Genomic DNA, 110,662 nt, shown 5'->3' with positions numbered 1-110,662 from the left:
GTTGTAGACCTTCCGCACACATCCGAACGTGCGCGACAGCTCAGCTGCCTGCGCATCGGTCGGACAGAAGCGGTACTTGAACGCCCGCTTCACACGGCTCACGGTCATGCTCACAAACTAATGCGCCCACACGTGAAGATCAAATCTGCTGGTCAGAGCACTACGATCCGCCCTGGCGGCGAATCGCAGCCCTTGCCCTGCTCCACAGGAGTCCGTTTCCTCTCCGCCCTGAAGGGCGGAGTATCCACGGAGGAATCAGATGAATTCGGCGACCGGGCTGCCGTCGGGAAACGTCATGGTGAGCGCACTGCGGATCTGGGTGTAGCAGGCATCGGCCTGTGCCCAGTCCTCTTCGTCGACAGCCCGCTCCTGCGCGGCGAAGAGGGGACGGAACTCTTCGAAGCCGGGAAGCGTCTCGACTTCGGCGTGGGTCCAGGGCATGTCGGTGCCGGTCACGGTCAGCCGGGCGATCTCCTGGTCGCTGTGGTGGAGTCGCCAGACAATGCCGGTGGTCAGGTTCGGGTTGGCCATGTCCCCATGATGGCGATCACCAGCCGGACACCTTCCTGCGGGCGCCGATCCCGACCGCCGACCGCGCCGCACGCGCCGTCACCCGGCGCCACGGCGGCACCTCTCCCCGGCTTCCCCTTGACTTCCCGGGTCCGCGATATATCGTGACTACACAGAGACGCGATATGTTGCGTCATTCCGCGTTACCCGGGAGGCCAGATCCATGCCCGTGTCGACATGGGCCATCGCCGAGCCCCAGAAACTGACCTTCGAGGCCCCCGTCACCTCGCTCGACGTGCGGATCGTCGGGGGCGCCGTCAACGTCGTCGGCACCGACGAGCCGACCGCCCGGCTGGAGATCTCCGAGATCGAGGGCCCGCCACTGATCGTGACGCATGAAGACGGCGCCCTCACGGTCGCGTACGAGGGCCTGCCGTGGAACGACTTCCTCAAGCTGTTCGACCGCACCAGCTGGAACCGCAGCGCGGTCGTGTCCCTCGCCGTGCCGGCCGGGACGGCGGTGGCGGTCGGCGTGGTCGGCGCCGGGGCGGTGCTGTCCGGGATCGGTGGGCGTACGGAGCTACGGGGAGTCAGCGGTGACACGACGCTCGTCGGGCTCTCGGGCCCGGTCCGGGCCGAGACGGTGTCCGGCAGCGTGGAGGCCCAGTCGGTCACCGGCGCGCTGCGCTTCCACACGGTGTCGGGCGATCTGACGGTCGTCGAGGGGTCCGGGGCCTCGGTCCGTGCGGAGTCGGTCAGCGGCAACATGGTGCTGGACCTGGATCCGTCGGGGGAACCCACGGACGTCCGGATGACCACGGTGTCCGGCGAGATCGCGATCCGGCTGCCGCATCCGGCGGACGCCACGGTCGAGGCGAACACCGCGAGCGGCACCGTGTCCAACGGCTTCGAGGACCTGCGGGTCAGCGGCCAGTGGGGCGCGAAGAAGATCACCGGCACCCTCGGCGCCGGGACCGGGAAGCTGCGGGCGACGACGGTCTCGGGCTCGATCGCCCTGCTGCGCCGCCCGGCGCCCGAGGACGATCCGTACGGAGCCGGCCCGGCCGCGTCCGATCCTCCGGCCACAGAGCCTCCCGCCCCCGAGCCTCCCGCCACAGAGCCTCCCGCCTCCGGGCCGACCGCCACCGAGCCGACCGGAAAGGTGCTCTGACATGCCGCCCGTATTCGCCCACGGCCGCCTCCGCCTCTATCTGCTGAAGCTGCTCGACGAGGCCCCGCGCCACGGTTACGAGGTGATCCGCCTCCTGGAGGAGCGTTTCGAGGGCCTGTACGCGCCGTCGGCGGGCACGGTCTATCCGCGGCTCGCCAAACTGGAGGCCGAGGGGCTCGTCACGCATGCCACCGAGGGCGGGCGCAAGGTCTATTCGATCACCGACGCGGGCCGCGCCGAGTTGGCGGGCCGTACCGGTGAACTGGCCGACCTGGAGGAGGAGATCAGGGACTCCGTCTGCGAACTGGCCGCCGAGATAAGGGACGACGTACGCGGCGCGGCCGGCAAGCTGCGCAGCGAGATGCGCGCCGCGGCGCAGGAGACCAGACAGGGCCGGACCGCTTCCGCCGGCCGCAAGGGTGACCGGGATTTCCCGTTCGGCGACTTCGCGGACCTCGGCGACAAGGAGTCGTGGGGGGCCGTGAAGGAGGAGCTGCGCAGGGCCAAGCAGGAGTGGAAGGAGCAGGCCCGCCGGGCGAAGGACGAATCACGCCGGGCGCGCGAGGAGGCTCAGCAGGCCCGCCGCCAGGCCAAGGAGGCCCAGGACAGGGCACGCGAGCAGATGCAGAACGCCGCCCGCCACGTCCAGGAGCACTTCGCGCGGGGCGACTGGCCCTCCGGGGTACGGGAAGGGCTGGCCGAGATCACCGGCCAGCTCGGCACCTTCGCCAGGACGGGCACCTGGCCCCCGTACACCAAGCCGGAACCCGCCGGCGCCGAACCCGAGTGGGGACGGGACGCCGTGGGCTCCGGCGATCCGGCCCGCGATCTGGAGCGGCTGCTGGACCGCTTCCGCGACGACGTCCGCGACGCCGCCCGCGACCACGGCGTCACCGAGGACCAGCTGACGGAGGCCCGCCGCCATCTGTCGACGGCCGCGGCCCACATCGGGGCGCTGCTGCGCAAGAACGACGGCAAGGAGGGGTGAACCGCCGGGGCCGCGGGAGGAGTCCCGCCGCAGCGGCGAACCGGCGGGCAAGGGCGGGCCGGACGGACGGACGGACGAGGAGAGGCCGAAACGCAGGTGGGCGCAACCCTGCGTCAACGTGGTTGACGCAGGGGCTCGAAGAATGCTCAGCCGTGCTCCGCCGGGGCCAGCGTGACCGTGACGCGAGCGCCCGGCCGGGCCCGGACCAGGACGTTGCCCCCGTCCCTGCGGGCCCTTGCCTCACCGGTCACCGAGATCCGCCACGCCCCGGTCGCCGACGGCAGGGAGACCTCCGTGACGCCGCGTCGGCCCGCCGTATAGGTGAGCCGGTAGATGCCGGTGGTGTCGTCGTACGTGTCGCAGTGGACGGTCCCGGCGACGGCGGGCGCGTACGGCGTGGCGGTGCGCTCCTTGTTCTTCGCGAAGGCGCCGGAGGCGTCCAGGGCGCAGTATCCGCCGCCGTAGCACCACACCCACCCGGCCCAGCCGGAGCTGTAGCGGCTCAGCGAGGACATCGCGTCCCGGTAGAAGCGGCCCATGTTCGGGAGCGTGTTGTTGAGCGGGCCCCATTCGCCGACGAAGACCGGGACGCGGTACCGCGCCGGATACTGGGTGACGGCGGCCTCGTACGCCTCGACCCAGCCGGCCGACGGGTCGTAGTCGCCCCCCGCCTCCATCGCGGCGTTGTAGAAGTGCGGCGCGTAGACGGTCCGCCGGTCCGCCACGGCCCCCAGCCCGGTGGGGACGCCCTCGCCGACGATGGGGGTGGGTTCGACGAACAGCCAGGTGGAGCGGTCGACCGAACGGATCGCGCGGGCCAGCCTGTTGTACATCGGGGTGATCTGCTGGGCCTCGATGCGGCGGGCGGCCGTCGCCAGGTCCTCCCCCTCCCGCATCTCCCCCATCGGCTCGTTGATCAGGTCGTAGCCGAGGACGGCGGGGTGGTGCGCGTAGCGGGCGGCGAGCACCTGCCACATCCGCGCCTGGGCGCGCTGGAGGTCGGGGTCCTCGTAGAGATGGGTGAAGGCGCGCTGCACGGCGGGCTCGAAGTACTCGGAGAACCAGTCGTCGGGGTGCGGGGTGAAGGGCAGCCCGTCGGTGCGGGTCGCCCACGCCGGGATGCCGCGGCTTCCGAACGCCGGGCCGAAGACGTCCTGGTGGGCGTCGATGAGCACCTGGATGTCGTACTTCCGCGCCCAGTCCAGGATCCGGTCGATCCGGCGCAGATACGCGGCGCTGTAGTGGCCCCGGCGCGGCTCCAGGTCGTCCCAGAAGATGAGCAGGCGGGCGAGGTTGAAGCCCTTGGCACGCAGGTCGCGGAAGTGCTTCTCGGTGATGCCCATCAGGGCCTGGTCGCCGCTGTTCGCCTTGTCCGCGAAGCTCCAGCCGCGCAGGGTGAGGACACGCCCCTGGTCGTCGGTGAGGCGGGGGATGCCGTCGGCGGACCGGTGCGTACCGGAACGGTCCGGTGACGCGGGGCGCGCCTCGGCGGCGGGCGCGAGTGACCCCGCCGCGAGCACGAACGAGGCGACCACCGAAGTGACGGCCGGGACGAGGGCACGCGCCCTCCACGCCCGCGCCCTCCTCGGCACCGGTGTCCGGGCCGACCCCCGCCCCGGTCCCGGTCCGCGCAGCGATTCCGCTCGCGGCCCTGGTTCGCACGTCGACTCCGGCCCCGTCCGCAGCGCGGGCGCCGCGGCCCGCCCCCGCGCCCGCCACAGCCTCCTTGCCCGGTCGCGTAAGCCCGACGCCCGGTTCCGTAAGTGCGACGCCCGGTCACGTACGCCCGACCGTCCTGGTGTTACCGCAGGTATCATTTTTGGCATGCCCAGATGAGAGCAGGTCACCCCGTACACCTCAAGAGCAAGTGAGCACGATCTTTCCGAACTGGTCGCCCGACGCCAGGCGTTCGAACCCCTCGCGGGCCCGGTCCAGCGGCAGCACCTCGTCGATGACCGGCCGCACACCGGTGGTCGCGCAGAACGCCAGAAGGTCCTCCAGCTCGTCCTTGGAACCCATGGTCGAGCCGACGATCTTCAGCTCCAGGAAGAAGATCCGGGTCAGCTCGGCGTGCGAGGGCCGGTCGCCGCTGGTCGCGCCCGAAATCACCAATGTGCCACCGGGGCGCAGCGACTTCACCGAGTGGGACCAGGTGGCGGCGCCGACGGTCTCGATGACCGCGTCGACGCGCTCGGGCAGCCGCGCGCCGGGCTCGTACGCCGCGACCGCGCCGAGTTCGACGGCGCGCTCGCGCTTGGCCGCGTCGCGGCTGGTGGCGTGAATCCGCAGCCCTGCTGCCCGGCCGAGCACGATCGCGGCGGTGGCGACGCCACCGCCCGCGCCCTGGACGAGAACCGAATCGCCGGGGCGCACCCCGGCGTTGGTGAAGAGCATCCGGTACGCGGTGAGCCAGGCGGTCGGCAGACAGGCGGCCTGTTCGAAGGTCAGCTCCTTCGGCTTGGGCAGCACGTTCCAGCTGGGGACGGAGACCTGCTCGGCGAAGGTGCCCTGGTAGCGCTCGGTGAGGATGGAGCGGGGCTCCTTCGGGCCGACGCCATGCCCGGTCTGGCCGATGACGGAGTGCAGGACGACCTCGTTGCCGTCCTCGTCGGTCCCGGCCGCGTCACAGCCGAGGATCATCGGCAGCTTGTCCTCGGCGAGGCCGACCCCGCGCAGGGACCAGAGGTCGTGGTGGTTGAGCGAGGCGGCCTTCACCTTGACGGTGGTCCAGCCGGGGCGCGCCTCGGGGGCGGGGCGTTCACCCAGTTCGAGGCCGTCGAGGGGGCGGTCGCGGTCGATGCGGGATGCGTAGGCGGCGAACATGGCCCCGACGATAGGCCGGGGCGCGGGGCTGCGTAACCGGCCGCCGGTGTGACGCGCGCCGCGCCGCCCGGCACAACTGCGCACACCCGGAGGAACGCGGGAAAGGGGGCGGGCGGGGAGCAGGCCCGCCCAAGACGCACCCCGCATCCGGGAACCCGCATCAGCCCGCCCTGCCCTACCAGAGCCTCGGCGCCGGCCCCCGACCCGGCGCCGCGACCACCGCTACAGCCACGGGGTCACAGCCCCCGGACCACGGCTCGGCTCCCGGCCCTGAACGGGGCCCGATCCCGGCTGGGGCCCGCGCCCCCGAACGGACCCCGGCCCCGGCTCAGACCCCGGCCCTCAAGGGACCCCTGCCCCGGCTCAGGCCCGGCCCGAGCGAGGCCCGTCCCGAACGGCCCCAGGCCGCGAAAAGGCCCCGCTCCGCCCCGCCCCGGCACCGCACTCAGCGCCGGGCCACACCCTCCGCGCGCGCCGCGGCGGCCACGGCGGCCGTCACCGCGGGTGCCACGCGCTCGTCGAACGGCGACGGGATCACGTAGTCCGCCGCGAGCTCGTCACCCACGACGTCCGCCAGCGCGTTCGCCGCGGCGATCTTCATGCCCTCGGTGATCCGGGAGGCCCGCACCTGGAGGGCGCCCGCGAAGATGCCCGGGAAGGCCAGCACGTTGTTGATCTGGTTCGGGTAGTCCGAACGCCCGGTCGCCACGACGGACGCGTACTTGTGCGCGATGTCGGGGTGGACCTCGGGGTTCGGGTTGGCCATGGCGAAGACGAATGCGCCGGGCGCCATCGACGCGACGGCCGCCTCGGGCACCGTACCGCCGGAGACGCCGATGAACACGTCCGCACCGGCCAGCGCGCTCTCCAGCGTGCCGGAGATCCCGGCCCGGTTGGTGATCTCGGCCAGCTCCCGCTTGACGGCCGTCAGGTCCTCGCGGTCCCGGCTGACCACGCCCTTGCGGTCGGCCACGGCGACGTCGCCGAGCCCCGCCCCCAGCAGGAACTTCGCGATGGCCACCCCGGCCGCGCCGGCGCCGGAGATGACGGCGCGCAGGTCGCCGAGGTCGCGGCCGGACAGCTTCGCCGCGTTGCGCAGGGCCGCGAGGGTGACCACCGCGGTGCCGTGCTGGTCGTCGTGGAAGACCGGGATGTCGAGCCGCTCCTGGAGCTTGCGCTCGATCTCGAAGCAGCGCGGTGCCGAGATGTCCTCCAGGTTCACGCCGCCGAAGGACGGGGCGAGCCGGACGACGGTCTCGACGATCTCGTCCGCGTCGGTGGTCCCGAGCGCGATCGGCACCGCGTCGACGCCGCCGAACTGCTTGAAGAGGATCGCCTTGCCCTCCATCACGGGCAGGGACGCCTCGGGTCCGATGTCGCCGAGGCCGAGGACCGCGGTGCCGTCCGTCACGACAGCCACGACCTGCGACTTCCAGGTGTAGTCGTGGACCAGCTCCGGGTTCTTCGCGATGGCGCTGCACACCTTGGCGACGCCCGGCGTGTACGCGAGGGAGAGGTCGTCCTTGTCGCGGACGGGAACGGTGGCCCGCACGGCCATCTTGCCGCCGCGGTGCAGGGCGAAGGCCGGATCGAACGGCTCATCGGTGGCGCTGTTGCCGGTACTGCTGTCGGTGGTGCTGTCGCTGCGAGGATTCACGATCTCCGCTGCCATGGTGTTGACCCCTTAAGTCTTTCATCGTTTGAGGGTGGCCACTCCTGGTTGAGGAGGGGTGGGCGGGCACCGCGTACGCACCCTGCGCCCGGCGGTTGGCCCGCCCCGGCAGGGGGGAGATACATACGCGCGGGGCGCGCCGCACACGCGCCCTGAGCCCCGGATGAGGGGTGTAAAGGTCTTTCTTACCGGACGGACCGCATTACGGACGAGTTCATGACCACGCGGTGACACGACTCATAGTCAGAAACCGGGACAAACTCAGCCGATCGACGCACGACAGCCACTGGCCGGGACACACCGGGGATCCTCCGGCACGCGAGGGGGAATCTTTGCGGAAGGTCCGGCCCCGAGGGTCCGGTGCCACGAGATCCGGGGATCACCCGTTATCTGATTTTGACATGCGCGGGCCGCTGAATGCACTGGTCAGAGTGGCAAGATGCCCTCACCGTTCAGAGCGACGACACCTGGGGACAGGTGTCGTTCATCGCTCGGCACTGCCCCCTTCATCCGCTGGAGGATTCCGATCATGACCGCAAGCACCTTTGGCCGTACGGCCACGAAGTCCCGAATGGCGGCGGTCGGCACCATCGCGCTCGCCGGAGTCATGCTGCTGACCGCGTGCGGCGACCAGACCAAGGGCGGATCCAACAGTTCCGGCTCGACCAGGGCCGGCGGCACGGACTCCGCGGCCGCCGCGCTCCTGCCGCCGGAGATCAAGGCCAAGGGCGTCATCAGGGTGGGTTCGGACATCGCGTACCCGCCGGTCGAGTTCAAGGACAAGTCGGGCAGGACGGTCGGTATAGACCCCGACATCGCCGCCGCGCTCGGCAAGGCGCTCGGCGTGACGTTCCAGTTCGAGAACGGCACGTTCGACACGCTGATCACGGGCCTGCGCTCCAAGCGCTACGACGTGGCGATGTCGTCGATGACCGACACCAAGGACCGCCAGAACGGTGTCGACTCCGAGACCGGGAAGAAGGTCGGCGAAGGTGTCGACTTCGTCGACTACTTCACCGCCGGGGTCTCGATCTACACCAGGAAGGGCGACGACCAGGGCATCAGGACCTGGGCGGACCTGTGCGGCAAGAAGATCGCCGTGCAGCGCGGCACCGTCTCGCACGACCTGGCCAAGACCGAGTCGGAGAAGTGCGCGGACGGCAAGAAGATCGCCATGGAGACCTTCGACAACGACCTGGAGGCCCAGACCCGGCTGCGCAGCGGCGGCGCCGACGCCGGCTCGTCGGACTTCCCGGTGGCCGCGTACGCGGTGAAGACCTCGGGCGGCGGCAAGGACTTCCAGGTCGTCGGCGAACAGGTCGAGGCGGCGCCGTACGGCATCGCCGTCGCCAAGGGCAACGACCAGCTGACCAAGGCGATCCAGGCGGCCCTGGACGCGATCATCAAGAACGGCGAGTACGGCCGGATCCTGGCCAAGTGGGGCGTGGAGGCCGGTGCGGTGACCGCGGCCGAGGTGAACGGCGGATCCTGACCGGTTCGGCGCTGAAAGGTATCTTCCGTGACTGACATCAAGAAGACGGATCCGGCCGGCCGGCCCCCCGTCCCCTCCGCCTCGTCGGCCGCGCCGCAGTCGATCAAGGCCATTCCGGTCCGGCATTACGGCCGGTACGTCTCGGCCGTCGTCGCCATCGGGGCACTCGTCGCGATCGTCTACGCCTTCGGCCAGGGCAAGATCAACTGGGGGGCGGTGCCGGAGTACTTCTTCGACGACCGCATCATGACGGGCGTCGGCAAGACCCTGCTGCTGACCGCCCTGTCGATGGTGATCGGCATCGTCGGCGGTGTCCTGCTGGCCGTCATGCGGCTGTCGAGGAACCCGGTGACCTCGTCGATCGCCTGGTTCTACATCTGGTTCTTCCGCGGCACCCCGGTCCTGGTCCAGTTGTTCGTCTGGTTCAACCTGGGACTGGTCTTCGAGTACATCAACCTCGGGCCGATCTACAAGGACTACTGGTCGAGCTTCATGACGCCGCTGCTGACGGCGCTGCTCGGCCTGGGGCTCAACGAGGCCGCCTACATGGCGGAGATCTGCCGGGCGGGCCTGCTCTCGGTCGACGAGGGCCAGACGGAGGCGGCGCACGCGCTGGGCATGAGCCACGGCAGGACCCTGTGGCGGGTCGTGATCCCGCAGGCGATGCGGGTGATCGTGCCGCCGACGGGCAACGAGGTCATCAACATGCTCAAGACGACGTCCCTGGTGGCCGCCGTCCAGTTCTACGAGTTGTTCAAGTTCGCCCAGGACATCGGGCAGTCGTCCGGCGCCCCGGTCGAGATGTACTTCCTGGCCGCGGCCTGGTACCTGATCATGACCTCGGTGCTGAGCGTCGGCCAGTTCTACCTGGAGCGGTACTACGCCCGCGGTTCGACCCGCAGCCTGCCGCCCACCCCGATGCAGAAGGTCAGGGCCGTCCTGCTGACCCTGGGCCGTCCGAAGGGAGTTGTGGCATGAAGGCCACGGCCATGGTGAAGGCCGAGGGCGTCCACAAGTCCTTCGGCGCCGCTCACATCCTCAAGGGCATCGACCTGGAGGTCGCCCCGCGCGAGGTCTTCTGCCTGATCGGCCCGTCCGGTTCCGGCAAGTCGACGTTCCTGCGGTGCATCAACCACCTGGAGAAGGTCAACGCCGGCCGTCTGTACGTCGACGGCGAGCTGGTCGGCTACCGCCAGAAGGGTGACAAGCTCTACGAACTGAGGGACAGCGAGGTCGCCCTGAAGCGCCGGGACATCGGGATGGTCTTCCAGCGTTTCAACCTCTTCCCGCACATGACGGCGATCGAGAACGTCATGGAGGCCCCGGTCCAGGTCAGGCGCGAGTCGAAGGCCGTGGCGCGAGCCCGCGCCGAACGACTGCTGGACCGGGTGGGCCTGGCCGGCAAGGCGGGGAACTACCCCTCCCAGCTCTCCGGCGGCCAGCAGCAGCGGGTGGCCATCGCCCGCGCCCTGGCCATGGAGCCGAAGCTGATGCTCTTCGACGAGCCGACGTCGGCGCTGGACCCGGAACTGGTGGGCGACGTCCTGGACGTCATGCGCTCGCTTGCGGAGGACGGCATGACCATGGTCGTCGTCACCCATGAGATGGGTTTCGCCCGCGAGGTGGGTGACGCACTGGTCTTCATGGACGACGGCGTGGTGGTCGAGTCGGGACACCCGCGCGAGGTCCTGACCAACCCGCGGCACGAGCGGACCAAGTCGTTCCTGTCGAAGGTACTCTGACCGGCCGAGGGCACCTGAGAACACGGAGGGAGGGGGGGGGGGGGGGGGGGGGGGGGGGGGGCGGGGGGCGGGGGGGGGGGGGGGCGGGGGGGGCGGGGGGGGGCGCGCCCCGCCCCCGCCCCCCGCCCCCCCCCCCCCCCCCGCGCCGCCGCCGGCCCCCCCCCCCCCCCCGCGCCGCCCGCCCCCCCCCCCCCGCCCCCCCCCCCCCCCCCCCGCCCCCCCCCCCCCCCCCCCCCCCCCGCCCGCCCCGCCCGCCCCCCCCCCCCCCCCCCCCCCCCCCTCCCTCACGTCATCACGGACGGAGCCGTGACAGCCTCCTCACCACCCGCGCCACCCGCGCCACCCGCCTCACTTCACGGCGAGCACCAAGGTGTCCGACGGCGACGCCCAGACGGCGCGCGCCTCGGCGAACCCCGCCTCGCGCAGGGTGTCGGCGTGCCACCGCACCGGCGGCATGTCGCCGTCCGCGTGCTCGCCGTAGATCCTGAACCGCTCGGCGGTCGGCTCGGCGAGCACCGGGTCCTTGGCCGCGAGGGCCCACCAGTCGGCCCAGTCCAGGGCGCCCCCGGCCCTGGCCCGGTCCATCCCCGCGTGCCGGTACGCGCTCTCGGCCGCGTTGATCCGGGGTGTGCCGGTGTCGATCATGCGGTCCGCGTTCATGAACACCCCGCCGTCCCTGACGAGCCCGCCGATCCGCCGGTAGAGCGCGGCGAGCGGTTCGACGTGCAGCCAGTGCAGGGCGGTGGCGGTGAGGACGGCGTCGTACGAGTCGCACGGCAGCCTCTCGGCCCAGTCGGGGTCCTTGAGGTCGGCGGTGACGAACGTGACGCGCCCGTCGCCGTCGAAGTACCCGCGGGCGATGGCGAGCAGCGCGGGGTCGAGGTCGACGCCCGTACTGGTCGCCTCCGGGAACCGCTTGAGCAGCCGGTCCGTGATACTTCCCGTACCGCAAGCGAGATCGAGGACGCGCGGCCGGGGCCCCACGAATGCCTCGACCATGTCCAGCATCACGCGGAACCGCTCCTCCCGGTCGGGCATGTACCACTCCTGCTGCCGGTCCCAGCTCTCCTGCCAGGCCGTCCAGTCGGTGTGTGCGGCCGTCTCCGCCACGAGGACCTCCTTTGTAATACCCTGGTACCGAAAAAGCCCGTTACATCGTTCGCGTACGACTTTAGACCGACTCCGTAAGGACTACAAGTGGAACTGGCCTATTACTCGGACTATGCCGTGAAACTGGTCAACACCGAGGAGCCGGCCCGCAGCAAGGACTCCCTCACCTCCGTCGAGGCGGTCCGCGAACTCTTCGGCGCCAACCAGCAGGCGGGTCGGCGCGCCACCGACGCGGACGTGACCCGCTTCCGGTCCGTACGGGCGCGCCTGCGCGCGGTCTTCGAAGCGGCCGACGGCGGCGACGAGACGCTCGCCGTCGACCTGCTGAACTCCCTGCTGCTGGAGTTCCCGGTCAGCCCGCAGATCTCCGGGCACGACCTGCGCGACGTGGACGGCAAGCCGGACTGGCACATGCACCTGGCGGACCATCCGTCGAACGCGACGGCCGGGTACGCGGCCATCGCGGCGATGGGGCTCGCGTTCCACCTCACCTCGTACGGCGCGGACCGGCTCGGGCTGTGCCAGTCGGCGCCGTGCCGCAACGCCTATCTGGACACCTCGACCAACCGTTCCCGCCGCTACTGCTCGGACCGCTGCGCGACCCGCGCCAACGTGGCCGCCTACCGGGCCCGCAAACGCCTGGAGACGGAACGCGCCGCCGAGACCGGCCGCACCGCAAAGACCGCCCAGGCGAGCACCCCGCGCAGCGTCCGCTGATCCTTTTTCAGCGGCCGGTAGCGCATCCGCGCCCTGGCCAGCACGAACTCCTCGGGCACGGTCCCGTAGTCCGTGCTGTCGCCGCCCGCGAACGTGTTGTCGGCCAGCACCCACCAGCCACCCCGGCGCCGCTCGGCGGCCCGCTTGACGATCAGCAGGTCCTGCTGGAACGGATGGCGCAGAATCACCACGTCCCCGGGGCGCACCGTCGCCCCGTAGTGCACGAGCAGCCAGTCACCGTGATGGAGCGTGGGCACCATCGACGGCCCCGTCACCTCCACCACCTGGAAGGGCACGCGCCCCGTCGGCCCCCGCCCGGACCGCTCCGGCGTCAGCTCAGGCACGTCCGGCACCTCCCTCATCTCTCCGGCCCCCCGCTCCGTCCAGCACCAGGATCCACTACACCCTCACCCACGGCGTTCCGTGCATTCGGCCACCGGGCCCACCCTCGCCCCGGACTTTTGGCCTAAGCCCTCGGGGCCACCCACGAAAACCGGCCTCCCACGGAGTAATGTCCCACCTGAGAAGACGATCACGAGGAAGGACAGCTCCATGCTTTCCCGCCTGTTTGCCCCCAAGGTGAAGGTCAGCGCCCACTGCGACCTGCCCTGCGGTGTGTACGACCCGGCCCAGGCCCGCATCGAGGCGGAGTCCGTCAAGGCCGTCCAGGAGAAGTACCAGGCCAACGAGGACCCGCACTTCCGGGCCCGTGCCACGGTCATCAAGGAGCAGCGCGCCGAGCTGGCCAAGCATCACATCTCGGTGCTGTGGAGCGACTACTTCAAGCCCCCGCACTTCGAGAAGTACCCGCAGCTGCACCAGCTGGTCAACGACGCCCTGAAGGCCCTGTCGGCCGCGAAGGCGTCCACGGACCCGGCGACGGGCCAGAAGGCGCTGGACTACATCGCCGAGATCGACAAGATCTTCTGGGAGACCAAGAAGGCGTGACCCGCCTTCCGTTCAGCCTCGGGCTGGACAGCAGGTCAGAGCAGGAATGAGAGCGGCCCGACCGCTTCGAGGCGGTTTCTAGGGGTCGTTGCACCACGTGGTCGTGTCGATCAGGCCGCGAGCAGTTTGTGCAGGCGCTCGGCTGGGGTTTCCCAGCCGAGCGTTTGGCGTCGCGGCCGTTGAGTTCGGCGGCGACGGCGGCCAGGTGCTCGCGGGTGTGGACGGACAGGTCCGTGCTCTTGGGGAAGCACTGGCGCAGGAGACCGTTGGTGTTTTCGTTCGAGCCGCGCTGCCAGGGGCCGGCCGGATCGCAGAAGCAGACCGGGATGTCGGTGGCGACGGTGGCGGCGCCGTGAGCGCCATCTCGCTTCCCCCGGCGGCGCGGCTTGCGTCGGGCGCGGCCGGTGCGCAGGGCTCGGGCGGCCGGCGCGGCCCGCACTTTCTCGGGCGGGTGGCGCGGGTCGCGGGGCGGGAGTGCGGCCGTACACACGAAACACCCCCGGACGGAAGAAGTCCGCCCGAGGGTGTTTCAGCGCGACCCGCATGCACGCGGGCTTGGAGGCCGCGCGGACAGGCGTGGGGTCATGGTCGCCGGGTGGGGCGATCGTCCCAGCGGTGGTTGATCCAGGCACGAGGGATGAGCTGTGCACGGTGATCGCAGAGTGTCGCAACTCCGTGACCACCGGACCTGTCCGTTCTGCTACTGGGGTACTCCCTCGCGCTTGTCCGCGCGAGTCCTCAGTCGGCCATGATGAAGACCGCGCTGAAGGGACTGTTCTCCAGGTGCGCTACGGGGCATGACGTCTCCTGCGCGGTGTACTGGGTGTTGATCTGGAGTCCGCAGAAGGGCGAGTCTTCCCAGTCGAGGTGGTTGAATTTGCTGAGCACGGGGATGTTGTCCCCGTCGCCGGGAGCAGCGCTGGCCCCGCCGACGCCGGCGAAGAGGATTCCGCAGGTGGCCGCGGCCACCACTGCGATCTTCTTGACGTTCCTCATGTTTCTTTTCTCCTTCGCTGTTCTGCCCTCAGACAGGGCAGACACCGCAAGGAACGATCCGCAAGATCGACACGTAACGTCATCCCGCCGTTGACCACTCGCACGGCCGTACACATGACGACACTCCCGGAGGAATGGAGCCCGATCCGCCGGCTGACGCATGTGGATACCTGCCGGATCGGCGGCCACGACATCCCGCCCGGCGGGTGGCAAGGCCCTCGTGGCGAAGCTCTCGGGTCCGACGCCCCGACTCCCGCTCGTGGGCGCACCGTTCCGGCACGAGCGCGTCGCCCTCCTCCGCGAGACCCGAACCCGGCCTGGTGTGGCACCAGTTGTCACCCCGATGGTGCACGTGATTCGGACAGCCGGTACCTTCTCGATCAACGCCGGGAGGGCACCGCGTCGTCATCCGGCGGCGCGGAGAATCGGCGTCGCCTCGGTGCGGTGACGAGGCACGGCTCATGAACCACCGAAGCCCGCCCCGGACACCCCGACAGGAGCGACGCGACCCGCTTGGTCGCGGCGAACACCTGGGCGAAGAACGGAAGATGTGACCAGCGGCTCGACGGGGCGCTCGGCGCGTTGACCGCTTTCTCGAACGCGTTGCCGGTGATGATGACCGTGCCGACGTGAATTCCGATGCCTCCCGTGCGTGACCGACAAGTCCCTGGGCGGGATCGGTCGATATGAGTGGACATGCGCATCCGGCGGGTATGCGCTCACGACAGGAGACAGGGATGACCACCCAGGGCTTCACCACGTGCCTGTGGTTCGACGGGCAGGCCGAGGAGGCGGCGGAGTACTACCTCTCGGTGTTCAGGAACTCCCGCCGCGGCAGGACCGTGCGATACACGGAAGCCGGGCCCGGGCCCGCGGGGTCGGTCATGACGGTCGAGTTCGAGATCAACGGCCAGAGGTTCGTCGGGGTGAACGGCGGGCCGGAATTCACGTTCAACGAGGCCGTCTCGTTCCAGATCGGCTGCGCGGACCAGGACGAGGTGGACTACTACTGGAGCCGGCTCGCCGACGGGGGCGAAGAAGGCCCCTGCGGCTGGCTGAAGGACCGTTACGGCGTCTCCTGGCAGGTCACCCCCGAGGTGCTGATCGACCTGCTCGCCGACCAGGACGCCGCGCGAGCGGCGCGTACCACCGCGGCGATGATGACCATGAAGAAGCTGGACATCGCCGCGCTGCGCGAGGCGCACGACGCGGGCTGAGGCGCGGAGGGGAACGGGCCGACGGCCACGTCGACGGGCGGCGTCAATCCGCGTCACGGGTCCCCAGACGCGTCACCCATGGGTGGTCGGCGCCCTCGGTCAGGGTCATCGCCTCGGCCGGCCAGGCGCGCGGCCGCCCGGTGGGCCGCCTCGCCACCAGGGGGTGCGCAGCGGGGAGAACAGGCGGGCGGCCTCGGCGAGCGGGAGCGGGTCCCAGGGGCCCCACGGTGTTTCCGTACGCATCGCTCGTGGTCCCTCCGCCCCGTTCCGGCTTCCGCGCAGTGCGGTCAGTCCGACAGCAGCAAGTGCCGGTAGCTTTCCGGATGTTCCCTCAGATAGGTCGCCAGGTCCATCGCCGGGTGGCCGGTGAGGGCCGGCACGGCGTCCGAGACCGCGGACATCTCGCCTGCCGCGATGGCCTCGTACGACGTCACCCAGCCGGTCACCTCCCAGTCCTCGGCGCCGTACCGCGCCCGTGAGGCGTACGCCTCCTCGCGGGTCTCCGGCACGTAGGTGATGGTCCGGCCGGTGGCCCGGCCGAGTTGTTCGGCGGCCTCGGCGAGGGTGAACGCCTCGGGACCGGTGAGGTCGTAGGCGGCGCCGTCGTGGCGGGTCCCGTCGCTCTCGGTGTCGGCGAGCAGTACGGCGGCCGCGGCGTCCGCGACGTCCTCGTGCGCCACCGCCGCCACCCGGCCGTCGCCGCCCGGACCGCGCAGGACGCCGTCGGGGCCGGTCATCGCGGGGAGCGCGGCCAGGTACAGGCTGTCGCGCAGAAAGGTGTGGCGGACGTCGGCGACCCGGATGTGCGCCTCGGTGTGCCAGTGGTCCCGGGCGAACGTGAACGTGGCGTCCGGTGCGGCGCCGAGGAAGGAGACGTACACGATCCGTTCGACGCCGACGGCCACCGCCGCGTCCACGGCCGTGGTGTGCTCGCGGACCCGGTCGGGGCTCTCGTGCGCCGAGACGAGGAGCAGGGTGTGCGCCCCGGCCAGGGCGAGACGCATGGCCTCCCCGTCCCCGTAGGCGGCGGGCGGCGCGGCCACGGCGCCGGGCAGGTCGGGCAGCCGCGACAGATCGCGGCTGAGCAGGCGTTGAGGCACTCCGGCGCGCGCGAGGCGTCGCGCGACGCGCCCGCCGACCGCACCGCTCGCGCCGGTGACGGCGATGACGGGCGCGGCGGGGGCGGAGGAACGCGGGGCGGTGGTGCCGGTGCGGTCCGAGGGGTTCACGCGTGCTCGCCCTCCTCGCGCGGCCAGGGGCGCACCTCCACGACGGCGTCCACGGGGACCGGTCCGTAGATGTGCGGGAAGTCCTCACCGCCGGGCACGGCGGGCTCGTACCGTACGGGGACCGGAAGCCGGTCCGGGTCGATGACGAGGACCACCAGGTCCTGGTCACTGGCCCCGGCCCGGCTTCCGGCGCCGTACAGCATCTCGGCCACCCCGTCGAGCTGGTGCGGCAGCGAGCAGTGGATGAAGCCCTCTTCGTGCAGGGTGCGGCCACGGGTGGACATCTCGTACGTCCCGATCCCGCGGGCCGCCTCCCACAAGGGGCCTTCGGTGAGGTGCAGCAGCAGTTCGGCCATGGGCCAACGCTAAGGGCTGTCCCGTGGTCCGTGGTGGATCAGCGCGCGGCGTCGGACGTGCTGCGTCGCAAGGCGGGGGCACCCGCATACCGGATGCACGCGTGCGTTCCGACGACGCGGCGAGGGGCCGCGGCCGTCTTCGGGCGCCCGCGGTGGGGCCGGCGTGTTCGTGGGCTCCCCACCGCAGGTGGGCAGGGGTTCGCTGCCGCGTTCCGACCCCGGCGGACTCGGCCGCGGACGCTCAGGGCGCGCGGACGAGCGGGCTGCGGTTGCGCAGCAGCCACTGGCGGTACCCGGCCGCCCGGTGGGCCGCCTCGCGGTAGGCCGCCTCCAGCTCCGCGTACACCGTCTCCGTGTCGGCGCCGGGCCGGGACACCAGCAGCAGCCGCACGGCGAGGGGGTCGTCGCGCAGGGGGCGGATCGCCATGTCGTCGCGCGGCCCGGACGTGGGCTGGCACGGGGCGACCGCCTCGCCGAGCACGACCAGCGACGCGGCGGTGAGGTAGTCGCCGTGCAGGATGGTCGGCGCGAGGCCCGCATCGTCGAGCACCCGGCGCAGCCCGTCCCACTCGCCGTCCACCGTGGGGTCGACCATCCACCGGTCCGCGGCCAGGTCCCCGAGGTCGACGACGGACCGGGCGGCGGCGGGGTGGTCCCGGGCCATGCAGACGAACTGCGGTTCGCGGTCCAGGAGTACGCGTTGCGTCAGACCGTCGGGAACGGTCAGCGGGCAGCCCTCGACCTCGTGCACGAAGGCGACATCGAGCCCACCGGCCTCGACCGTGCGCAGCAGGGCGCCGGCCGACACGTCGACCCGCAGCGAGATGTCCGTGTCGGGCAGCCGGAGCCGCAGTCTGCGCAGCCAGCCACCGACGACCCGGCTCGCGGTGCTGCCGATACGCAGCCGGGGGCCGGACGCCCGTACCGCGTCGGCCTCCGCCTTCGCGTCGCTGACCAGGGCGGTCATGCCGTCGACCAGGGGGCGGGCCCGGCTGAGGACGGCGCGGCCGAGCAACGTCGGGCGGCAGCCGGTCCGTTCGCGGCAGAACAGTTCGGCACCCAGCGTCTTCTCGATCCGCCGCAGCTGGGTGGTCAGGGAGGGCTGGCTCACGCCCAGCCTGCGGGCTGCTTGGTGCAGGCTGCCCGCGTCCGCTATGGCGCACAGCGCCCTGAGGTGTCTCACCTCAAGCTCCATGCCGTCGAGCGTAGGGCGGCGGGCCGCTGTCGCACCAGACGCCGGTACACCTCCACATCCCATGATTCCCGCGGGAGTTGGAGGACGGCCGGGGCCGGGGCGGAGCCGGTGACAGGGGCGGGACCGGAGGCGGTGATAGGGCCGGGCTATCGCCGGTTGACATCATCCGCCGAGGCTTGCGCTCCCGGAGACTCTCTGCGTACCGCCACCGTCCGAGTCCGTTCATCGGACGGATTTCCCTGCATCGGCAACCGGTAGGAGACCCCCCATGAGACACCCCAGGACCGTCATGTCGGCCGTGGTCGGCCTCGGCTTCGGGCTCGCGGCCGCGCTGGGCACCGCACCCGCCATCGCCTCGTCCCCCGCCCCCGCCGCACCGGCGGCCCAGGCCGGCTACACCGCACAGGCCGGTTCGCACGAGGACGCCGCGGCCAACAGGGCGTTCTTCGAGGCCGTCGTCAAGTCCGTCGCCGAGAAGCGGGCCGCGAACCCGGGCGCCGAGGCGGTCACGGTCGTCTACAGCGCGGCGAGCGCGCCGAGCTTCCGCACCCAGATAGCCAACAGCGCGCAGATATGGAACGGCTCGGTGTCCAACGTGCGGCTCCAGGAAGGTTCGAACCCCGACTTCACGTACCACGAGGGCAACGACCCGCGCGGCTCCTACGCCAGCACCGACGGGCACGGGAACGGGTACATCTTCCTCGACTACGCGCAGAACCAGCAGTACAACTCGACCCGCGTGACCGCCCACGAGACCGGTCACGTGCTCGGGCTCCCGGACCACTACTCCGGCCCGTGCAGCGAGCTGATGTCCGGCGGCGGGCCCGGCACGTCCTGCACCAACGCGTACCCCAACGCGAACGAGCGCAGCCAGGTGAACTCCCTGTGGCAGTACGGCTTCGCAGCCGCCCTGGCGCGCCATTCCTCGTGACGGACGCCCGGCCCGGCCGAGGCGAGCGGTCCGCCCGGGACGTCCGTTCCGGCTGAGCCGTCCGGTCCGGCCGACCGGTGACGAGCGGGGCCACCCCGCAAGGCGAGGTGGCCCCGCCCGCCTCACCACCCGGACGACACGGACACGAGACGGCCCAGCGGCACGACCGCGGAGCAGCCCGCAGGCACGGGCGCAGGACGGGCCGGCACGACCGCGAAAGGGCCGGTCGCGCACGGAGTCGGGACGGATGGCCGGCCTACTGATTGTTGAGCGCGGCACGGACCAGGGCCAGCAGCTCGTCCTCCGTCATCCCCAACTCCCGTGCGTCGCGGACCACTTCGCGTACGCGTTCCAGCAGCCGGGCGTGGTGCGGGGACGCGCCGCCGGTGACGACCGCGCCGCGGCCCCGGCGTAGTTCGATCAGTCCCTCCTCGCGAAGCCGCTGGTAACCACGCAGCACGGTATGGACGTTGACCCCGAGGGACTCGGCGAGGACCCGGGCGGCGGGCAGCCGCTCGCCCGAGGTCACCGTGCCGTCGGCGACCGCCCGGCGGACGGAGGCGGCGATCTGGTCGCCGAGTGGCACGGTGGACGTGGGATCGACCCGAAAGAGCATGGTCAGCGTTCCGCCCGTCGCTGGTCGATGAGAGCGTTGAGGAGCGCGGCGGCGGTCGCCGAGTCGTCGACGGTCACCGCGAATTCCCGGCCACCGGCCAGGGCCGCCACGACACCCTCGCCCGAGCGGATCACGAGCCCGCTCCGCGCCGGCCGGACGCGGTAGCCCCATCCGCCGTACTCCGCAAGGGGGTTGATGTCCCGGCTGACGGCGGACTCGATCCGGTCGAGCGGCACTCTCAGCCGCGGCCAGGGCAGCATCCCCGAGATCGTGATGCCGCGCCGGTCGACCACGACGTACGGCCGGGCGAAGACGGCCATCAGCACACCGAGGACCAGCAGCGGAATCGCGGCCGTCCAGCCCGAGGTGAGCAGCAGCACGACCCCGACGGCCACGAGCGCGAGCGCGACCATCGGCGTCCACCAGCTCCCCGCGCTGCGGGCCCATCCGGCGATCTCGCCGTCGGCGAGCGTGATCCGCGGACCGTCCTGCGCCCGGACCACCGCGGGGGGCTCCGGTACGGGCACGAGCGCGGCCGCCGCCAGCCCCAGTCCGCCGGCGACCACGGCGACCGCCAGGGCCACCGCGAGCTGCCCCATCGGAAGCGACACGCCCTGCGCCTCCCCCTGGGCATTCGCACCGGCGTCCACGTTGACGAGCAGCGTGGCGGACATCAGCCAGCCCAGGAACCCGGCGAAGGCGTATCCGGTGGCGACCATCAGGTGGTGGGCCCGCCCGTAGAGCTTCCCCCGCACGAACGTCAGGGTCCACAGCGCGCCCATCACCACGAACAGCGCGGAACCGGCCACGACGTGCCATTCCCCTCCGATGTACCGATCCGCCCGGCCGTCGGGGCGGAAGTGCACGGCGATCTGCTCGGGAAGCCGGTCACGGAGGACCGCGAACAGCACCAGTTCGACCACGAGCGCCAGCAGGAACGGCAGCGCGACGACGGTCGCGCCGCCCAGGTTCTTACGCTTCATGAAAACCTCCATTGTTCGCATGATAGTAGAACAATGGAGCGGCAAGGGGGAAGCCCCGGAGGCAGCAGCCCCCGGAGGCGGGGAACGATTCGACCGCAGACCGCCGGGCACGGACGCGGGGCCCGGAACGGGCATGAGCGCGGGAACGCGGCCGGGACCCTCACCGGGACGCGCGATCCGATCGCGTTCAGCATCGATCGCGATCAGCCTCGCACCCCGGACGTCCCCCTCGCCGGCCACCTCGCGGTAGGCGTCCTTGACGCCCCGGAAGCAGGCGAGCCCGCCGGACGGGCCCCGGCCGCCGCCTCCCCCCTCGGTCCGGCCCGTCGTACCCCGTCGCCCGTCCCCCGCCTTCCACCGCCCCCCGTTCCCCCCGTTCGCCGTGCGGTTCTTCAGTGCGTACGACGGGTGACGAACTCCGCCAGGGTCAGCAGGTCACCGCCCCGGTCCGGATCGGGCACCGCCCGCGACAGGTGGTGGACCGCGCGTGCCATGCGGTCCGCCGCGCACGCCTGGGCCCAGTCCCGGCCGCCGGCCCGTTCGATGGCATCGGCGGCGCGGTCCACCTCGGCCGTCGTGCTCATGGATCCCCGGTAGAGCGACGCGAGTTCGGCCGCTGCGGGGGTACCGGAGGTCAGCGCGGCGACCACCGGCAGGGACTTCTTGTGGGCGGCCAGATCCGCCCCTACGGGCTTTCCGGTCCGCTCCGGATCCCCCCAGATGCCGATCAGGTCGTCGATCATCTGGAAGGCGAGTCCCGTCTCCCGGCCGAATCCGTCCATCGCTCCGACGACCCGCTCCCCGGCACCCGCGTACAACGCCCCCAGCGCGCACGCGCAGCCCAGCAGGGCGCCGGTCTTGGCCGTGGCCATGGTCAGGCACTCGTCCAGCGAGACCTCGTCCGGACCGCAGTCCTCGAAGGAGCAGTCGGCCTGCTGCCCGGCGCAGAGTTCGACGACGCAGGCGGACAGACGTGCCGAGGCACGGACCCCGACCGGACCTTCGTCCTCCGCGAGCAGCCGCTGGGCGAGCGCGAGCATCGCGTCACCGGCGATGATCGCGGCCGGGATGCCGAAGACCGTCCACGCCGTGGGACGGTGACGGCGCGTCCGGTCCTCGTCGATGACGTCGTCGTGCAGCAGGGTGAAGTTGTGGACCAGTTCCACGGCGACGGCCGCCCGCACCGCACGCCGCGGGTCGCCGCCCAGTGCCCGGGCGGCGGCGAGCACGAGCGCGGGCCTGATCGCCTTGCCCGCCCCTGCGGCGACGGGGGTGCCGTCGGCGCGCTGCCAGCCGAAGTGGTACATCGCGACGCGACGGATCGACCCCGGCAAGGAGTCGACGGCGGCACGCAGCGGCGGATCGACGAGGCTCCGGGTCCGTTCCAAAAGAGCCTCGGCCTCCAGGCCCGGCGTCACGGAAAGGGCATCCGGAAGCGGGGCGGCGGAAACGGCCGGGGCCCCGCCGCCCCAGGGCACGGCAGCGGCCGGGGTGCTGCCGCCCGGGTCCATGGAGACCGCGGAGACCGCCGGACCCGCGCCGTCCAGGCCCGCGAGAACGGCCGAACCGTCGTCGCCCGGGGTCCGGGGGGTGGGTGAGGGGATTGCGTGGTGCGTCTTCACTGAGGCGTCGTCCTCCCGATGCCGCCCCGGGCCCGACGGCACGGGGCGGAGGTTGTCCGGTGCCGGGCTCCACCGCCCGGTCCCCTGCGGGCTGTCCCGTATTCCCTGGCGGGCGCCCCACGACAGTCGCGGTCCCTCGCCGCGTTGCGGAGCCTGCGCATACATCCGGATATGCCAACGCTCCTGCGCCCTGCGATGCGCCACATCCGACGCCGCGCGGCGATCCACCACGGATCACGGGACAGCCCTCGGGCCCTGTCCCCGAACGGCCACCTGCCGGACAACGGCGGTTCGAAGGCAGGGCCGAGCGGCTACCGCCAGCGGCTGACCTCGACGTTCTCCAGGACGCCGAGCGCGTCCGGCACGAGCACGGCCGCGGAGTAGTAGGCCGTCACCAGGTAGGAGATGATGGCCTGCTCGTCGATGCCCATGAAGCGGACCGACAGACTGGGCTCGATCTCGTCGGGGATGCCGGACTGCTGGAGCCCGATGACGCCCTGCTCCGACTCACCCGTCCTCATGCAGATGATCGACGTGGTCCGGGCCTCGGTGATCGGGATCTTGTTGCACGGGAGGATGGGCACGCCCCGCCAGGCCGGTACGTGGTGTCCGCCGATGTCCACGCTCTCGGGCACCAGGCCGCGCTTGTTGCATTCACGGCCGAACGCCGCGATGGCCCGCGGGTGGGCGAGGAAGAGCTTCGAACCGCGGCGGCGCGAGAGCAGTTCGTCCATGTCGTCCGGGCCGGGTGCGCCGTCGTGCGGCTGGATCCGCTGCCCGTAGTCGCAGTTGTGGAGCAGGCCGAACTCGCGGTTGTTGACCAGTTCGTGCTCCTGGCGCTCGCGCAGCGCCTCCACCGTGAGCCGCAACTGCTGCTCGGTCTGGTTCATCGGCTGGTTGTAGAGGTCGGCGACCCGGCTGTGCACCTTCAGCACGGTCTGCGCGACGCTCAGTTCGTACTCGCGCGGCGACACCTCGTAGTCCACGTACGTGTGCGGGACCACGGCCTCGCCGACATGGCCGGCGGACAGGTCGATCGCCGCCTCGCCGTACTTGTTGGTGCGCTGCTGCGGAACGTTGACGAGCCCGGTGAGGTGCGCACGGAGCGAATCGGCGCGCTCGGCGAGATTGAGGACGTCCGCGCGGCTCAGCGTCAGCAGCGTGCACGCGGTGAGCGCACGGGCCGTGTACTCCCAGACGGCCTCGCCGTCGACCAGACAGCGGTCCCCGAAGTAGGCCCCGTCGGCGTGGACCCCGAGCGCCGTCTCGCCCCCGTACTGGCCGGTGCCGACCTTCTCGACCTTCCCGTGCGCCAGCAGGTAGACGCGGTCCGCCGGGTCCCCCGCACCGGCCAGCACCTGCCCCGCGGCGATGTCCTGCTGCTCGCACCGGCGGGCCAGTTCGGCGAGCACGTCCTCGTCACCGAAGCCCCTCAGGGCGGGGAGCTCTCCGAGTTCGGCGGGGACGACCGCGACCCGGTCACCGGTCTGGACGAAGGTCACCCGGCCGTCCCCCACCGCGTAGCTCAGCCTCCGGTTCACCCGGTAGGTGCCGCCCTGCACCTGTACCCACGGCAGCATCTTCAGCAGCCACCGCGAGGTGATCTCCTGCATCTGCGGGGCGGACTTGGTGGTCGTCGCGAGGTTCCGCGCCGCTGCCGTGCCCAGACTCTGCTGCGGCGGCGACGTCACGTGCTGAACCTCTTCACGAACGGACATCTGTCGTCCTCTCGAATGACTCTCGAATGATCGGCTGACCTGCGCGAAGAAGCCTTTCAGCACCCGAGGGCGCGCACCATTACACAAAAGGGTGTGACTAATCGGCGTGTGGACTGGGCACGACGTCCGGCGGCTCCGGTGGGCGTCGGCGGACGCCCTTAAGTTGCATCCCGGATGCAACTTATCTACCGTGACGGTCATGCGGCTGACGAAGTTCACCGACGTGGCGCTTCGCGTACTGATGCGCCTCGCGGTCGTCGAGAACGAGGACGACCCACCGACCACCCGGGAGGTGGCGGCGACCATGCAGGTGCCGTACACGCACACCGCGAAGGTCGTCGCACGGCTCCAGCACCTCGGTCTCGTCGAGGCACGCCGGGGCCGTGGCGGCGGGCTCAGCCTCACCGGAGCCGGCCGGTCCGCCTCGATCGGCGGGCTCGTCCGGGAGCTGGAGGGTCCGGGCGACGTCGTGGAGTGCGAGGGCGCCACCCCGTGCCCCCTGCGCTCGGCCTGCCGGCTGCGCGGCGCCCTGCGCCAGGCGGAGGAAGCCTTCTACGCCTCGCTCGACCCGATCACCGTCGACCAACTCGTCGCCTCACCCACCGGGCCCGTACTGATCGGCATCAGCGGCATCGGCCCGGCCCCCGGCTGAGCCGACCGGAGCACCGCGGCACGCCCGCACGCACCCCCGTCCCGCACCCCAGATCTCCAGGCACCACCTGCCTGGTTCCCCCCTGCCCAAAAATACGAATCTGAGATACCAATTCAGATTCTCGCCGAGGTCGCTCCGACCGAGGAGACGAAGGAGTCATCGATGCTGTCCGAGACGTCGACCGCCACCGTCCGCGCCACCCTCCCCGCCGTGGGAGCGGCCATCGGGGACATCGCCGACCTCTTCTACCGCAAGATGTTCAGCGCCCACCCGGAGCTGCTGCGCGATCTCTTCAACCGCGGCAACCAGGCGTCCGGCGCCCAGCGCCAGGCCCTCGCGGGCTCCATAGCCGCCTTCGCGACCCACCTGGTCGCGCACCCGGACACCCGCCCCGACGTGATGCTCGGCCGGATCGCCCACAAGCACGCCTCGCTCGGCGTCACCGCCGACCAGTACGACATCGTGCACAGGCACCTGTTCGCCGCCATCGCCGAGGTGCTCGGCGACGCGGTCACTCCCGAGGTCGCCGCCGCCTGGGACGAGGTCTACTGGCTCATGGCGAACGCGCTGATCTCGCGCGAGGCCCGGCTGTACGCGGAGCAGGGCGTGGTCGACGGTGACGTGTGGCGCGAGTGGGAGGTGGTCGGCCGGACCGAGGAGACGACCGACGTCGCCACCTTCCGGCTCCGCCCGGCCGACGGGGAGCCCGCGCCCGACTTCCGTCCCGGACAGTACGTCTCCGTGCAGGTGGAACTCCCGGACGGGGCGCGGCAGATACGCCAGTACAGCCTCTCCAGCGCCCCGGGGTCGCCGCTGCGCTCGATCACCGTCAAGCGGGTGCACGGCGGCGGCTCCCCGGACGGCGAGGTCTCCTGCCACCTGCACGCCGAGGTCCGGGTCGGCGACCGGCTGCGGGTCTCCGCCCCGTACGGCGACCTCGTGCTGGACGACTCCGACGCCCCGCTCCTGCTCGCCTCCGCCGGTATCGGCTGCACCCCGATGCTGTCCATGCTGGAGCACCTGGCCGCGACCGGCCACAGCGCCCCGGTCACCGTCGTGCACGGCGACCGCTCCCCCGCGGAGCACGCGCTGCGCGACGACCACGTGACGCTCGCCGGCAAGCTCCCCGACGCCACCACCCACTTCTGGTACGAGCACCCGGAGCCCGGCCACAGCGCCGACCGCACCGGCCTGGTGGACCTGGGCGACTTCGCGGTCGCGCCCGGCACCCACGCCTACCTGTGCGGCCCACTGCCCTTCATGCGCGCCGTGCGCACCCAGTTGCTGGCCAAGGGTGTCCCGGCCGCCGACATCCACTACGAGGTGTTCGGCCCCGACCTCTGGATCGCCCAGGACTGAACGGGGTGCGCCTCAAGTGCCGCGCCGAAGCGGCCTCGTGAGGCGCCCGGCCCGGGAGCGTGCCGCCACCGCGGCGGCGGAGCGACGTCCGCCGCCGCGGTCGGGTGCACGCGGCGCCTCGCGTGGGCCCTCGGCCCGGTCCGGGAACGCCCCGCGGCGGCCGTCGGCCCGGCCTGGTCAAATGGACGGGTGAACCGCCCCACGGACCCCGAAGCACTCCTGCGGCCCCGGCTGCCCTCCCCCCTGGAGGAGGCCCACGACGACCGGTTCGCCCGCCGGGGCGTGCGGCTGCTGCTCAAGCGGGACGATCTGATCCACCCCGATCTGCCGGGCAACAAATGGCGAAAGCTCGCCCCCAGCCTGCGGGCCGCCGCCGGGCGCACCGTCCTGACGTTCGGCGGGGCGTACTCCAACCACCTGCGCGCCACCGCCGCCGCCGGGCGGCTGCTCGGCTTCCCCACCATCGGGGTGGTACGCGGCGACGAACTGGCCGACCGCCCCCTCAACCCCTCGCTCGCCCGGTGCGCCGCGGACGGGATGACGCTGCGGTTCGTGGACCGCGCGACCTATCGCGCGAAGAGCGACCCGGAGGTCCTGGCCGGGCTGCGCCGCTCCTTCGGGGAGTGCTTCGTCGTCCCGGAGGGCGGCAGCAACGCCCTGGCCGTGCGAGGTTGCGCCGTGCTGGGGCGCGAGCTGCGCGGGCGGGCCGACGTGGTCGCGGTGGCCTGCGGCACCGGAGGCACCCTCGCCGGTCTCGCCGCGGGTCTGGCGCCGGGACAACGGGCGCTCGGGGTCCCGGTGCTGCGCGGGGGCTTCCTCGGCGACGCGGTGCGGGAGCTGCAACGAGAGGCGTTCGGCGGGCCCTCGGGGGCGTGGTCGCTGGACGGGCGCTTCCACTTCGGGGGCTACGCCCGTACGACCTCGGAGCTGCACGCGTTCGCGGACGACTTCGAGCAGCGGCACGGACTGCCCGTCGAACGGCTCTACGTCGCCAAGCTGCTGTTCGCGCTCACCACGCTGGCCGAGGAGGGCGCGTTGCCGGCGGGGGCGACGGTCGTGGCCGTCGTCACGGGCCGCCCCTGACGGCCGCTCCGGCCGGGCGGGCGCGGGTCTCCCCTCAGGCCCTCCCCGTCCGCTCACGCCGTGCCCGACTCCTCGCGGTAGGCCGCCGCCTCCTCCAGGTCGAGCCGTCGCAGCAGGGTGCGGAGCATCTCGTCGTCGATCCGCCGCTCGTCCCTGAGCCGCACGAAGACCGCGCGCTCGGCGTCGAGCGTCTGCCCCGCCAGGCGCCGGTACGTGTCGTCCACCGATTCCCCGGTCACCGGGTTGGTCGCGCCCAGCCGCTCCCACACGGCGTTGCGACGCCGTTCCAGGACGGCGCGCAGACGGTCGGTGAGCGGCCCCGGCAGCGCGTTGCGGGGGTCGCCGAGCAGGGCGTCCAGCCGGGCCTCGGCGGCGGCGGACGCCTCGCTCTGCGCCTGGGCCTCGGCCAGGGTCTCGGCGGTCGCGTCCCGGGCCGGGAGCCTCAGCGCACGCACCAGCAGCGGCAGGGTGAGCCCCTGGACGACCAGGGTGCCGATGACCGTGGTGAAGGTCAGGAACAGCACCAGGTTCCGGGCCGGGAACGCCTGCCCCTCGGCCGTCAGCAGGGGGATGGAGAACGCGATGGCAAGTGAGACGACCCCGCGCATCCCGGCCCAGCCGACGATCGTGGGCGCCTTCCAGTCGGTGTCCGGTTCGCGCTCGCGGATCCGTTTCGACAGCCACCGGGGCAGGTACGTGGCCGGGAAGACCCAGACGTAGCGGACCACGACGACGGCCGCGAACACCGCCACCGCGTACAGCAGCGCGTCCGTCACGGCGTACGCGCCGAGACCCTTCAGGACGAAGGGCAGCTGGAGCCCGATCAGCGCGAAGACGGCGGACTCCAGGACGAACGCGACCATCCTCCAGACGGCCGCCTCCTGGAGCCGGGTCGCGAAGTCGACCTGCCAGGCGCGGTGACCCAGGTAGAGCGCGACGACGACGACGGCGAGCACCCCCGAGGCGTGCACGCGCTCGGCCACCGCGTACGCCACGAAGGGAATCAGCAGCGACAGCGTGTTCTGCAGCAGGGCTTCCTTGAGGTGCGTACGGAGCCAGTGCAGCGGCACCATCAGCGCCAGGCCGACCACGACCCCGCCGATCGCGGCCACCAGGAACTCGCCGATCCCCGCGCCCCAGCTCATGCCCTCGCCGACGGCGGCGGCCAGGGCCACCTTGTACGCGGTGATCGCGGTGGCGTCGTTCACCAGGGACTCGCCCTGGAGGATCGTCGTGACCCTGCTGGGCAGGCCGACCCGCCGGGCGATCGCGGCGGCCGTGACCGCGTCCGGCGGGGCGACGACCGCGCCGAGCACCAACGCGGCGGTGAGCGGCAGGCCGGGCACCACGAGGTACGCGAGCCAGCCGACCGCCACGGTCGCGAAGAGGACGTAGCCGACGGAGAGCAGCGCGACCGGCCGCACGTTGGCCCGCAGATCGAGGTACGAGCTGTCGACGGCCGCCGTGTAGAGCAGGGGCGGCAGCAGCAGCGGCAGCACGATGTCCGCGTCCAGGGTGTACGACGGCACCCCCGGCACGTACGAGGCGATGAGCCCCACCGTCACCAGCAGCAGGGGGGCCGGCACGGGGGTGCGGCGGGCCGCCCCCGCGACGGCGGCACTCGCCGCGACCAGCGGCAGTACATCCATGTCCACGGTCCTCGCATCCGACGTAACCTGACCATCATGAGTGACTGCTCGCATGTGCTCGCGCTGCCGCACCCCGAGCCGGAGCCTCTGAGCGAGACCTGCCCGGAGTGCGTCGTGGCGGGCACGCAACCGGTGCATCTGCGGCTGTGTCTGGTCTGCGGCCACATCGGCTGCTGCGACTCGTCCCCGCTGCGGCATGCCACGGGGCATTTCGAGGAGACCGGGCATCCGGTGATGCGGAGCTTCGAACCGGGCGAGAGCTGGCGCTGGTGCTACGCGGACGGTTCGATCGTCTGACGCCCGGGTACGTCAAAGCGGCGCCGGTTGTCCGTAATCGATCGCCACAGACCCCTAGGCACCGCGTGTGGCCATTGACTTACTATGAGTGACGGCCATGAGCCGGGTCCTGTCCGATCGTGATCCGTCGCCAGAGCCCGGGGGTTCGACGACACGGCATCATGGATCGCGATAGCGTCGCCGGGCCAGAACCGAAGACGTACGACATGGCTCCGGGGTGCCCTTCCCGGATCCTCGGAAGAGTTTGTGCCACCTTGGAGGTGAGGGTGTCCCAGATCGCAGGCGAGCCCGGGAATCAGGACTTCGTAGAGGTCCGGCTGCCGGCTGCGGGTGCCTACCTGTCGGTGCTGCGTACGGCCACGGCCGGCCTCGCTGCACGCTTGGACTTCACGCTCGACGAGATCGAGGATCTTCGCATCGCGGTCGACGAGGCCTGCGCGATCCTGCTCCAGCAGGCCGTGCCGGGCTCCGTCCTCAGCTGCGTCTTCCGGCTCATCGAGGATTCCTTGGAGGTGACGGTGTCGGCACCGACCACGGACGGCCGGGCGCCGGAGCGAGACACCTTCGCCTGGACGGTGCTCTCCGCATTGGCCGGGAAGGTCGACTCCTCGGTGGAGGACGACCGTACGGTCAGCATCAGCCTCTACAAACAGCGCGGCGCGGGACCCGGGCCGGCGTGAGCAACGGAAACGGGGACGGTCCGGTGCGGGACGAGACGATCCGACCAGGGGTGGTGCGTGCGGCAGGCATCCCGGAACAGCAGGCCCTTCCCCATCCGGAGGACGGGGCGGACGGGCCCGCGGGCCGTACGGCCGCGGTGGAGCAGTCGCAGGCGGAGCGGGCAGGCCAGATGAGCGAGCACGGGCACCACGATCCACAGGACCGCAGCGGGGCGCGGGCGCTCTTCGTCGAACTGCGCGCTCTTCCCGACGGTTCGCCCGAGCGGGCGGAGCTGCGCAATCAGCTGGTGCGGATGCATCTGCCGCTCGTGGAGCACCTGGCCCGCCGGTTCCGCAACCGCGGCGAGCCGCTCGACGATCTGACACAGGTCGCCACGATCGGCCTGATCAAGTCGGTGGACCGGTTCGATCCGGACCGCGGCGTCGAGTTCTCGACGTACGCGACCCCCACGGTCGTCGGCGAGATCAAGCGCCACTTCCGTGACAAGGGCTGGGCGGTCCGGGTGCCGCGTCGGCTCCAGGAGCTGCGGCTGTCGCTCACCACGGCGACCGCCGAGCTCTCCCAGCTGCACGGCCGCTCGCCGACGGTGCACGAACTGGCCGAGCGCCTGGGCATCTCCGAGGAAGAGGTGCTGGAGGGCCTGGAATCGGCCAACGCGTACAGCACGCTCTCGCTGGACGTGCCGGACACGGACGACGAGTCGCCCGCCGTCGCGGACACGCTCGGGTCCGAGGACGAGGCGCTGGAGGGCGTCGAGTACCGGGAGTCGCTCAAGCCGCTGCTGGAGGACCTCCCGCCGCGCGAGAAGCGGATCCTGCTGCTGCGTTTCTTCGGCAACATGACCCAGTCGCAGATCGCCCAGGAGGTCGGCATCTCCCAGATGCACGTCTCGCGGCTGCTGGCCCGCACCCTGGCCCAACTGCGCGAACGCCTGCTCGTCGAGGAGTGACGGTCCTCCGCCCCGCGCTCGAAGCCGCATGACGACGGGCCCGATCCGCCCCCCTTATCGCCCCGGGCCGTAAGGGCGTACGGCCGGGCCCGGTGTCCGCCGGCCTCCGTCCCCCTGCGGGACCCGTCCCCGGATCCCGCTCAGGCGTCCGGGGACGTGGTGCCCGGGCGGCGGATGCCGAGCTCGTCGATCGTCGTGGGGCGAAGGAGCTGGTAGAGCGAGGTCACCACCACCGCGGCGAGCACGATCCCGGTCGGGATCAGCGCCCCGTGGGACCTCAGCAGCGTCCAGGCCACCGGGAGCCCCATGACCTGCGTGATCAGTGCGGGGCCCCGGCTCCAGCTGCGGCGCAGCAGCAGTCCGCGCGCCGCGATCAGCGGAATCAGACCCAGCGCGATCAGCGTGAGGCCGCCCATCTCCGCCTGCTGCGAGCTCTCGGGGTCTCCGAGCAGCCCCATCACCAGCATGTAGATCCCGCCGAGGACGAGCGCCACCCCCTCCAGGCCGGTGAGTGCCGCCACGAGCGTGATCCTGCTCGGCTTCGCCGACGCGGCCGACGGCGAGAGCGACGACGAGGGCGACGAGTCGGGCGCGTTCTGCTGAGTACTCACCCTTGCAGATTGGCATCCCGACCCCGCGAAGGCGAAGCCGGGGTGGCGAACGACACGGGAACACGGGCGCCGCTCCGCCCACCGCGCGCGGCCCGTCACCGAGCGTAAGGCCATGGGTTGGGGCTTCAGGGCCATACCGCCAGGTGGGTACTCTGGCCGTCATGCGCGCACTTCTCGTGGTCAACCCAGCTGCTACCACCACCAGTGCGCGGACCCGTGACGTGCTCATCCACGCCCTGGCCAGCGAGATGAAGCTGGAGGCCGTGACCACGGAGTACCGGGGGCACGCCCGGGACCTCGGCCGGGAGGCCGCGGACTGCGGGGAGATCGACCTCGTGGTCTCGCTGGGCGGCGACGGAACGGTCAACGAGATCGTCAACGGCCTGCTCCACAACGGCCCCGACCTGGACGTCCTGCCCCGGCTCGCGGTGGTCCCCGGCGGCTCCACCAACGTCTTCGCGCGCGCCCTGGGCCTGCCGAACGACGCGGTCGAGGCGACCGGCGCGATCCTGGACGCGCTCGCCAACCGCACCGAACGCACCGTCGGCCTCGGACTCGCGGCCGGCACCCCGGGCACCGAGGACGAATCCGCCCCTGAACGCTGGTTCACTTTCTGTGCCGGGCTCGGATTCGACGCGAGCGTGGTCGGCCGGGTCGAACAAAAACGCGAACTCGGGAAACGATCGACGCACGCGTTGTACGTGCGCCAGGTGGTCCGGCAATTCCTGCAGGAACCGCACCGTCGGCACGGAACGATCACACTGGAGGCCCCCGGCCTGGAGCCGGTCGGCGATCTCGCGCTGTCCATAATCTCGAACGCGTCCCCCTGGACCTACCTGGGGAACCGCCCCATATACGCCTCGCCCGCAGCCTCCTTCGACACCGGTCTGGACGTGCTCGGACTCAAGCGGCTCTCCACCTCGGCGGTCGCCCGTTACGCCACCCAGTTGCTCACATCGAGCCCCGAGAAGGGCCCTCGCGGCAAGCACGCCGTCGCCCTCCACGACCTCACGGACTTCACCTTGCATTCAAAGGCACCCCTCCCTTTCCAGATGGACGGAGACCATCTGGGGGTGCGCACGAGTGTGACGTTCACAGGCGTACGCCGTGCACTGCGTGTGATTGTGTGAGTGGAAGGGCTCAAAGTCCTTTAAGTCGAACGTTTGGGCTGGACTCCACCCCATAGAAGTACGGCTGTGACCTAGTCGACACCGAGGAATCAAAAAAAACTTTCCAGAAGGGGTTGTATCCGTCGCCGAGGTTTGCGAATCTCTACATGGCGATCGGGACGGCCCGCAACAACAGCCTCCGCTGAGAGCCAGAACCCCTCCTCATTCCACAGACCACAACCAGTTCATCTGGGCGTCGGACCGTTGCCTGCGGGGGGATTCGTGAAAGCGTTCACATTCACAAGCACTGTATGCAATACCAAGGAGAGGTAGCAGCCATGGACTGGCGTCACCACGCCGTTTGTCGTGAGGAAGACCCCGAGCTGTTCTTCCCCATCGGCAACACCGGTCCTGCGCTGCTGCAGATCGAGGAAGCCAAGGCCGTCTGCCGTCGCTGCCCCGTCATGGAGCAGTGCCTGCAGTGGGCGCTCGAGTCCGGCCAGGACTCCGGTGTCTGGGGTGGCCTCAGCGAGGACGAGCGCCGCGCGATGAAGCGCCGTGCCGCTCGCAACCGGGCGCGTAACGCCAGCGCCTGAGCCGACGCCACCGCTACGAGCCTCAGCCCGGCGGCGCGTACAGCGCGTACGCACAACCCCGCCCCCGAGTCGCAGCGCGCAGTACCCCCCAAAGCGCATGCATGAACAGCGAGCCCGGACCGTGCCCCACGGTCCGGGCTCGCTGCCGTATCACCGCGGCCCTGACCGCGGCGGCGGGTCTACTTGTGGGACCGGACCGGGATGTCGAGGACGACCTGCGTGCCACGCTCGGGAGCCGGGACCATGCCGAACGTCCCGCCCAGCTCCCCCTCCACCAGCGTCCGCACGATCTGCAGGCCCAGATTGCCGGCGCTCTGCGGGTCGAACCCCTCGGGCAGACCGCATCCGTCGTCCTGAACCGTGATCAGCAGCCGCTGTTCGACGGAGGTGCCGCCACGCACCGCGGACACGTCCACCGTGCCGTGCTCCGCGAGCGTGAAGGCGTGCTCCAGCGCGTTCTGCAGAACCTCCGTGAGCACCATCGCCAGTGGGGTGGCCACCTCGGCGTCGAGGATGCCGAAGCGCCCCGTGCGGCGGCAGGTGACCTTGCCCGGAGAGATCTCCGCGACCATCGCGATGACCCGGTCGGCGATCTCGTCGAACTCCACCCGCTCATCCAGATTCTGAGACAGCGTCTCATGGACGATGGCGATCGAACCGACGCGTCGCACCGCCTCGTTGAGGGCCTCGCGCCCGCGGACCGAGTCCATCCGGCGGGCCTGGAGCCGCAGCAGGGCCGCGACGGTCTGGAGGTTGTTCTTCACCCGGTGGTGGATCTCCCGGATGGTGGCGTCCTTGGTGATCAGCTCCCGCTCGCGGCGGCGCAGTTCGGTGACGTCCCTCAGAAGGACCAGGGAACCGATCCGGACGCCCTTGGGCTTGAGCGGGATGGCGCGGAGCTGGATCACCCCGCCCGCGCCCTCGACCTCGAACTCACGGGGCGCGTAGCCACTGGCCAGTTTGACCAGGGCCTCGTCCACCGGCCCCCGGGACGGGGCGAGTTCGGCGGTGATCGAGCCCAGGTGCTGGCCGACCAGGTCGGAGGCGAGACCGAGGCGGTGGTACGCGGAGAGGCCGTTGGGGCTGGCGTACTGGACGAACCCGTCGGCGTCGAGCCGGAGCAGCCCGTCGCCGACGCGGGGCGAGGCGTCCATGTCGACCTGCTGGTCGGGGAACGGGAAGGTCCCGGCGGCGATCATCTGGGCCAGGTCGGAGGCCGACTGGAGGTAGGTGAGCTCCAGCCGGGACGGCGTGCGCACGGTGAGCAGGTTGGTGTTGCGGGCGATCACTCCGAGGACCCGGCCCTCCCGGCGCACGGGGATGGACTCCACCCGTACCGGGACCTCCTCGCGCCACTCCGGGTCGCCCTCGCGCACGATCCGGCCCTCGTCCAGCGCCACGTCCAGCATCGGCCGGCGACCACGCGGCACGAGGTGGCCCACCATGTCGTTCTGGTAGGAGGTCGGTCCGGTGTTGGGCCGCATCTGGGCCACGGACACGTACCGGGTGCCGTCACGGGTGGGGACCCACAGCACGAGGTCGGCGAAGGACAGGTCGGAGAGCAACTGCCACTCCGAGACCAGCAGATGCAGCCACTCCAGGTCGGTGTCACCGAGGGCTGTGTGCTGGCGGACGAGGTCGTTCATGGAGGGCACGTGTGCGAGCGTACCCGCGCATCGGACATGGGTCCGAACCGGACGACCCCGTCGTACGTGGAAGAAAACGGGCCCGTCGAATTGCGGTCCTCCGATGGATGGACACGGCGAATGGTCTAGTCCACAATGCTGAGGACAGGACTTCCGCTCTCCCCGCACAGGAGGGCGGACCGAGGCATCCGCGCTCTCTGCCCTGACCGCGCGGGCGCCTCTCCCGGCCGACGGCACCGCACACCGCCGGCCGAGCGGACCGTCCGCCGGGCGGTCACATTCCGGGCTGCGGTGCCGGACGGGCCGAGGGTCCCGTCCCGGCGCCGCGGCCCGCGGGTGTTTCCGGGGCCCTGGTGGCGCAGGTGTTCCCCGGCGCGGCACCCGGTGGGACGTGTCAGCGGTTTCGGTGATCTTGGCCAGTGCGCGGGGCGCGTCCGGGTCCTGGCCGCGCGCGATCGCCACCTCGTACGCCGGCCTCTGCAGCGTCAGGATCTCCAGCACCGGCTGGACCTCCTCGACGACTCCGGCCGTCGGCAGCACGAATCCCGCGGACGCCTCCGCCACCCGCGCCTCGGGGCCGACCACGACGAGGTCCGCGCCACGGGCCCGCAGCCGGTCCAGGACCGGGCGCAGCGCCTCGCCGCCCCGGCCGCCGGGGACGACGGCGATCAGCGGGGAGACGTTGGCGACCATGGCGAGCGGGCCGTGCTGCAGGTCGGCACCGGAGCAGGAGAGAGCGGGGGCGCGGAGCCCCGCCGACGGGGTGCGGCCGGGAGGGCGCGGCCGCCGTGTCCACGCCTTGTTCCGGCCGTGTCCGCGTCGCCCGCTTCTGCTAGATTGGAAGCTTGATTGGTCTACACCACTTGTACGGCTCTTCAGATCGGCAGGCCCAGCGTGGAAGTTGTCATCGTCCCGGACGGCACGGCAGGCGGCGAACTCATCGCGGAGGCCATCGGCGCCCTGCTGAGCCGCAAGCCCGACGCCCTTCTCGGCGTTGCCACCGGCTCCACCCCGCTGCCCATCTACCGCGCGCTGGCAAAGAAGGTCCGCTCCGGCGCCGTGGACGTCTCGCGCGCCCGCATCTGCCAGCTCGACGAGTACGTCGGACTGCCCGCGGGCCACCCGGAGTCCTACCGCTCCGTGGTGCTGCGCGAGGTGGTCGAACCGCTCGGCCTGTCCGAGGAGTCCTTCATGGGCCCCGACGGCTCCGCCGAGGACATCCCGGCCGCCTGCGAGGCGTACGACAAGGCGCTCGCCGAGGCCGGCGGGGTCGACATCCAGCTCCTCGGTATCGGCACCGACGGCCACATCGGCTTCAACGAGCCGTGCTCCTCGCTCGCGTCCCGCACCCGGATCAAGACGCTCACCGAGCAGACCCGGATCGACAACGCGCGCTTCTTCGACGACGACGTCTCCCAGGTGCCGCACCACGTGATCACCCAGGGCATCGGCACCATCCTGGAGGCCCGCCACGCGATCCTGCTCGCCACCGGCGAGGGCAAGGCGGACGCCGTGGCGCAGACGGTGGAGGGGCCGGTGGCCTCGATCGTGCCGGCCTCGGCACTGCAGCTGCATCCGCACGCGACGGTGGTGGTCGACGAGGCCGCCGCGTCCAAGCTGAAGCTGGCGGACTACTTCCGTACCACGTACGCGACCAAGCCGTCCTGGCAGGGGCTGTAGTCACCTCGCGGCGGCGCCGGTCGTCAGGAGGCCCGGAGCACCCGCGATGGCTGCTCCGGGCCTCCTGACATGTGGACCGGCACGGCACGCGCGCACGGGCAGCCCGTGCGCGCGGACGTCGTACGGGTCCAGGGGTGCGGCGCACCTCTTCGCCCCGCACCACGCCTCGGCCTCAGCCCTCCGCGCCGCCCCGCGCGATGATCTCCGCGGCCGCCTGGCCGCAGACGCGGGCGGCGCCGTGCGTGGCGATGTGCAGGGCGCCCCTGGGGGGTGCCTGCGGAACGCCCATCTCGACCACGACCGTGTCGGGGCGCTGCGCGACCAGGGTGTCCAGGGCCTCCCCCATCCAGGCGTGGCGGTGGGCGTCGCGGACCACCACGACGATGCGCCGCTCCCCCGCCGCCCGCACCACGGCGTCCACGGGCTCCTCGGTGTCGCGGCCGTACGTGCCGGTCCGCGTGCCGGGCACCAGCCGGTCCAGCTCGACCGCCACGCCCCAGGGCGTCTCGTCGCCGACCGCGATGTTCGACGCGGGGGTGAACGAGGCGACGTGGGCGGGCCCGGTCAGCGGCTGGGCACAGCCGGTCACGCGCACCGCGCGGCGGGCGGCGACCAGGCCGATGCCGCAACCGGCCCCGGTGCCGGACGCGCTCCCCTCCTGCGCTGCCGCACCCGATTCCGAACCGGCCTCCTTCGCGTTCCGGGTCCAGGACGCGAGGGCGCGCACCCGTGCGGCCGCGTCCGCGAGCCGCTCCTCGGGGAGTTCACCGCTGCGCACCGCCGTGACCAGCGCGTCGCGCAGCAGCAGCACGGTGCGGTCGTCCTCCAGGCCGCCGCCGACGCACAGCGCGTCGGCCCCGGCGGCGATGGCGAGGACGGAGCCGCGCTCGATGCCGTAGGTCCCGGCGATGGCCCGCATCTCGACGGCGTCGGTGACGATCAGGCCGTCGTAGCCGAGTTCCTCGCGCAGCAGGCCGGTGAGGATCCGCCGGCTGACCGTCGCGGGGCGGTCCGGGTCGAGCGCGGGCAGCAGGATGTGCGCACTCATCACGCACTTGGAGCCGGCCTCGATGGCGGCGCGGAAGGGCACCAGCTCCCGGGCGTGCAGGGTCTCCAGGTCCACGTCGATGCGGGGCATCGCGTGGTGCGAGTCGATCGCGGTGTCGCCGTGTCCGGGGAAGTGCTTGGTGCAGGCGGCGACTCCGGACGCCTGGAGGCCCTCGATGTAGGCGGCGGTGTGCCGGGCGACGAGCCGGGTGTCGGCGCCGAAGGCGCGTACGCCGATGACCGGGTTGTCCGGGTTGGAGTTGACGTCGGCGGACGGGGCCCAGTTGAGGTTGACGCCGCACGCCGCGAGCCGGCGGCCCAGCTCCTGGGCGACCGCGCGGGTGAGGTCCACGTCGTCGACGTACCCGAGCGCGAGGTTGCCGGGGAAGGAAGAGCCGATGCGGACCTCCAGCCGGGTGACGTCACCGCCCTCCTCGTCGATCGCCACGAGGAGGTCCTCGCGCTCGGCCCTGAGCCGGGCGGTGAGCGCGGTGACCTGTTCGGGCGTCCGGACGTTGCGGCCGAACAGCGCGACGGAGGCCAGCCCTTCGTCGACCCTGCGCAGCACCCAGTCCGGGGCGGTGGTGCCGGTGAATCCGGGCTGGAGAACGGCGAGGGCGTCACGGGTGAGGGCGTCCGTGGCGGAGGTCGGGGTGTTCATGAGGCAGCGTCATCCCTTCACGGCGCCGTCGGTGAGGCCGCTGACGTGCCCTTGTCGCCGTCCGCCCCGGCCTTCTCGCCGCCCTTGCCGCCCTCGTCCGACCCGCACGCCGCGAGGCCGATCATGCCCGCGACGCCTGTCGCCGCGATGAGCTCGCGCTTCACGCCAAACCCTCCTCAGGGACACCGCAACCCCGCCCACCACCGCGAAGACGTGCGACGGGTACAGCGGGGCTGGACCTGGTCTTTAATGGTTTAGACCAGCACCGGGAGCTTGGCCTAGACCTTTAAGGGTGTCAAGGGTGTACAAGAAGTGCACTCGCGTCCGTTACAGGACCGACATCTCACCAAGGACGACGACCCGTGACCGGACCGTGCCACCATGTGAGCCGCGACAGACGGAGGAACCGGTGACGGCAGCAGCGCAGCAGTCGGGAAGGCGAGCCATGGGCGCCGACGGGGGCAGTACGGAGAACGAGACGGGCGCGGCCACACGGACGGCGCGCGTCCCGAAGTACTACCGACTGAAGCGGCATCTCCTCGACATGACGGACACCATGCCCCCCGGCACCCCCGTCCCGCCGGAGCGGACCCTGGCCGCCGAGTTCGACACCTCGCGCACGACCGTGCGTCAGGCGCTCCAGGAACTGGTCGTCGAGGGCCGACTGGAGCGCATCCAGGGCAAGGGCACCTTCGTGGCCAAGCCGAAGGTCTCGCAGGCCCTCCAGCTCACCTCGTACACCGAGGACATGCGCGCCCAGGGACTGGAACCGACGTCCCAACTATTGGACATCGGCTATGTCACGGCCGACGACACGCTCGCCGGGCTGCTCGACATCACGACCGGCGGCCGGGTGCTGCGGATCGAGCGGCTGCGGCTCGCCAGCGGAGAGCCGATGGCGATCGAGACCACCCACCTTTCGGCCAAACGCTTCCCGGCGCTGCGCCGTTCGCTGGTGAAGTACACATCGCTCTACACCGCGCTCTCCGAGGTGTACGACGTCAGGCTGGCCGAGGCCGAGGAGACCATCGAGACCTCGCTCGCCACGCCGCGCGAGGCGGGGCTGCTCGGTACGGACGTGGGCCTGCCGATGCTGATGCTGTCCCGGCATTCGCTGGACGGGCGGGGCGAACCGGTGGAATGGGTGCGCTCGGTCTACCGGGGCGACCGGTACAAGTTCGTGGCGCGCCTGAAGCGACCGATGGACTGACCGTCCCGTTCGCCCCCTGCGTCCCGTTCGCCCCCCTGCGGCCCGTTGCTCCTCGCGGCCCGTCCGACACCTGCGGCCGGTGCGGCTCTCACGGTCCTCCCGATCCGCCCGACGCTCCCGACCGCCCCTGTGGAACGCGCCTCCCCACAGGGGCGGTTCGCATGCCGCGCGCTCCCCGACTCCCGCACGTCTGACCATATTCCGAATATGTGCACCCGGCCGGGGAACCGTTTCCGGGCGGAAATGCGATGAGGGGGTGACGGTGACCGAATCCCTCCCCTAGATTTCCTGCGCGTCACGGCAGGTGATCAGCGAGGGACGGAGTCGCCGCATGACAGCAAGTCCGAAGGACGTGTCCGCGAGCCCGGGCGGACGGCCGCCCGCGATCACACCGGTGCGGGTGGTCATCGCCCTCTGTCTCGTCGCGCCGTTCGTCGCGATGCTCTGGGTGGGTTCGTACGCGAAGGTGGATCCCGCCTTCATCGGCATTCCGTTCTTCTACTGGTACCAGATGCTCTGGGTGCTGATCTCCACCGCGCTCACGGCGATCGCCCACAAGCTGTGGCAGCGCGACCAGCGCGCCCGCAAGGGGGGTGGGCAGGCGTGAAGGACGGTGTGAACGGCGTCGCGCTCGGCGTCTTCGTCTTCTTCTTCGCGGCCGTCACGGTCATGGGCTTCCTGGCTGCACGCTGGCGCAGGGCCGAGAACGAGGCCAGCCTCGACGAATGGGGCCTGGGCGGACGGTCGTTCGGCACCTGGGTCACCTGGTTCCTGCTCGGCGGCGACCTGTACACCGCCTACACCTTCGTCGCCGTTCCCGCGGCGATCTACGCGGCGGGCGCGGCGGGCTTCTTCGCCGTGCCGTACACGATCCTGGTGTACCCGCTGATCTTCACCTTCCTGCCCCGCCTGTGGTCGGTCTCGCACCGGCACGGCTACGTGACCACCTCCGACTTCGTCCGCGGGCGCTTCGGCTCGAAGGGGCTGTCGCTGGCGGTCGCCGTCACCGGCATCCTCGCCACGATGCCGTACATCGCGCTGCAGCTCGTCGGCATCCAGGCGGTGCTGGACGTGATGGGCGTCGGCGGCGGCGAGAACACGCACTGGTTCGTCAAGGACCTGCCGCTGCTGCTCGCGTTCGCGGTGCTCGCCGCGTACACCTACTCGTCCGGCCTGCGGGCCCCCGCGCTGATCGCGTTCGTCAAGGACGGCCTGATCTACCTGGTCATCGTGGTGGCGATCATCTACATCCCGATCAAGCTGGGCGGATTCCACGACATCTTCGCCGCCGCCGAGGAGAAGTTCGCCGGCCCGCCCGGCGGGAAGCCGACCGGCGCCCTGGCGCCCGGCGAGGCGGGCCAATGGGCTTACGCCACCCTGGCGTTGGGCTCGGCTCTGGCCCTCTTCATGTATCCGCACTCGATCACGGCGACGCTCTCCAGCCGCAGCCGCGACGTGATCCGGCGCAACACCACGATCCTGCCGATCTATTCACTGATGCTGGGCATGCTGGCGCTCCTCGGCTTCATGGCGATCGCCGCCGGGATCGAGGTGGAGAACGGGCAGTTGGCCATTCCGCAGCTGTTCGAGAACATGTTCCCCGACTGGTTCGCGGGCGTCGCGTTCGCCGCCATCGGCATCGGCGCGCTGGTGCCCGCCGCGATCATGTCGATCGCCGCGGCGAACCTCTTCACCCGCAACATCTACAAGGACTTCCTGAAGCCGGACGCGACCCCCGAGGAGGAGACCAGGGTCTCCAAGCTGGTGTCGCTGCTGGTGAAGGTCGGGGCACTGGCCTTCGTCCTCACCATGGACAAGACGGTCGCGATCAACTTCCAGCTTCTGGGCGGGATCTGGATCCTCCAGACCATGCCGGCCCTGGTCGGCGGCCTGTTCACCCGTTGGTTCCACCGCTGGGCGCTGCTCGTGGGCTGGGCGGTCGGCATGGTGTACGGGACGGTCGCCGCGTACGAGGTCGCCGGCCCGACCCAGGCGCACTTCGGCGGATCGTCCACGAAGATCCCCGGCATCGGCGAGATCGGTTACATCGGTCTGACGGCGTTCGTGCTGAACGTGGTGGTGACGGTGGTGCTGACGTTCGTCCTGAACGCCGCGAAGGCACCCGCCGGCGTCGACGAGACCTCCCCGGCCGACTACACGGCGGACGCGGGCGACCCGGGTGTCCGGGTGGAGCTGCCGCCGGCCGTGCCCGAGTCCCCGAGTTCGGCGGCGACGCAGGGTGGCGGCCGCTAGGACGTGTTTTCGAAAGTCCCGTCCGGCCCGCGACGCCTGGCACGGCGCCTCGCCACGTTGTCAGGATCGTCCACGTACGCCGCGGGCCCCGCCCTTCGGGCGGACGACGCCACTTTCGAAACACGCCCTGGAACGACCGCTCGGACGGCCCGGGACAGCCCGCCGCACCCCCTTCCCGAGGGGCGCGGCGGGGCACGTCCGCCTTCTTCCCACGAGGGCCGCAGGACGCGCCCTACGGCCTCGACGTGAGTCGGCCGACACAACATCTGGGGGCTGCCTCACCGAGCGGCCCCCACATGTATGCTCGTGCTCGCTGTCGCCGCAGGGGAATCCGGCGCGAATCCGGAACTGTCCCGCAACGGTGTGCTCGGTGCGCTTTTGCGCATGCCCGAGCAAGTCCGAGGACCTGCCGACAGCGCATCCGGTTCGACCGACCCGGATGCCAGACGTCCGGGCCTCGCGGATGGGCCGGTGGACGCCGTACGCAGTGCTGCCCCCTGTCCGGGCCCGGTGCTGCCCGGCCACCCCCGCTCCCCCGCCGGCCCCGAGCCGAGCGAGGGAGAGCACCGCGTGACCATCGCGCCAGCCGATCCGGCCCCGGTCGCCGTGTCCGAAGCGACCGTGTCCGAGGCGGCCGAGTCCGGGGGAGCCGCACACGACGGCCCCGGTACCGCACACGACGAGCCGGGAACCGCGCTGCTGCGGACCCTGACCGCGCTCACCGCCGACCTGCCCGACACCGACCCCGGCCGGGTGGCCGCCGCCGCGCTGCGCGGGCGCAGCGCCCGAGCCGACGAGGCCGAGCTGCACTCGCTGGCCACCGAGGCCGCCGCGGGGCTGATCTCCGAGGACCCCGCCTACTCCCGGCTCGCCGCCCGGCTGCTGACCCGTGCCGTCGCGGACGAGGCGGCGGGGCAGGGCGCGGTCTCCTTCTCCGCGTCCGTCGCCGTCGGCCACCGCGAGGGCCTGATCGCGGACCGCACCGCCGCGTTCGTCCAGGCGCACGCCGCCACCCTGGACGCCCTGGTCGAACGCTCCCTCGCCGACGGCGCCGACGACCGGTTCGGCTACTTCGGGCTGCGGACCCTGCACAGCCGCTACCTGCTGCGCCACCCGCACACCCGCCAGGTCATCGAGACCCCGCAGCACTTCATGCTGCGGGTCGCGTCCGGGCTCGCCGAGGACGACTCCCCGCGTGCCGTGGACGAGGTCGCGGCGCTGTACGGGCTGATGAGCCGGCTCGACTACCTTCCCTCCTCCCCCACGCTGTTCAACTCCGGTACCCGGCACCCGCAGATGTCGTCCTGCTACCTGCTGGACTCCCCGCTCGACGAACTCGACTCGATCTACGACCGCTACCACCAGGTGGCGCGCCTCTCGAAGCACGCGGGCGGCATCGGCCTGCCGTACTCCCGCATCCGGGCCCGCGGTTCGCTGATCCGGGGCACCAACGGGCACTCCAACGGGATCGTGCCGTTCCTGAAGACGCTCGACGCCTCCGTGGCCGCGGTCAACCAGGGCGGGCGCCGCAAGGGTGCCGCCGCCGTCTATCTGGAGACCTGGCACGCGGACATCGAGGAGTTCCTGGAGCTGCGCGACAACACCGGTGAGGACGCCCGCCGTACGCACAACCTGAACCTGGCGCACTGGATCCCGGACGAGTTCATGCGCCGGGTCGACGCGGACGGCGAGTGGTCGCTGTTCTCCCCCTCGGACGTGCCCGGGCTGGTCGACCTGTGGGGCGACGAGTTCGACGCCGCGTACCGGGCCGCCGAGGCGCAGGGGCTGGCCCGCAAGACCCTGCCGGCCCGTGAGCTGTACGGCCGGATGATGCGCACCCTCGCGCAGACCGGCCAGGGCTGGATGACGTTCAAGGACGCCGCCAACCGGACCGCGAACCAGACCGCCGAGCCGGGCCGCGTCGTCCACTCCTCGAACCTGTGCACCGAGATTCTCGAGGTCACCGACGACGGTGAGACGGCCGTCTGCAACCTGGGCTCGGTCAACCTCGGCGCGTTCGTCTCGGGCGGGGACATCGACTGGGAGCGGCTGGACGCCACCGTCCGCACCGCCGTGACCTTCCTGGACCGGGTCGTCGACATCAACTTCTACCCGACCGGGCAGGCCGCCCGCTCCAACGCCAAGTGGCGCCCGGTGGGCCTGGGCGCCATGGGCCTCCAGGACGTCTTCTTCCAGTTGCGGCTGCCGTTCGACTCCGCCGAGGCCCGCGCGCTCTCCACGAGGATCTCCGAGCGGATCATGCTCGCCGCGTACGAGGCGTCCTGCGATCTCGCGGAACGCTCCGGTCCGCTGCCCGCCTGGGAGGAGACGCGTGCCGCGCGCGGGGTGCTGCACCCCGACCACTACGCCGTCGAGCCGGCCTGGCCGGAACGCTGGGAGGCGCTGCGCGCCCGGGTCGCGAGGACCGGGATGCGCAACTCGCTGCTGCTCGCCATCGCGCCGACGGCGACGATCGCCTCGATCGCGGGTGTGTACGAGTGCATCGAGCCGCAGGTCTCCAACCTCTTCAAGCGCGAGACGCTCAGCGGGGAGTTCCTCCAGGTCAACGCATACCTGGTGGACGACCTGAAGCGGCTGGGCGTCTGGGACGCCCGGACCCGCGAGGCGCTGCGCGAGGCGAGCGGCTCCGTACAGGGCTTCGCCTGGATCCCCGAGGACGTGCGGGCGCTGTACCGCACGGCGTGGGAGATCCCGCAGCGCGGCCTGATCGACATGGCGGCGGCCCGTACGCCGTTCCTCGACCAGAGCCAGTCGCTGAACCTCTTCATGGAGACGCCGACCATCGGCAAGCTCTCCTCGATGTACGCGTACGCCTGGAAGAAGGGGCTGAAGACGACGTACTACCTGCGGTCCCGTCCCGCCACCCGGATCGCCCGCGCGGCCGCCGGCCCTACGTCGGCCACCGCCCCCGTTCCCGCCCAGCAGACACCGGTGCCCGACGCGGACGCGATCGCCTGTTCCCTGGAAAACCCCGAGTCCTGCGAGGCCTGCCAGTAATGACCGACACCACCTCCGAGAAGAACCTCCTCGACCCGGGCTTCGAACTGACCCTGCGCCCCATGCGCTACCCGGACTTCTACGAGCGCTACCGGGACGCGATCAAGAACACCTGGACCGTCGAGGAGGTCGACCTCCACTCGGACGTCGCCGACCTCGCGAAGCTCTCGCCGGGCGAGCAGCACATGATCGGCCGGCTGGTCGCGTTCTTCGCGACGGGTGACTCGATCGTCGCGAACAATCTCGTCCTCACGCTCTACAAGCACATCAACTCCCCCGAGGCGCGGCTGTACTTGAGCCGTCAGCTGTTCGAGGAGGCCGTGCACGTCCAGTTCTATCTGACGCTGCTGGACACGTACCTGCCCGACCCGGACGACCGGGCGGCGGCCTTCGCGGCGGTCGAGAACATCCCGTCCATCCGTGAGAAGGCCGAGTTCTGCTTCACGTGGATGGACTCGGTCGAGAAGATCGACCGGCTGGAGACGAAGGCGGACCGCCGCCGCTTCCTGCTGAACCTGATCTGCTTCGCGGCATGCATCGAGGGGCTGTTCTTCTACGGCGCGTTCGCGTACGTCTACTGGTTCCGTTCGCGAGGACTGCTGCACGGTCTCGCCACGGGCACCAACTGGGTGTTCCGCGACGAGACGATGCACATGAGCTTCGCGTTCGACGTCGTGGACACCGTTCGCAAGGAGGAGCCGGACCTCTTCGACGACGAGCTCCGGCGGCAGGTGACCGACATGCTGAAGGAGGCCGTGGCGGCGGAGCTGCAGTTCGGCCGCGACCTGTGCGGTGACGGCCTGCCCGGCATGAACACGGAGTCGATGCGGCAGTACCTGGAGTGCGTGGCCGACCAGCGGCTGGCCCGGCTGGGCTTCCCCGCGGTCTACGGCTCCGAGAACCCGTTCTCGTTCATGGAGCTCCAGGGCGTGCAGGAGCTGACGAACTTCTTCGAGCGCCGGGCTTCCGCGTACCAGGTGGCCGTGGAGGGCTCCGTCGACCTCGACGAGGACTTCTAGGACGAGGACTTCCGGTGTCCCCTCCCGGCAATGTTGCCGGGAGGGGCGCCAGTGCCGTGAGGGGCAATACAACTAGTGCCGTGACCGGCAAGGTTTGCCCGGAAGGAGCGGCGTCCGGTGCGTGCGATCGCAAGGCGGCCGAATGCCCTCGTAGCGGGCTACGTGGGCTTTCGGCCAACGCCGCGAGCGTGCGTGCCGGGCGGTGCGACGGGGCAAACGTTGCCTGATGCGGCACTAGATCCGGGCCCAGCTCCTGAGGTGGGGACGCCGTGCGGCCGTGACGGGCCGCACGGCGTCCGCCGTTTCCGGCGGCGCCTGCGCGCCTGCCCGTTCCGCCTCCTGCAGGTCGTGCTCGATGCGGCGTTCCCGGGCGAGTCCGAACAGGGTGAGCAGCAGAAAGAGGCCGATGAGAGCCGAGATGCCCATGATGTTCAGGAACGTGTTCATGGCTCCACTCTCGTCCGCGCGCCCGCGCTCCGGCAGTGGCAGGACTGTCATGCACCATCGATTTACTGCCACACTGGTCCGGTGCTGAACAATGTCGCCGCTCTGCTGCTGGACGAGGTCCACCCCTTCGAACTGGGGGTGCTGTGCGAGGTCTTCGGGCTCGACCGCAGCGCCGAGGGCCTGCCGGTCCACGATTTCGCCGTGGTGTCCGCCGAGGGCCCGGTCCTGCGGACGCACGCCGGGTTCATGGTCAGCACCCCGTACGGCCTCGACCGGCTGGAGGAGGCGGATCTCATCGCCGTGCCGGCTTCCGGCCGCGCCGACGAGCAGGACTGTCCGGAGGAGGTCCTCGACGCCCTGCGCCGGGCCGTGGACCGGGGCGCGCGGGTGCTGAGCATCTGCTCCGGCGCGTTCGTCCTCGGCGCGGCCGGGCTGCTGGACGGCCGCCGCTGCACCACCCACTGGCGCCACACCGACGAGTTGGCCCGACGCTGTCCGCGTGCCGTCGTCGAGCCCGATGTGCTGTACGTGGACGACGGCCCGGTCATCACCTCGGCAGGCACGGCGGCCGGGATCGACGCCTGTCTGCATCTGGTCCGGCAGGCGTACGGCTCCGACACCGCCAACGCGGTCGCCCGCCGCATGGTGGTGCCGCCGCACCGGGACGGCGGCCAGGCGCAGTACATAGAGCGCCCGCTGCCGCGCACCCGGTGCGACACGGTCGGGGAGACGATGGTGTGGATGGAGCGCCACCTCGACCAGGAGATGACGGTCGACCAACTGGCCGCGCAGGCCCACATGTCGCCGCGCACCTTCGCCCGCCGCTTCCAGCAGGAGACCGGCACGACGCCGTACCGCTGGCTGCTGCGTCAGCGGGTACTGCTGGCCCAGCATCTGCTGGAGACGTCCGACGAGACGGTGGACGCGATCGCCGGGCACACCGGCTTCGGGACGGCGGCGGCGCTGCGCCATCAGTTCGTCCGGTCGCTGGGCACCACCCCGCACGCGTATCGCCGCACCTTCCGCGGCCCGGCCGCCTGACCCGGACGGCCGGTGCGGTCGCGGTTGGGGCCCTGGTCGACGTGGACGTGGTCGCCGGGTCCCGGGTGGTCCGGGCCCAGGACCCCGTGGAAACCGTGGCTGCGCCTGCTTGGCGGGGGTGCACGGGAAGTGCGGGCCCGCGCCGGGATCGGCCGCGTCCGGTGAGCGCGCAAAACGGCGGGCCCGGCGCCTTCCGTGAACGGGAGGGGCCGGGCCCACCGGTGGAGCGTGGTGCGTGCTCAGTCGTTCGGCACGGTCTCGTAGCGCGGCGTGCCCTCCGCCATCTGCCGCAGTGCGTCCTTGCGATCGCGCTTGGAGAGCCGGTCGATGTACAGGTACCCGTACAGGTGGTCCGTCTCGTGCTGGAGGCAACGGGCGAAGTAGCCGTGGCCCCGCACCTTGATCGGGTTGCCCTTGGCGTCCTGTCCCCGGACCACCGCGTAGTCGGGGCGGGCCAACGGGGCGTACGCCGTGGGGACGGAGAGGCAGCCCTCGTTGGAGTCGTCCAGCACCCGGTCCTCGGGCGCCAGCTCCTCCAGCACCGGGTTGCAGACGGCGCCCACGTGCCGCACGCCCTCGTCGTCCGGGCAGTCGTAGACGAAGACCTTCAGGTCGACACCGATCTGGTTCGCGGCCAGGCCCACGCCCTCCGCGGTCCGCTGGCTGGCGAACATGTCGTCGATCAGCCGGGCCAGGTCGTCGTCGAACTCGGTGACGTCCTTGCACTCCTTGTGCAGCACCGGGTTGCCCACGACCGTGATCGGACGGGAGGTGCCGCGCTCGCGATGCGCCGTCTCGCGCGCCTCGCAGTCCTCGGTGTCCACGACGAAACCCTCGTCGTCGACGCTGATCCGCTCGTCCGTCTCCTGCTGCGACATGTCCGCCGTACGCCTTCCTCAAAAACTGAAACCCGGGCATGAACCTGAACCCGGGCATCCGAAACCGTCCGAACCATCCGTGGCGTCCGGACCCCGAGCGCCCGGGCACCGCGACGGTGCCCCTACAGCCTACGGGCACCGGTCAGCAGACTTCTTCGAGATCCCGCCACTCGCGGCTGTCCGGGCTGTCCGCGACCCAACCGTCCAGCAGCCCGCGCACCAGTCCGGCCGGGGCCGCTATCCCACACTCCCGCTCCGGCAGCCACAGCTCACCGGCCGTGCGGTGCCCCAGCGGGCCCGGGTGCCCCGGCTCGCTGTGGTCGTGCGGGTCCAGGTGCTCGCCCTCGCCCTCGTCGCTCTCCATCCGGCTCTCCGAGCAGGCCCGGCAGAGCAGTCGCACGGACGACGACCAGTCCTCCGCGGCGAACCCGGCATCGGACGCCAGCCGCTCCAGCGCGTCCCGGTCCGCCTCCGAGGCCGCCTCCAGCAGCACCACCCAGGTGGGAACGGGCGACGGCGCCCACAGCTCGATCTCGTCGAAGACCGGGTACGCGGGCCCGGCGGCGGTCACCCGCTCGCCGTTGGGCACGCCGTCGTGGAGGACGACCTCGCCCCAGCGGCGGCCGGACGACGGCAGCGGGATGGAGAGCACCTCCATCCTGGCCGGGTCGAGCCTGCGCCCCCACACCACCTCGGCCTCGCCCTCCGGCGACAGCCGCACCGCGGCGCTGCCCAGTTCCATGCCGACGGGCTCACTGCCCGCCACCGAGGCGTGCTGGCCGACACCCGGCACCTTCAGCCCGTACGCCTGCCAGGCACGGCGGGCCAGCGGCCAGTCCTGCAGCGCGGTGGCGGCGATCCCGACGTTCCACCAGTCGGGAGCGCCACAGCCCTTGTCGAGCAGCGCGACGGCCCTCAGGCCGGCCGCTCTCGCCTGTTCCCAGTCGTGCCGGAACTTGTGCAGCAGCGCCAGGTTGAACCACGACTCGGAGAGCCACGGTTCCAGGTCCGCCGCGCGTGTCAGCAGCGCGCCCGCGTCCTCGTACCGGCCGTCGCCGATCAGCGTGAACGCGCGGTCCGTGGCCTGCCGCCAAGAGGCGGAGGGCCGATGCCGTACCTTCCCGAAGATCCTCACGATTCCCGCCCGTCCCGACTAGGAGCGCCCGGCAGGGGTCTGCGCGGCGTCGCAGGCCCGGGGCATGCGCCTCGCGGCGTCGTCACCGATCACCGACGCTCCGCGTTGCCTCGATCCTCCGCCTTGCGATGCACGCACCCCAGCCCCGCTCCTTCACCCGCGCCGCCTACTGCTGGGCGCTTCGGACACCCTCGATTTCCGCTCTCTCTTCGCATCCAACCATGCCGGGCCGGACGCCCGCTCATTACCCATGGGTTACCCGGACGGGACGGGAACCAGACCGCCCCGGGCCAGAACGCGGGCGAGCGACTCCACCACCTCGGGCTGGTAGTCGTGACCGGTACCGAGCCTGAGCCGTTCCAGCGCGCCGAGCGGCCCGATGGGACCTTCCCCCGACAGGTCCTCGTATGCGTTGACCGCCCGGACGATCCTGGCGGACAACGGCTGCTCGCGGTACGGGTCGGCCTGCCGTTCCACCACGACCGCGACCTCGCCGTCCACCCCGGTCTGCCGGACGACCGCCCCGCCGAGCAGCGCGATGCGGCGCTGCTCGGCGGCGGGCAGGGTGGCCGTGGCCCCGTCCGGGAGCGGATCGACGAGGGAGAGCTGGCCGATGTCGTGCATCAGGGCCGCGTACTCCAGCACCAGCAGCCGCTTCCCGGACAGGCCCAGCTCGCGGCCTACGGCGACACAGAGCGCCGCGACCCTGCGGGCGTGCCCCTGCCGGGTGTATCCGGCGATCTCGGTGGAGCGGGCGAGCGAGGCGATCGTCTGCCGGTAGGTGGCGCGCACCACGACGAACCTGCGGAACGCGACCTGGGTCAGCAGCAGCGGCACGCACAGGACGGGCAGCGCCCACAGCCCGGCGACCGCGACCCCGAGGGCCACCACGGCACCGGTCGCGCAGACCGCCGAGCCGATGCCGATGAGCCCCCGCAGCTCGGCACGGAGAAGCGGCCCGTACGGGGCGGGGGCGGCGCGCGGGCCCCGGCGGCCGTACGGGACGGACCGCGAGCGTGCCAGCAGGGCGGCGAGCACGGCGTCGCACAGCCCGGTCAGGACGAGGAGCAGCAGCGGGAGGAGTACGTGGTACGGCCCCTCGCCGAGCCGTCCGTCGGTGCGCGCCGAGCCGTCCAGCGGCTGGAAGCACACGGCGGCGAAGGCGACGGTCAGGACGCGGCGGGCGACCCGGTCGGGCGTCGGCGCGCTGCCGCGCGCCAGATGTGGCACACAGGCGACGAGCTGCGCCGCGAGGAGCACGGCGATCACCTGGAGGACGTCGTGGCCGGCGGGTTCGCCGCCGACCTGGCCGAGGAGGGCGTACGCGAGCGCACCCGCGGCCCCGAGGGGCGCGGGCTCGCGCTCGCCGGGCAGAGCGCCCCAGCGGGCCAGTTCACCGACGGCGATCAGCAGACCGAAGGCGAGGGCGGTGCCGGGGTCGTGGACTCCGGCCCAGAACGTGTGGGCGAGCCCGCTGAGGGCGAGGAGAACGGCGACGGCGCGGACGGCGAGCACGGCGGGCGGCACCCCGCCGGGCCGGGCGCGGGTGCGGACGCGGATCACCGCGTACGGTCCGCGGTCCGTGGCGGACCGGGGACGGCGGGCGCCTCTCCGCACGGCGCGCCCGGCCGTTCCGGCGGACGCGGCTTGCCCGGCCCGTCCGGCCCGTTCGGCGGGGAGGGCGCACGCGGCGTCCGGACGGCTCCCGCGCCGGGGGCGTCCGTTCCCGCCCTCCGGGGTTGCGGAACGGTCTCGTCCGCCGTCACCACGGTGGCCACCGGCCAGCCGTGCCGGTCAAGCGCACGTGCCAGCGCCCGCACCATCTGCGGATCGAACTGTGTGCCGGCGCACCGCTTCAGCTCCGCGAGCGCCGCGTGCACCGGCCGCCCGCGCCGGTAGGACCGGGTCGATGTCATCGCGTCGAAGGCATCGGCCACCGCGACGACCCGGGCGAACTCGGGGATCTCCCGCCCGCGCAGGCCGTACGGATAGCCGCTGCCGTCGAGCCGTTCGTGGTGGTGCAGGATCGCGGCCCTGGCCTCGCCGAGGAAGCCGATGCCGCGGACGATCTCGTGCCCGTACTCCGGGTGCAGTTCGATCACCCGTCGCTCCTCCAAGGTGAGCGGTCCGTCCTTGCGGAGCACCCGGGTCGGCACACCGAGCTTGCCGACGTCGTGCAGGATGCCGGCGAACCGCAGGACCTCCAGGCGGCCCGGGTCCATGCCCAGTTCGCGGGCGATGAGGACGGACGCATGGCCCACGCGTTCGCTGTGGCCCCGGGTGTACGTGTCCTTGATGTCGACGGCCTGCACCAGTGCCCGGATGGTGGCGCGGTGGGCGGCGTGCTCGCGGTGGGACTGGGCGAAGACCCAGCACGAGATGTACATCGGCAGCAGCACAATGAGCGCGGAGGGCGGTCCGTACGGGCCGCGCCACAGCACGGCCATCATCAGCCCGGCGAGCCCGTGCACCAGATGCGGCCCCAGCGCGCGGGACAGCAGTCCTCGCCAGGCGCGCCGGACCGGCAGCCGTTCGGCCACGGCCAGGATCGCCCCGTCCAGCGCGGTCAGCACGAGACTGAGGACCAGGGCGGCGGCACACGCCGGCACCAGGGCGTACGGGAAGTCGGGGAGCCTCTCGCCACCGGTTCCGGTGCCTCCGAGCGCGGCCCGGCCGCCGAGCAGGACGTGGGCGGTCGAGGCCGCCCAGACCGTGAGGGCGAGCTGCGCGGCCCGCCACACACGCCGGGCCGTGGCGGGCGGATCGTCCACCCGGCCGACCAGCGAACCGGGAACGGCGACCAGGGCCGCCGCGGCTGGCGGCAGCAGAAAGGCCCCGGCCAGCAGCAGCGGGAAGAACGATCCGGCACCGACCGGCGCGGAGCCGAGGAACGGGCAGCGCCACAGCAGTTCACAGACGAGGTAGAGCCCGGTGAGCAGTCCGAGGGTGACCCACGGCGTTTCGGCACCCGGGCGGAGCGCGGGAAGCACGCACGACAGGGCGCCGACCGCAACCGTCCCGATGCAGGCGCGTGCCGCCCCGCGTGTGGCTCCCACCCGCCCCGCCGCCCCTCGACTCCATCGATGAAGGCGTCACGCTAGCGAGTCGTGCGTCCCGCCGAGCGGCAATGGTGCCGATTAGCACATTCGGGTGATGTGGGGAACGCGAGGAGCGTGAGTGTGTGCGAGAGGGAGGGGCGAAGCGGCGCGCATGGATCCGTCGAAGCCGCGGCCGACGGGCGTCGTGCCGGGCCGTGTCGGGCATCGTCCCTCAACGGCGGGCGGCTGCCGGACCTCAGGGGCGGTCGGACCTGAGCGGCTGCCGGACCTCGGCGGCGGCCGGACTCACTCCTTGGCGGCGGCCGGCCGGCCGGTCTCCGTGGACGTCACGTCCTGCTCCGGGACCACCTGGCTGGAGCGGATCAGCTCGATCCGGCCCATCACCTTGGACCGCAGATCGCTCGGTACGTCGTCCTGGCCGCAGCAGCGCTTCACCAGCTTCTTCACCGCCTGCTCCAGGCCGTACTTCTCCAGGCACGGGGAGCACTCCCCGAAGTGGACCTCGAACTTGGTGCAGTCGCTGTCGGGCATCTCGTGGTCGAGGAACTCGTAGAGATGATCGAGGACCTCTGAGCAGTCCGTCTCATGCGGCTCTCCGCAGCTCATGAGCCCGAGCCTTTCCGATCGTCCGACTCTCCGGCACCGGCGGGGACGAGCCCGCGCTCACGGGCGTAGTCCTCCAGCATGCCGCGCAACTGGCGGCGGCCCCGGTGCAGTCGGGACATCACCGTACCGATGGGAGTCCCCATGATGTCCGCGATCTCCTTGTAGGCAAAGCCCTCGACATCGGCGAGGTACACGGCGATGCGGAACTCTTCGGGGATCGACTGGAGAGCGGCCTTCACGTCGGAGTCCGGCAGGTGATCGAGCGCCTGCGACTCCGCGGAGCGCAGCCCCGTCGACATGTGCGACTCGGCGCGCGCCAGCTGCCAGTCCTCGATCTCCTCGGCGGCGCTGCGCTGGGGTTCGCGCTGCTTCTTGCGGTACGAGTTGATGAACGTGTTGGTGAGGATGCGGTACATCCATGCCTTGAGGTTGGTGCCCTCACGGAACTGGTGGAAGGAGCCGTACGCCTTGGCGTACGTCTCCTGGACCAGGTCCTCGGCGTCCGCGGGGTTGCGTGTCATGCGCAGCGCGGCCGAGTACATCTGGTCGAGGTAACCGAGAGCGTCCCGCTCGAAGCGCGCGTTGCGCTCGGCGGCCGTCTCCGGCGCACGGCCCTCGTCGGTACCTGTGTCGGTCCCAGTGACCGGACCCACCTCCTCCAACGCTGGGGCGGAGCCGAAACCGGACCCGCTCGAATCGGAGAATAGTCGACCCTGCCCGGAGACGGGCTGTCCTTCCGAGGCGCTCGACGTGCGCTCCGGAGCGGTCCTCGCCGCGTGCAGGACCGTCCACTCCAGGTCAGCGGCGCTCGAGCGACGTGGGCAGATGGTCGAACCCATGCGACGTACTCCCTCTCCACAAACGACGTTGGTGTACCGATGTCACCGACAACAGCGGCCCCTGGCTCAACATTCCCGAGTTCCCACGGGCTCGGTCGGGTGCCCGCGCCCGTGGCTGAATGGAGCCGCCCGGGAAGCCCGAATCGAGATGAATGTCATACGCGGTGGGCCAGCCAGGCGGTCACGGCGTCGGTCACGATGCCCATCGCCCGTTCCTCGGTCAGGCCGGACTTCTTCGGTACGGCGAACCCGTGGTCGCCGTACGGCACCTCGGTGATCTCGTACTCCCCCGGCGGGAACTCGGCGGGCCGTCCGAACGGGTCGTTGCCGCCCTGCACGACGAGCGTGGGCACCCCGGCCCCCAGGAGTTCGTCCGCGCGGGACTTCTCCGGCTTCCCCGGAGGATGCAGCGGAAAGCTGAGCGCGAGGACGGCACGGGCGCCGAGCTCCGTCGCCGTCCGGCAGGCGACCCGGGCCCCGGCGCTCCGGCCGCCCGCGACGACGGGCAATCCCGGCTCGGTGAGCGCCGGCCACACGCCCCGCCATCCGGTGTCCAGGGTCTTCGGGGCGGGCGCGACCTTCTTTCCCGCGACCCGCCAGGGCTGCTCCACGAGGGCCACGGTCACCCCGTGCGCCGGGAGGGCGGCGGCCAGGGCCCGCAGGTCACGGCTGTCGATGCCGCCGCCCGCCCCGTGGCCGACGGCGAGCACCAGCTCGGGCCTCTTCGCGGGGAGCCAGGTGACCCTGGCCGGCCCGGCGTCCGTGTCGACCGTCTCGACCCTGCGGTCCGTCTCCGTAGCGCTCACGGTTCCCATCCTCCCCCGTCCGGACGGGGCGCCGCCCCCGGCCCGCACGGGCCCGGCCGGAGGCCGGCCGGAAGAGGGGCCGCCGCAAGCGCCGGAGCAGCCGGATGTCAGAAGAGCGTGCCCAGCTCCGGCCCGGCCAGCTCCGCCAGCAGCTCGGGGCCGTTGTTGCGGACATTGCTGACGGCCGTGGTCACCGGGTAGGCGCGCATCAGCCCGCCCGGCGGCGGCGCCAGCAGCGCACGCAGCTCCTCGACGTCCGTGCGCGACGGGTCGAGCCAGGCGTCCCACCGGTCCGGGGTCAGCATCAGCGGCATCCGGGGGTGGATCTCGGCGAGTGTGGCCGGGCCCTCGGCGGGAGCGACGGCGAGCGGTGTGGTCTCCGCCTCGGTCGTGATCACCGCGCAGGTCGCCCACCAGGCCATCGGGTGGTCGTCCGGCAGCGTCCGGTCGCGCCAGAAGTCGTACAGCCCGGCCATCGCGAAGACCGATCCGTCGGCGGGCGTCACGAAGTAGGGCTGCTTGCGAGGCCGCTTCTTCCTCCCCTTCTCCTCCAGCTGCCGCTCCTGCGTGCCGGTGACCCACTCGTAATAGCCGTCGGCGGGCAGGATGCATCGCCGGGAGACGAAGGGGCGGCGGAACGACGGCTTCTCGTGGACGGTCTCCGCCCGGGCGTTGATCATGCGCGCCGCCCCCTCGGGGGACTTCGCCCACGACGGCACGAGTCCCCACTTCAAAGCCCGCAACTGGCGAACCGGACGCCGGTCGGCGGCGTCTTTGAGAGGACGCTCCCATACGACGTGGACCTCTTTGGTCGGCGCCACGTTCCAGTCGGGTACCAGGGTCTCCTCCGGTTCCCACTTCTCGACGTGGAAGAGTCCGGCCAGATCCTCGGGCCGCCGGCTCGCCGCATACCGTCCGCACATGAGTGCCAGACTGCCACGACCGTCCCGGCGACAGGACGCCGATACCGCAAGCGACGACCAAGACGACCAAGAGGAGCCGCCCGCACCATGGACAGCACCGATCCGGGGAACCTGTGGGACCGCCTCCTCGGCACCCAGACCGTGCCCGAGCAGTGGCTCGTGGTGGTGACCGGGACGCTCGCGCTGATCGCCGTCGTACCGAACCCGCTCTGGCGGCTGAGCCGCAACGCGATCACGATCGCGCACGAGGGCGGACACGGGCTGGTGGCGCTGCTCACCGGACGGCAGCTGTCCGGGATACGGCTGCACTCGGACACCAGCGGACTGACGGTCAGCCGCGGCAGACCGACCGGCATCGGGATGATCCTGACGGCCGCGGCCGGGTACACCGCCCCGCCGCTGCTGGGCCTCGGCGGGGCCTGGCTGCTGGCCGACGGCAGGATCACGCTGCTGTTGTGGCTGGCCACCGCGCTGCTCGCGGCGATGCTGGTGATGATCCGCAATGTGTACGGGGCGCTGGCCGTGATCTCCACGGGGGCGGTGTTCCTGCTGGTCTCCTGGCTGGCCACGCCCGCCGTGCAGTCGCTGTTCGCGTACGGCGTGGTCTGGTTCCTGCTGCTCGGCGGGGTGCGCCCCGCCTTCGAGCTCCAGTCGAAGCGGCGGTACGGCGGTGCGCCCGATTCGGACGCCGACCAGCTCTCGCGGCTGACGGACGTGCCGGCCGCGCTCTGGCTGTTCCTGTTCCACGCGGTGTCGCTCTGCTCGCTGATCGGCGGAGGCCGTCGGCTGCTCGGCCTGTGAACCGGTGTGCGGCGGCGCCCGGCCGGTGTGCGGCGGCGTCCGGCCGGTGGGCGGCGGCGCCCGGCCGGTGCACGGCGGCGCCCGATGCTCCGGCGGCATCCGCACGAAGGGGTGACGCCCGGCGCGGTGCGCGTCGGCGCCCGGTTGGCGCCCGGCGGCCCCTGGCACGAAGTGATCGGGCCCGCCTGGCGCCCGGTTGGCGTCCACCACGGTTTGGTCGAGCGCCGATTTCGGACCGTTTGATCGAGATTCCGGTTTGCGGTGAGCCACTAAGGCCGACCGGCACATGGGGGTGGGAGAAGGAGCGGGGCTGGGTGCGTGCGGCTGCGAGGCGGAGGAAGGAGGCAACGCGAAGCGTTGTTGACTGACGACAACGCCGCAGATGTGCGTGCCCAGCCCCGCGACGCCGCCCCCCATGTACCGGTCGGTCTAAAGTGAGGTTCATGACCGAAACCCCCGCGCACCCCGCCCTCTGGCCCGCCCCGCATGCGAGCGGAGCCGTCGACGCGACCGTCACCGTGCCCGGTTCGAAATCGGTCACCAATCGCGCGCTCGTCCTCGCCGCCCTCGCCGCCGAGCCGGGCTGGCTGCGCCGCCCGCTGCGTTCCCGCGACACCCTGCTGATGGCGGAGGGGCTGCGCGCCATGGGCGTCGGCATCGAGGAGACGGTGTCGTCCAGTTTCTCCGTCGCGGGTGGCCCGGACGCCTCCGGCGAGGCATGGCGCGTCATCCCGGCCGGGCTGCACGGCCCGGCCACGGTCGACGTCGGCAACGCCGGTACGGTCATGCGCTTCCTGCCGCCGGTCGCCGCCCTGGCCGACGGCCCGATCCGCTTCGACGGCGACCCCCGCTCGTACGAGCGCCCGCTGAACGGTGTGATCGACGCGCTGCGGGCGCTCGGCGCCCGGATCGACGACGACGGTCGCGGCTCGCTGCCGATGACCGTGCACGGCGGCGGCGCCCTGGACGGCGGGCCGGTGGAGATCGACGCGTCCTCGTCATCCCAGTTCGTCTCGGCGCTGCTGCTGTCGGCGCCGCGCTTCAACCAGGGGGTGGAGGTGCGTCACACCGGCGCCAGGCTCCCCTCCATGCCGCACATCCGGATGACCGTCGACATGCTGCGGGCCGTCGGCGCCCAGGTCGACGAGCCGGAGACGGGCGGCGAGCCGAACGTCTGGCGGGTCTCCCACTCCGCGTTGCTCGGCCGCGACCTGACGATCGAGCCCGACCTCTCCAACGCGCAGCCGTTCCTCGCCGCCGCGCTGGTCACCGGCGGCCGCGTCACCATCCCCGACTGGCCCGAGCGCACCACGCAGCCCGGCGACGCGCTGCGCGAGATCTTCACCGCGATGGGCGGTAGCTGCGAGCTGACCGAGCGCGGTCTCACGTTCACCGGTTCGGGCCGCATCCACGGCATCGACGTCGACCTCGGCGAGGTCGGGGAGCTCACCCCGGGCATCGCGGCGGTCGCCGCCCTCGCCGACGGCCCGTCCACGCTGAGCGGCGTCGCCCACCTGCGGCTGCACGAGACGGACCGGCTGGCCGCGCTCACCAAGGAGATCAACGAACTCGGCGGCGACGTCACCGAGACCGCCGACGGGCTCCACATCCGCCCCCGCCCGCTGCGCGGCGGCGTCTTCCACACGTACGACGACCACCGGATGGCCACGGCGGGCGCGGTCGTCGGCCTGGCCGTCCCCGGAGTGGAGATCGAGAACGTGGCGACGACCGCCAAGACCCTGCCGGACTTCCCGCAGATGTGGACCGGAATGCTCGGGGCCTGAGACATGCGCCGCTACGGCAAGAACCCCGACGAGGACGACGTCCGGATCCGCCCCAACCGCAAGGGCAACCGGCCCCGTACCAACATCCGCCCCAAGCACGAGGACGCCGAGGAGGGCATGGTCCTCACGGTCGACCGGGGACGCCTCACCTGCCTCGTCGACGGCCGTACGGTCGTGGCGATGAAGGCCCGTGAGCTGGGCCGGAAGGCGGCTGTGGTGGGTGACAGGGTCTCCCTCGTCGGCGACCTGTCCGGCGACAAGGACACGCTCGCCCGTATCGTCCGCATCGCTGAGCGCCGCTCGGTACTGCGCCGCACCGCGGACGACGACGACCCGTTCGAGCGGGTGGTCGTCGCCAACGCGGACCAGCTGGCGATCGTCACGGCGCTGGCCGACCCTGAACCCCGTCCGCGCATGATCGACCGCTGTCTGGTCGCCGCGTACGACGGCGGGCTGTCCCCGCTCCTCGTGCTCACCAAGTCCGATCTCGCCCCGCCCGACAAGCTGCTGGAGGCGTACACACCACTGGGCGTCCCGTTCGTCGTCACCAGCCGCGACGAACTGGAGAACGGCGAAGCCGCCGAGCGGGTGCGCGAGCAACTGGCCGACCGGGTCACGGCCTTCGTCGGACACTCCGGTGTCGGAAAGACGACGCTGGTCAACGCGCTGGTGCCGAAGGACCGCCGCCGTACGACCGGGGTGGTCAACGCGGTCACCGGCCGCGGCCGGCACACCACCACGTCCGCGCTGGCACTGCCGCTGTCCGGCCGCGGGGGCTGGGTGATCGACACCCCGGGCGTGCGGTCCTTCGGGCTCAACCACATCGACCCGTCCCGGGTGATCCACGCGTTCCCCGACCTGGAGCCCGGCACCGAGGGCTGCCCCCGCGGCTGCACCCACGACGGCAACCAGCCGGAATGCGCCCTGGACGCCTGGGTGGCGGACGGACACGCGGATCCGGCGCGCCTGGACTCGCTGCGGCGGCTGCTGTCCACCCGGGAGCGGCGCGAGGGCGACTGACCCGCACACGTCCGCGGCGGCCGGGGCGTTCACGACCGGTCCGGCACGTTCGTGAGCGCTCGGGCACGTTTGCGAGCTACCGAGACCGGTAAGTGCATAATCACACCCAAGGGGCAAGGCGGTCACCGACCTGGGAGGGCACTGACGATGGCGTGGCTGCTGGTCGTGGTCGCAGGACTTCTGGAGACCGGCTTCGCCGTCTGTCTGAAGCTGTCGCACGGTTTCACCCGGCTCTGGCCGACCATCGCGTTCGCCGCGTTCGCCCTCGGCAGCTTCGGGCTGCTGACGCTGTCGCTGAAGAAACTCGACGTGGGCCCCGCGTACGCCGTGTGGACAGGCATCGGCGCGGCGGGCACCGCGATCTACGGCATGGTATTCCTCGACGACGTGGTCTCCACGCTCAAGCTGGTCTCGATCTCGCTGGTGATCGTCGGCGTCATCGGACTCCAGCTCTCGGGCTCGGCCCACTGACGCCGGGGCAGGCCCGCGCCGCCGACGCACCCCGGGAACCGTCCACGATGTGGGCGGCCACGTGGTCGTGTGGCTCCGTCCATCCGTGGTCGATACTGTGACGACATGCCCGATTACCACGATGACCTGCGGCTCGCCCATGTGCTGGCGGACGCCGCCGACGCCGCGACCATGGACCGGTTCAAGGCCCTCGACCTCGAGGTCGAGACCAAGCCGGACATGACGCCCGTGAGCGAGGCCGACAAGGCCGCCGAGGAACTGATCCGCGGTCACCTCCACCGGGCGCGCCCGCGCGACGCGATCCTGGGCGAGGAGTTCGGGATCGAGGGGAGCGGACCGCGGCGCTGGGTAGTCGACCCCATCGACGGCACCAAGAACTACGTACGCGGCGTGCCGGTGTGGGCGACGCTGATCTGTCTGATGGAGGCCGACGGCGAGGGGGACTTCCAGCCGGTGGTCGGCGTGGTCTCCGCGCCGGCGCTGAACCGGCGCTGGTGGGCGGCGAAGGGCGCCGGGGCGTACACCGGGCGCAGCCTGAGCTCCGCGACCCGGATCCAGGTGTCGAAGGTGGAGCGGGTCACGGACGCCTCGTTCGCGTACGCCTCCCTGGGCGGCTGGGAGGAGCAGGGCCGGCTCGACGGGTTCCTGGACCTGACCAGGACCTGCTGGCGCACCCGTGGATACGGGGACTTCTGGCCGTACATGATGGTTGCCGAGGGGGCGGTCGACATCTGTGCGGAGCCGGAGCTCTCGCTCTGGGACATGGCCGCGAACGCGATCGTGGTCCAGGAGGCGGGCGGCATGTTCACCAGCCTCGACGGGGTGCCGGGCCCCGGCGGCGGCAACGCGGCGGCCTCGAACGGGCTGCTCCACGACGAACTGCTCGGCTACCTCGGTCGGCGCTCCTGAGCCCCCGCAACCAGCGCCCCTGACCCCTGGTCGCGCCCCCGAGGGGCGTCCGCCCCCCGGCCACGCCCCCCGAGGGGCGTCGCGCACCACCGCGCGCCCCTCGGACGGCCCCATTCCCCCCTTGTTGCGGCCCCGCATGGGTGCGAGTCTGAGAGCCCATCCAGCTTGTGAACTTGTGAATCGACTCGCGTGGTCGCTTCACGAAGGAGGTGGCTCCCCTCATGCTCGTCCGTGACGCAATGAGCACCCTGGTCCTCACCATCGGACCGACCCATACGCTCCGCCACGCCGCCCGGCTGATGTCGGTCCGCCGCATCGGGGCGGCGGTCGTCCTCGACCAGGACAACAGCGGACTCGGCATCCTCACCGAGCGCGACATCCTCGACGCGGTCGGCTCGGGGCGGAATCCCGACATCGAGACCGCCGCCGCCCACACCACCACCGACGTGGTCTTCGCGGCCCCCACCTGGACCCTGGAGGAGGCCGCGCAGGCCATGACGCACGGCGGGTTCCGCCATTTGATCGTGCTGGACGACCGCGGCCCCGTCGGCATCGTCTCGGTCCGCGACATCCTGCGCTGCTTGACGCCCACCAGACGCCGCCAGCGCGTGAAACTCGCCGGCTGAACCCCTGGGGGCCGTCCAGCGGATCTTCACGGACCCCCACGGACCCGCGAGGACCCACCGGTCGGCCCCCAGGACGACTGACGGACCGGGCCCGGAAACCGTCGGGCCGCCCCTGGGACGACCGGTGGGCCGGGCCCCTCCGAGGAGGAGCCCGGCCCACCGCCGACGGCAGACGCCCGGATCAGCCGCGCAGGGCCTGGACCGCGGCCTCCAGGCGCTTGCCGAAGTCACCGTCCGACCGGCGGAAATTGTTGATCGCGCGCTCGGCGATGTCGTCGCGCGAGACCTTGGCGATGAACCCGGCGAGGTTGTCGATCAGCCTGCCCTTCTCGTCGTCCGAGAGGAGCCGGTAGAGGTTCCCGGCCTGGACGAAGTCGTCGTCCTCGGCGTGGCTCGGAGCCACGTGCGTACCGATCTCGCCCGTGACCGGGGTGGGCTCCCACAGCGGTCGGTCGGTCTGGGCCGGCCCGCCGAAGCTGTTCGGCTCGTAGTTCTTCGCGCCCTTGTGACGGCCGTCGTACAGGAAACCGTCGCGGCTGTACGTGCGCGCCTCGGCCGCGCGCGGGCGGTTCACCGGAAGGTGGTCGGCGTTGATGCCGACGCGGTAGCGGTGCGCGTCGCCGTAGGCGAAGAGGCGGCCCTGGAGCATCTTGTCGGGGGACGGGCCGATGCCCGGCACGAAGTGCGCGGGGCTGAAGATCGACTGCTCGACCTCGGCGAAGATGTTCTCCGGGTTGCGGTTGAGCTCCAGCTTCCCGATCTCGATCGGCGGGTAGTCCTCGTGCGGCCACACCTTGGTGAGGTCGAACGGGTTGAAGCGATACGTGGCCGCCTCGGCCGCCGGCATGATCTGGACCTGGACCGTCCAGGACGGGTATTCGCCGCGTTCGATCGCCTCGCGCAGGTCGCGCTGGTGGCTGTCGGGGTCCTCGCCGGCGAGCTTGTTGGCCTCGGCCTGGGTGAGGTTCTTGATGCCCTGGTCGGTCTTGAAGTGGTACTTGACCCAGAAGACCTCGCCCGCCTCGTTGCTCCACTGGTAGGTGTGCGAGCCGTATCCGTTCATGTGGCGGTACGAGGCCGGGATGCCGCGGTCACCGAAGAGCCAGGTCACCTGGTGGGTCGACTCGGGCGACAGGCCCCAGAAGTCCCAGACGTTGTCCGCCTCCTGCGACCCGGTGTACGGGTCGCGCTTCTGGGTGTGGATGAAGTCGGGGAACTTGATGGCGTCCTTGATGAAGAACACCGGGGTGTTGTTGCCGACGAGGTCGTAGTTGCCGTCCTCGGTGTAGAACTTCAGCGCGAAGCCGCGGGGGTCGCGCACCGCGTCCGCCGCGCCGAGGTTGCCCGCCACGGTCGAGAAGCGCAGGAACGTCTCCGTCCGCTTGCCGACCTCGGAGAGGAACTTCGCCCGCGTCCACTGCGAGACGTCGCGGGTGACCGTGAACGTGCCGTACGCGCCGGCGCCGCGGGCGTGCACGATGCGCTCCGGAATGCGCTCACGATTGAAGTGCGCGAGCTTCTCGAGCAACGACTGGTCCTGCACCAGGACCGGACCGCCGGCACCCGCGGTCTGGCTGTTCTGGTTGTCGGCGACCGGCGCCCCGGCCTCCGTGGTGAGCGGTCCCTGCGTCACGTGCGCCTCCTGCGTCGTTCCTGCACATCCGTCATGTCGTGCACAGCCAGTCCCTTGGCGTATGCCAAAGCCGATCCTACAATGGACTTAGTCCAAGTCAAGGGAACGTCCAAAGTCACACCCGTTCGGGACCTGGTCCCCCCACTGTTAGGCTTGTCTCTATGAGTGACCTGCTGGAACGACTTCGCGGACGCGGCTGGCGCATGACCGCCCAGCGGCGCGTCGTGGCCGAGGTCCTCGACGGAAACCATGTGCACCTCACGGCCGACGAGGTCCATGCGCGGGCCGTCGCCAAGCTGCCCGAGATCTCCCGCGCCACCGTCTACAACACGCTGGGTGAGATGGTGGCGCTCGGCGAGGTCATCGAGGTCTCCACCGACCGCCGCGCCAAGCGCTACGACCCGAACGCGCACCGCCCCCACCACCACCTGGTCTGCGCGAACTGCGGCACCATCCGCGACGTGCACCCGTCGGGCGACCCGCTGGCGGACCTGCCCACGGACGAGCGGTTCGGATTCACGGTGTCCGACGTCGAGGTGACCTACCGCGGCATCTGCCCGGGCTGCGCGGCCGGGGCCTGACCCCCCGCTCCCCCGCCCGGCGCTCCCGCTCCCCGGAGGGCTCCGGCACGTGCTCCCGCGTGCGCCGGGCCCTCCGTGCGATGCGCGTGAGCGGAGACCGAACGCGCCCCGCGCGACGGCGCACGCGCCTGCGAGCATCGGTCCGGCAGGGCGCGAAAAGGGCGGTGAACACGGAAGGCCGGATCCTTCAAAGGATCCGGCCTTCCGTATGCAGTAGCGGGGACAGGATTTGAACCTGCGACCTCTGGGTTATGAGCCCAGCGAGCTACCGAGCTGCTCCACCCCGCGTCGTTGTGCCTACAACAGTACGTCACCGCTCAGGACCCGTGCAAATCGGATCCGGCGCAACGGGCGCCCCGGCCACCCGGTCCCGAGGAATCGACGGCACCCGGCCCGGCTCCCCGGTGCCGGGCCGCCGCCTCACGCGGTGAGCTCCTGGTGCAATGCCTCCCGCAACCGGGCGGCCCGCTCGGCGACCTCGGCCGGCCCCAGCGCGACCGCCCGCGCGCACCAGCGCTGCCCCTCCGTGAGTTCGCCCCGGCGCGCGGCCAGCAGGGCGAGCCGCAGGGCCGCCCGCCCGTGCCCGTCGTTCGCGGCCCGCGTCCACCACAGCGCGGCCTCCCGCTCGCTGCCCTCGCGGGCGAGCAGCAGCCCGAGGTTGAAGGCGCCGTTGCGGCTGCCCGCCTCGGCGGCCTCGCGGTACCAGTGGGCCGCGCTGTCCACGTCGCCGCGCGCCGCCGCGAGCATCCCGACCCGTACTTGCGCGCGGCGGTGCCCCTGCTCGGCGGCCCGCTCGTACCACTCCTCGCACTCGGTCTTCACCGGCATCGGCTCACCGAGCGCGGGCGGGCCGGGCGGCCGCCGCGAGTCCAGCACCCCGGCCAGCCGGAAGGCGGCCTCCGCGCTGCCGCCCCCGGCGGCGCAGCGCAGATGGCGTTCGGCCTCCAGCTCCTCGCCCCGGTGCAGCAGAGCCATGCCGACCTGGAGCGCGGCCTCCGTGTGACCGGCCGCCGCGGCGCGCTCGTACCAGACCAGTGCCGTACGGTCCTCGCCGCGCCCGGAGTACAGGATGCCGAGGTTGAAGGCCGCGTCGACACTGCCCGCCTCGGCCGCCTTGGAGAACCAGGGCTCGGCGCCCGTCGCGTCGCCCGCCTGGAGCAGGAGCACGGCCAGCGCGTTGGCGGCCTCGCGGTGCCCCGCGTAGGCGGCGCGGCGGTACCACTGCTCGGCCTGTGCCGTACGGTCCTGGGCCGCGCAGAGCAGCCCCAGGTTGTAGGCGCCGTTGACGTCGCCCGCGGTCATGGCGGCTCGGTACCAGCGCTCGGCGGTCTGCTGCTCACCCCGCGCGGCGTGCAGGGCGCCCAGGGCGTTGGCCGCGTTCCCGTCGCCGTCCTGGGCTGCGCGCAGCCACCACACGGCGGCGCTCTCCACGTCCCCCGCATCGCGCAGCAGGAAACCGAGGGCGCAGGCGGCGCGCGGCTCTCCCGCCTTCGCCGAGATCAGGTACCAGCGGCCCGCCTCCTTGGGCTCGCCGCGCTGTTCCAGGAGGGCCCCGAGGCGCAGCGCGGCACGCCGGTGGCCGCGCGCGGCGGCCTGCCGGTACCACTGCTCCGCCTCGCCCGCCCGGCCGGCCGTGTGGCCCGCCGGGCCACCGCCCTTGCGCACCGCGAAGCCGCCCGTGGCCCCCGGGCGCACCGAAGTGGCGTGGCGCGGGCCCTGACGGCCGAAGCGGTCGTACGGGTCGTCGTCGGGGTCGGGATCCGGGTCCAGCATCCGCGCCAGGCGGTACGCGGCCTCCCGGTGTCCCTGCTCGGCGGCGGCGCGCAGCCAGCGCTCGGCCCCCTCGTCGCTCCGGTGCTCCAGCAGGTCGGCGAGGGCGTACGCGCCCAGCGCGTGGCCCTGCTCGGCGGACTGCCGCAGCCAGTACTCGGCGCCCGGTTCGTCCCCGCGCTCGCGGTAGTAGCGGCCGAGGGCGTGCGCGGCGGCGGCGGACCCCGCGACGGCCGCGACGCGCCACCAGTCGGCGGCCTCGTCGGTGTACCCGCGCTGGTGGAGGAGGACGCCCAGGTTGTTGGCGGCGGCCCGGTCGCCGTCGGCCGTGGCGGCGCGCAGATAGGGCTCGGCCCCGTCCAGGTCGCCGCGCCGCAGCAGCAGGGCGCCGAGGGTGCTCATCGACGTGGTGTCACCGGCGTCGGCGGCGCGGCGGTGGCGCGCCTCGTGCTCGTCGCTCCCCGGGGTCTCCGCCGGGTCCTGGTCCACCGGATCCCTGGAGACGTGCCCGGCGCCGCACGTCCCGGCGCCCTCGAAGCCCGTACGGGTTCCGGTGGCCTCGGGGCCCTTCCCCGTCCCGGGGCCGTCAAGACCCTCCCGGGACCCGGTGTCCTCCAGGCGCTCCGGCGTCCCGTGGGCCCCGGAGCGCTCCGCGGCGGCCGGGCCTCCCGTGCTCTCCGTACCCGCTGCGTTCCCTGTCTCCGTGTTCTCGACGGTCGCGGCACACCCCGCAGTCTCGACAGTCCCCGTGGCCTCAGTGGTTTCGCTGTTCTCGCTGTTCTCGCTGTTTACGGTGGCAACATCAAAAGCCGCATTCACCACGCTATCCGGCCGATGAACGCGGCGCTGCACAAACCGCCCTGTCTCCAACAGAGTTGCCCTGTCCCCCATAAATATCATCGTCGCACCACCCGCACCCCGTGCACACTGGTATACCGCGGCCAGTGAGGTCACTTCAGCGTTTTGTCGACATGCCCACAGAGAGACAAGTCAAACACGTTCGGGCTCAACTCGCGCCCTGAGAACGGCTCTTCACCCGCACCACACGAGAAAGTCACACGACATGACGAAGGCCCGGATCCTCGAAAGAATCCGGGCCTTCGTCTTCCAGTAGCGGGGACAGGATTTGAACCTGCGACCTCTGGGTTATGAGCCCAGCGAGCTACCGAGCTGCTCCACCCCGCGTCGTCGTGTAGGAACACTACCACGACGCGGGGCGGAGCCATTACCGGGTTGTCCGGACGGGAAGCCCGTACCGTCAGCCGGTGCCGCCGTCCGGCTTCGCTTCGCCGCCGTCGCCCGGCTTCGAACCGCCGCCGCTGTCCGGCTTCGCGCTGCGCTCGCCGGAATCGCCCGAACGGTCCGCGTCATTCGCGCCGCCCGACTTGGGCTGGGCCGCCGCCGCTCGCTCCAGCGCGTTCTGGAGCTCCGCCTGGGCCTTGCCGTAGGCGGTCCAGTCCTGCTTCTTCAGGGCTTCCTCGCCCGCCGTGTACGCCTTCTGCGCGTCGGCGATCGCCTTCTTCAGCGCTGCCTCACCGGTGGCCGGCGGCTGAGTGGTCTCGCCCGGCGGCCGGGTGGTCTCCTCGGGCGGCGTCTCGCCCGTCACCCCGAAGACCTCGTTGAGCGCCTCCCCGAGGCTGTTCTTGAAGACGGTCTTCGACCCGTACGAGGCGGCGACCTTGCGCAGCAGCGGGTAGTTCTGTGTGCCACCGCGGGTGTACACCGGCTCGATGTAGAGGAACCCGCCTTCGAGCGGCACGGTCAGCAGGTTGCCGTACTCGATGTCGGAGTCGGTGCCCTTGAGGTTCCTCACGAACTCGGCGACGTCGTCATTGCCGTTGAGCTCGCTCTGCACCTGGCCGGGGCCCTTCACCGTGGTGGTGACTCTGAGCAGTCTTATCGTTCCGTAGTCCTTGCTGGCGGCGTCCGCGTCCACCGCCATGAACGCTCCGAGGTCGGGACGCCCCTTCGGTGTGAACGTGGTCGTCAGCGAGAACTTCTGGGCCGACTGGCCCGGCATCTTTATGCTCAGGTAGTACGGCGGGACGGCGCCCGAGTCCTTGTTGGTCGGGTCGTCCGGCACCTGCCACGCGTCACTGCCGCTGTAGAACTGGGCGGGGTTCGTGACGTGGTAGCGGGTGAGCAGCTCGCGCTGGACCTTGAACAGGTCCTGCGGGTAGCGCAGGTGTTCCACCAGTTCCTGCGGGATGTCCGCCCTGGACTCCACCGTTCCGGGGAACGCCTTGCGCCAGGTCTTGAGGACCGGGTCCTTGGTGTCCCACTCGTAGAGCTTCACCGTGCCGTCGTACGCGTCGACGGTGGCCTTCACGGAGTTGCGGATGTAGTTGACCTGGTTCTGCTGAGCGACGACCGCGCGCTGGTTGGTGGTCAGCGAGTCGGCCGTGGTGTCGCCGAGCGTGGTCCGCGAGGCGTAGGGGTAGCTGTTGGTGGTGGTGTACGCGTCGACGACCCACTGGATGCGGCCCTTCACCACGGCCGGGTAGGCGTCGCCGTCGATGGTGAGCCACGGGGCAACCGCCTCGACGCGCTCCTTGGGCGTGCGGTTGTAGAGGATCCGCGAGCCGTCACCGATGGCTCCCGAGTAGAGGATCTGCGGCTCGCTGAACGCCACCGCGTACGCCGCGCGGTTGAAGGTGTTGGAGAGGCTGACCCCGCTGTTGCCCTGGTAGCTGGTGGTCTTCTCGCCGTCCTCCTCGTAGTCGAGCTCCTTCTGGGGCCCGCCGACGATGGAGTACTGCTCGGTCTTCTCGCCGTAGTAGATCCGCTGCTCGTACGAGCCCAGGTCACCCGTGGTCGGCAGGCCCGACTCCGTGAAGTCCGGGGAACCCTTCGGGTTCTTGCCCGTCGTCGTGCCCCGGGCCGCGATGGCGCCGTAACCGTGGGTGTAGGTGAAGTGGTCGTTGATCCAGTTGCGCTTGGGGATGCCGTCGAGGTTCAGCTCGCGCAGACCGATGACCGTGTCCTGGTCCTTGCCGGCGGCGTCCTTGTAACGGTCCACGTCCAGCGTCTTGGGGAACTGGTAGTAGTTCCTCTTCTGTTGGAGCTGCTGGAAGGCCGGTGAGACGACGTTCGGGTCCATCACCCGGTAGCTGGCGGCGGTGTCCGCGCTCGCGCGCAGCTTGGCGTCGTCCTCCGTCGTGCTCTTGCCCGAGTAGTCCTGCACCTGCGCCCGGTCGATGTCGTACGCGTCACGCGTCGCCTCGATGTTCTTCCGGATGAACGGTGCTTCCTTGGCCTGCTCGTTCGGCTGGACCTGGAACTTCTGCACGATGGCCGGGTACAGCCCGCCGATCAGGATCGCCGAGAGCACCATCAGGCCGAAGCCGATCATCGGAAGCTGCCAGGTGCGGCGCCAGAGCGTCGCGAAGAAGAGCAGGGCGCAGATCGCGGCGATGCAGAACAGGATGGTCTTCGCCGGGAGGTAGGCGTTGGCGTCGACGTATCGCAGACCCGTCCAGTTGTCCGTGGCCTTGAAGTCGCTGGACTTCACGGCCAGGCCGTAGCGGTCGAGCCAGTACGCCACGGCCTTCAGCGAGACGAAGACACCGATCAGCACCGACAGATGCCCGGTGGCCGCGCCGGTCGCCCGCGCGCCGGGGCTGGTGATGCGGAGCCCGCCGTACAGGTAGTGGGTCAGCGCGGCGGCGATCAGTGAGAGCACCGTGGCCGCGAAGCCGAAGCCCAGCAGGAAGCGGTACCAGGGCAGGTCGAAGGCGTAGAAGGAGACGTCCAGGTGGAACTGGGGGTCCTTCTGACCGAAGGCCACGCCGTTCACATACGTCAGCCAGGTGCGCCACTGCCCGGAGGCGGACGCTCCGGCGATCAGTCCGACGAGCACGGCGATCGCGAGCAGCACCCACTTCTTTACGGGGGCGAGACTCATCCGGTAGCGGTCCAGGCTCTGCTGCTCCAGCGACATCGCGCTCAGCGGCGGCCGGAGCCGGTGCGCGAGCCAGATGTTCAGGCCGACGACGAGCGCCATCAGCAGTCCGAAGACGAGGAACAGTCCGATCTTGGTCCACAGGGTGGTGGTGAAGACGGACGAGTACGAGACCGACCGGTACCAGAGCCAGTCCGTCCAGAACCCGGCGAACATGACGAACGCCATGGCGAGGACCGCCAGGACGCCCAGTGTCATGAGCAGGGTACGGGCGCGCCGGGACGGGCGGCCGACTCTGATCCGTGGCCCGGTCGGGCCTCCGCCGCGGTCCGGCATCTGGAAAGCCAACGTGCGCACCTCGTAGTTCGCGGGTCGTATGAAGCGGGCCCCAGCGATCGTAGGACCCACCTATGCAACTTACTGACCCTTTACCTAGTTCCCGACCCCGGGGCGGAAGGAGGCAGGATATTGGTCATGCCCAACGTTTCCGCCTCAGGCCCCCCGATGGCCGCGAACCCCCTCACCGTCGCCGTGCTCGAGATCGACGAGTACGCCTCCGGTCTCGGCTGGGACCAGCCCTCCCGGCTCTTCGCCCTCGTCGACACCGCCCGGCTGCGGGTCCAGGAGCCCGGCCTCGCCGCCCAGCTCGGCCTGGACTCCGACACCCCGGCCTCCTCCCTCACCCCCATCGAGCAGGAGGAGCTCCCGGCGGGCACCGCCCTGGACGACTTCCTCGCCACGATCGCCTGGCCCGACGCGGTGGCCGGCTGTGCGCTGACCGTGGAACGGCTGATGCTGCCGCCGTCGGCCGAGGTGTCCGTGCCCGAGGGGCTCGACGAGGCCCAGCTGGCCAAGTGGGTCGCGAAGCACCCGGAGCGCCAGGAGGTGCGGATGACCGTGGCCGCCCTCCGGGACGGTTCGCGCGAGTGCGCCGTGCGCCTGCGCGAGAAGGACTCGCCGAGCGAGGTGCGGACGGGCGCCGGCCTGGTGCCCGGGCTGGCCGACGCACTGGCCGCGACCTTCGAGGACTGATCCGCCCCGCCCCTTCGGGGAGCGCGGCCGCCCGCGCGGGACGCGGTCAGCCTGCCGAGCAGCTCGGCAGACCGGCCGTGTCCCCCTTCTCGATCTTCTCCAGCGACTTCCTCGCGTCGTCGAGCGTCTTCACCTTGACCAGCGTGAGTCCGTCCGGGGTGTCGGAGGCGGCGGCCTCGCAGTTCTCGGCCGGGGTCAGGAAGTAGCGCGCTCCCGCGTCGCGCGCGCCGACCAGTTTCATGGTGATACCGCCGATCGGGCCGACCTTGCCCTTGTCGTCGATCGTGCCGGTGCCCGCGATGAACTTGCCGCCGGTCAGATCGGTCGGCGTCAGCTTGTCGATGAGGCCGAGGGAGAACATCAGGCCGGCGCTCGGACCGCCGACATCGGCGAGCTCGATGTCGATCCGGAACGGGAACGTGTGGTCCGTCCCGGCCTGGATGCCGACGATCGCGCGCTTGTCCCCCGGGGCCTTCGCGGTGGTGATGACGACCTTCCGGCTGCCCTCGGGCTCCTTGCCGGCCTTCTCGGCCGCCTGCGCCGTCTTCGCCGGGACGATCGTGAACGTGACGTCCTCGCCGGGCTCGTGCCGGGTGACGAGCTTCGCGACGTCCTCGGGCTGCTTGACGTCCGTGCCGTCGACCTTCTTGATCACATCTCCGGCGTGCAGTCTGCCCTGGGCGGGGCTGTCCTTGACAACGGTGGAGACCACGACACGCGACGCCACCGGGATGCCCAGTTCGTTCAGGGCGGCGACCTTGGCGCTCTCCTGTGACTGGCTGAACTCCTCGGCGTTCTCCTGCGTGGACTGCTGCTCCGTCTTGCCGTCGGGGTAGAGGGTGTCGTGCGGCACCACCACGCCGTCGTGGGACAGCCAGCCGTACATGGCGCCGACCAGGTTCATGCGGTAGTCGGCGCCGGTGACCCTGACGGTGGTCATGTTGAGGTTGCCCGACGTGGGATACGTCTTGCGCCCGGAGATCTGCAGGACCGGCTCGCCCTTGACCTTGCCGAGGGTGTTCACGGTCGGCCCGGGAGACATCTCCGAGTACGGCACCTTGATCAGCAGGCCCGCGCAGAGCAGCGCGATGAGGATCAGGGCGGCGGCGAGCATCGTCGCGGTGCGGCGTGGCATGGAACGACAGTACGGGAAGGGTCTGTCAGTGCGCCCTCGGGCTCGATGCCATGGGGCGGAAGCCGGTGCGCTACGGCCCTGCGGGGCACTGACGGTCGGCGACGCGGATGGGCGACTGCGCATGTCGCGACGGCGACCGCGTACGGGCGACGGGGCATCAGACGATGTCGGAACCGGAATGCGATTTCTCCATCGCTTCGCGGAACCGCGCGTACCCGGCCAGCTCCGAGACATCACCGGCTGTGTGATCACGGGTGACCCAGCTGCCCCATATCGCCGCACCGAGCGCGGCGAAAAACGGAATCAACAACCAGGCGAGTGCCGCCATGACGACCTCCCTGCCCCATGAGCGACCGCAACTGACCGATCAGCAGATTAACTGTCTGCAGGGACCACGCTCAGGGCAGGGAGCCCCTTACGCAAATCGGGGCGGACAACCACTCGATCGGCTTGCGCTCAGCACGCGCCGACCCATTCCTCGGTGCCGTCCGAGAACCGCTGGTGCTTCCAGATCGGGACCTCGCTCTTGAGGTCGTCGATGAGCTTGCGGCACGCCTCGAACGCCTCCGCGCGATGCGGGCAGGAGACGGCGACGACGACTGCGGTATCACCCACTCGGAGGTCACCCACACGGTGGACGGCGGCAAGCGCTCGGACCGGGAACTCCGCCACGACCTTCTCGGCCACTCGGCGCAGCTCGGCCTGCGCCGACGGATGGCAGGAGTATCCGAGCGCGCTGACGTCCTGACCGCCGTCGTGGTTGCGCACCGTGCCGACGAACAGCGCGGTGCCTCCCGCGGCGTCGTCGCCGACGGCCCGCAGGACCTCGTCGACCGACAACGACGTGTCGCGGATCGCCAGCAGCCGGACGGGTGCGGGCGCCGCCCGCTCGCCGGGGTGGTCGTGCATGGGAACCATGGGCCCATGGTGCCGCACCGCACCGACAAAGGGGATCGCTCATGCGACGTCGGTCCGCGTGGTGCCGGAGCCGTGTACCGACCTCCTCGCCGCGGAGAGCCCCGCTCGGGCCCCGCGGGCCGGGGGGTCAGATCCGGCGGCGGGCCTTGCGGGCTCTGCGGACCAGGGCGGCGGTGCCGAGCAGCGCCACGGTCGCACCGGCGGCACCCGCCGCAGTCGCGTCCTTGCGGCCGAGGCGGCGCCCGGCGACGGTGTGCCGCCCCGCCACTTCTTCGAGGAGCGCGGCGAGCACGTCCTCGTTGGTCCAGCGTGGGCGCCAGCCCGCGTCGTGCAGCCGGCTCACGCTCACCACCCAGGGGTGCATCGTGTACGCCAGGTCCCCCGCCGGGGACGGGGTGAGCCCGATCCGGTGCAGCCGGGCGGCGGCGCCGAGGGCGACGGCCGAGGGCAGTTCCATGCGGCGGACACCGCTGAGCTCCTCGACCTCCTCCTGCTCCAGCCAGCCGTCGCAGCCGACCGCGAACTCGCCGTCGATCTTTTCCAGCGCCGCGTACTCCAGGGCCGTGACGAGGTCCTCGGCATGGCAGAACTGCCAGGTGGGACGCGACCCGGCGACGACGAGGAGGCGCGGCGACTCGAAGTAGCGGGTCAGCGCGGTGTCCGTGCCGCCGACCAGGACCGCGGGCCGGACCACGGTCACGTTGAGTCCGGGGTGCGCCCGGGGCGCACGGCGGCCGAGGCGTTCGATCTCCAGGAGGTCCCCGACACCGGTGGCCTCGGCCGTGGCGCGCAGCTCGGCGTCCTCGGCGAGCGGCAGGTCGTTGTCGGGCAGCGCCCCGTAGACCATCGCCGAGGTGCACAGCACGACCCGGTGGACCCCCGCGGCCGCGGCGGCCGTGAGCACGGTCTGGGTCCCGCGCACGTTGTAGGCGGTGCGGGCGGCGGGGTCGGTCTCCAGGTCGAGATCGAGTGCGAGATGCACCACGACGTCCGCGCCGCGCAGCTTCTCCGCGATGGCCGGGTCCCGCACGTCGAGGAGGTGCCAGGTCGCCTCGGAGACCTCTCCTCGGCGCTCGTCGATGGCGACGACCTGCTTGATCTCCTCGGATGCCACGAGGCGGGCGACGAGCAGCTCGCCGACGCCGCGCGCGGCTCCGGTGACCGCGACGACGGGGCCGCGGCTCCCTGAGCGGCTTTTCACGGGTTTGCTCTCGGTCGAGGGGGCGGACAGGTTTCGCGCTGCGCGAACCTGAGGATCTGGGGAACTCACCGGGCGTCTCCAGCGGTTGTCTTCAGTACGTACCCGAATGACGCGTACGTACCAGGTGGCGTCCATCCTGCCGCAGGCCGGGGCCGAGGAGCACCGAGGCCCCGAGCGGACTTTTGGTGTCTACGCTGGATGGTGATGTCGGGCAGTCGCCGTCGGTTCGCGCCGGCGGCCCTACGAGCCGAGGAAACCCGTGAGTGACACCCCATTCGGATTCGGTCTTCCGCCGGAGGAGCCGGAGAACGGCGACGAGGGCAAGAAGAAGGACCCCACCGGAGGTGGGCAGGGTTCGGGCGGGCCGGCGAGCCCGTTCGGCTTCGGGCTCGGCGCGGGCGGGGACAACCCGTTCGCGGCGATGTTCGGCTCGCTGAACCCCAACGACCTGGGAGCGGCCTTCCAACAGCTCGGCCAGATGCTGAGCTACGAGGGCGGTCCCGTGAACTGGGACATGGCCAAGCAGATCGCCCGCCAGACGGTCGCGCAGGGCACGTCCGACGGTTCCAAGGATGCGAGCGTCGGCCCGTCCGAGCGGTCCGCGGTCGACGAGGCGCTGCGTCTGGCCGACCTGTGGCTGGACGGTGTGACGTCGCTGCCCTCCGGTTCGGTCTCGACGGTGGCGTGGAGCCGCGCGGAGTGGGTGGAGGCGTCCCTCCCCGCCTGGCAGAAGCTGGTCGACCCGGTGGCTGAGCGCGTGGGTGTGGCCATGGGCGACGTGCTGCCCGAGGAGATGCAGGCGATGGCGGGCCCGCTGATCGGCATGATGCGGTCGATGGGCGGCGCGATGTTCGGCCAGCAGATCGGGCAGGCCGTCGGCGTGCTGGCGGGCGAGGTGGTCGGGTCGACCGACATCGGACTGCCGCTGGGCCCGGCGGGCAAGGCCGCGCTCCTTCCGCTGAACGTCGAGCGCTTCGGCAAGGACCTCGGCGTCCCGCAGGACGAGGTCCGGCTGTACCTCGCGCTGCGCGAGGCCGCCCACCAGCGGCTGTTCGCCCACGTCCCCTGGCTGCGCTCGCATCTGTTCGGCGCCGTCGAGGGGTACGCGCGCGGTATCAAGGTCGACACCAGCAAGCTGGAGGACGTGGTCGGCCAGTTCGACCCGTCGCAGCCGGAGCAGTTGCAGGACGCCCTTCAGCAGGGCATGTTCCAGCCGGAGGACACGCCGGAGCAGAAGGCGGCCCTGGCCAGGCTGGAGACGGCGCTCGCCCTGGTCGAGGGGTGGGTGGACGCGGTGGTGCACGAGGCCGCCAAGTCCCGTCTGACGTCGGCCGACGCACTGCGCGAGACCATGCGCCGACGCCGCGCCTCCGGCGGTCCGGCCGAGCAGACGTTCGCCACGCTCATCGGCCTCCAACTGCGTCCGCGGCGGCTGCGCGACGCCTCGCGCCTGTGGGCCTCGCTCACCGACGCCCGCGGTCTGGACGGGCGCGACGCGCTGTGGGAGCACCCCGACATGCTGCCTACGGCGCAGGACCTGGACGATCCGGACGGGTTCGTCCACCACGAGCAGCTGGACTTCTCCGAACTGGACAAGATGCTCGGCGAGGCCGCGCAGGGGCCGAAGAAGCCCGGGACCGGCACGGACGAGGCGGCGTCCGGAGAGGCCGACGACCGAGGGAGCGACGGCAAGGACGACAGCGACCGGTGAGCCTGCATGACGACGCCGTTCTCGTACTCAAGGGATACGAGAACGCGGTGGACCCGGTCCAGGACGGGCTGCGACAAGTCTATCTGGACCATCTCGCCCAGCACCCCGACGGCCTGTGGAAGGCGTGCGGCGCCGGGCATCTGACGGCCAGCGCTCTGGTCGTCGATCCCGAGCGCGGCCGCGTCCTGCTCACCCTGCACCGCAAGCTGCGCATGTGGCTGCAAATGGGCGGCCACTGTGAGCCGCAGGACAGGACGCTCGCCGCGGCGGCGCTGCGCGAGGCCACCGAGGAGTCCGGGATCAGCGGCCTCGCGCTGCTCCCGGGCGGGCCGGTGACGCTGGACCGCCATTCCATCCCCGCGCCCTGCCACTGGCATCTGGACGTCCAGTACGCGGCGCTGGCGCCGCTGGGCGCCACGGAGCAGATCAGTGACGAGTCGCTGGACCTGCGCTGGTTCACGTACGACGAGGTCCCATCGGTGGCGGACGCCTCGGTCGTGCGGTTGACGACGCGCGTCCGTGCCGCGCTGGAGCAGCGTCTGTAGACGCCCCTCACGGAGCGGCGGAGCCCCGCATGGCCGGAAACGGCAACGCCGGTACCCTTCCGGCTCCGCTTGGACCTGCACGCTTGGGCCCGCGCGGGAGGGGGCGGTCCTTCAGAACCTTCAGGGCCGCCCCTCTCGTGCCGCTGTCCGGTGCCGAGGTCCGTGGCTCAGTTCCAGGCGTTGTTCCGGTTCTGGCCGTGGGCTCCCTGCTGGCCCATTCCGTACTGGGCACGAATGCCCTGGCCGATCTGCGCGTTCTGCGGCGGCAGGACCTCGCTGGGCTGGATCAGCGCGTAGCCCTGGCCGAGGAAGCTGAGCTCCCAGCCCTCGCCGGTGCTTCCGCGGCGCCGCCAGACGCCCGAGGAGTGCGTCTGGGCCTGCATCTGCACCCGCAGGGAGCTGGACCACGCGACGATCGCGTCGGCATCGGCGTTGACGTACGTGTCGGGCGTGACCTGCATCATGAGCGGCTGGCCCGAGGTCATCAGCGCGACCTTGCCGCTGCCGGTGATGTTCAGCTGGTACTTCCCGGATCCGGAGATGCCGTACTGGCTGTCCACGGCGATGACCTCGTGGTGCAGCCCGGAGTCCAGCGCAAGGACATAGGAGCTGTCCACGGTCAGGCCGTCGTGGTCGACGTCGACCACGTGCACGTACTGCGCGAGATTGGCGAGGAACACGGTGCCCTGGCCGGAGCAGCGCATGAGGTCGAGGCCCTCACCGGTGTGCGAACGGGAGCGGCGCTGTCCCCTCGACCGGTACTCCCCGTCGAACTCGATCAGGCCCTGGTACGCGACCATGCTGCCCTTGCGGGCGAGGACGTCGTCGTGGCCGTTGAGCACGACCCGGAGCATCTGTGCGTTCTGCAGGGTGTAGCGGTCCGCGGACTGCTGTTCGGTGTGCTGGAAAAGCGGGCTCTGCATGGTGTCCTCTCGCTCCCCTCAGCCCCGGGCCCGCAGGCGGTCGGTGCTGTCCTCGCTCGGCTGTACGACGACGATGCCCTGGCCGGAGAAGGCCATCTGAAACGCCTCACCGCTGCCACGGCCGATCAGGGACGCCGCCTTGAAACTGCGCTTGCCCTTCACCTTGAGGTTCGGGGACCAGGCGATGAGCGCGTCGGGGTCCACGTACGTCTCGTCCTCACCACTGCCGCAATTGACGACGACGGGGGTTCCCCGCGAGGTCAGCGCGACCCAGCCGGTACCGGAGATGGACACGTTCCACAAGCCCTGCCCGGCGAACTTGGCGAGGCCCTTGACCCGCTCGACTCCCCACTGGAGCTGTGCGTCGAACGCGAGGACGTTCGTGCCGTTGACCGACAGCGCCTCGTTGTCGAGGTGGACGACGACGACGTCCGCACCGTAGTCCGCGAGGTAGAGCAGTCCGTCCCCGCTGCACTTCATGAGCGGGGCGCCTTCTCCGGTGATCCAGTCGCGCGCGATCTGGCGTACGGCGGGCGGGTTCGGCTCGTACTGCATGAACCCCTCGTACGCGACCATCGAGCCCACGCGTGCGAAGAGGTCCTGGCCCGTGGCCATCGCCACCTTCAGCATGGCGCTGCCGTGATTCTCCATACGGGCTGTGACCGGTGCGGGGGCGTACCCCGCGAGCTGCTGGTTCATACTTCGGCTTCCTCAGAGCTCGTACGGCTGGACGACGATGAAGTTGCCCGGTGCGCCCCGGAACTGAAGGTTCACCGACTCCCCGCTGTGTCCCGGGTAGGCGTTGTGGCGCAGCCGCACCTGGCTGGAGACGATCACCTGGGACGCGGCGGACCAGGCCACGATCGCGTCGCTGTCGGCGAACGTCGTCGGCGTGACGGGCAGGACCACCGGGGTGCCGTGCGTCATCACCACGACCGTGCCGATCCCCTGGAAGACCATGGTGAACAGTGCCCCGCCCGGGATCCCGTGCCCCTCGATCCGCCGTACCTCGTACTGGAGGGACTCGTCGAAGGCGAGGACGCGCTCGGCCGAGACGCAGATGCTGTCGCCCTGCAGCTCGATGGGGTGCAGATGGGCGCTGTTCTCCGCGAGGAAGACCTGGCCGCGGCCGGTGCAGCGCATCAGCTGCATCTCCTGGCCCGTGGCGTTCCCGACGATCCGGCCCGCGAATCCCGCGCCCTTGTAGCTGAAGTCGACCTTGCCCTGGTACATGACCATACTGCCCTGGCGGGCCAGGACGGGGGCACTGTCCTGACCGAGGTCCACCCGGACCAACTGGTGGTTCTGCGACGTCCAGCGTCGGCCGGTCGCCACCTCCTTGTAGAGGTTGACGGCCGCCTGGAGCCCGCCGCCGGACTGCGGTACGCCGAGCGGCACTCCCGTGACCATGCCCGGCGGCTGCTGCCCGTACGGAGCCGGGGGCTGCTGGCCGTGGGGCGCCGGGTACGGCTGGCCCGGGGAAGCCGCGGCAGGCGCGGGTTGACCGGGAGCCTGGCCGAACTGCGGCGGCTGTCCGTAGAGCGCCGGTGCGGGGGCGGGCGGCGGAACGACGCCGCCCGGCGGTGTCGTGGGTGCCATCGGCGCCACCATCGTCGGCACGCTGTGCATCTGCTGCGGGGTGACCGCGGCCGGGGCGCCGAAGGACGGAGCGGGCTGCGAAGCCGGGGGGACCTGAGGTACCTGGGGCGCCAGAGCTACTTGGGGAGCTTGTGGCACCTCGGGGGCTTGTGGTGCCTGGGGGGCGGCAGGGACGCCGAAGGACGGGACCGGCGCGGGTGCGGACGCCTGCGCGGGCGGGGCGAAGGGCGGCGGGGTCGACTGCGGCTGGGCGGCGGCAGGCTCCTCCTCGGCGACCTCGCCTCCGAAGTTCTTCAGGAGCGCTTCGAGACCGCCGTCGAAGCCCTGGCCGACGGCGGCGAACCGCCAGACGTCCTTCAGGTAGAAGTCGCCCAGCATCACGGCGCGTTCGGTGGTGAACTCCGAACCGTCGAAGGCGTACCGGGCGACTTCCTCGCCACCGGCGACGATCCTGATGTATCCGGGGCCGATCTGGGACATCTGGCCGGCGCCGTCGATCGTCGCAGTGAATGACAGCTTCCGGATGTGGGCCGGAATGCGCTCCAGGGTGACACGGAACGACTCGGTGTCACCGGCCTGGGGGCCGAGGAGCTGAATGGACTCCTCGGGTGACTTGGGCTGATTGAAGAAAATGAAATACCGGTCGTCGGAGAGCCGCTCATCGGCGTCGAGACCGAAGCAGCTGATGTCGACGGTCAGCCCCGGGCCACCGATCTGCACACCTACGTACAGGTCCGTCCCCGGGGTGAGGTCGCCGATCCTGGCCTTGTGGCCGCGCTGGAATTCCCTGGCCATGCGTAACGACCGTCCCCCATCCCGAAGGTGAATACGTCGCGCCAGGCTAGCCGCAATCGCGGACATCGAGCCAAGCCGGTACACATCTGGTACAGAAGCGCCGGACGTCACTCGCCTCGCGCGGCGGGCAGATGCGGCAGCCGGTCCGCCGCCACCACGCCCTCCAGATAACCGCGGGCCCGTTCGGTACGGGGATACGCGTCCAGCAGCCGCCAGAACCGCGGGCCGTGACCGGGCACCAGCAGATGGGCCAGCTCGTGCACCAGTACGTAGTCGACGACGTACTCGGGCATGCCCTGCAACCGGTGCGACAGCCGGATGCTGCCCTCCGCCGGAGTGCAGGACCCCCACCGGGTGTTCTGATTGGTCACCCATCGCACCGACACGGGCCGGGCCCGGCCCTCGAAGTACTGGGCGGACAACCGCTCCGCGCGCTCGGCGAGTTCACCGTCGCCGAGAATGCTCCGGCTCTCCTGAGCGGCGAGCTTGTCGAGCATCACGGTCACCCACCGCTGCTCCTCGGCCTTCGACATCCGGGCCGGGATGAGCACGATGGTGCGATCCCCCTCGCGGTACGCGGAAACCGTCCTGCTGCGCCGGTTGCTCCTGCGGACCTCGACCGCGCTCGTGGCCGAGGCGCGGGGCGGACGGTCCACTGGGCCGCGCCGACGTGTTCGGGCGCTGCGCGCAGGGGGATCTTCGGCGATTCCGGGTGGCGGGTCGGCGGGCACGCCATGACGTTACCCGGTCACGACGGAGGAAGTCCTGCCTCCGGACGGTTCGTACGTGATCCACTCCGCAACGTGCACCATTTGAACGACAAATGCACCGCACCTGTGGACAACTTTCCGCACCATTCGGCGCTTCCCCGCATTCTGACAACGCTCCGGCAACGCATCTCGCGCAGGTCCGGCGCGTGATCCATGAGCGCATCACGCGTGGCGATCTTCGCTGCCGAGCGCACGGATTTCAGAACGAGGAACACAGAACTCGCAGAACACAGACCCGGAGGAAAGCCGTGTATCCGATGTTGAAGCCCGCGCTGCGCCGCGCATGGCGCGGCCGAGGGACGGTCCAATTCGGGGTGACGCCCGCTCATGCCGTGACGCTCGGGCCGATGGATATCGCGACGAGCAGTTTTCTGGAACTGCTCGATGGTACGCGTGGCCTGCCACTGCTGCGGGAGGAGGCGCGGGCACTGGACCTGTCCGACCATCAGGTCGACACCCTGGTCCAACGTCTGACCGACGCGGGCCTGATCGACGACGTGCGGCCCATCGGTCCCGAGACCGATGCGTTGAGGAACCGGCCCGGCGCTCTGGAGAGGCACCGACCCGATCTGGCGTCGCTGTCGGTCGTCCATCCCGAGCCGGGCGGCGCAATGCGGAGGCTGGCGGCCCGTCGGGCGATGCGGGTCCAGGTGCGGGGTGCGGGCCGGGTGGGCGCCGCGATCGCGGCGGTGCTGTCCGGGGCCGGGGTGGGCCGGGTGGAGGTTCTGGACGGCGGGCACACAAAACCGTGGGACGTCTCGCCCGGCGGGCTGCCTGCGGCGGCGGTCGGGGAGCGCAGGGACACCGCCGCCCGGCAGTTGGTGCGCCGGTCCGCGGGAGGCTCGGCTCCTCGGGCCGCGGAGACCATGGGAGGACCGGAGAGCGGGGAACCGGGGCTCTCGCTGGTCGTGGTGGCTCCCCGTGACGGCTTCGGCGTGTACGTACCGGACCCGCGATCGGCGGAACAGTGGATCACCTCCGGTACTCCCCACCTCTATGCCGGAGTGGTGGAGGCGACGGGAGTGGTCGGCCCCTTGGTCCTGCCCGGGGGAACGGCATGCGCCGGGTGTCTGGCACTGACCCGCGTGGAGGCGGACGGGGAATGGCCCCGGATGCTGTCCCAGTGGCGTTCCGGGCGGCGGAATGCCGTGCAGGCGTGCGACCTGGGGCTGGCCACGGCGGTGGCCGGACTCGCCGCCGCGCATGCGCTGTCCTTTCTGGACGGTGATCTGCCCGCGAGCACGGGAACCCGCTGGGAGACCGCTCTGCCACTGTTGGACTGGCGGTCGGAGCGGATCATGGCGCATCTCGACTGTTGCTGCGGGGCGGCTGGGCACGCTGCCAGGGAGCGCGCCTCCGGGGTCGACACGGCACACGACACAATGGCCGGGTAACCGCCGCACGCGGTACGGCAGTCTGGGATTTGGAGGGGCTCATGTCTGATCTTCCCCGGAAAGCGGTCACGCGTACCGCCAAGCTGGCAGCCCTGCCGTTGGGCTTCGCCGGACGCGCCACCTGGGGCCTGGGCAAGCGGATCGGGGGGAAGTCCGCGGAGCTGGTCGCCCGTGAGGTGCAGCAGCGGACGGCCGATCAGCTCTTCAAGGTACTGGGCGAGTTGAAGGGCGGTGCGATGAAGCTGGGCCAGGCGCTGTCCGTGTTCGAGTCGGCGCTGCCCGAGGAGGTGGCCGGACCGTACCGTGCGGCGCTCACCAAACTGCAGGACGCCGCGCCTCCCATGCCCAGCGGCACGGTGCACGAGGTGCTGGCGGGCCGGCTCGGTGAGGACTGGCGGGATCTGTTCCTGGAGTTCGAGGACAAGCCGTCGGCCGCCGCGTCGATCGGCCAGGTGCACCGGGCGGTGTGGCACGACGGGCGGGACGTCGCGGTGAAGGTGCAGTATCCGGGCGCGGGAGAGGCGCTGCTCTCGGACCTGACCCAACTCAGCAGATTCGCCCGGCTGCTCGGCCCGTTGATACCCGGCATGGACATCAAACCGCTCATCACGGAGTTGCGCGACCGGGTCTCGGAGGAGTTGGACTACGAGCAGGAAGCACGGTCGCAGCAAGCCCACGCCGAAGAGTTCGCGGCCGATCCGGATGTGGTGATCCCCGGTGTGGTGCACCAGTCCGACCAGGTGCTGGTGACGGAGTGGATGGACGGCGTTCCGCTGGCCGACGTGATCGCGGAGGGCACGCCCGAGCAGCGGGACCGGGCAGGTCAGTTGCTGGCTCGCTTCCTCTTCTCGGGGCCGGCGCGTACCGGGCTGCTGCACGCCGACCCGCATCCGGGCAACTTCCGGCTGCTGCCTCCGGCGGACGGGACGGGGGAGGCCGATGAGTCCGGTGATATCGGGCAGTGGCGGCTCGGGGTACTGGACTTCGGCACGGTGGACCGCCTGCCGGGTGGTCTGCCACAGACGATCGGGGACTCCCTGCGGCTGGCACTGACGGGTGACGCGCGGACGGTGTACGAGCTGCTGTGCGAGGAGGGGTTCGTCAAGGAGTCGGTCGGTCTCGACCCGGACACGGTGCTGGACTACCTTCTCCCGATCATCGAGCCGGCGCAGGTGGAGGAGTTCACCTTCACCCGGAGCTGGATGCGCCACCAGGCGGCGCGGATCGGCGATCCTCGGTCTCCCGCCTATCAGCTGGGCAAGCAGTTGAATCTGCCGCCCGCCTATCTGCTGATACATCGGGTGACGCTGAGCACGATCGGGGTGCTGTGCCAGCTGGGCGCGACGGTACGGCTGCGTGACGAACTCGAATCCTGGCTGCCGGGTTTCCTGTGGGAGTACGAGCAGGAGCCCGTGGGAGAGGAGGAGCCGACCGACGACGCGGTAGCCGGGGGGTAGACGGCGGCCGTCGGCCCGGCCGGCGCAGCCGGGAACCGGGACCGGGGCAGGCACGCGCACCCGGATGTCACCACCAGGCGGAGTCGAGACGGCTCTCGATCGCCCTGATGTGCGTACGGGTGCACGTGTCGCAGATGTACTGGCGGATGCCGTTCTCCACGGAGCAGAGCCAGGTCGGTGGCGCGGTCCCACTGTCCGCCGAGACGCCGCACAGGGCGCAGGCGACCACCGTGGCGTCCTGCCGGTCGGGCCGTTCGTTCCGGGAATCTGTCTCCTCGTCCACCTCGTGACGATAAACCCGATGGTCGCCGTGGCGTGCCGCGCCGCACAGCGCGGACGCGACAACGCAGCGCGAGCGCGACAACGGCGGGCCGTGGTCCGCGTGCCGAACGACCGTGGGGCCGGTCCGTTCGGACCGGCCCCACGGAAGGGGTGCTGCGGAAGAAGGGGTACTGAGGAACCGGGTCCGGGACCAGGTCCGTGGGCGCCGGGCGGAGCGGTCGCCCGGCGGCCGGTGGTGCCGATGTGAGGGCCGGCTAGTGCATGACCGCCATGGCCAGCGCACGGCGGGCACGCATCGATACGCGCTCGGCCCTGCGCTGCATCCGGCGTGCGTTGACCAGGCGCACGGCTCGGCGTTGCGTGTCGGCCTCCCTCATGCGCTCGTGCATATGGGCACGAGCCAGGGCTTCTGGGATGAGTTGCATCTCGCGGGTCCTGTTCTGGCGCGAATCGTTCGCACCGATGATCGTGACGTTCGGTGTTGCAGAGCCGACGGGCTCATTCGTGGGGACGGACATGGGTGCCTGATTTCGGGGATCGTGGGTGCGGGGGCGGTCGATGGTTCCGGTGCGCTTGGTGGGTTTGGGGGCCATGACCCCCAGTCCGGCGGTCACGCCGCGACCGGGTTCTTGCGCGGACGGCCCCGAGGCCGCTTGCGGGCGACGACGACGCCCTGGATGAAGAGCTCCCCGCCCCAGACGCCCCACGGCTCGCGCCGTTCCTTGGCACCGGCGAGGCACGCCTCGACGAGCGGGCAGGTGCGGCAGAGGGACTTGGCGTACTCGACGTCGGCCGGCGACTCGGCGAAGAAGACCTCCGGGTCGTAGGAGCGGCAGGGTACGGGTACGCCGAGGTTCTCGATGGCGTCGTCGAGCGAGGTGAGCGCGGTGAGGGGGGTCAAGGTGGAGTCCTCCGTGAGGCCGGGCGGCGGGATCGTTTCGGAAGGCGGTACGGACGGGGCGTGCGCTTCGAGTTGCACGGTGGGTGGTGTCCTCGTCTGGTCGTTCCGGCCTGTTGGCCGGATGGCGGCTGGTACCGGGTACTGCTTGTCCCGAGGCTCCTTCACGCTGTCCGTCCCCATGGGCGGACGGACTGTCCATCCGTTCGGACAAACAAAAGGGCCGCGGATCCCGAGTGGGGTTCCGCGGCCCTGAAGGCGCCGGCCTGATGCTGAATCAGGCTGGATCACTCCAGGGTTCAGGCCCACGGAAGGCCCACATCGTGTGGTGGTGCGTCGTCTGCTTCTTGGCGCCGGCTTCCACTCCCGCACCGGCTGCGGCGAAGGCATAGGCCTGGGCCTGCCCCTTCGCTACTGCTGCTGCCGGTGCGTGAGCCGGTCGCTCATTGCGCTCCCGAACGGGGAAGCTCGCGGAGGACAGCGGGCTGACGGCGGACAGACCGGTGCCACGAAGCGAGAAATCGCGGGAGCAGACGAGGCCGAGCGAGCAGGCGGAGACGACCGAGAGATCGGTCATTTTGTTGGTCTTGATGATGCTGATCACTTCAATCGCCTCCTCTCGGCGTCTCGGGGGATCGGCGGACCGATCCTGCGTATTTGGATAAGTACAGCACAGAGCCAGGGCTTCAGAGAAGCCGCTGTCCCTGTGGTTAAGAACCTATGGTGATGACTGGGGCAGGCGCAAACTATTTTTCCGACGAGTTTCCCTCACGCTTCGTCAGGGGCCTCGGATGCCTCCTCCTCCCTGGCTCCACCTGCACAGATGGCGAGAACCGCGGTCCCGAACCGGTTCAGCTTCCGCGTGCCGACACCAGAGATCACCGCCAGTTCGCCCGCGCTGCCCGGCACCGCTTCGGCGATCGCCATCAACGTCTTGTCGGTGAACACGCAATAGGGAGGCTGGCCGATCTCCTCGGCCCTGACCGCCCGCCAGTCGCGCAGCCGCCCGTACAGCGCCTCGTCCATGTCGGACGGGCAGTCGTCGCAGCGCATCAGCTTCATCTCGCCCGCGTCGGTGAGGGTCTTCCCGCAGACTCGGCACCGGGCCGGGCGACGGCGGGTGCGCCGGGCGGCCGGGCCGTGGGTCCGTTCGCCCCCGCCGCCGCCCCCGATCACCTCGGCGTGGACGCCACGGGCCGCGGTCCCGGCGCGCAGTCCGGTCAGGAACCGGCTCGGGCGGCGGCCCGCCCGTCCGCCCGGCGAGCGGGCGAGCGACCAGGACAGCGACAGGTGGACACGGGCCCGGGTGATGCCGACATAGAGGAGCCGCCTTTCCTCCTCGATCTGCTCGTCGGTCCTGGCGTAGGCGATCGGCAGCATGCCCTCGGTCAGTCCGACCAGGAACACGGCGTCCCATTCCAGACCCTTCGCCGAGTGCAGCGAGGCGAGGGTGACTCCCTGGACCGTGGGGGCGTGCTGGGCGGCGGCCCGTTCGTCGAGCTCCGCCACCAGGTCGCGGAGCGTCGCCCCCGGCCTGGCCCGCTCGAAGTCCTCGGCGAGCCGGACCAGCGCGGCAAGGGACTCCCAGCGGTCACGCACCGCCCCGGAACCCGCGGGCGGCTGCGGTGTCCACCCCTTGGTGGACAACACCGCGCGCACCTGGGCCGCCAGGTCCTCCGCGTCGTCCAGCAGACGGTCGTTGCCTCCCGCGCGCGCGGCGCCTCGCAGCGCCGTGCCCGCTTCCCGCACCTCCGCCCGTTCGAAGAAGCGCTCCGCCCCACGCAGTTGGTAGGGCACGCCGGCGTCGGCCAGGGCCTGTTCGTAGACCTCCGACTGGGAGTTGACCCGGTAGAGAACGGCGATCTCGCCGGCCGGGACGCCCGCGGCGATCAGGTCGCGGACGCGGCGGGCGGTGCCCTCCGCCTCCGCGGGCTCGTCCGCGTACTCCGTCCGGACGGGCTCGGGTCCGGGGTCGCGCTGCGAGACCAGCTCCAGCCGGTGCTCGGCGGCGCGGCCGCGGGCCTGGCCGAGCAGCCCGTTGGCCAGATGGACGACCTGGGGGGTGGAGCGGTAGTCCCGGACCAGCTTGACGACGGTCGCGTGGGGGTGGCGGCTACGGAAGTTCAGCAGATGTTCGGGTGTGGCTCCGGTGAAGGAGTAGATCGTCTGGCCGGCGTCGCCGACCACGCACAGGCTGTCCCGGTCACCGAGCCAGAGATCGAGGAGCCGTTGCTGGAGGGGGCTGACGTCCTGGTACTCGTCGACCACGAAGTGCTGGTACTGGCGGCGGACGTGTTCGGCGATGTCGTGACGGTCCTGGAGGATGGCGACGGTCAGCAGCAGCACGTCCTCGAAGTCGATCACCGCGTGGTCGCGCTTGAGCTGCTCGTACATGGCGTAGATCTGGGAGATCTCGGCCGGATCGCGAGGGGCGTCCCGGTGGGTCCTGGCGACCACGGCCGGGTAGTCGGCGGGCACGGTCTGGGTGACCTTGGACCATTCGATCTCGCTCGTGACATCACGCAGTTCGTTGCGGTCGAGCCGGATGCGGCAGCGGGCCGCCGCCTCCGCGACCAGCTGGACCTTGCGCTCCAGCAGCCGCGGCAGTTCGCCGCCGACCGCCTTCGGCCAGAAGTACTGGAGCTGGCGCAGCGCGGCGGAGTGGAACGTCCGCGCCTGCACCCCGCCGGCGCCGAGCTGGCGCAGCCGTCCGCGCATCTCGCCCGCGGCCCGGTTGGTGAACGTGACGGCGAGCACGCTCGTCGGCTGGAGTATCCCCGCGCGCACCCCATAGGCGATGCGATGGGTGATCGCACGCGTCTTGCCCGTACCGGCACCCGCCAGCACACACACCGGGCCGTGCAGGGCCGTGGCGACCTCGCGCTGCTCGGGGTCGAGCCCGTCGAGCACGGCGTCGGCCGACTCGGGGATCTGTGGGAAGAGGGAGGAAGGCGTTGCTGCTGTCACCCCGCCATGCTGCCAGGTCGCATGAGACCGGTGCGGAGGTTGTCCACAGGGGCGGCCTGTCCGTCGTATTAATTGCGAGTTAATTGCGAGACTCCGCGCGGGGCGATGGCGGGACTCCGCACGGGCCCTGTTGGCGGGCCCGGTGTGAGATGTCTCCGGACCGGGCGGTGGCGGGAATGGTGATCGGCCCGCATACGTTGCCCATCCGACAGCGGGCCGAGCAGGACCGCGCAGTCGAACGAGACAGAGGAGCGGGAAGAGATGCCGGGCACTGTGACGATGTACAGCACCACGTGGTGCGGCTACTGCCGTCGGCTCAAGAGCCAGATGGACCGCGAGGGCATCGCGTACAACGAGATCAACATCGAGCAGGACCCGGAGTCCGCCGCCTTCGTCGAGAAGGCCAACGGGGGCAACCAGACCGTGCCCACCGTCCTGGTGGTCGGTTCGACGGGCGCCGAGGCCGTCATGACGAACCCGTCCCTGGCCCAGGTGAAGCAGGCGCTCGCCGCCTGATCCGACGTCCGGCCGCCGAAACGGCCCGATCCGCCGACGACCGGCCGCGTGGTACGGAGGAACGAGGAGAACGCCCCTCACCGACTCGGTGAGGGGCGTTCTCGCGTCTTCCGGCCGGATGCCAGCCGGCGCCTCGTCCGGCTCGGCCTCGGGACGCCCGTCCGGCGCCGCCCGGGTACTCGGCCGGATGGGCCCGGTGCTCGACCGGCGCGGCCCGGGTCCTCAGCCGACGCTGCCCGGCTTGGGGAGCGGCTTTCCGTACCAGATCTCGATCAGGCGGGACGCGATCGAGATGCCGTACGGGGGCAGGACCTCGCCCGATTCGAAGGCCGCGGTCAGTTCCTCGCGGGAGAACCAGCGGGCCTCCTCGATCTCCTCGCCGTCCACATCGATCTCAAAGGAGGTCGCCCGTGCCATGAAGCCGAGCATCAGGCTGGACGGGAACGGCCAGGGCTGGCTGGCGATGTACTCGACCTCGCCGACCGTGATGCCCGCCTCCTCGAGGACCTCGCGGGCCACGGACTGCTCGATCGACTCCCCCGGCTCGACGAAGCCCGCGAGCGTGGAGAAGCGGCCCTCGGGCCAGTGCACCTGACGGCCCAGCAGGGCGCGGTCCTGATCGTCCGTCACCAGCATGATGACCGCGGGGTCGGTACGCGGGTAGTGCTCGGCGCCGCAGACCGGGCAGCGGCGGATGTGACCGGCCGCCGCGATGACCGTGCGCTCCCCGCAGCGCGAGCAGAAGCGGTGCAGACGCTGCCAGTTCTCCAGGGCCACCGCGTGCGCCATCAGTCCGGCGTCGCGGGGGCCGAGCAGCATCCCGGCCTCACGCAGTCCGGCCGGGCGGGCCGGCTGGTCCATGCGGCCGGGCAACGAGTCCTTCTGGAGCGCGAAGTAGCTGACACCGTCCGCGTCGGTGCCCAGGAAGTAGCGGTGGGTCTCGGTGAGCGGAGCCTCGAAGGCCGGTGTCATGACGATCTGCGTGCCGCCGTCGGCGGTGTCGTCGATCAGCACCTGTCCGCCGGAGACGACGAACACACGCGTGGTGGGGTGGCTCCACGCGGCCGACAGCCATGCCTCGTCGAGGCGGTGGTGCGCCGCGCGGTCGATGCCGCTGGGCGCGGTGAGACCGATGGGCCGGTCCGTGGCGGCATAGTCGAAGGTGCTCACAGGTGCTTCCTACTCCCCGGGACGGTTCGGGTGTTCAGAGGGCTCGGCGAAAAGCTCAACGGAGTGCCTCGGCCAGCTCGCCCCAGAGGTGGGCGGTCGTCTCCACGCCCTTGAACAGCAGGTCCAGTTCGACCTTCTCGTCGGGGGCGTGCCAGCCGTCGGAAGGGACGGAGATGCCGAGGAAGAGGACGGGAGCGCCGAGTACGTCCTGCAGATCGGCGGCGGGCCCCGAGCCTCCTTCGCGGGTGAAGAGGATCTTCCGGCCGAAGGCCCGTCCCATCGCCCGGGAGACCGCTCGGAGGGCGGGGTGGTCCAGCGGCGTGAGGCAGGGGCGGGTGGCCGGGGAGAAGGTGATCCGGTGCCGGATGCCGGCCGGGATCCGCGCCTCGGCCCAGGCGCGGACCACCTGCTGGATGTGGTCGGGGTCCTGGCCCGCGACCAACCGGAAGCTGATCTTCACCAGTGCGGACGACGGGATGATCGTCTTGCTGCCCGCGCCCTGGTAGCCGCCCCCGATGCCGTTGACCTCGGCGGTGGGACGGGCCCAGACGCGTTCCAGCGTGGAGTAGCCGGTTTCGCCCGACGCCGCCCGGGACCGGGCGGTGCGCAGCCAGCTCGCCTCGTCGAAGGGGAGTTCCGCGAAGAGTGCCCGCTCGGCCTCGGTGAGCTCCGTCACGCCGTCGTAGAAGCCGGGTATCGCGATCCGGCCGTCCGCCTCGTGCAGCGCGGCGACGAGCCGGGCCACGGCGGTCGCGGGGTTGGGGACGGCGCCGCCGAACGAACCGGAGTGGATGTCCTGCTCGGGGCCGTGCAGCTCGATCTCGCACTCCGCCAGGCCGCGCATGCCCGTGCAGACCGTGGGCGTGTTCTCGTCCCACATGCCGGTGTCGGAGACGATCACGGCGTCGGCGGCGAGGCGGGCGGCCCGTTCCTCGACCAGGGCGCGGAAGTGCGGCGAACCGGACTCCTCCTCGCCCTCGATCAGCAGCTTGAGGTTGACGGCGGGGCTGGTCCGGCCGGTGGCGGCGAGGTGGGCCCGCACACCGAGGGTGTGGAAGAACACCTGCCCCTTGTCGTCGGCGGCGCCCCGCCCGTACATGCGGCCGTCGCGGATCACGGGCTCGAACGGGTCGGTCTCCCAGCCGTCCTCGCGGGCGGCGGGCTGCACGTCGTGGTGCCCGTAGACAAGAACGGTCGGAGCATCCGGGTCGCCGGACGGCCACTCGGCGAAGACCGCGGGGGCACCGGGGGTCTCCCAGATCTCGGTGACCGGGAAGCCGGTCTCCGTCAGCTTGGCGGACAGCCACTCGGCGCTGCGCCGTACGTCCCCGTCGCGCTCCGGCTGGGCGGACACGGACGGGATGCGCAGCCAGGCGACGAGGTCGTCGAGGAAGGCTGTGCGGTGCTGCTCGATGTACGTGTGGACGGCGCTGTCCGGGGTGTCGCTCATGGTGTCGAGCCTATCGGCCGTCGGGAGGTGGCTCGTCCAGCAGGATCCGCTCCAGTTCCGCCCGGTCCGGGAGCCGGGCGGGCCGGACGGTCTCCCCGCTGCGCACGTAGAGGAACGTGGCGGTGACGGCGGTGAGGGGCAGATCGTGCAGTTCGGCCCAGGCCAGGCGGTACACCGCGAGCTGAAGGGGGTCGGCGGTGTGGGTGCGGGTGGTCTTCCAGTCGACGATCTCGTAGCCGTCCTCCGTGCGGTAGACGGCGTCGATGCGGCCCCTGACCACCCGGCCCGCGAGTGTGATCTGGAACGGTGTCTCCACCTTGTAGGGCGTTCGGCGGGCGTACGGGGTGCGCTCGAACGCCTCCTTGAGGGCGGCGAGATCCCGCTCGTCGGCGATCTCGGCGTCGTTCTCGTCACCGCCGGGCAGCTCGTCCGGACCGAGCATGGGCAGGGGGAGCTCCTCGAAGCGGGACTCCACCCAGGCATGGAAGCGGGTGCCCCGGCGGGCCGCGGGCTGCGGCGGCCGCGGCATGGGGCGGGCCAGCTCCCGCGCGAAGCCGTCGGGGTCGTCCGCGAGTTTCAGCAACTGGGTGGCGGAGAGCGTGGGAGGTACGGGGATGTCGCGCACGGTGGCACGGGCGCGGCGCAGTTCGCCGGTGAGAGCGTCGAGGTCGCGGTCCCAGGAGGCCAGCACGCGGGCTTCCTCGGAAGTGAGGCGGTGCGACTCGGGGGTATGGCGTCGATGGTGCGCCTCGGGCCCGCGGGGGGTGTGGTGGGCCTCCTCGGCGCGTTCGGGGGCGCGTGCTGCCGGGACGGGGGCGGCGGGGGCCGGGGCGGGAGCCTGCGTGGGGGCCGGGACGGGGGCGGCGGTGCCCGGGGCGGGGGCGGCGGTGCCCGATGCGGGCGGGCGCTCCGTCGACAGGGCGTCCCAGTCGTCGGCCTCGTCGGGGTGGGTCACGTCCGGCTGCACCTCGTGGAGTGCCCCATCTGGATACATCTCGTCTGGATACATCCCGCCCGGATACATCCCCTTCGGATGCATCTCGTGCATCTCGCCCGAATACGCCTCATTCGGACACTTCTCGTCCGGGTTCATCTCGTCGTCGAGGAAGTGGCCGTCGTACGGGCCGTTCCCGTACGGGTCGTCGTGCGGATGATCCGGGACGTCGGCCCGTGTCCCGTACGCGTCCGGGTCGGCCTCCGCCGCGGTCAGGGCGTCCAGATGCGCCAGGACCGTCTTGGCGGCGGCCCTGCGTCGGGTCAGTGCGGTGTCGTCGAGAGGCAGCGGCCATGCGCGGTCGGCCCGCTTCTCCTCCAGCGCGGGATTCTCCTCGTCCTCGGCCGGTTCATCCGCCCATGCCTCGATCTCGCCGTGTCCGGCCGCGCAGTGCTCGTACAGCACGTGCAGGAAGGCGGACGGGCCGCGCGGCTTCTTCTGGGCCGGCCCCCACCAGTGGCCGGAGCCGAGCAGCAGCGAGCGGGGCCTGGTGAAGGTCACGTACCCCAGGCGGAGCTCCTCCGTGTGCTGGTGCTCCTTCATCGCCTCCTTGAACCCCTTGAGCCCCTTGGCGTCCGGGGAGTCGAGGGCGGGGAGCGTGGCCGTGTCCCCGCGCAGGGCGTGCGGCAGGACCTGGGGCTGGGACGTCCACGCGTCACGGGCCTGGGCGCTGGGGAACTGACCGGCGACCAGGCCGGGCACCGCGACGACGTCCCACTCCAGGCCCTTGGACTTGTGGGCGGTGAGGACCTTGACGGTGTTCTCGCCACCGGGCAGAGCGTTGTCCAGGCCCTTCTCGTACTGGACGGCGGTGCGCAGGAAGCCCAGGAAGGCAAGAAGCGTGGCCTCGCCCTCGACGGCGGCGAAGCGGGCGGCCACGTCGAGGAAGTTGGCCAGCGTCTCGCGGCGGCGGGCGGCCAGCGCGTGCGGCGACGCGGAGAGCTCGACCTCCAGGCCAGTGGTGGTGAGGACCCGGTGCAGCACATCCATGAGGGGATCGGCCAAGGAGCGGCGCAAGTCGCGCAGTTCGGCCGCAAGGTGGGCGAAGCGGACGCGGGCCTCGGTGGAGAACGGCAGCCCGTCGTCCGCCTCCCCGCCCGATTCGAGGAAGGTGTCCAGCGCGTCGGCGAGCGAGATCACCTCGGCCGGGTCAGTGCCTTCGACGGCGTCGGCGAGGCGCCGGTCGAGGTCGGGACCGTCCTCGTCGCCGTGTGCCGCGCGGTGCACGAGGAGGCGGGCGCGGCGGCCGAGCAGTGCCAGGTCCCGGGGGCCGATCCGCCAGCGGGGGCCGGTGAGCAGCCGGACCAGGGAGGCGTTGGCCCCCGGGTCCTGGAGGACCTCGCAGACCGCGACGAGGTCGGCGACCTCGGGCAGGTGGAGCAGCCCGGAGAGGCCGACGACCTCGACCGGGACGTCACGCGCCACCAGCGCGGCCTGGATCTCCGGGAAGTCGCCCGCGGTGCGGCACAGGACGGCGATCTCGCCGGGTTCCTTGCCGGTCCTCACGAGATGGGCGATGGAGTCGGCGAGCCAGTCGAGCTCCTCCGCGTGGGTGCGCAGCAGGGCGCAGCGGACGGTGCCGTCGCGCTCGGCACCGGGGGCCGGGCGCAGCGCCTCGACGCCCTCGTGCATGGCGCGCAGGGGTGCGGCGAGGCCATTGGCCAGGTGGAGAAGCCGACCGCCGCTACGGCGGTTCTCGCTGAGGGAGTAGCGAGTGGCGGGGGTTCCGTCGGCGTGCGGGAAGTGGAGCGGGAAGTCGTCGAGGTTGGCGACGGAGGCGCCTCGCCAGCCGTAGATCGCCTGGCAGGGGTCGCCCACGGCGGTGACCGCGTGCCCGGTCGGCGACGTGTCCGCCGTCTGCCCGTGGCCGTACCCCGCCGTCTCCGCCCGCTTGGTCCCCGCCGTCTCGGCCCGCACCGTCCCTGTCGCTTCCGCGTGCGCGGTCCCCGCCGATTGCGCCTGTGCGGTCGCCGACGCCCCGGCCGGCCCACGGCCGAAGAGGGCGGAGAGCAGGAGCCGTTGCGCGACCGAGGTGTCCTGGTACTCGTCGAGCAGCACCACCCTGAACTCGTCGCGCAGGATCGCGCCGACCTCCGGGCGGGTCAGTGCCAGTTCGGCGGAGAGCGCGATCTGATCGCCGAAGTCGAGGAGGTCGCGGCTCCTCTTGGCCTCGCGGTAGCGCCGGGTCAGGTCCAGCAGCTCGCGGCGGGCCCGCGCGGTCTCGGGGATCCGGCGCAGCTCGGCGTTGGTGAGCCGGGCCGTTTCGAGCGTGTGCAGCAGATCGGTGTCGTACTCCGCGAGCTCCCCCGGCCGGACCAGGTGCTCGGCCAGTTCGGCGTCGAGGGCCAGCAGATCGCTGACCAGGGTGGCGAACGACCGGGTCAGGGCCGGATACGGGCCCGGGGCCTCACGCAGTACGCGGGCGGCCAGCTGGTAGCGGGTGGCGTCGGCGAGGAGGCGAGTGGTGGGCTCCAGTCCGATGCGCAGTCCGTGCTCGGTGAGGAGTCGGCCGGCGAACGCGTGATACGTGGAGATGCTCGGCTCGCCGGGCGGGTCGTCCGGATCAATGGCGTCCGGGTCGGTGACCCCGGCGGCGACGAGGGCCTTGCGGACGCGTTCGGCGAGCTCGCCCGCCGCCTTGTTGGTGAAGGTGAGCCCGAGGACCTGCTCGGGGGCGACCTGTCCCGTCCCCACCAGCCACACCACACGCGCGGCCATCACCGTGGTCTTCCCCGACCCGGCTCCGGCGACGATCACCTGCGGGGCGGGCGGCGCGGTGATGCAGGCCGTCTGCTCCGGGGTGAACGGGATCCCGAGGAGTTCCTTCAGCTGCTCGGGATCGGTGATGCGTGGGGACACCCGATCGAGGCTAACCTGCCCCACCGACAACGTGCGGTGCCGAGCCCGGACCGAGCCCCGTCGAGCCATGTCTGTCATTGCCGAGCCATGTCGGCCAGTGCCGGGCGGCGACAACGGCTGCCGGGCAGCGCCGGTCGTTGCCGAGTACTGCCGAGCCCTGCGGTCGTTGCCGAACCCTGCTCGGTCATTCCACGACCTGGCGTCCCTCCGGCTGGGCGCTGCATGAGGCGCGGAAGGCGCAGTGCGCGCAGTGCTGGCCCGTCGTGGGGGTGAACCGTTCGTCCAGGACCCGGCCGGCCGCCGTGGCCAGCAGCTCGGACACCCACTCACCGGAGAGCGGTTCCTGGGCCTGCACCTTGGGCAGGGTGTCGCCGCCCTCCTTCTTCGGGGCGGGCTGACGCAGGTGTACGAGTTCGGCGCCGCCCGGTTCGGGGCGGTGGCCGTCGAAGACGTCGTCGACCGCGCCTTCGCGTACGGCCAGCTGGTACACGGCGAGCTGGGGGTGACGGGCGACCTGGTCCTTGGTGGGCGACTGCTTGCCGGTCTTGAAGTCGACGACGTAGGCCCGGCCCTCGGCGTCCCGCTCGACCCGGTCCATGGAGCCGCGGATGCGCACCCGGTACTCACCCGCCTCCAGCGTCAGGTCGAAGTCGTGCTCGCTCGCGGCATGGGTGCGTCCGGTGCGGTCCATGACGTGCCAGCGCAGAAAGCGTTCGAGGGCGATCCGGGCCTGTTCCTTCTCCTGCCGGGACTTCCAGGGGGCGTCGAAGGCGAGACCGTCCCAGACCGAGTCCAGTCGTTCCATCAGGACGGCCAGGTCCGCGGGGGTACGCCCGGAGGCCACCTCGTCGGCGAGCACGTGAAGGACGTTGCCGAAGCCCTGGGCGGCGGTCGCCGGGGCGTCCGCCTTGACCTCGCGGCCGAGGAACCACTGGAGCGCGCAGGTGTTGGCGAGCTGGTCCAGGGCGCTGCCGGAGAGGGCGACGGGCCGGTCACGGTCGCGGAGCGGGACGACGGAACGGGTCGGTTCGTTCAGGCCCCACCAGCGGTGCGGATGGGCCGCGGGCACCAGCGGCCGGCCTTCGTCGTCGGCGAGCGCGGCGAGCCGGGCGAGGCGGCGGGCGGCTTCTTCGCGCAGGGCCTCGGAGGCGTCCGGGTCGACAGTGGTGGCGCGGAGTTCGGCGACGAGTGCGGCGACGGAGAGCGGGCGGCGCGGGCGGCCGGTGACGTCGCGCGGTTCGACGCCGAGTTCCGTGAGGAAGCGGGACGGCTGGTCGCCGTCGTCGGAGGGCGCCTTGACCGCGGTGACGACGAGGCGTTCGCGGGCGCGGGTCGCGGCGACGTAGAAGAGGCGGCGTTCCTCGGCGAGCAGGGCGCCGGGGGTGAGCGGCTCGGCCAGGCCGTCGCGGCCGATCCGGTCAGCTTCGAGCAGCGAGCCCCGGCGGCGCAGGTCCGGCCAGAGCCCCTCCTGCACGCTCGCGACGACGACCACGCGCCATTGCAGGCCCTTGGACCGGTGTGCGGTCATCAGCCGTACGGCGTCGGGGCGCAGCGCACGCCGGGAGAGGGTGTCGGCGGCGATGTCCTGGGCGTCCACTTCTTCCAGGAAGTTGAGCGCGCCGCGACCGCCGGTGCGTTCCTCGGCACGGGCGGCGGTCTCGAAGAGCGCGCAGACGGCGTCGAGGTCGCGGTCGGCATTGCGTCCGCCCGCTCCCCCGCGCAGCGCGGCGCGTTCCAGGCGCATCGGCCATGGGGTGCCTGCCCACAGCTCCCACAGCGCCTCCTCCGCCGTGCCGCCGCCTTCGAGCAGCTCGCGCGCCTTGCGCAGGAGCGCACCGAGGCGCTGGGCGCCGCGGGCGTACGCCGGGTCATGTGTGACGAGCCGTTCCGGTTCCGCGAGCGCGCGGGCCAGCAGCTCGCCGGAGGGCGGCGGTACCCGGTTCCCGGCGGCCCGCTCCTCGTCGCGCAGGGCCCGCCCGAGGCGACGCAGATCGGCCGCATCCATGGAGCCGAGGGGGGAGGTGAGGAGGAACAGGGCGGTCTCGGTGTCCAGCCAGGACGCCGCCGACGTCTCCGATGCCTCTGTCGCCTCTGGTGCCTCTGTCGTCTCCGATGCCTCTGTCGTCTCCGATGCCTCTGTCGTCCCTGGTGCCTCTGTCGTCTCCGATGCCTCTGTCGTCCCTGGTGGTGTCTCTGCCGGCTCCGGCGCCTGTGGTGCCTCTGCCGTCTCTGCTGTCCCTGGTGTCTCCGACGCCGTCGGCGCCGTACCCGGGGCGGCTGCGCCCGGCGCGCCCCGGCGCAGTGCCGCCGTGGCGACCGCGCGCAGTGCGGTCAGGAGGGGCGCGACCGCGGGTTCATGGCGCAGAGGAAGGTCGTCGCCGTCGACCTCCAGGGGAACTCCGGCCGATGTCAGGGCCCGGCGGAGCGAGGGGATCGTGCGCCCCCCGGCCCGTACGAGCACCGCCATCTCGCTCCACGGAACGCCGTCCTCCAGATGTGCCCGGCGCAGCAGATCGGCAATGTTGTCCAGCTCGGTGGAGGCGGTCGGGTAGGTGTACGCCTCCACCCTGCCGCCCTCGTGGACGGCGGCGAGCTCCCGGTGGGCGCGGACCTGGTCCGCGGGCAGCCGGGGCAGCGGCATCCGGCGGGTGAGCAGCCGGGTGGCCTCCAGCAGCCGGCCGCCGGAACGGCGCGAGGTGGTGAGGACGGCGACCGGGGCCGACGTGCCGTCCGCCCGACGGAAGGTCTCCGGGAAGTCGAGGATGCCGTTCACATCGGCACCCCGGAACGCGTAGATCGACTGGTCGGGGTCGCCGAAGGCGATCAGGTCCCGGCCGCCCCCGGTCCCCCGGCTGTTCCCCCGGTTCCCGGCCAGCGCGTGCAGCAGCCGTACCTGTGACGGGTCCGTGTCCTGGTACTCGTCGACGAACACCGCGTCGTACCGCTCCGACAGCCGTGCCGCCGTCTCGGGGCGCTCGGCGAGCAGCACGGCCCGGTGGACCAGCTCCGCGTAGTCCAGCACCCCCTGGGCGTCGAGCACGTCCAGGTACTCCGCCAGGAACCGTGCCGCCGCGCCCCAGTCCGGCCTGCCGGTGCGGCGGGCGAAGGCGGCCAGGGCGTCCGGGCCCAGGCCCAGCTCACGGCTACGGGCGAGCACCGCCCGTACCTCGTCGGCGAATCCGCGCGTGGTCAGGCAGGCCCGCAGTTCGTCGGGCCAGCGGATGTGCGGGAAGCCGCCCTTCTCCAGGTCGAGCTGGCCGGCCAGCAGTTCACGGACGGTGACGTCCTGCTCCGGACCGGAGAGCAGTCGCGTCGGTTCCGCGAAGAGGTCGGCGTCCTGGTGCGCGCGGACCAGCGCGTAGCAAAAGGAGTGGAACGTGGTGGCCTGCGGGCTGCGGGTGGCCCCCATCCGGACGGCCATCCGGTCGCGCAGTTCCACGGCGGCCTTGCGGCTGAAGGTGAGGACCAGGACTCGGCCGGGGTCGCCGCCGCGTGCCACCCGGGCGGCGACCGCCTCGACGAGCGTGGTCGTCTTGCCGGTGCCTGGACCGGCGAGCACCAGGAGTGGCCCTCCGGGGTGGTCAACCACCGCACGCTGCGCCGCGTCCAGGAGAGGGGGATCCACGGGGCCCGGCACGGTGCGCACCAGTCGGAACGCGCCCGCGGTCCGCTGCCGTGCCTGACGGTGCGGACTGTGTCGGGTGGTGGAGGAGTTCACGTGGATCGCCGGTCCTGGTGGATGTGCGGGTGAGGGCGGATGGGTGCAGGGGTGATGAGGACGCGGTGCGTGCCGCGGACCGACGACGCTACGCCAGTGAGGGCGCGGGGCGGCGTCGGCCCACTGCGTGACTCGTCACGTCACGCACCACGATCGGCGTCGCCGTGCGCTTCCGTATCGCTCTGCGCTTCGGTATCAGGCCGGGCCCCGGTATCACGCCACGCACGCCACGCATCACGACTCGCTTCGTGCCCCGCACCCCGGCGCCGCGCACCGCGTCACACCCCCGGCGTCGCACCCGACGGTCCGCGCCAGGTCGTGCGCCACGACCCACGTCACCCCACGTGTCACCTCGCACATCGCGTACGCCCCGGGCCGCGTCGCGGGCGGGGCGATGTCGTCCGTGGGTCGCCACACCGTGTCGCACATCACGCACGCCGTCGTACGCCGCGCCGACGCCCTCACCGTGTCGCACGTCACGTGCGCGGTCGTACGCCCCGTCGCATTCCGTGTTCCGCCGGTCTCTCAGGGCCTCCGCCCGGGTCCTGCACCGGACGCAGGGCGGACCGTGCTGGCCCGGCGCTGCCCGTTGCGCCCCCGAATGGCCGAAGCTGTCAGATGTGAGCACCTCTGTCCTCGTCCCCGTCCTCGCCGGCATCGCCGATGACGCCGTCCCACCGCGCCCGCTTCATGTCGAGGCGCGGCAGATGGCCCTCCGCGCCGCGCGACGCCTCGCGCAGCGGGGTGTTCTCCTCGCGGTAGTGGTCCAGTGCGCGCAGTTCGTGGCCCGGCAGCAGCGCGCCGTCGGCCCGCACCACACGCCACCACGGCACGGCGCCCCCGTACAGCGCCATGACTCGTCCGACCTGGCGGGGACCGCCGTCGCCCAGCCATTCTGCGATGTCCCCGTACGTCATGACACGGCCGGGCGGGATCAGGTCGGCGACATCGAGTACCCGTTCCGCGTACTGCGGGATCCGGTCCGCGTGCTCTGGCACCCGGTCGGCGTGCTCTGGCCCGTCGGCGTGCTCGGGGACCGCGTCGGCCTCCGGAACACGGCTCGTCCCGGCGCCGCCCCGGCCCTCACCACGCGCTTCCCCGGCACCCGGTCCGTCGCCACGCGATTGCCCGGTTCCCGTTCTCTCCCTGCCCGTTCCCTCGGCACCTGTCCGGTGTTGGCTCATCCGAGCCATCCTGCCGTACGCCACCGACAGCCCACTCGGACCGGTGTGCGCCCGCTCACACAGCGTGCGTGCGAGGGCAAAGGGGCGTATGTTGCGCTTCGCGTGTCCGCGCGGTGCACCCTGATGCCCTTCTCTGTCGCCGGGCCGTGCCACCATCGTGCGGGCGGTGACCGGTGATACGAGACCACGAAGAACACTCAGAGGCGATGAAGGAGCAGGGCGTGCAGCCACCGAAGGCGGCGGACGCCCCCGACGCCGAACCGCACCCGGAGGCACCGTCGCACGCACCGGAAGCGTCGCAGACACCGGAATCACCGCAAACACCCGAAGGACCGGAAACACCCGAAGCACGGGAAGCGCCAGGCAGGAACGCCGAGGCGCCCGGGCGCCTGGCCGGTTCGACGCTCTCGACCGTCGCGGCGGAACAGGCCGAACGCGTCTCGGGGGACGAACCGCTGCTCCCCGCCCGGGTGCACCGCCCCTCCGACCTCATGCGGCTGCTCATCGGTGTGTTGGCGATCAGCGTCCTGTTCGCGATCGCCGCGTTCGCCCACGGCACCACCGCCGGGCTCGAAGAGGACATCACGAAGGGCACCGGCCAGGCGCCCGACGCCCTGATCAAGCTCGCCGGGCTCGTCTCCAGCATCGCCGTACTCCTCGTTCCGGTCGTCTTCGCCATCGAGCGGCTGATCAAGCGCGACGGGCTGCGGATCGCGGACGGGGTGCTCGCCGCCGTACTGGCGCACGGCGTCACGCTGGCCGCCGACCTCTGGGTGGCCGAATCCGCCCCCGGCACCATCAAGGACGCCCTGACGACCCAGCCCCAACCCGGGGACGCGCTCACCGACCCCGTGCACGGCTATCTCGCCCCCGTGATCGCGTACATGACGGCCGTCGGGATGGCGAGACGGCCGCGCTGGCGCGTCGTGCTGTGGGTGGTGCTGCTGCTCGACGCGTTCGCCATGCTGGTGGGCGGCTTCACCACCCCGTTCTCGATCGTCCTCACCGTGCTGATCGGCTGGACCGTGGCGTACGGCACTCTGTACGCGGTCGGCTCGCCCAACGTACGGCCGACCGGTCAGCACCTGATGGCCGGTCTGCGCCGGGTCGGCTTCCACCCCGTCACCGCGATGCGCGCCGACGACACCCCCGACTCCGGCGACCAGAACGACCGGGGACGCCGTTATCTGGTCACGCTGGAGGACGGGCCGCCGCTCGACGTGACGGTCGTCGACCGCGAGCAGCAGGCCCAGGGCTTCTACTACCGGGTGTGGCGCAGACTCACGCTGCGCGGCATCACCCAGAGCCGGTCGTTCCAGTCGCTGCGTCAGGCGCTGGAACAGGAGGCGCTGCTCGCGTACGCGGCGATCGCCGCCGGGGCCAACGCGCCCAAGCTGATCGCCACCTCCGAGCTCGGGCCCGACGCCGTGATGCTGGTCTACGAGCACATCGGCGGCCGTTCCCTGGACGCGCTGGAGGATTCGGAGATCACCGACGAGGTGCTGCGGGGCGCCTGGCGCCAGGTGAAGGCTCTCCAGTCGCGCCGCATCGCGCACCGCAGGCTCACCGGCGACGCCATCCTGGTGGATCGTTCCGGTGCGGTCTTCGTCACCGATCTGCGCGGGGGTGAGGTCGCGGCCGGTGACCTGGTCCTGCGCATGGACGTCGCCCAGCTGCTGACCACCACGGGGCTGCGGGTGGGCGCCGAGCGGGCCGTCGCCGGTGCGCTGGAGGTGCTGGGGCCCGACGTGGTGGCGGACTGCCTGCCGCTGCTCCAGCCGATCGCGCTGAGCCGCTCCACCCGGGCCACGCTGCGGCGGCTCGCCCGGGAACGTTCGCAGCGCGAGCGCGAGGCGGTGCTGGAGGCGTCGAACGCGGCCAAGCGCGCCAGGGCCCTGGAGCAGGCCACGCGCGAGGAGCACGCCGGCGCGGCCCCCGGCCACGAGGACGAACGGGCGGCCGAGCGGAGGACCGACACCAGGGCCGGGCGCAAGGCCGAGCGCAAGTCGCTGCGCGTGCAGAAACAGGCCGAGAAGCGGGCCGTGGACGAGGCACTGGAGGGAGCGCGCGAGGAGGATCTGCTCTCCCAGATGCGTCGGCAGGTGCTGCGCATCCGGCCGCAGGCGCCGGTCGAACCGGTCCGCCTGGAACGCATCAAGGCGCGGACCCTGGTCAGCTGCATCGCCGGTGCGATCGCCGCGTACTTCCTCATTTCGCAGGTCACGCAGGCCGACTTCGGCGCGGTCGTCGAGCAGGCGGAGTGGGGCTGGGTGGCGGCCGCGGTCGGCTTCTCGGCGCTGAGCTACGTCGCGGCGGCGATGAGCCTGCTGGGCTTCGTGCCGGAGCGGGTGCCGTTCAGGAGGACCGTGCTGGCGCAGGTCGCCGGGTCCTTCGTGAAGCTCGTCGCCCCGGCCGCGGTCGGCGGTGTGGCATTGAACACGCGGTTCCTGCAACGGGCCGGGGTCCGTCCCGGGCTCGCGGTGGCGAGTGTCGGTGCCTCGCAGCTCTTCGGTCTCGGCTGCCACATCCTGCTGCTCGCGGCGTTCGGGTATCTGACGGGTACGGAGAGGACGCCGTCCTCGCTCACGCCGTCCAGGACCGTGATCGCCGGGCTGCTGACGGTCGCCGTGCTGGTGCTGGTGGTGACGGCGGTTCCGTTCCTGCGGAAGTTCGTCGTGACGCGGGTGCGGTCGCTGTTCGCAGGGGTCGTGCCGCGCATGCTCGACGTGGTGCAGCGGCCGCAGAAGCTGCTGACGGGCATCGGCGGGATGCTGCTGCTGACCGGGACGTTCGTGATGTGCCTGGACGCGTCGATCCGGGCTTTCAGCGGTCCGGACGTGCCGACGCTCAGCTACGCGAGCATCGCGGTGGTCTTCCTGGCCGGCAACGCGCTGGGGTCGGCGGCGCCCACCCCGGGCGGCATGGGCGCGGTCGAGGGCGCGCTGACGCTGGGGCTGATCGCGGTCGGCCTGCCGAAGGAGGTCGCGGCACCGGCGGTGCTGCTGTACCGGCTGCTGACCCTGTGGCTGCCGGTGCTCCCCGGCTGGCTCTGCTTCAACCACCTGACACGCAAGGGCGCGCTCTGACGGTCTGCCCGGCCCCGCCTCCCGGCGCTCCCACTCCGGGCCCGCCCCGGGTCCTCACCCTCGGTTGCTCACGGAGCCCAGGGAGCCCGGCGAGCCTGGTGAGCCCAGGGAGGCATGGGAGCCACCCGCTTGGACCGGTGCCCCGTGCACGGGTCCCGCCCCCGCCGCACGATGGGCAGCATGAGGACCTCCCCCGCCCTGCGTGCCGCCGCCGTCGCCGCCACCGCCGCCGTGCTCCTGCCCCTCGCGCTCTCCGCCTGCTCGGACAGCGGCGACGACAGCGGCCCTGACGGGCCGCGGAACAGTTCCCCGCGCGCGGCGAACGCCGCCGAGGCGAGCAGCGGCCCCGGCGGACTCGGGTCCCAGAAGCTGACGTGGAAGCCCTGCCCCGCGCCGTCCGCGGCACAGGGCGGCGGGAGGGCCCCGGCCCCACTGCCCGACGGCACCCGCTGGGAATGCGCCTCCATGAAGGCCCCGCTCGACTACGCGAAGCCCGACGGCGCGACGATCGACCTGGCGCTCATCCGGGCCAGGACCAAGGCCGAGGACCCGGACCGGCGCATCGGCTCACTCGTCTTCAACTTCGGCGGCCCCGGCGCCTCCGGCGTCGCCATCCTGCCCGCCTTCGGCACCGCCTACGACAAGCTCCGCGCCCGCTACGACCTCGTCAGCTTCGACCCGCGCGGGGTCGGCCGCAGCGCCGGCGTGGCGTGCGAGACCGACCGGCAGCTCGACGCGCGCTACGCGACCGACGGCACCCCGGACACCAGCGCCGAGGTCAACGCCTTGGTCAAGGACACCAAGACGTTCGCCGCGGCCTGCCACAAGCACTCCGGCAGGGAACTCCCCTACCTCGGCACCACCGACGCCGCCCACGACATGGATCTGATGCGCCAGGTGCTCGGCGACACGAAGCTCCACTACTTCGGCATCTCCTACGGCACCGAACTGGGCGGCGTCTACGCCCACCTGTTCCCGAAGAACGTCGGCAGGGCGGTGCTGGACGCGGTGGTCGACCCGACCCAGGACTCCGAGCAGTCCTCGCTCGGCCAGGCCAAGGGGTTCCAGCTCGCACTGGACAACTTCACCAAGGACTGCGCGGCCCGCGGGGATGCCTGCAGGCTGCCCGGTTCCAACGCGAAGGAGGTCGAGCAGGGGATCGGGGACCTGCTCGACCGGCTGGAGAAGAAGCCCGTCCCCGGCCTCGGCTCCCGACAGCTCACCCAGACCCTGGCCACCACGGGCATCGCGGCGTCCCTCTACTCCAGGGCCACCTGGCCCCTGCTGGAGCAGGGCGTGGACGAGGCCGACGGCGGGAACGGCGGGCTGCTCCTCGCTCTCGCCGACTCGCTGAACGGTCGCTCGCAGGACGGCCGTTACGACAACTCGATGTCCGCCAACACCGCCATCAGTTGCGCCGACTCCAAGCAGCGGTTCACCGTCGACCAGGTGAAGTCGAGGCTCCCGTCCTTCCATGCCGCGTCGCCGATCTTCGGCGACTACCTGGGCTGGGGCCTGATGAGTTGCACCGGCTGGCCGGTGGCGGGCGCCTGGAAGACCCCGGACGTCAGCGCCCCGGGTGCGCCCCCCATCCTCGTCATCGGCAACACCGGCGACCCGGCCACGCCGTACCAGGGCTCGAAGGCGATGGCCGACGCGCTGGGCGAGGGCGTCGGCGTGCAGATGACGTACGAGGGCCAGGGGCACGGCGCGTACAACAGCAACAACGCCTGCGTGCAGAAGGCCGTCGGCGACTACCTGATGGACGGCAAGGTGCCCGCCGCCGGGACCGTCTGCACGTAACCGATCTCCGTCCTCCGACCTCCGATCGCCGGCTGCGGACCACCGACCGCCGTCCGCGAGCGGTCGCCGCCCCCGAGCGGCCTGTCGGCCCCCTCCCGTACGGTGTACGTGCCGAAGGTGCGCCCCGAACCGACGGAGCACGCACGGGAAGCGGCACACGGGGGAGGACACACATGGTCGGACACGTACGGGCCGGGGCGCTGGCCGGGGCCGCGCTGCTGCTGACGGGGCTGCTCGCGGGATGCGGCACCGGCGACGACGGCAAACAGGCCGAGGGGACGGATCGCGGCTCCGCGTCCACGCCGTCCCACGAGGGCGCGCGGAGCCCCAGGGGTTCGGGATGAGCGCCACGTGCGCGGACGAGCGCCGGGGTACGGGGTGAGCGCCGGGCGCGAGGAGAACACCGGATACGCGGAAGGGGCCGATCCGCGGCATGCGGACGGCCCCTCCGGAGCGTTCGTGCTCGGTGCTTCGTGCTCAGTACACCGGCTTCTCGGGCTCGATCTGGTTGACCCAGCCGATCACGCCGCCGCCCACGTGCACCGCGTCGGCGAAGCCCGCCGACTTGAGGACCGCGAGGACCTCGGCGCTGCGGACGCCCGTCTTGCAGTGCAGGACGATGCGCTTGTCCTGCGGGAGGTCCTGGAGGGCGTTGCCCATCAGGAACTCGTTCTTCGGGATCAGCCGGGCGCCCGGGATCGAGACGATCTCGAACTCGTTGGGCTCGCGGACGTCGATGATCTCGATCTTCTCGTCCGCGTCGATCCACTCCTTGAGCTGCTTGGGAGTGATCGTGGAACCGGCCGCCGCCTCCTGTGCCTCCTGCGACACGGCGCCGCAGAACGCCTCGTAGTCGATGAGCTCGGTGACGGTGGGGTTCTTGCCGCAGACCGCGCAGTCGGGGTCCTTGCGGACCTTGACCTGGCGGTACTGCATCTCCAGGGCGTCGTAGATCATCAGCCGACCGACGAGCGGGTCGCCGACACCGGCGAGCAGCTTGATGGCCTCCGTGACCTGGATGGAGCCGACCGAGGCGCAGAGAACGCCGAGCACACCGCCCTCGGCGCAGGAGGGGACCATGCCCGGCGGGGGCGGCTCCGGGTAGAGGCAGCGATAGCAGGGGCCGTGCTCGGACCAGAACACCGACGCCTGGCCGTCGAACCGGTAGATCGAGCCCCAGATGTACGGCTTGTTCAGCAGCACCGCCGCGTCGTTGACCAGATAGCGGGTGGCGAAGTTGTCCGTGCCGTCCACGATCAGGTCGTACTGGGCGAAGATGTCCAGCACGTTGTCGGCTTCGAGCCGCTCCTCGTGCAGGACCACGTTCACGTACGGGTTGATGCCCAGGACCGAGTCCCTGGCGGACTCGGCCTTGGGGCGGCCGATGTCGGACTGACTGTGGATGATCTGGCGCTGCAGGTTCGACTCGTCGACCTCGTCGAACTCCACGACGCCGAGCGTGCCGACACCGGCGGCGGCCAGGTACATCAGGGCCGGGGAGCCGAGACCGCCGGCCCCGACGCACAGCACCTTCGCGTTCTTCAGCCGCTTCTGCCCGTCCATCCCGACATCCGGGATGATCAGGTGGCGGGAGTACCTGCGGACCTCGTCGACGGTGAGCTCAGCAGCTGGCTCGACCAGGGGTGGCAGCGACACAGGGACCTCAACTATGCAGGTGGTCGGTTTCTACGTACTTCGTCTGCGTACGGTTGTTCTCTCGGTAACACTGCCACGCCCTTTCTCATTCCGAGATACCCGGTCCGATGCGCGAGACGATTTCGTCCCAGTAACTGGGCAGTGCCGCAAACGGGTCACTGCGCCCGTGGTGACCGTCTCGGTCCGTGAAAAAGATGGTGCCCGCGCCCTGCCAGCGCGCGATGCGCATGGCCTCGTCGAGGTGGGTGCGCGGAACACCGTGGACGAAGTGCGCGAACCGCTCGGGCGGGTAGTCGGCGGTCCACTCCGCCACCTGGGACCAGCGGTAGTCCCTCCACGGCCCTGAGAAGGTCACCAACTGGTCGGCGGCCTCGGCATAGCCGGGGTGCGGATGCGTGCCCACGCCCAGCACCAGCGGCCCGACTCCTCGGCCGTGCCCGCCGCGCCCGGTCCCCTCGCCGTGCCCCCCGCTCCCCGTGCCCTCGCCGTGCCCTTCGCTTCCCGTCCCGTCGCGGTGCCCGCTGTGCGCGCCGTGTTCGAGGAGGGTGGCGAGGGTGCTGGTGAGGCGGCGGACCGCCGGGAGTTCGGCCCGTTCGGACGGGCACCGGCCGAGGTAGAAGCCGTCGACGCGGTACCAGCTCAGGAAGGACTGCGCGTCGGCCATCAGGTCCCCGAAGGGACGGCTGCCGAAGGCCAGGTCGAGGTGGCCGAGCAGCCGACCGCCCGCCGCCCGTACGGAGTCGTGCGGGGCGTCGCCGTGCAGCGCGCGCTCCCGCGCGTTGCGCAGACGGCCCGCGGCCTCCAGGCAGTGCGGGTCGGGGCGGGCGCCGGGGCCGTCGTCGATGTTGAGGACGGCCCAGTGCAGCGGGGTGCCTGGGCGGGTGAGTTCGGCCCACTCCGTGGGGGCGAGCAGCGGGTGCGCGTACCCGGGTACGCCGAAGCCGAGCGGTGTGGCACCACCGGCCTTGCGGATGGTGCCGACGGAGGTCAGATGCGGCACGCGGCCTCCATCCAGATGTCGGCGAGGGACTCCTCCAGATTGATCCGGGGGCGCCAGCCGAGCCGGTCCCTGGCGGTACGAACATCGGCCTGCTGCCAGGCGCCGCAGCCGTCCGGGTAGGGGGACGGAGTCGCCGAGAGGTGCTCGATGAGCGACTCGCTGGAGGAGCGCGGGGCGCCGATGGGCAGCCGGGGCGGGGGCGCGTCGAGTTCGTGGAGTGCGCCCGCGTATCCGGCGACCCTGGCCAGGACGGCGGCTGCGTCCCGCAGGCGCACGGCACGGCCGGTACCGATGTTGACGACCCCCTGCGCGGCGGAGAGCGAGGCGGCGTGCACGGCGCGCGCGACATCGCGTACATCGACGAAGTCGCGCTGCACGCCGAGGCCGCTGAGCTTCAGTTCACCGTCGCCGGACTGCATCGCCCGGCGCATCGCCTCGGCGAGCCTGCCGAGCGGGGAACCGGCCGGGGTACCGGGGCCCACCGGCGAGAAGACCCGCAGCACGACCGCATCGAGGCCGGAACCGAGGACGAGTTCGGTGGCGGCGAGCTTGCTGACGCCGTACGGGCCGCCGGGGCGCGGGAGCGCATCCTCCGCGGTCGACGAGCCGGGCTGCGAGGGTCCGTACTCCGAGGCGCAGCCGAGCTGGACGAGCCGGGCCGTGCAGCCGCTGCGCCGCATCGCCTCGCAGACGGTGGCGACGGCGACGGTGTTGTGCCGGGTCAGGTCGCGGGCTCCGCCACGGGTGGCGCCCGCGCAGTTGACGACGACTCCGGGGTGGACGGCGTCCAGGAAGCGGGTCAGCGCGCCGGGACTGCCGGTGGCGAGGTCGAACCGCACATCGGCGTCGTCGCCGCGGCCGAGCGCCGTGAGGTGAACGGCGGGGTCGGCGAGCAGCCGGTCGGCGACGAACCGGCCGAGGAATCCGTTGGCTCCGAGCAGCAGCACCCTCATCGTGCGCCCCCTCGGTGCCGACGGCCGGCTGCCGGTGTGGGGGTTTGGGGGGTCATGTCCGGTGTCTCCTTCAAGAAGTGGAACGGGTGGAGGCGCGAGACCCGCGGCGTCGGCTCCGCGGGGCATGCGCGTGGTGCGATGGTTCGCACGTGGGGGGTGGTTCGTGACCCGGCGCCGCGTGAGGCGGGCCGGGAGCTTCGGTTACGCGATGGGCCGGGCCGCGCCGCCCGGCCGGTCGGTGACATGAGCCAGTACATCCGCCCCGTCCGTGGTGTCCGGCCGATCCGTGGCATGGACGGCACGGACCGGCCGGTCGGTGGCGTGGGCGGAGGCTCGGGGGAGGACGACTGCTGCGGTGGTCAGCAGCGCGAGCGCGGCCGCACCACAGGCGAGGGCGGGTACGGCTCCGGTGCCGGCCGCGGCGACCAGGATGTCGACGGGGCGAGCGAGGACGTGCAGACCGGGCAGCCGCCCGGCCATGACCAGGGCGGGCGCCAGGACCTCGACGGCGCAGGCGGCGGCCAGGGCGGCCGTGGCGGGTTCGGGGTGGCCGTGCACGGTCAGCAGCCGGGCCAGGAGGAGCAGCGCCCCGAGCGCGGCCGCCCCGACGAACGCGCCGCCGCCGAACAGCAGGTACGCGAGGCGGAGCAGTGCCGCGAGAGCGCAGAGCTGGAGTGCGACGACGACGAACAGCAGGGGGCGCACGCCCGCGGAGAACTGCCTCCGCGTCCGGCTGACGACGAGTACGCGGTGCGCGCGTACGGAGAAGAGGTGCGCACACCAGGCGGCCGGGGCGACGGAGAGGGCCAGCCCCGCCAGGGGCACGGGGGTGAGCGTCCACGGGCCTTCGGGACCACCGCTGAGCACCTGGTGGAGCAGGGCGTCACCGAACAGGACGTGACCGAGCAGCCAGCAGCCGTAGACACGGGCGGCGGCCGTCGACCCGCCCGCCACGCGCAGGGGGCCGTCACGCAGGGCGAGAGCGAGGCCGATGGCCGCGAGGAGTGTTCCGGCGAGGCCGATCGCAAGCCGTGCCCGGTCGTCGAGCGCCCCCTCGGTCAGCTCCAGCGCACCGAGGGCGGCCACGCAGGCGGCGCCCGGGACGAGTGCGCGGAGTGTCCAGGCGGCGCGCCTCGCGGTGTCGCGCTCCGGCGCGCGATGCGCGGTCATGGGCTCCTGCGCCACGGCGGGCACCCGGGCGAAGAGCTCCTCGGCGAGCGAGAAGACGTCACGGTGCCGGTAGCGGGCGGCGACGCGATCGGTCACGCCATGGGTTTCGAGCGCGGCGGCGATCTCCAAAGGGTCCACGGCCCTTTGGCACAGGGCGCGATGGCGGTGCATCAGCGCCTTCACGGGGTCGGCAGGGCCCGTGTGCGCGCGGATGCGCGGGCGCGCCTGGGTGGGGTGGGCGATCTCGGGGGCGCGAGGCGTGTCGGCCCCGGCTCCCGCGGCGTGTCGGCCGGTCGTCCGTGACGCGGTGGCGGCGACGTGTGACGGGGCGACGCCGCCCCGCACGGACCCTGGCAGGGGTTCGGCGGCCGACACCGGCGAGCGGAGGTCCCGGCCTTGGCCGGTGGCGGACCCCACGGTGGGGCCAGTGGCGGACCCGATGGCGGATGTGACGGGTGCGCCGGACACCTCGTTCGGGTCGATCGGGCGGCTCATCGTCTCTCCTCCGTGATCGTCCCCCACTGCTTCCTCCCGTACCTGCCCGCCGCCGCGGTCCAGCCGGTCCGTTGCTCGTTCACGCATCGCCGTCCCCCGCCCCCCGTGCTCCCGCGCAGACGGCCGGAGGCCCGAGGACCCAGCCGGGCGTACGGTCGGCGGGCTCCACGTGGAGGGCCCCCGAAGCCGTCCACGGACCCAGGACATGTGCCTCGGGCGGGGTGGCGAACGGGCGCGGCCGGCCGTCGGCGGCCACCGTCTCGTCCTCCCTGCGCACCGGAACGCGCGAGATCAGCTCCAGGTAGATGCCCCGAAACGCCGCGTGATTCTGTTCGGCGGTGAAGAGTTCGAGCGCTCGCGCGCGCGCCGCCGCGCCCAGCCGTGCGCGGCGCTCGGGGTCGCGCAGCAGCGCGAGGCAGGCATCGGCGAGCGCCTTGGGGTTGCGCGGAGGCACGACCAGCCCCGTACCGCCGATGACCTCGACCACAGCGCCGACGTCCGTCGACACCGTGGCCCGTGCACAGAACATCGCCTCGACGAGGGTGTCGGGGAAGTGCTCGACGGCGCTGGACAGGACGACGACCCCGCCCGCCGCGTAGGCGTCCACGAGGTCCGGCACCTCGGCCCCGCCCAGCTGATCGAAGGAGACCGGGCCGAGGTCGCAGGAGACCGGAGCGTGCTCGAAGGAGACCGGGCCGTCGTCATCGAAGGAGACCGGGCCGTCGTCGACGGGGCGCGCGTCCACGACTTCGCCGGGGAACAGCTGAGCGGCCAGCGCCCGGCAGTGTTCCAGATGGTCGGCGCTCTCCTCTCCCCGCAACGCCGTGACGATGATTCGCAACCGGGCGGCCGGCTCGGCCTTCCGTACCTCCGCGAAGGCGTGCAGCAACGTGATCAGGTCCTTGGCGGGCTCGACACGGCCGACCCAGACGAGCGTGTCGTCCGGACCACTGTCACCGCTCTCCCCCAGCGCCGTGAACCGGGCGGGGTCGAGACCGGTGTGGACGGTGCGCAGCTTCTCGGGTCCAGCGCCGCATCGCTCCTGCCAGCGGCGGGTGCGGGTGTCGCCGGGGGTGATGAGTGCGGCCTGCCGGTACACCTCGGCGGCGAGCCGTCGGTGGAAGCCCGCGAGCACGGCGCGCACCGGCGCGCTCAGGGGCGTTCGGGCCATGGCGAGGTAGTGCTCCCGCAGCGGCACATGGTGCTCGGTGACCAGCAGAGGCACTCCGAAGAAGTGCTTGGCCAGTAGTCCCGGGAGCGCTGTGACCCCACCGGAGGCGGCGTGGCAGAGGTCGACCGCGCCGAGGCCCCGGTCGTCGTACCAGTCGAGCGAGAGGGGGCGCAGCAGTTCCTCGATCTCGCGGGCGAGGTCGAGGAGGTCGGCGATGGTCGCGGTGCGTGCGATGCCTCCGCCGCCCGGGGCACGGCAGGCGGTTTCGAGTACGCGCAGGGCTGTTTCGGAGCGGAGGGCCGTCGGCAGACCGCCGTGTTCGCGGGCCAGTTCGGCGAGTCCGTACAGCCCTTCGGCGAACCCGCCGTCCGTGGCACCGGTGTACTCGTACGCGCACTCGTTCGCGCCCGCTCCCGCGCTCGCGCCCCTGGGACCCACCGGTCCGTCCGAGGCTCCCGCCACGCTGCGCGGCGCGCGCGGCTCGCCGTCCAGCGCGCGCGCCGCGCAGATCGAGGTGGCGAGAGCCGTGAGGTACGCCGTGAAGCGCCGCCGTTCGTGCCGCCCGTACGCGCGGGCGCGCCGACCCGTCGTCATCCGGGCGAGCAGCGTGCCGGGGGTGCGGCTGCCCAGGGCGTCCTCGTCGGACGTCCAGAGCGGGGCCGTCCGTACCGGGCGGACATGCGCCGGGAGCGGGTCCCGGCCCCGTTCCTCCTGATCGGCCGAGCGGCTGAGCACGTAGAGAGCGAACTCGTGCGGAGCGAGCCCGCGCACCAGGCGGTCGCGCCAGAGTCCGGACTCACCGACCGCGTACGGACAACCACCGTCGGTGAGGAATCCGATCCGCATGAGCGCACCCCCGATCTCCCTTGTGGACGGCCTCCGTCGGCACGTCGACTCACAGCGGCACGACCGTAAGCGGATACGCCGGTGGGGGGGGGGGGGGGGGGGGGGGGGGGGGGGGGGGGGGGGGGGGGGGGGGGGGGGGGGGGGGGGGGGGGGGGGGGGGGGGGGGGGGGGCGGGGGG

95 protein-coding genes, 2 tRNA genes, 1 pseudogene and 1 riboswitch are annotated in these 110,662 nt (G+C 71.6%); of the genes and pseudogenes, 40 read left to right on the top strand and 58 right to left on the bottom strand.

Translation table 11 applies throughout. From position 1 onward, the window contains the following. Together ACGF2V_RS26920 and ACGF2V_RS26915 are read right to left on the bottom strand one after the other, a co-directional pair. Positions 1–108, bottom strand: a 108-nt coding sequence (locus ACGF2V_RS26920) for a helix-turn-helix domain-containing protein (RefSeq protein ID WP_392913351.1), incomplete at its 3' end; no start/stop codon positions are given. 147 nt (positions 109–255) lie between these two features. Beyond that, positions 256–531, bottom strand: a complete 276-nt coding sequence (locus tag ACGF2V_RS26915) for a hypothetical protein (protein ID WP_362630699.1) — start codon at positions 529–531, stop codon at positions 256–258. Positions 532–733: 202 nt separating this feature from the next. On the opposite strand from ACGF2V_RS26915, the gene ACGF2V_RS26910 reads away from it, so the two are divergent. Both ACGF2V_RS26910 and ACGF2V_RS26905 read left to right on the top strand, forming a co-directional pair. After that, positions 734–1,681, top strand: a complete 948-nt coding sequence (locus ACGF2V_RS26910; protein ID WP_362708923.1) for a DUF4097 family beta strand repeat-containing protein — start codon at positions 734–736, stop codon at positions 1,679–1,681. Position 1,682: 1 nt separating this feature from the next. Beyond that, positions 1,683–2,669, top strand: a complete 987-nt coding sequence (locus tag ACGF2V_RS26905; protein ID WP_362630693.1) for a helix-turn-helix transcriptional regulator — start codon at positions 1,683–1,685, stop codon at positions 2,667–2,669. A 146-nt stretch (positions 2,670–2,815) separates the two neighbouring features. On the opposite strand, the gene ACGF2V_RS26900 is transcribed toward ACGF2V_RS26905, so the two are convergent. The 3 genes from ACGF2V_RS26900 to ACGF2V_RS26890 form a co-directional block, all read right to left on the bottom strand. Further along, positions 2,816–4,204 carry a cellulase family glycosylhydrolase gene (locus ACGF2V_RS26900; RefSeq protein ID WP_362708926.1) on the bottom strand — a complete coding sequence of 463 codons (1,389 nt, stop codon included), beginning with the start codon at positions 4,202–4,204 and terminating at the stop codon, positions 2,816–2,818. 322 nt (positions 4,205–4,526) lie between these two features. After that, positions 4,527–5,492, bottom strand: a complete 966-nt coding sequence (locus tag ACGF2V_RS26895; RefSeq protein WP_362630688.1) for a zinc-binding dehydrogenase — start codon at positions 5,490–5,492, stop codon at positions 4,527–4,529. 445 nt (positions 5,493–5,937) lie between these two features. After that, positions 5,938–7,164 carry an NADP-dependent malic enzyme gene (locus ACGF2V_RS26890; protein ID WP_362630685.1) on the bottom strand — a complete coding sequence of 409 codons (1,227 nt, stop codon included), beginning with the start codon at positions 7,162–7,164 and terminating at the stop codon, positions 5,938–5,940. 529 nt (positions 7,165–7,693) lie between these two features. On the opposite strand from ACGF2V_RS26890, the gene ACGF2V_RS26885 reads away from it, so the two are divergent. The 3 genes from ACGF2V_RS26885 to ACGF2V_RS26875 are packed head-to-tail and all read left to right on the top strand — an operon-like array spanning position 7,694 to position 10,398. Further along, positions 7,694–8,656 carry an ABC transporter substrate-binding protein gene (locus tag ACGF2V_RS26885; RefSeq protein ID WP_362708929.1) on the top strand — a complete coding sequence of 321 codons (963 nt, stop codon included), beginning with the start codon at positions 7,694–7,696 and terminating at the stop codon, positions 8,654–8,656. Between the two features lie 27 nt (positions 8,657–8,683). Then, positions 8,684–9,634, top strand: coding sequence for an amino acid ABC transporter permease (locus ACGF2V_RS26880; RefSeq protein ID WP_389048072.1), 951 nt, complete (start codon positions 8,684–8,686; stop codon positions 9,632–9,634). Beyond that, positions 9,631–10,398: an amino acid ABC transporter ATP-binding protein gene (locus tag ACGF2V_RS26875; protein ID WP_362708931.1), complete on the top strand. Its 768-nt coding sequence runs from the start codon at positions 9,631–9,633 to the stop codon at positions 10,396–10,398. The genes ACGF2V_RS26880 and ACGF2V_RS26875 overlap by 4 nt, the downstream gene beginning before the upstream one ends. A 348-nt stretch (positions 10,399–10,746) precedes the next feature. On the opposite strand, the gene ACGF2V_RS26870 is transcribed toward ACGF2V_RS26875, so the two are convergent. Further along, positions 10,747–11,508 (bottom strand): class I SAM-dependent methyltransferase, encoded by a 762-nt coding sequence (locus ACGF2V_RS26870; protein ID WP_392913338.1) that lies wholly within the window; start codon positions 11,506–11,508, stop codon positions 10,747–10,749. Between the two features lie 87 nt (positions 11,509–11,595). On the opposite strand from ACGF2V_RS26870, the gene ACGF2V_RS26865 reads away from it, so the two are divergent. Beyond that, positions 11,596–12,225, top strand: a complete 630-nt coding sequence (locus ACGF2V_RS26865; RefSeq protein ID WP_362627691.1) for a CGNR zinc finger domain-containing protein — start codon at positions 11,596–11,598, stop codon at positions 12,223–12,225. Here the strand turns inward: ACGF2V_RS26865 and sodX are convergent. Continuing rightward, entirely contained in the window at positions 12,129–12,587 is a 459-nt protein-coding gene (sodX, locus tag ACGF2V_RS26860; protein ID WP_362708934.1) for a nickel-type superoxide dismutase maturation protease, read from the bottom strand. The two genes, ACGF2V_RS26865 and sodX, sit on opposite strands and share 97 nt — an antisense overlap. A 190-nt stretch (positions 12,588–12,777) precedes the next feature. Between sodX and sodN the strand changes: the two genes are divergently transcribed. Further along, positions 12,778–13,173, top strand: a complete 396-nt coding sequence (gene sodN, locus ACGF2V_RS26855) for a superoxide dismutase, Ni (RefSeq protein ID WP_073781898.1) — start codon at positions 12,778–12,780, stop codon at positions 13,171–13,173. 110 nt (positions 13,174–13,283) lie between these two features. Here the strand turns inward: sodN and ACGF2V_RS26850 are convergent. Both ACGF2V_RS26850 and ACGF2V_RS26845 read right to left on the bottom strand, forming a co-directional pair. Continuing rightward, positions 13,284–13,531 (bottom strand): annotated as a pseudogene (locus tag ACGF2V_RS26850) (transposase); the annotation flags it as partial. Between the two features lie 380 nt (positions 13,532–13,911). Beyond that, complete coding sequence (locus tag ACGF2V_RS26845; protein WP_362627685.1) at positions 13,912–14,169, bottom strand: hypothetical protein; 258 nt, start codon at positions 14,167–14,169, stop codon at positions 13,912–13,914. Positions 14,170–14,906: 737 nt separating this feature from the next. Here ACGF2V_RS26845 and ACGF2V_RS26840 point away from each other — a divergent pair. Beyond that, positions 14,907–15,386, top strand: a complete 480-nt coding sequence (locus ACGF2V_RS26840) for a VOC family protein (protein WP_362627682.1) — start codon at positions 14,907–14,909, stop codon at positions 15,384–15,386. Between the two features lie 287 nt (positions 15,387–15,673). Here ACGF2V_RS26840 and ACGF2V_RS26835 read toward each other — a convergent pair whose 3' ends face one another. The 3 genes from ACGF2V_RS26835 to ACGF2V_RS26825 form a co-directional block, all read right to left on the bottom strand. Next, positions 15,674–16,615: an NAD(P)H-binding protein gene (locus ACGF2V_RS26835; protein ID WP_362708937.1), complete on the bottom strand. Its 942-nt coding sequence runs from the start codon at positions 16,613–16,615 to the stop codon at positions 15,674–15,676. Further along, positions 16,612–16,971, bottom strand: a complete 360-nt coding sequence (locus ACGF2V_RS26830) for a DUF952 domain-containing protein (protein WP_362708940.1) — start codon at positions 16,969–16,971, stop codon at positions 16,612–16,614. Before ACGF2V_RS26830 ends, ACGF2V_RS26835 begins: the two co-directional genes overlap by 4 nt. Positions 16,972–17,212: 241 nt before the next feature. Further along, positions 17,213–18,166 carry a LysR family transcriptional regulator gene (locus ACGF2V_RS26825; protein ID WP_362627673.1) on the bottom strand — a complete coding sequence of 318 codons (954 nt, stop codon included), beginning with the start codon at positions 18,164–18,166 and terminating at the stop codon, positions 17,213–17,215. A 268-nt stretch (positions 18,167–18,434) separates the two neighbouring features. On the opposite strand from ACGF2V_RS26825, the gene snpA reads away from it, so the two are divergent. Beyond that, positions 18,435–19,097: a snapalysin gene (gene snpA, locus ACGF2V_RS26820; protein WP_362627670.1), complete on the top strand. Its 663-nt coding sequence runs from the start codon at positions 18,435–18,437 to the stop codon at positions 19,095–19,097. 256 nt (positions 19,098–19,353) lie between these two features. Here snpA and ACGF2V_RS26815 read toward each other — a convergent pair whose 3' ends face one another. The 4 genes from ACGF2V_RS26815 to ACGF2V_RS26800 form a co-directional block, all read right to left on the bottom strand. Next, positions 19,354–19,713, bottom strand: coding sequence for a GntR family transcriptional regulator (locus tag ACGF2V_RS26815; protein ID WP_362627667.1), 360 nt, complete (start codon positions 19,711–19,713; stop codon positions 19,354–19,356). A gap of 2 nt (positions 19,714–19,715) precedes the next feature. Next, a complete protein-coding gene (locus ACGF2V_RS26810) occupies positions 19,716–20,696 on the bottom strand; it encodes a DUF1648 domain-containing protein (protein WP_362708942.1) in 981 nt (326 codons plus the stop codon). 392 nt (positions 20,697–21,088) lie between these two features. Further along, positions 21,089–22,207, bottom strand: coding sequence for a family 2 encapsulin nanocompartment cargo protein polyprenyl transferase (locus ACGF2V_RS26805; RefSeq protein ID WP_392913348.1), 1,119 nt, complete (start codon positions 22,205–22,207; stop codon positions 21,089–21,091). A 422-nt stretch (positions 22,208–22,629) separates the two neighbouring features. Beyond that, positions 22,630–24,036 carry a family 2B encapsulin nanocompartment shell protein gene (locus ACGF2V_RS26800; RefSeq protein ID WP_362627658.1) on the bottom strand — a complete coding sequence of 469 codons (1,407 nt, stop codon included), beginning with the start codon at positions 24,034–24,036 and terminating at the stop codon, positions 22,630–22,632. 199 nt (positions 24,037–24,235) lie between these two features. Between ACGF2V_RS26800 and ACGF2V_RS26795 the strand changes: the two genes are divergently transcribed. From ACGF2V_RS26795 to ACGF2V_RS26785, 3 genes are all read left to right on the top strand, one after another. After that, entirely contained in the window at positions 24,236–24,688 is a 453-nt protein-coding gene (locus ACGF2V_RS26795) for an Rrf2 family transcriptional regulator (RefSeq protein WP_362627655.1), read from the top strand. Positions 24,689–24,850: 162 nt separating this feature from the next. Beyond that, complete coding sequence (locus ACGF2V_RS26790) at positions 24,851–26,047, top strand: globin domain-containing protein (protein WP_362627652.1); 1,197 nt, start codon at positions 24,851–24,853, stop codon at positions 26,045–26,047. 189 nt (positions 26,048–26,236) lie between these two features. Then, complete coding sequence (locus tag ACGF2V_RS26785) at positions 26,237–27,130, top strand: pyridoxal-phosphate dependent enzyme (RefSeq protein WP_362627650.1); 894 nt, start codon at positions 26,237–26,239, stop codon at positions 27,128–27,130. 53 nt (positions 27,131–27,183) lie between these two features. Here ACGF2V_RS26785 and ACGF2V_RS26780 read toward each other — a convergent pair whose 3' ends face one another. Next, the gene (locus ACGF2V_RS26780; RefSeq protein ID WP_362708947.1) at positions 27,184–28,779 is read right to left on the bottom strand and encodes a Na+/H+ antiporter; all 1,596 of its coding nucleotides are present in this window, start codon (positions 28,777–28,779) and stop codon (positions 27,184–27,186) included. A gap of 36 nt (positions 28,780–28,815) precedes the next feature. Here ACGF2V_RS26780 and ACGF2V_RS26775 point away from each other — a divergent pair, with 36 nt between their 5' ends. From ACGF2V_RS26775 to ACGF2V_RS26765, 3 genes are all read left to right on the top strand, one after another. After that, the gene (locus ACGF2V_RS26775; protein WP_362627644.1) at positions 28,816–29,076 is read left to right on the top strand and encodes a UBP-type zinc finger domain-containing protein; all 261 of its coding nucleotides are present in this window, start codon (positions 28,816–28,818) and stop codon (positions 29,074–29,076) included. 266 nt (positions 29,077–29,342) lie between these two features. After that, positions 29,343–29,756, top strand: coding sequence for an anti-sigma regulatory factor (locus ACGF2V_RS26770; RefSeq protein ID WP_362627642.1), 414 nt, complete (start codon positions 29,343–29,345; stop codon positions 29,754–29,756). Continuing rightward, positions 29,753–30,706, top strand: a complete 954-nt coding sequence (locus ACGF2V_RS26765; RefSeq protein ID WP_392913324.1) for an RNA polymerase sigma factor SigF — start codon at positions 29,753–29,755, stop codon at positions 30,704–30,706. The genes ACGF2V_RS26770 and ACGF2V_RS26765 overlap by 4 nt, the downstream gene beginning before the upstream one ends. 140 nt (positions 30,707–30,846) lie before the next feature. On the opposite strand, the gene ACGF2V_RS26760 is transcribed toward ACGF2V_RS26765, so the two are convergent. Then, the gene (locus ACGF2V_RS26760) at positions 30,847–31,227 is read right to left on the bottom strand and encodes a hypothetical protein (RefSeq protein WP_362627639.1); all 381 of its coding nucleotides are present in this window, start codon (positions 31,225–31,227) and stop codon (positions 30,847–30,849) included. Between the two features lie 251 nt (positions 31,228–31,478). Between ACGF2V_RS26760 and ACGF2V_RS26755 the strand changes: the two genes are divergently transcribed. Next, on the top strand, positions 31,479–32,447 hold the full coding sequence (locus tag ACGF2V_RS26755) for a diacylglycerol kinase family protein (protein ID WP_362627637.1): 969 nt from the start codon (positions 31,479–31,481) through the stop codon (positions 32,445–32,447). 317 nt (positions 32,448–32,764) lie between these two features. After that, the gene (locus tag ACGF2V_RS26750; RefSeq protein ID WP_362627634.1) at positions 32,765–33,022 is read left to right on the top strand and encodes a WhiB family transcriptional regulator; all 258 of its coding nucleotides are present in this window, start codon (positions 32,765–32,767) and stop codon (positions 33,020–33,022) included. Between the two features lie 179 nt (positions 33,023–33,201). On the opposite strand, the gene ACGF2V_RS26745 is transcribed toward ACGF2V_RS26750, so the two are convergent. Beyond that, complete coding sequence (locus ACGF2V_RS26745; protein ID WP_362627697.1) at positions 33,202–34,668, bottom strand: PAS domain-containing sensor histidine kinase; 1,467 nt, start codon at positions 34,666–34,668, stop codon at positions 33,202–33,204. A gap of 894 nt (positions 34,669–35,562) precedes the next feature. Between ACGF2V_RS26745 and nagB the strand changes: the two genes are divergently transcribed. Continuing rightward, entirely contained in the window at positions 35,563–36,348 is a 786-nt protein-coding gene (gene nagB / locus ACGF2V_RS26740; RefSeq protein WP_362708949.1) for a glucosamine-6-phosphate deaminase, read from the top strand. A 172-nt stretch (positions 36,349–36,520) separates the two neighbouring features. On the opposite strand, the gene ACGF2V_RS26735 is transcribed toward nagB, so the two are convergent. After that, complete coding sequence (locus tag ACGF2V_RS26735; RefSeq protein ID WP_362708952.1) at positions 36,521–38,056, bottom strand: glycoside hydrolase family 3 protein; 1,536 nt, start codon at positions 38,054–38,056, stop codon at positions 36,521–36,523. Between the two features lie 17 nt (positions 38,057–38,073). Beyond that, positions 38,074–38,220, bottom strand: coding sequence for a hypothetical protein (locus tag ACGF2V_RS26730; protein WP_362709031.1), 147 nt, complete (start codon positions 38,218–38,220; stop codon positions 38,074–38,076). A 281-nt stretch (positions 38,221–38,501) separates the two neighbouring features. Between ACGF2V_RS26730 and ACGF2V_RS26725 the strand changes: the two genes are divergently transcribed. The 5 genes from ACGF2V_RS26725 to ACGF2V_RS26705 all read left to right on the top strand — a co-directional run bounded on the left by ACGF2V_RS26725 (position 38,502) and on the right by ACGF2V_RS26705 (position 45,556). Beyond that, positions 38,502–39,266 (top strand): GntR family transcriptional regulator, encoded by a 765-nt coding sequence (locus ACGF2V_RS26725; protein ID WP_362709025.1) that lies wholly within the window; start codon positions 38,502–38,504, stop codon positions 39,264–39,266. A gap of 331 nt (positions 39,267–39,597) precedes the next feature. Continuing rightward, positions 39,598–39,873, top strand: a complete 276-nt coding sequence (locus ACGF2V_RS26720) for a DUF3311 domain-containing protein (protein ID WP_362627625.1) — start codon at positions 39,598–39,600, stop codon at positions 39,871–39,873. Continuing rightward, positions 39,870–41,519: a monocarboxylate uptake permease MctP gene (gene mctP, locus ACGF2V_RS26715; protein WP_362708955.1), complete on the top strand. Its 1,650-nt coding sequence runs from the start codon at positions 39,870–39,872 to the stop codon at positions 41,517–41,519. Before ACGF2V_RS26720 ends, mctP begins: the two co-directional genes overlap by 4 nt. Positions 41,520–41,802: 283 nt before the next feature. Beyond that, positions 41,803–41,948, top strand: a riboswitch (cobalamin riboswitch). 141 nt (positions 41,949–42,089) lie between these two features. Continuing rightward, the gene (locus tag ACGF2V_RS26710; protein WP_362708958.1) at positions 42,090–44,537 is read left to right on the top strand and encodes a ribonucleoside-diphosphate reductase subunit alpha; all 2,448 of its coding nucleotides are present in this window, start codon (positions 42,090–42,092) and stop codon (positions 44,535–44,537) included. Next, entirely contained in the window at positions 44,537–45,556 is a 1,020-nt protein-coding gene (locus ACGF2V_RS26705; RefSeq protein WP_362627617.1) for a ribonucleotide-diphosphate reductase subunit beta, read from the top strand. The genes ACGF2V_RS26710 and ACGF2V_RS26705 overlap by 1 nt, the downstream gene beginning before the upstream one ends. Positions 45,557–45,790: 234 nt before the next feature. On the opposite strand, the gene ACGF2V_RS26700 is transcribed toward ACGF2V_RS26705, so the two are convergent. Continuing rightward, complete coding sequence (locus ACGF2V_RS26700; protein ID WP_362708961.1) at positions 45,791–46,003, bottom strand: hypothetical protein; 213 nt, start codon at positions 46,001–46,003, stop codon at positions 45,791–45,793. An 81-nt stretch (positions 46,004–46,084) separates the two neighbouring features. Here ACGF2V_RS26700 and ACGF2V_RS26695 point away from each other — a divergent pair, with 81 nt between their 5' ends. Further along, positions 46,085–47,044, top strand: a complete 960-nt coding sequence (locus tag ACGF2V_RS26695) for a helix-turn-helix domain-containing protein (RefSeq protein WP_362708964.1) — start codon at positions 46,085–46,087, stop codon at positions 47,042–47,044. A 239-nt stretch (positions 47,045–47,283) separates the two neighbouring features. Here the strand turns inward: ACGF2V_RS26695 and def are convergent, their stop codons facing one another. The 8 genes from def to ACGF2V_RS26655 all read right to left on the bottom strand — a co-directional run bounded on the left by def (position 47,284) and on the right by ACGF2V_RS26655 (position 55,290). Continuing rightward, positions 47,284–47,922 carry a peptide deformylase gene (gene def, locus ACGF2V_RS26690; protein ID WP_362627609.1) on the bottom strand — a complete coding sequence of 213 codons (639 nt, stop codon included), beginning with the start codon at positions 47,920–47,922 and terminating at the stop codon, positions 47,284–47,286. A 142-nt stretch (positions 47,923–48,064) separates the two neighbouring features. Continuing rightward, complete coding sequence (locus tag ACGF2V_RS26685) at positions 48,065–49,057, bottom strand: hypothetical protein (RefSeq protein WP_362627606.1); 993 nt, start codon at positions 49,055–49,057, stop codon at positions 48,065–48,067. Between the two features lie 255 nt (positions 49,058–49,312). Continuing rightward, positions 49,313–50,620, bottom strand: coding sequence for an HD-GYP domain-containing protein (locus ACGF2V_RS26680; protein WP_389048029.1), 1,308 nt, complete (start codon positions 50,618–50,620; stop codon positions 49,313–49,315). Next, positions 50,617–52,113: an HD domain-containing phosphohydrolase gene (locus tag ACGF2V_RS26675; protein WP_362708967.1), complete on the bottom strand. Its 1,497-nt coding sequence runs from the start codon at positions 52,111–52,113 to the stop codon at positions 50,617–50,619. The genes ACGF2V_RS26680 and ACGF2V_RS26675 overlap by 4 nt, the downstream gene beginning before the upstream one ends. Positions 52,114–52,401: 288 nt before the next feature. Continuing rightward, positions 52,402–52,722 (bottom strand): mycothiol system anti-sigma-R factor, encoded by a 321-nt coding sequence (rsrA, locus tag ACGF2V_RS26670; RefSeq protein ID WP_362708970.1) that lies wholly within the window; start codon positions 52,720–52,722, stop codon positions 52,402–52,404. Further along, a complete protein-coding gene (locus ACGF2V_RS26665) occupies positions 52,719–53,375 on the bottom strand; it encodes a sigma-70 family RNA polymerase sigma factor (protein WP_362630466.1) in 657 nt (218 codons plus the stop codon). The genes rsrA and ACGF2V_RS26665 overlap by 4 nt, the downstream gene beginning before the upstream one ends. 341 nt (positions 53,376–53,716) lie before the next feature. Next, positions 53,717–54,376 carry an alpha/beta family hydrolase gene (locus tag ACGF2V_RS26660; RefSeq protein ID WP_392913309.1) on the bottom strand — a complete coding sequence of 220 codons (660 nt, stop codon included), beginning with the start codon at positions 54,374–54,376 and terminating at the stop codon, positions 53,717–53,719. Positions 54,377–54,474: 98 nt separating this feature from the next. After that, entirely contained in the window at positions 54,475–55,290 is an 816-nt protein-coding gene (locus tag ACGF2V_RS26655; protein ID WP_362708973.1) for an SOS response-associated peptidase, read from the bottom strand. Between the two features lie 87 nt (positions 55,291–55,377). On the opposite strand from ACGF2V_RS26655, the gene ACGF2V_RS26650 reads away from it, so the two are divergent. From ACGF2V_RS26650 to ACGF2V_RS26625, 6 genes are all read left to right on the top strand, one after another. Further along, a complete protein-coding gene (locus tag ACGF2V_RS26650) occupies positions 55,378–56,091 on the top strand; it encodes a M50 family metallopeptidase (RefSeq protein WP_362630458.1) in 714 nt (237 codons plus the stop codon). Between the two features lie 443 nt (positions 56,092–56,534). Next, positions 56,535–57,875: a 3-phosphoshikimate 1-carboxyvinyltransferase gene (aroA, locus tag ACGF2V_RS26645; protein WP_362630455.1), complete on the top strand. Its 1,341-nt coding sequence runs from the start codon at positions 56,535–56,537 to the stop codon at positions 57,873–57,875. Between the two features lie 3 nt (positions 57,876–57,878). Next, a complete protein-coding gene (gene rsgA / locus ACGF2V_RS26640) occupies positions 57,879–58,895 on the top strand; it encodes a ribosome small subunit-dependent GTPase A (RefSeq protein WP_362630453.1) in 1,017 nt (338 codons plus the stop codon). Between the two features lie 147 nt (positions 58,896–59,042). Then, entirely contained in the window at positions 59,043–59,366 is a 324-nt protein-coding gene (locus ACGF2V_RS26635; RefSeq protein ID WP_362630450.1) for a multidrug efflux SMR transporter, read from the top strand. A 105-nt stretch (positions 59,367–59,471) separates the two neighbouring features. Then, on the top strand, positions 59,472–60,275 hold the full coding sequence (gene hisN / locus ACGF2V_RS26630) for a histidinol-phosphatase (RefSeq protein WP_362708975.1): 804 nt from the start codon (positions 59,472–59,474) through the stop codon (positions 60,273–60,275). Between the two features lie 221 nt (positions 60,276–60,496). After that, positions 60,497–60,901, top strand: coding sequence for a CBS domain-containing protein (locus ACGF2V_RS26625; RefSeq protein WP_362630444.1), 405 nt, complete (start codon positions 60,497–60,499; stop codon positions 60,899–60,901). Positions 60,902–61,082: 181 nt separating this feature from the next. Here the strand turns inward: ACGF2V_RS26625 and ACGF2V_RS26620 are convergent, their stop codons facing one another. Beyond that, entirely contained in the window at positions 61,083–62,534 is a 1,452-nt protein-coding gene (locus tag ACGF2V_RS26620; RefSeq protein WP_362630441.1) for a catalase, read from the bottom strand. Positions 62,535–62,695: 161 nt separating this feature from the next. Here ACGF2V_RS26620 and ACGF2V_RS26615 point away from each other — a divergent pair, with 161 nt between their 5' ends. Beyond that, entirely contained in the window at positions 62,696–63,115 is a 420-nt protein-coding gene (locus ACGF2V_RS26615; protein WP_362630438.1) for a Fur family transcriptional regulator, read from the top strand. Between the two features lie 214 nt (positions 63,116–63,329). On the opposite strand, the gene ACGF2V_RS26610 is transcribed toward ACGF2V_RS26615, so the two are convergent. The 4 genes from ACGF2V_RS26610 to ACGF2V_RS26595 form a co-directional block, all read right to left on the bottom strand. Then, positions 63,330–63,403, bottom strand: a tRNA-Met gene (locus tag ACGF2V_RS26610). A 132-nt stretch (positions 63,404–63,535) separates the two neighbouring features. Further along, entirely contained in the window at positions 63,536–65,785 is a 2,250-nt protein-coding gene (locus ACGF2V_RS26605; RefSeq protein WP_362708978.1) for a tetratricopeptide repeat protein, read from the bottom strand. A gap of 211 nt (positions 65,786–65,996) precedes the next feature. Continuing rightward, a tRNA-Met gene (locus ACGF2V_RS26600) sits at positions 65,997–66,070 on the bottom strand. Positions 66,071–66,143: 73 nt separating this feature from the next. After that, positions 66,144–69,122, bottom strand: a complete 2,979-nt coding sequence (locus tag ACGF2V_RS26595; protein WP_362629916.1) for a UPF0182 family protein — start codon at positions 69,120–69,122, stop codon at positions 66,144–66,146. A 138-nt stretch (positions 69,123–69,260) separates the two neighbouring features. On the opposite strand from ACGF2V_RS26595, the gene ACGF2V_RS26590 reads away from it, so the two are divergent. Further along, entirely contained in the window at positions 69,261–69,818 is a 558-nt protein-coding gene (locus ACGF2V_RS26590) for a PPA1309 family protein (RefSeq protein ID WP_362629876.1), read from the top strand. A 46-nt stretch (positions 69,819–69,864) separates the two neighbouring features. Here ACGF2V_RS26590 and ACGF2V_RS26585 read toward each other — a convergent pair whose 3' ends face one another. The 4 genes from ACGF2V_RS26585 to ACGF2V_RS26570 form a co-directional block, all read right to left on the bottom strand. Next, the gene (locus ACGF2V_RS26585) at positions 69,865–70,953 is read right to left on the bottom strand and encodes a PDZ domain-containing protein (RefSeq protein ID WP_362708980.1); all 1,089 of its coding nucleotides are present in this window, start codon (positions 70,951–70,953) and stop codon (positions 69,865–69,867) included. 157 nt (positions 70,954–71,110) lie between these two features. Further along, the gene (locus tag ACGF2V_RS26580) at positions 71,111–71,281 is read right to left on the bottom strand and encodes a hypothetical protein (protein ID WP_362629882.1); all 171 of its coding nucleotides are present in this window, start codon (positions 71,279–71,281) and stop codon (positions 71,111–71,113) included. Positions 71,282–71,409: 128 nt separating this feature from the next. After that, positions 71,410–71,871, bottom strand: coding sequence for a molybdenum cofactor biosynthesis protein MoaE (locus tag ACGF2V_RS26575; protein ID WP_362629885.1), 462 nt, complete (start codon positions 71,869–71,871; stop codon positions 71,410–71,412). Positions 71,872–71,998: 127 nt separating this feature from the next. Next, positions 71,999–73,141: an SDR family oxidoreductase gene (locus ACGF2V_RS26570; RefSeq protein ID WP_362708983.1), complete on the bottom strand. Its 1,143-nt coding sequence runs from the start codon at positions 73,139–73,141 to the stop codon at positions 71,999–72,001. A gap of 190 nt (positions 73,142–73,331) precedes the next feature. Here ACGF2V_RS26570 and ACGF2V_RS26565 point away from each other — a divergent pair, with 190 nt between their 5' ends. Continuing rightward, complete coding sequence (locus tag ACGF2V_RS26565; protein ID WP_362629891.1) at positions 73,332–74,783, top strand: zinc-dependent metalloprotease; 1,452 nt, start codon at positions 73,332–73,334, stop codon at positions 74,781–74,783. Beyond that, a complete protein-coding gene (locus tag ACGF2V_RS26560; protein WP_362629894.1) occupies positions 74,780–75,328 on the top strand; it encodes an NUDIX hydrolase in 549 nt (182 codons plus the stop codon). The genes ACGF2V_RS26565 and ACGF2V_RS26560 overlap by 4 nt, the downstream gene beginning before the upstream one ends. Positions 75,329–75,495: 167 nt before the next feature. Here ACGF2V_RS26560 and ACGF2V_RS26555 read toward each other — a convergent pair whose 3' ends face one another. The 4 genes from ACGF2V_RS26555 to ACGF2V_RS26540 form a co-directional block, all read right to left on the bottom strand. After that, complete coding sequence (locus ACGF2V_RS26555; RefSeq protein WP_362629897.1) at positions 75,496–76,251, bottom strand: AIM24 family protein; 756 nt, start codon at positions 76,249–76,251, stop codon at positions 75,496–75,498. Between the two features lie 18 nt (positions 76,252–76,269). Then, entirely contained in the window at positions 76,270–76,950 is a 681-nt protein-coding gene (locus ACGF2V_RS26550) for an AIM24 family protein (protein WP_362629900.1), read from the bottom strand. A 12-nt stretch (positions 76,951–76,962) separates the two neighbouring features. Further along, positions 76,963–78,645: a TerD family protein gene (locus tag ACGF2V_RS26545; protein WP_362708986.1), complete on the bottom strand. Its 1,683-nt coding sequence runs from the start codon at positions 78,643–78,645 to the stop codon at positions 76,963–76,965. Between the two features lie 107 nt (positions 78,646–78,752). Continuing rightward, positions 78,753–79,376 (bottom strand): M48 family metallopeptidase, encoded by a 624-nt coding sequence (locus ACGF2V_RS26540; RefSeq protein ID WP_362708989.1) that lies wholly within the window; start codon positions 79,374–79,376, stop codon positions 78,753–78,755. A gap of 287 nt (positions 79,377–79,663) precedes the next feature. Between ACGF2V_RS26540 and ACGF2V_RS26535 the strand changes: the two genes are divergently transcribed. Both ACGF2V_RS26535 and ACGF2V_RS26530 read left to right on the top strand, forming a co-directional pair. Beyond that, entirely contained in the window at positions 79,664–80,809 is a 1,146-nt protein-coding gene (locus ACGF2V_RS26535) for a ThiF family adenylyltransferase (protein WP_362629909.1), read from the top strand. Between the two features lie 41 nt (positions 80,810–80,850). After that, positions 80,851–82,266, top strand: a complete 1,416-nt coding sequence (locus tag ACGF2V_RS26530) for an AarF/ABC1/UbiB kinase family protein (RefSeq protein WP_362708992.1) — start codon at positions 80,851–80,853, stop codon at positions 82,264–82,266. 67 nt (positions 82,267–82,333) lie between these two features. Here the strand turns inward: ACGF2V_RS26530 and ACGF2V_RS26525 are convergent, their stop codons facing one another. The 5 genes from ACGF2V_RS26525 to ACGF2V_RS26505 all read right to left on the bottom strand — a co-directional run bounded on the left by ACGF2V_RS26525 (position 82,334) and on the right by ACGF2V_RS26505 (position 86,413). Further along, positions 82,334–82,549 carry a hypothetical protein gene (locus tag ACGF2V_RS26525; RefSeq protein ID WP_362709034.1) on the bottom strand — a complete coding sequence of 72 codons (216 nt, stop codon included), beginning with the start codon at positions 82,547–82,549 and terminating at the stop codon, positions 82,334–82,336. Between the two features lie 253 nt (positions 82,550–82,802). Then, a complete protein-coding gene (locus ACGF2V_RS26520; protein WP_389047996.1) occupies positions 82,803–83,162 on the bottom strand; it encodes a hypothetical protein in 360 nt (119 codons plus the stop codon). Then, the gene (locus ACGF2V_RS26515) at positions 83,159–83,527 is read right to left on the bottom strand and encodes a WhiB family transcriptional regulator (RefSeq protein WP_362630805.1); all 369 of its coding nucleotides are present in this window, start codon (positions 83,525–83,527) and stop codon (positions 83,159–83,161) included. Before ACGF2V_RS26515 ends, ACGF2V_RS26520 begins: the two co-directional genes overlap by 4 nt. 196 nt (positions 83,528–83,723) lie before the next feature. Further along, positions 83,724–84,050: a hypothetical protein gene (locus ACGF2V_RS26510; RefSeq protein WP_362630804.1), complete on the bottom strand. Its 327-nt coding sequence runs from the start codon at positions 84,048–84,050 to the stop codon at positions 83,724–83,726. A 164-nt stretch (positions 84,051–84,214) separates the two neighbouring features. Then, on the bottom strand, positions 84,215–86,413 hold the full coding sequence (locus tag ACGF2V_RS26505; protein WP_362708995.1) for an ATP-dependent DNA helicase UvrD2: 2,199 nt from the start codon (positions 86,411–86,413) through the stop codon (positions 84,215–84,217). A gap of 261 nt (positions 86,414–86,674) precedes the next feature. Here ACGF2V_RS26505 and ACGF2V_RS26500 point away from each other — a divergent pair, with 261 nt between their 5' ends. Further along, on the top strand, positions 86,675–86,929 hold the full coding sequence (locus ACGF2V_RS26500) for a mycoredoxin (RefSeq protein WP_148839091.1): 255 nt from the start codon (positions 86,675–86,677) through the stop codon (positions 86,927–86,929). Positions 86,930–87,151: 222 nt separating this feature from the next. On the opposite strand, the gene nudC is transcribed toward ACGF2V_RS26500, so the two are convergent. The 5 genes from nudC to ACGF2V_RS26475 all read right to left on the bottom strand — a co-directional run bounded on the left by nudC (position 87,152) and on the right by ACGF2V_RS26475 (position 98,118). After that, entirely contained in the window at positions 87,152–88,099 is a 948-nt protein-coding gene (gene nudC, locus ACGF2V_RS26495) for an NAD(+) diphosphatase (protein WP_362708997.1), read from the bottom strand. Positions 88,100–88,154: 55 nt separating this feature from the next. Next, positions 88,155–89,549 (bottom strand): dipeptidase, encoded by a 1,395-nt coding sequence (locus ACGF2V_RS26490; protein WP_362629389.1) that lies wholly within the window; start codon positions 89,547–89,549, stop codon positions 88,155–88,157. Between the two features lie 10 nt (positions 89,550–89,559). Beyond that, positions 89,560–93,402, bottom strand: coding sequence for an ATP-dependent DNA helicase (locus ACGF2V_RS26485; protein ID WP_362709000.1), 3,843 nt, complete (start codon positions 93,400–93,402; stop codon positions 89,560–89,562). 184 nt (positions 93,403–93,586) lie between these two features. Further along, the gene (locus tag ACGF2V_RS26480; protein ID WP_362709003.1) at positions 93,587–97,120 is read right to left on the bottom strand and encodes an ATP-dependent DNA helicase; all 3,534 of its coding nucleotides are present in this window, start codon (positions 97,118–97,120) and stop codon (positions 93,587–93,589) included. Between the two features lie 614 nt (positions 97,121–97,734). Then, complete coding sequence (locus ACGF2V_RS26475) at positions 97,735–98,118, bottom strand: MGMT family protein (protein ID WP_362629380.1); 384 nt, start codon at positions 98,116–98,118, stop codon at positions 97,735–97,737. 407 nt (positions 98,119–98,525) lie between these two features. Here ACGF2V_RS26475 and ACGF2V_RS26470 point away from each other — a divergent pair, with 407 nt between their 5' ends. The 3 genes from ACGF2V_RS26470 to ACGF2V_RS26460 all read left to right on the top strand — a co-directional run bounded on the left by ACGF2V_RS26470 (position 98,526) and on the right by ACGF2V_RS26460 (position 103,537). Next, on the top strand, positions 98,526–101,390 hold the full coding sequence (locus tag ACGF2V_RS26470; protein WP_362629377.1) for a lysylphosphatidylglycerol synthase domain-containing protein: 2,865 nt from the start codon (positions 98,526–98,528) through the stop codon (positions 101,388–101,390). A 180-nt stretch (positions 101,391–101,570) separates the two neighbouring features. Beyond that, positions 101,571–103,193 (top strand): alpha/beta hydrolase, encoded by a 1,623-nt coding sequence (locus ACGF2V_RS26465; protein ID WP_362629374.1) that lies wholly within the window; start codon positions 101,571–101,573, stop codon positions 103,191–103,193. Between the two features lie 173 nt (positions 103,194–103,366). Then, positions 103,367–103,537, top strand: coding sequence for a hypothetical protein (locus ACGF2V_RS26460; protein ID WP_362709005.1), 171 nt, complete (start codon positions 103,367–103,369; stop codon positions 103,535–103,537). Between the two features lie 133 nt (positions 103,538–103,670). Here ACGF2V_RS26460 and moeZ read toward each other — a convergent pair whose 3' ends face one another. The 5 genes from moeZ to ACGF2V_RS26435 form a co-directional block, all read right to left on the bottom strand. Beyond that, positions 103,671–104,849 (bottom strand): adenylyltransferase/sulfurtransferase MoeZ, encoded by a 1,179-nt coding sequence (gene moeZ, locus ACGF2V_RS26455; RefSeq protein WP_362709007.1) that lies wholly within the window; start codon positions 104,847–104,849, stop codon positions 103,671–103,673. A gap of 85 nt (positions 104,850–104,934) precedes the next feature. Then, positions 104,935–105,849 (bottom strand): spherulation-specific family 4 protein, encoded by a 915-nt coding sequence (locus tag ACGF2V_RS26450; RefSeq protein WP_362629364.1) that lies wholly within the window; start codon positions 105,847–105,849, stop codon positions 104,935–104,937. Then, the gene (locus ACGF2V_RS26445; protein WP_362709009.1) at positions 105,837–106,802 is read right to left on the bottom strand and encodes an NAD-dependent epimerase/dehydratase family protein; all 966 of its coding nucleotides are present in this window, start codon (positions 106,800–106,802) and stop codon (positions 105,837–105,839) included. The genes ACGF2V_RS26450 and ACGF2V_RS26445 overlap by 13 nt, the downstream gene beginning before the upstream one ends. Positions 106,803–107,003: 201 nt before the next feature. Further along, complete coding sequence (locus tag ACGF2V_RS26440; protein WP_362629354.1) at positions 107,004–108,467, bottom strand: hypothetical protein; 1,464 nt, start codon at positions 108,465–108,467, stop codon at positions 107,004–107,006. Positions 108,468–108,546: 79 nt separating this feature from the next. After that, the gene (locus ACGF2V_RS26435) at positions 108,547–110,484 is read right to left on the bottom strand and encodes a DUF3492 domain-containing protein (RefSeq protein ID WP_362629351.1); all 1,938 of its coding nucleotides are present in this window, start codon (positions 110,482–110,484) and stop codon (positions 108,547–108,549) included. Positions 110,485–110,662: the final 178 nt, after the last annotated feature.

This window comes from Streptomyces sp. NPDC047982 (assembly GCF_043204165.1).
Lineage (GTDB): Bacteria > Actinomycetota > Actinomycetes > Streptomycetales > Streptomycetaceae > Streptomyces.
Note: the sequence above shows the minus strand (reverse complement) of the source record. Positions and strands in the feature narration are given on the sequence as shown.

Coding starts and splice junctions, on each gene's coding strand:
- ACGF2V_RS26915 (WP_362630699.1), bottom strand. CDS start 531: ATGGCCAACCCGAACCTGACCACCGGCATTGTCTGGCGACTCCACCAC.
- ACGF2V_RS26910 (WP_362708923.1), top strand. CDS start 734: ATGCCCGTGTCGACATGGGCCATCGCCGAGCCCCAGAAACTGACCTTC.
- ACGF2V_RS26905 (WP_362630693.1), top strand. CDS start 1,683: ATGCCGCCCGTATTCGCCCACGGCCGCCTCCGCCTCTATCTGCTGAAG.
- ACGF2V_RS26895 (WP_362630688.1), bottom strand. CDS start 5,492: ATGTTCGCCGCCTACGCATCCCGCATCGACCGCGACCGCCCCCTCGAC.
- ACGF2V_RS26890 (WP_362630685.1), bottom strand. CDS start 7,164: ATGGCAGCGGAGATCGTGAATCCTCGCAGCGACAGCACCACCGACAGC.
- ACGF2V_RS26885 (WP_362708929.1), top strand. CDS start 7,694: ATGACCGCAAGCACCTTTGGCCGTACGGCCACGAAGTCCCGAATGGCG.
- ACGF2V_RS26875 (WP_362708931.1), top strand. CDS start 9,631: ATGAAGGCCACGGCCATGGTGAAGGCCGAGGGCGTCCACAAGTCCTTC.
- sodX (WP_362708934.1), bottom strand. CDS start 12,587: ATGAGGGAGGTGCCGGACGTGCCTGAGCTGACGCCGGAGCGGTCCGGG.
- sodN (WP_073781898.1), top strand. CDS start 12,778: ATGCTTTCCCGCCTGTTTGCCCCCAAGGTGAAGGTCAGCGCCCACTGC.
- ACGF2V_RS26845 (WP_362627685.1), bottom strand. CDS start 14,169: ATGAGGAACGTCAAGAAGATCGCAGTGGTGGCCGCGGCCACCTGCGGA.
- ACGF2V_RS26840 (WP_362627682.1), top strand. CDS start 14,907: ATGACCACCCAGGGCTTCACCACGTGCCTGTGGTTCGACGGGCAGGCC.
- ACGF2V_RS26830 (WP_362708940.1), bottom strand. CDS start 16,971: ATGGCCGAACTGCTGCTGCACCTCACCGAAGGCCCCTTGTGGGAGGCG.
- ACGF2V_RS26825 (WP_362627673.1), bottom strand. CDS start 18,166: ATGGAGCTTGAGGTGAGACACCTCAGGGCGCTGTGCGCCATAGCGGAC.
- snpA (WP_362627670.1), top strand. CDS start 18,435: ATGAGACACCCCAGGACCGTCATGTCGGCCGTGGTCGGCCTCGGCTTC.
- ACGF2V_RS26815 (WP_362627667.1), bottom strand. CDS start 19,713: ATGCTCTTTCGGGTCGATCCCACGTCCACCGTGCCACTCGGCGACCAG.
- ACGF2V_RS26810 (WP_362708942.1), bottom strand. CDS start 20,696: ATGAAGCGTAAGAACCTGGGCGGCGCGACCGTCGTCGCGCTGCCGTTC.
- ACGF2V_RS26805 (WP_392913348.1), bottom strand. CDS start 22,207: ATGGACCCGGGCGGCAGCACCCCGGCCGCTGCCGTGCCCTGGGGCGGC.
- ACGF2V_RS26800 (WP_362627658.1), bottom strand. CDS start 24,036: ATGTCCGTTCGTGAAGAGGTTCAGCACGTGACGTCGCCGCCGCAGCAG.
- ACGF2V_RS26795 (WP_362627655.1), top strand. CDS start 24,236: ATGCGGCTGACGAAGTTCACCGACGTGGCGCTTCGCGTACTGATGCGC.
- ACGF2V_RS26790 (WP_362627652.1), top strand. CDS start 24,851: ATGCTGTCCGAGACGTCGACCGCCACCGTCCGCGCCACCCTCCCCGCC.
- ACGF2V_RS26780 (WP_362708947.1), bottom strand. CDS start 28,779: ATGGATGTACTGCCGCTGGTCGCGGCGAGTGCCGCCGTCGCGGGGGCG.
- ACGF2V_RS26775 (WP_362627644.1), top strand. CDS start 28,816: ATGAGTGACTGCTCGCATGTGCTCGCGCTGCCGCACCCCGAGCCGGAG.
- ACGF2V_RS26755 (WP_362627637.1), top strand. CDS start 31,479: ATGCGCGCACTTCTCGTGGTCAACCCAGCTGCTACCACCACCAGTGCG.
- ACGF2V_RS26750 (WP_362627634.1), top strand. CDS start 32,765: ATGGACTGGCGTCACCACGCCGTTTGTCGTGAGGAAGACCCCGAGCTG.
- ACGF2V_RS26745 (WP_362627697.1), bottom strand. CDS start 34,668: ATGAACGACCTCGTCCGCCAGCACACAGCCCTCGGTGACACCGACCTG.
- ACGF2V_RS26735 (WP_362708952.1), bottom strand. CDS start 38,056: ATGAACACCCCGACCTCCGCCACGGACGCCCTCACCCGTGACGCCCTC.
- ACGF2V_RS26725 (WP_362709025.1), top strand. CDS start 38,502: ATGGGCGCCGACGGGGGCAGTACGGAGAACGAGACGGGCGCGGCCACA.
- ACGF2V_RS26720 (WP_362627625.1), top strand. CDS start 39,598: ATGACAGCAAGTCCGAAGGACGTGTCCGCGAGCCCGGGCGGACGGCCG.
- ACGF2V_RS26705 (WP_362627617.1), top strand. CDS start 44,537: ATGACCGACACCACCTCCGAGAAGAACCTCCTCGACCCGGGCTTCGAA.
- ACGF2V_RS26700 (WP_362708961.1), bottom strand. CDS start 46,003: ATGAACACGTTCCTGAACATCATGGGCATCTCGGCTCTCATCGGCCTC.
- def (WP_362627609.1), bottom strand. CDS start 47,922: ATGTCGCAGCAGGAGACGGACGAGCGGATCAGCGTCGACGACGAGGGT.
- rsrA (WP_362708970.1), bottom strand. CDS start 52,722: ATGAGCTGCGGAGAGCCGCATGAGACGGACTGCTCAGAGGTCCTCGAT.
- ACGF2V_RS26660 (WP_392913309.1), bottom strand. CDS start 54,376: ATGGGAACCGTGAGCGCTACGGAGACGGACCGCAGGGTCGAGACGGTC.
- ACGF2V_RS26655 (WP_362708973.1), bottom strand. CDS start 55,290: ATGTGCGGACGGTATGCGGCGAGCCGGCGGCCCGAGGATCTGGCCGGA.
- ACGF2V_RS26650 (WP_362630458.1), top strand. CDS start 55,378: ATGGACAGCACCGATCCGGGGAACCTGTGGGACCGCCTCCTCGGCACC.
- aroA (WP_362630455.1), top strand. CDS start 56,535: ATGACCGAAACCCCCGCGCACCCCGCCCTCTGGCCCGCCCCGCATGCG.
- rsgA (WP_362630453.1), top strand. CDS start 57,879: ATGCGCCGCTACGGCAAGAACCCCGACGAGGACGACGTCCGGATCCGC.
- ACGF2V_RS26635 (WP_362630450.1), top strand. CDS start 59,043: ATGGCGTGGCTGCTGGTCGTGGTCGCAGGACTTCTGGAGACCGGCTTC.
- hisN (WP_362708975.1), top strand. CDS start 59,472: ATGCCCGATTACCACGATGACCTGCGGCTCGCCCATGTGCTGGCGGAC.
- ACGF2V_RS26625 (WP_362630444.1), top strand. CDS start 60,497: ATGCTCGTCCGTGACGCAATGAGCACCCTGGTCCTCACCATCGGACCG.
- ACGF2V_RS26615 (WP_362630438.1), top strand. CDS start 62,696: ATGAGTGACCTGCTGGAACGACTTCGCGGACGCGGCTGGCGCATGACC.
- ACGF2V_RS26605 (WP_362708978.1), bottom strand. CDS start 65,785: ATGATATTTATGGGGGACAGGGCAACTCTGTTGGAGACAGGGCGGTTT.
- ACGF2V_RS26595 (WP_362629916.1), bottom strand. CDS start 69,122: ATGCCGGACCGCGGCGGAGGCCCGACCGGGCCACGGATCAGAGTCGGC.
- ACGF2V_RS26590 (WP_362629876.1), top strand. CDS start 69,261: ATGCCCAACGTTTCCGCCTCAGGCCCCCCGATGGCCGCGAACCCCCTC.
- ACGF2V_RS26585 (WP_362708980.1), bottom strand. CDS start 70,953: ATGCCACGCCGCACCGCGACGATGCTCGCCGCCGCCCTGATCCTCATC.
- ACGF2V_RS26580 (WP_362629882.1), bottom strand. CDS start 71,281: ATGGCGGCACTCGCCTGGTTGTTGATTCCGTTTTTCGCCGCGCTCGGT.
- ACGF2V_RS26575 (WP_362629885.1), bottom strand. CDS start 71,871: ATGGTTCCCATGCACGACCACCCCGGCGAGCGGGCGGCGCCCGCACCC.
- ACGF2V_RS26555 (WP_362629897.1), bottom strand. CDS start 76,251: ATGCAGAGCCCGCTTTTCCAGCACACCGAACAGCAGTCCGCGGACCGC.
- ACGF2V_RS26550 (WP_362629900.1), bottom strand. CDS start 76,950: ATGAACCAGCAGCTCGCGGGGTACGCCCCCGCACCGGTCACAGCCCGT.
- ACGF2V_RS26545 (WP_362708986.1), bottom strand. CDS start 78,645: ATGGCCAGGGAATTCCAGCGCGGCCACAAGGCCAGGATCGGCGACCTC.
- ACGF2V_RS26530 (WP_362708992.1), top strand. CDS start 80,851: ATGTCTGATCTTCCCCGGAAAGCGGTCACGCGTACCGCCAAGCTGGCA.
- ACGF2V_RS26500 (WP_148839091.1), top strand. CDS start 86,675: ATGCCGGGCACTGTGACGATGTACAGCACCACGTGGTGCGGCTACTGC.
- ACGF2V_RS26490 (WP_362629389.1), bottom strand. CDS start 89,549: ATGAGCGACACCCCGGACAGCGCCGTCCACACGTACATCGAGCAGCAC.
- ACGF2V_RS26465 (WP_362629374.1), top strand. CDS start 101,571: ATGAGGACCTCCCCCGCCCTGCGTGCCGCCGCCGTCGCCGCCACCGCC.
- ACGF2V_RS26460 (WP_362709005.1), top strand. CDS start 103,367: ATGGTCGGACACGTACGGGCCGGGGCGCTGGCCGGGGCCGCGCTGCTG.
- ACGF2V_RS26445 (WP_362709009.1), bottom strand. CDS start 106,802: ATGAGGGTGCTGCTGCTCGGAGCCAACGGATTCCTCGGCCGGTTCGTC.
- ACGF2V_RS26440 (WP_362629354.1), bottom strand. CDS start 108,467: ATGAGCCGCCCGATCGACCCGAACGAGGTGTCCGGCGCACCCGTCACA.
- ACGF2V_RS26435 (WP_362629351.1), bottom strand. CDS start 110,484: ATGCGGATCGGATTCCTCACCGACGGTGGTTGTCCGTACGCGGTCGGT.